At 37.4% G+C, this 115,343-nt stretch carries 103 protein-coding genes, 1 other RNA gene and 1 pseudogene (2 of these 105 cut by a window edge); 59 read left to right on the top strand and 46 right to left on the bottom strand.

The window, feature by feature from the left end:
- From V3Z67_RS11475 to V3Z67_RS11430, 10 genes are all read left to right on the top strand, one after another.
- On the top strand, window positions 1-320 hold the 3' portion of the coding sequence (locus tag V3Z67_RS11475) for a Gfo/Idh/MocA family protein (RefSeq protein WP_330443443.1). 649 nt of this gene lie to the left of the window's left edge; the window shows 320 of its 969 coding nt (coding positions 650-969); its start codon lies off the left edge, out of view; its stop codon occupies window positions 318-320.
- An 83-nt stretch (window positions 321-403) separates the two neighbouring features.
- Entirely contained in the window at window positions 404-1,591 is a 1,188-nt protein-coding gene (locus tag V3Z67_RS11470) for a carboxypeptidase-like regulatory domain-containing protein (RefSeq protein WP_330443442.1), read from the top strand.
- 151 nt (window positions 1,592-1,742) lie between these two features.
- A complete protein-coding gene (locus V3Z67_RS11465; RefSeq protein ID WP_330443441.1) occupies window positions 1,743-2,633 on the top strand; it encodes a 3-hydroxybutyryl-CoA dehydrogenase in 891 nt (296 codons plus the stop codon).
- 54 nt (window positions 2,634-2,687) lie between these two features.
- On the top strand, window positions 2,688-3,044 hold the full coding sequence (locus tag V3Z67_RS11460) for an SdpI family protein (RefSeq protein WP_330443440.1): 357 nt from the start codon (window positions 2,688-2,690) through the stop codon (window positions 3,042-3,044).
- A gap of 11 nt (window positions 3,045-3,055) precedes the next feature.
- Window positions 3,056-4,270 (top strand): DUF1015 domain-containing protein, encoded by a 1,215-nt coding sequence (locus V3Z67_RS11455; protein WP_330443439.1) that lies wholly within the window; start codon window positions 3,056-3,058, stop codon window positions 4,268-4,270.
- 109 nt (window positions 4,271-4,379) lie between these two features.
- Window positions 4,380-5,045 (top strand): YggS family pyridoxal phosphate-dependent enzyme, encoded by a 666-nt coding sequence (locus V3Z67_RS11450; RefSeq protein ID WP_330443438.1) that lies wholly within the window; start codon window positions 4,380-4,382, stop codon window positions 5,043-5,045.
- A gap of 60 nt (window positions 5,046-5,105) precedes the next feature.
- Window positions 5,106-6,470, top strand: a complete 1,365-nt coding sequence (locus V3Z67_RS11445) for an exonuclease domain-containing protein (protein ID WP_330443437.1) — start codon at window positions 5,106-5,108, stop codon at window positions 6,468-6,470.
- Window positions 6,471-6,509: 39 nt separating this feature from the next.
- On the top strand, window positions 6,510-7,334 hold the full coding sequence (locus V3Z67_RS11440) for an ion transporter (protein ID WP_330443436.1): 825 nt from the start codon (window positions 6,510-6,512) through the stop codon (window positions 7,332-7,334).
- Between the two features lie 3 nt (window positions 7,335-7,337).
- Entirely contained in the window at window positions 7,338-8,252 is a 915-nt protein-coding gene (miaA, locus tag V3Z67_RS11435) for a tRNA (adenosine(37)-N6)-dimethylallyltransferase MiaA (protein ID WP_330443435.1), read from the top strand.
- Window positions 8,252-8,992, top strand: coding sequence for an acyl-[acyl-carrier-protein] thioesterase (locus V3Z67_RS11430; protein WP_330443434.1), 741 nt, complete (start codon window positions 8,252-8,254; stop codon window positions 8,990-8,992). Before miaA ends, V3Z67_RS11430 begins: the two co-directional genes overlap by 1 nt.
- Window positions 8,993-9,079: 87 nt before the next feature.
- Here V3Z67_RS11430 and V3Z67_RS11425 read toward each other — a convergent pair whose 3' ends face one another.
- The 16 genes from V3Z67_RS11425 to V3Z67_RS11350 all read right to left on the bottom strand — a co-directional run bounded on the left by V3Z67_RS11425 (window position 9,080) and on the right by V3Z67_RS11350 (window position 33,368).
- Window positions 9,080-9,799, bottom strand: coding sequence for a response regulator transcription factor (locus V3Z67_RS11425; RefSeq protein ID WP_035132845.1), 720 nt, complete (start codon window positions 9,797-9,799; stop codon window positions 9,080-9,082).
- Between the two features lie 10 nt (window positions 9,800-9,809).
- Window positions 9,810-11,360: a sensor histidine kinase gene (locus tag V3Z67_RS11420; protein WP_330443433.1), complete on the bottom strand. Its 1,551-nt coding sequence runs from the start codon at window positions 11,358-11,360 to the stop codon at window positions 9,810-9,812.
- Window positions 11,361-11,431: 71 nt separating this feature from the next.
- Entirely contained in the window at window positions 11,432-12,019 is a 588-nt protein-coding gene (gene coaE, locus V3Z67_RS11415; protein ID WP_330443432.1) for a dephospho-CoA kinase, read from the bottom strand.
- Between the two features lies 1 nt (window position 12,020).
- On the bottom strand, window positions 12,021-13,016 hold the full coding sequence (locus V3Z67_RS11410; RefSeq protein WP_330443431.1) for a glycosyltransferase: 996 nt from the start codon (window positions 13,014-13,016) through the stop codon (window positions 12,021-12,023).
- A gap of 114 nt (window positions 13,017-13,130) precedes the next feature.
- Entirely contained in the window at window positions 13,131-18,353 is a 5,223-nt protein-coding gene (locus V3Z67_RS11405; protein ID WP_330443430.1) for an Ig-like domain-containing protein, read from the bottom strand.
- 318 nt (window positions 18,354-18,671) lie between these two features.
- Window positions 18,672-23,930 carry an Ig-like domain-containing protein gene (locus V3Z67_RS11400; protein ID WP_330443429.1) on the bottom strand — a complete coding sequence of 1,753 codons (5,259 nt, stop codon included), beginning with the start codon at window positions 23,928-23,930 and terminating at the stop codon, window positions 18,672-18,674.
- Window positions 23,931-24,217: 287 nt separating this feature from the next.
- A complete protein-coding gene (locus V3Z67_RS11395) occupies window positions 24,218-25,036 on the bottom strand; it encodes an enoyl-ACP reductase FabI (RefSeq protein ID WP_330443428.1) in 819 nt (272 codons plus the stop codon).
- Window positions 25,037-25,097: 61 nt separating this feature from the next.
- Complete coding sequence (gene fabV, locus V3Z67_RS11390) at window positions 25,098-26,288, bottom strand: enoyl-ACP reductase FabV (RefSeq protein WP_330443427.1); 1,191 nt, start codon at window positions 26,286-26,288, stop codon at window positions 25,098-25,100.
- Window positions 26,289-26,345: 57 nt separating this feature from the next.
- Window positions 26,346-27,998, bottom strand: a complete 1,653-nt coding sequence (gene recN / locus V3Z67_RS11385; protein ID WP_330443426.1) for a DNA repair protein RecN — start codon at window positions 27,996-27,998, stop codon at window positions 26,346-26,348.
- A gap of 36 nt (window positions 27,999-28,034) precedes the next feature.
- Window positions 28,035-28,919, bottom strand: a complete 885-nt coding sequence (gene porD / locus V3Z67_RS11380; protein WP_330443425.1) for a type IX secretion system protein PorD — start codon at window positions 28,917-28,919, stop codon at window positions 28,035-28,037.
- Window positions 28,912-30,123: a bifunctional phosphopantothenoylcysteine decarboxylase/phosphopantothenate--cysteine ligase CoaBC gene (gene coaBC / locus V3Z67_RS11375; RefSeq protein ID WP_330443424.1), complete on the bottom strand. Its 1,212-nt coding sequence runs from the start codon at window positions 30,121-30,123 to the stop codon at window positions 28,912-28,914. Before coaBC ends, porD begins: the two co-directional genes overlap by 8 nt.
- Before the next feature lie 6 nt (window positions 30,124-30,129).
- On the bottom strand, window positions 30,130-30,447 hold the full coding sequence (locus V3Z67_RS11370; protein ID WP_330443423.1) for a DNA-directed RNA polymerase subunit omega: 318 nt from the start codon (window positions 30,445-30,447) through the stop codon (window positions 30,130-30,132).
- A 9-nt stretch (window positions 30,448-30,456) separates the two neighbouring features.
- Window positions 30,457-31,263: an outer membrane protein assembly factor BamD gene (locus V3Z67_RS11365; RefSeq protein ID WP_035132865.1), complete on the bottom strand. Its 807-nt coding sequence runs from the start codon at window positions 31,261-31,263 to the stop codon at window positions 30,457-30,459.
- A 153-nt stretch (window positions 31,264-31,416) separates the two neighbouring features.
- A complete protein-coding gene (locus V3Z67_RS11360; RefSeq protein ID WP_330443422.1) occupies window positions 31,417-31,929 on the bottom strand; it encodes a ferritin in 513 nt (170 codons plus the stop codon).
- Between the two features lie 32 nt (window positions 31,930-31,961).
- Window positions 31,962-32,840 carry a 4-hydroxy-tetrahydrodipicolinate synthase gene (gene dapA / locus V3Z67_RS11355; RefSeq protein ID WP_330443421.1) on the bottom strand — a complete coding sequence of 293 codons (879 nt, stop codon included), beginning with the start codon at window positions 32,838-32,840 and terminating at the stop codon, window positions 31,962-31,964.
- A gap of 3 nt (window positions 32,841-32,843) precedes the next feature.
- The gene (locus V3Z67_RS11350) at window positions 32,844-33,368 is read right to left on the bottom strand and encodes a DUF6913 domain-containing protein (protein ID WP_442902266.1); all 525 of its coding nucleotides are present in this window, start codon (window positions 33,366-33,368) and stop codon (window positions 32,844-32,846) included.
- A 50-nt stretch (window positions 33,369-33,418) separates the two neighbouring features.
- On the opposite strand from V3Z67_RS11350, the gene V3Z67_RS11345 reads away from it, so the two are divergent.
- From V3Z67_RS11345 to V3Z67_RS11330, 4 genes are read left to right on the top strand one after another with little or no spacing between them, the layout of a single operon-like run.
- A complete protein-coding gene (locus V3Z67_RS11345) occupies window positions 33,419-34,198 on the top strand; it encodes a 5'-nucleotidase (protein ID WP_330443419.1) in 780 nt (259 codons plus the stop codon).
- Window positions 34,199-34,200: 2 nt separating this feature from the next.
- Window positions 34,201-35,109, top strand: coding sequence for a bifunctional metallophosphatase/5'-nucleotidase (locus tag V3Z67_RS11340; protein WP_330443418.1), 909 nt, complete (start codon window positions 34,201-34,203; stop codon window positions 35,107-35,109).
- A 35-nt stretch (window positions 35,110-35,144) separates the two neighbouring features.
- Window positions 35,145-35,609 (top strand): hypothetical protein, encoded by a 465-nt coding sequence (locus tag V3Z67_RS11335; RefSeq protein ID WP_330443417.1) that lies wholly within the window; start codon window positions 35,145-35,147, stop codon window positions 35,607-35,609.
- Window positions 35,610-35,616: 7 nt separating this feature from the next.
- Window positions 35,617-36,114 carry a hypothetical protein gene (locus V3Z67_RS11330; protein ID WP_330443416.1) on the top strand — a complete coding sequence of 166 codons (498 nt, stop codon included), beginning with the start codon at window positions 35,617-35,619 and terminating at the stop codon, window positions 36,112-36,114.
- A gap of 42 nt (window positions 36,115-36,156) precedes the next feature.
- Here V3Z67_RS11330 and ligA read toward each other — a convergent pair whose 3' ends face one another.
- The 5 genes from ligA to rpsF all read right to left on the bottom strand — a co-directional run bounded on the left by ligA (window position 36,157) and on the right by rpsF (window position 39,951).
- Entirely contained in the window at window positions 36,157-38,157 is a 2,001-nt protein-coding gene (gene ligA, locus V3Z67_RS11325; RefSeq protein ID WP_330443415.1) for an NAD-dependent DNA ligase LigA, read from the bottom strand.
- 160 nt (window positions 38,158-38,317) lie between these two features.
- A complete protein-coding gene (locus V3Z67_RS11320) occupies window positions 38,318-38,785 on the bottom strand; it encodes a DUF6495 family protein (protein WP_330443414.1) in 468 nt (155 codons plus the stop codon).
- Between the two features lie 66 nt (window positions 38,786-38,851).
- Window positions 38,852-39,295 (bottom strand): 50S ribosomal protein L9, encoded by a 444-nt coding sequence (gene rplI / locus V3Z67_RS11315; RefSeq protein ID WP_330443413.1) that lies wholly within the window; start codon window positions 39,293-39,295, stop codon window positions 38,852-38,854.
- A gap of 15 nt (window positions 39,296-39,310) precedes the next feature.
- Window positions 39,311-39,607: a 30S ribosomal protein S18 gene (rpsR, locus tag V3Z67_RS11310; RefSeq protein WP_035132889.1), complete on the bottom strand. Its 297-nt coding sequence runs from the start codon at window positions 39,605-39,607 to the stop codon at window positions 39,311-39,313.
- Between the two features lie 2 nt (window positions 39,608-39,609).
- Window positions 39,610-39,951: a 30S ribosomal protein S6 gene (gene rpsF, locus V3Z67_RS11305; protein WP_330443412.1), complete on the bottom strand. Its 342-nt coding sequence runs from the start codon at window positions 39,949-39,951 to the stop codon at window positions 39,610-39,612.
- Between the two features lie 176 nt (window positions 39,952-40,127).
- Between rpsF and V3Z67_RS11300 the strand changes: the two genes are divergently transcribed.
- The gene (locus tag V3Z67_RS11300) at window positions 40,128-40,829 is read left to right on the top strand and encodes a LytR/AlgR family response regulator transcription factor (RefSeq protein ID WP_330443411.1); all 702 of its coding nucleotides are present in this window, start codon (window positions 40,128-40,130) and stop codon (window positions 40,827-40,829) included.
- Here V3Z67_RS11300 and priA read toward each other — a convergent pair.
- The 4 genes from priA to nadC all read right to left on the bottom strand — a co-directional run bounded on the left by priA (window position 40,826) and on the right by nadC (window position 45,695).
- Window positions 40,826-43,276 carry a replication restart helicase PriA gene (gene priA, locus V3Z67_RS11295; RefSeq protein ID WP_330443410.1) on the bottom strand — a complete coding sequence of 817 codons (2,451 nt, stop codon included), beginning with the start codon at window positions 43,274-43,276 and terminating at the stop codon, window positions 40,826-40,828. The genes V3Z67_RS11300 and priA overlap by 4 nt on opposite strands.
- Before the next feature lie 185 nt (window positions 43,277-43,461).
- Window positions 43,462-43,890, bottom strand: a complete 429-nt coding sequence (locus V3Z67_RS11290; RefSeq protein ID WP_330443409.1) for a DUF2147 domain-containing protein — start codon at window positions 43,888-43,890, stop codon at window positions 43,462-43,464.
- Window positions 43,891-43,911: 21 nt separating this feature from the next.
- Complete coding sequence (locus tag V3Z67_RS11285) at window positions 43,912-44,838, bottom strand: YihY/virulence factor BrkB family protein (protein ID WP_330443408.1); 927 nt, start codon at window positions 44,836-44,838, stop codon at window positions 43,912-43,914.
- A complete protein-coding gene (gene nadC, locus V3Z67_RS11280) occupies window positions 44,838-45,695 on the bottom strand; it encodes a carboxylating nicotinate-nucleotide diphosphorylase (protein WP_330443407.1) in 858 nt (285 codons plus the stop codon). The genes V3Z67_RS11285 and nadC overlap by 1 nt, the downstream gene beginning before the upstream one ends.
- A gap of 113 nt (window positions 45,696-45,808) precedes the next feature.
- On the opposite strand from nadC, the gene V3Z67_RS11275 reads away from it, so the two are divergent.
- The 5 genes from V3Z67_RS11275 (at window position 45,809) to rlmH (ending at window position 48,227) form a co-directional block, all read left to right on the top strand.
- Window positions 45,809-46,279, top strand: a complete 471-nt coding sequence (locus tag V3Z67_RS11275; RefSeq protein WP_330443406.1) for a hypothetical protein — start codon at window positions 45,809-45,811, stop codon at window positions 46,277-46,279.
- On the top strand, window positions 46,280-46,759 hold the full coding sequence (locus V3Z67_RS11270; RefSeq protein ID WP_330443405.1) for a hypothetical protein: 480 nt from the start codon (window positions 46,280-46,282) through the stop codon (window positions 46,757-46,759).
- Window positions 46,760-46,762: 3 nt separating this feature from the next.
- Window positions 46,763-47,233, top strand: a complete 471-nt coding sequence (locus V3Z67_RS11265; RefSeq protein WP_330443404.1) for a hypothetical protein — start codon at window positions 46,763-46,765, stop codon at window positions 47,231-47,233.
- Window positions 47,234-47,240: 7 nt separating this feature from the next.
- Window positions 47,241-47,687 (top strand): hypothetical protein, encoded by a 447-nt coding sequence (locus V3Z67_RS11260; RefSeq protein ID WP_330443403.1) that lies wholly within the window; start codon window positions 47,241-47,243, stop codon window positions 47,685-47,687.
- A gap of 66 nt (window positions 47,688-47,753) precedes the next feature.
- Complete coding sequence (gene rlmH / locus V3Z67_RS11255) at window positions 47,754-48,227, top strand: 23S rRNA (pseudouridine(1915)-N(3))-methyltransferase RlmH (protein WP_330443402.1); 474 nt, start codon at window positions 47,754-47,756, stop codon at window positions 48,225-48,227.
- A 33-nt stretch (window positions 48,228-48,260) separates the two neighbouring features.
- Here the strand turns inward: rlmH and folP are convergent, their stop codons facing one another.
- On the bottom strand, window positions 48,261-49,094 hold the full coding sequence (gene folP / locus V3Z67_RS11250) for a dihydropteroate synthase (RefSeq protein WP_330443401.1): 834 nt from the start codon (window positions 49,092-49,094) through the stop codon (window positions 48,261-48,263).
- Between the two features lie 87 nt (window positions 49,095-49,181).
- Here folP and V3Z67_RS11245 point away from each other — a divergent pair, with 87 nt between their 5' ends.
- From V3Z67_RS11245 to V3Z67_RS11220, 6 genes are all read left to right on the top strand, one after another.
- On the top strand, window positions 49,182-49,724 hold the full coding sequence (locus V3Z67_RS11245) for a DUF1599 domain-containing protein (RefSeq protein ID WP_330443400.1): 543 nt from the start codon (window positions 49,182-49,184) through the stop codon (window positions 49,722-49,724).
- A 63-nt stretch (window positions 49,725-49,787) separates the two neighbouring features.
- Window positions 49,788-50,888 carry a BT_3928 family protein gene (locus V3Z67_RS11240; RefSeq protein ID WP_330443399.1) on the top strand — a complete coding sequence of 367 codons (1,101 nt, stop codon included), beginning with the start codon at window positions 49,788-49,790 and terminating at the stop codon, window positions 50,886-50,888.
- Between the two features lie 433 nt (window positions 50,889-51,321).
- Complete coding sequence (locus V3Z67_RS11235; RefSeq protein WP_330443398.1) at window positions 51,322-52,398, top strand: ABC transporter permease; 1,077 nt, start codon at window positions 51,322-51,324, stop codon at window positions 52,396-52,398.
- A gap of 126 nt (window positions 52,399-52,524) precedes the next feature.
- Entirely contained in the window at window positions 52,525-53,025 is a 501-nt protein-coding gene (locus tag V3Z67_RS11230; RefSeq protein WP_330443397.1) for a TlpA family protein disulfide reductase, read from the top strand.
- Window positions 53,025-53,777, top strand: a complete 753-nt coding sequence (tpiA, locus tag V3Z67_RS11225; protein WP_330443396.1) for a triose-phosphate isomerase — start codon at window positions 53,025-53,027, stop codon at window positions 53,775-53,777. Before V3Z67_RS11230 ends, tpiA begins: the two co-directional genes overlap by 1 nt.
- Window positions 53,778-54,005: 228 nt before the next feature.
- Window positions 54,006-57,938: a choice-of-anchor I family protein gene (locus V3Z67_RS11220; protein ID WP_330443395.1), complete on the top strand. Its 3,933-nt coding sequence runs from the start codon at window positions 54,006-54,008 to the stop codon at window positions 57,936-57,938.
- 100 nt (window positions 57,939-58,038) lie between these two features.
- Here V3Z67_RS11220 and V3Z67_RS11215 read toward each other — a convergent pair whose 3' ends face one another.
- Window positions 58,039-59,256, bottom strand: coding sequence for a porin (locus tag V3Z67_RS11215; protein ID WP_330443394.1), 1,218 nt, complete (start codon window positions 59,254-59,256; stop codon window positions 58,039-58,041).
- A 197-nt stretch (window positions 59,257-59,453) separates the two neighbouring features.
- Between V3Z67_RS11215 and prmA the strand changes: the two genes are divergently transcribed.
- On the top strand, window positions 59,454-60,287 hold the full coding sequence (prmA, locus tag V3Z67_RS11210; RefSeq protein WP_330443393.1) for a 50S ribosomal protein L11 methyltransferase: 834 nt from the start codon (window positions 59,454-59,456) through the stop codon (window positions 60,285-60,287).
- A gap of 23 nt (window positions 60,288-60,310) precedes the next feature.
- The gene (locus V3Z67_RS11205; protein ID WP_330443392.1) at window positions 60,311-60,586 is read left to right on the top strand and encodes an ATP-dependent Clp protease adaptor ClpS; all 276 of its coding nucleotides are present in this window, start codon (window positions 60,311-60,313) and stop codon (window positions 60,584-60,586) included.
- A 60-nt stretch (window positions 60,587-60,646) separates the two neighbouring features.
- Here the strand turns inward: V3Z67_RS11205 and V3Z67_RS11200 are convergent, their stop codons facing one another.
- Window positions 60,647-61,180 carry a DUF5004 domain-containing protein gene (locus tag V3Z67_RS11200; protein WP_330443391.1) on the bottom strand — a complete coding sequence of 178 codons (534 nt, stop codon included), beginning with the start codon at window positions 61,178-61,180 and terminating at the stop codon, window positions 60,647-60,649.
- Between the two features lie 310 nt (window positions 61,181-61,490).
- Between V3Z67_RS11200 and V3Z67_RS11195 the strand changes: the two genes are divergently transcribed.
- The 7 genes from V3Z67_RS11195 to V3Z67_RS11165 all read left to right on the top strand — a co-directional run bounded on the left by V3Z67_RS11195 (window position 61,491) and on the right by V3Z67_RS11165 (window position 75,476).
- A complete protein-coding gene (locus V3Z67_RS11195; protein WP_330443390.1) occupies window positions 61,491-64,295 on the top strand; it encodes a triple tyrosine motif-containing protein in 2,805 nt (934 codons plus the stop codon).
- A gap of 244 nt (window positions 64,296-64,539) precedes the next feature.
- The gene (locus tag V3Z67_RS11190) at window positions 64,540-67,602 is read left to right on the top strand and encodes a SusC/RagA family TonB-linked outer membrane protein (RefSeq protein WP_330443389.1); all 3,063 of its coding nucleotides are present in this window, start codon (window positions 64,540-64,542) and stop codon (window positions 67,600-67,602) included.
- Window positions 67,603-67,606: 4 nt separating this feature from the next.
- Window positions 67,607-69,088 carry a RagB/SusD family nutrient uptake outer membrane protein gene (locus V3Z67_RS11185; protein ID WP_330443388.1) on the top strand — a complete coding sequence of 494 codons (1,482 nt, stop codon included), beginning with the start codon at window positions 67,607-67,609 and terminating at the stop codon, window positions 69,086-69,088.
- A gap of 12 nt (window positions 69,089-69,100) precedes the next feature.
- Window positions 69,101-70,651 (top strand): hypothetical protein, encoded by a 1,551-nt coding sequence (locus V3Z67_RS11180; protein WP_330443387.1) that lies wholly within the window; start codon window positions 69,101-69,103, stop codon window positions 70,649-70,651.
- A gap of 10 nt (window positions 70,652-70,661) precedes the next feature.
- Window positions 70,662-72,314: a family 16 glycosylhydrolase gene (locus tag V3Z67_RS11175; RefSeq protein ID WP_330443386.1), complete on the top strand. Its 1,653-nt coding sequence runs from the start codon at window positions 70,662-70,664 to the stop codon at window positions 72,312-72,314.
- Between the two features lie 90 nt (window positions 72,315-72,404).
- Window positions 72,405-74,696, top strand: a complete 2,292-nt coding sequence (bglX, locus tag V3Z67_RS11170; protein WP_330443385.1) for a beta-glucosidase BglX — start codon at window positions 72,405-72,407, stop codon at window positions 74,694-74,696.
- 6 nt (window positions 74,697-74,702) lie between these two features.
- On the top strand, window positions 74,703-75,476 hold the full coding sequence (locus tag V3Z67_RS11165; protein ID WP_330443384.1) for a glycoside hydrolase family 16 protein: 774 nt from the start codon (window positions 74,703-74,705) through the stop codon (window positions 75,474-75,476).
- Between the two features lie 62 nt (window positions 75,477-75,538).
- On the opposite strand, the gene V3Z67_RS11160 is transcribed toward V3Z67_RS11165, so the two are convergent.
- The 5 genes from V3Z67_RS11160 to V3Z67_RS11140 all read right to left on the bottom strand — a co-directional run bounded on the left by V3Z67_RS11160 (window position 75,539) and on the right by V3Z67_RS11140 (window position 78,138).
- Entirely contained in the window at window positions 75,539-75,991 is a 453-nt protein-coding gene (locus V3Z67_RS11160; protein ID WP_330443383.1) for a hypothetical protein, read from the bottom strand.
- Between the two features lie 330 nt (window positions 75,992-76,321).
- The gene (locus V3Z67_RS11155; protein ID WP_330443382.1) at window positions 76,322-76,711 is read right to left on the bottom strand and encodes a hypothetical protein; all 390 of its coding nucleotides are present in this window, start codon (window positions 76,709-76,711) and stop codon (window positions 76,322-76,324) included.
- A gap of 2 nt (window positions 76,712-76,713) precedes the next feature.
- Window positions 76,714-77,157: a DUF3592 domain-containing protein gene (locus V3Z67_RS11150; protein ID WP_330443381.1), complete on the bottom strand. Its 444-nt coding sequence runs from the start codon at window positions 77,155-77,157 to the stop codon at window positions 76,714-76,716.
- Entirely contained in the window at window positions 77,157-77,570 is a 414-nt protein-coding gene (locus V3Z67_RS11145; RefSeq protein WP_330443380.1) for a DUF6691 family protein, read from the bottom strand. Before V3Z67_RS11145 ends, V3Z67_RS11150 begins: the two co-directional genes overlap by 1 nt.
- A gap of 7 nt (window positions 77,571-77,577) precedes the next feature.
- Window positions 77,578-78,138, bottom strand: coding sequence for a YeeE/YedE family protein (locus tag V3Z67_RS11140; protein WP_330443379.1), 561 nt, complete (start codon window positions 78,136-78,138; stop codon window positions 77,578-77,580).
- 120 nt (window positions 78,139-78,258) lie between these two features.
- Between V3Z67_RS11140 and V3Z67_RS11135 the strand changes: the two genes are divergently transcribed.
- The 10 genes from V3Z67_RS11135 to creD all read left to right on the top strand — a co-directional run bounded on the left by V3Z67_RS11135 (window position 78,259) and on the right by creD (window position 85,154).
- Window positions 78,259-78,714 (top strand): 2-dehydro-3-deoxyphosphooctonate aldolase, encoded by a 456-nt coding sequence (locus V3Z67_RS11135; protein ID WP_330443378.1) that lies wholly within the window; start codon window positions 78,259-78,261, stop codon window positions 78,712-78,714.
- A gap of 67 nt (window positions 78,715-78,781) precedes the next feature.
- Entirely contained in the window at window positions 78,782-79,600 is an 819-nt protein-coding gene (gene kdsA / locus V3Z67_RS11130; RefSeq protein WP_157481257.1) for a 3-deoxy-8-phosphooctulonate synthase, read from the top strand.
- A 26-nt stretch (window positions 79,601-79,626) separates the two neighbouring features.
- Complete coding sequence (locus V3Z67_RS11125) at window positions 79,627-80,487, top strand: hypothetical protein (RefSeq protein ID WP_330443377.1); 861 nt, start codon at window positions 79,627-79,629, stop codon at window positions 80,485-80,487.
- Between the two features lie 138 nt (window positions 80,488-80,625).
- Complete coding sequence (locus V3Z67_RS11120) at window positions 80,626-81,219, top strand: hypothetical protein (RefSeq protein WP_330443376.1); 594 nt, start codon at window positions 80,626-80,628, stop codon at window positions 81,217-81,219.
- Between the two features lie 2 nt (window positions 81,220-81,221).
- Entirely contained in the window at window positions 81,222-81,518 is a 297-nt protein-coding gene (locus V3Z67_RS11115) for a winged helix-turn-helix domain-containing protein (RefSeq protein ID WP_330443375.1), read from the top strand.
- Between the two features lie 55 nt (window positions 81,519-81,573).
- A complete protein-coding gene (locus V3Z67_RS11110; protein ID WP_330443374.1) occupies window positions 81,574-82,230 on the top strand; it encodes a DUF1361 domain-containing protein in 657 nt (218 codons plus the stop codon).
- A 47-nt stretch (window positions 82,231-82,277) separates the two neighbouring features.
- Window positions 82,278-82,700, top strand: a complete 423-nt coding sequence (locus V3Z67_RS11105; protein WP_330443373.1) for a hypothetical protein — start codon at window positions 82,278-82,280, stop codon at window positions 82,698-82,700.
- Window positions 82,701-82,703: 3 nt separating this feature from the next.
- Window positions 82,704-83,024, top strand: a complete 321-nt coding sequence (locus V3Z67_RS11100; protein ID WP_330443372.1) for a hypothetical protein — start codon at window positions 82,704-82,706, stop codon at window positions 83,022-83,024.
- Between the two features lie 3 nt (window positions 83,025-83,027).
- On the top strand, window positions 83,028-83,435 hold the full coding sequence (locus V3Z67_RS11095; protein WP_330443371.1) for a hypothetical protein: 408 nt from the start codon (window positions 83,028-83,030) through the stop codon (window positions 83,433-83,435).
- Window positions 83,436-83,750: 315 nt separating this feature from the next.
- Window positions 83,751-85,154, top strand: a complete 1,404-nt coding sequence (gene creD, locus V3Z67_RS11090) for a cell envelope integrity protein CreD (protein ID WP_330443370.1) — start codon at window positions 83,751-83,753, stop codon at window positions 85,152-85,154.
- Window positions 85,155-85,188: 34 nt separating this feature from the next.
- Here creD and V3Z67_RS11085 read toward each other — a convergent pair whose 3' ends face one another.
- The 12 genes from V3Z67_RS11085 to V3Z67_RS11030 form a co-directional block, all read right to left on the bottom strand.
- Window positions 85,189-85,569: a hypothetical protein gene (locus tag V3Z67_RS11085; protein WP_330443369.1), complete on the bottom strand. Its 381-nt coding sequence runs from the start codon at window positions 85,567-85,569 to the stop codon at window positions 85,189-85,191.
- Window positions 85,570-85,622: 53 nt separating this feature from the next.
- On the bottom strand, window positions 85,623-86,444 hold the full coding sequence (locus V3Z67_RS11080) for a hypothetical protein (protein ID WP_330443368.1): 822 nt from the start codon (window positions 86,442-86,444) through the stop codon (window positions 85,623-85,625).
- A gap of 11 nt (window positions 86,445-86,455) precedes the next feature.
- Window positions 86,456-86,974, bottom strand: coding sequence for a hypothetical protein (locus V3Z67_RS11075; RefSeq protein WP_330443367.1), 519 nt, complete (start codon window positions 86,972-86,974; stop codon window positions 86,456-86,458).
- A 145-nt stretch (window positions 86,975-87,119) separates the two neighbouring features.
- On the bottom strand, window positions 87,120-88,562 hold the full coding sequence (locus tag V3Z67_RS11070) for an MFS transporter (protein ID WP_330443366.1): 1,443 nt from the start codon (window positions 88,560-88,562) through the stop codon (window positions 87,120-87,122).
- Window positions 88,563-88,586: 24 nt separating this feature from the next.
- Entirely contained in the window at window positions 88,587-90,347 is a 1,761-nt protein-coding gene (locus V3Z67_RS11065) for a family 43 glycosylhydrolase (protein ID WP_330443365.1), read from the bottom strand.
- Between the two features lie 493 nt (window positions 90,348-90,840).
- Window positions 90,841-93,081: a beta-glucosidase BglX gene (gene bglX / locus V3Z67_RS11060; RefSeq protein WP_330443364.1), complete on the bottom strand. Its 2,241-nt coding sequence runs from the start codon at window positions 93,079-93,081 to the stop codon at window positions 90,841-90,843.
- Between the two features lie 40 nt (window positions 93,082-93,121).
- Window positions 93,122-93,826, bottom strand: a complete 705-nt coding sequence (locus V3Z67_RS11055) for a prolyl oligopeptidase family serine peptidase (RefSeq protein ID WP_330443363.1) — start codon at window positions 93,824-93,826, stop codon at window positions 93,122-93,124.
- Window positions 93,826-95,226 carry a glucoamylase family protein gene (locus tag V3Z67_RS11050; protein ID WP_330443362.1) on the bottom strand — a complete coding sequence of 467 codons (1,401 nt, stop codon included), beginning with the start codon at window positions 95,224-95,226 and terminating at the stop codon, window positions 93,826-93,828. Before V3Z67_RS11050 ends, V3Z67_RS11055 begins: the two co-directional genes overlap by 1 nt.
- Before the next feature lie 53 nt (window positions 95,227-95,279).
- A complete protein-coding gene (locus V3Z67_RS11045; protein ID WP_330443361.1) occupies window positions 95,280-96,698 on the bottom strand; it encodes a RagB/SusD family nutrient uptake outer membrane protein in 1,419 nt (472 codons plus the stop codon).
- A 10-nt stretch (window positions 96,699-96,708) separates the two neighbouring features.
- Entirely contained in the window at window positions 96,709-99,798 is a 3,090-nt protein-coding gene (locus V3Z67_RS11040; protein ID WP_330443360.1) for a SusC/RagA family TonB-linked outer membrane protein, read from the bottom strand.
- Between the two features lie 241 nt (window positions 99,799-100,039).
- Window positions 100,040-102,790: a helix-turn-helix and ligand-binding sensor domain-containing protein gene (locus tag V3Z67_RS11035; RefSeq protein WP_330443359.1), complete on the bottom strand. Its 2,751-nt coding sequence runs from the start codon at window positions 102,788-102,790 to the stop codon at window positions 100,040-100,042.
- A gap of 61 nt (window positions 102,791-102,851) precedes the next feature.
- A complete protein-coding gene (locus tag V3Z67_RS11030; protein WP_330443464.1) occupies window positions 102,852-104,072 on the bottom strand; it encodes an NAD(P)-dependent oxidoreductase in 1,221 nt (406 codons plus the stop codon).
- A 200-nt stretch (window positions 104,073-104,272) separates the two neighbouring features.
- Here V3Z67_RS11030 and ssrA point away from each other — a divergent pair.
- The 14 genes and pseudogenes from ssrA to V3Z67_RS10960 all read left to right on the top strand — a co-directional run.
- Window positions 104,273-104,673, top strand: a transfer-messenger RNA (tmRNA) gene (gene ssrA / locus V3Z67_RS11025).
- Between the two features lie 507 nt (window positions 104,674-105,180).
- Window positions 105,181-106,209 (top strand): SDR family oxidoreductase, encoded by a 1,029-nt coding sequence (locus tag V3Z67_RS11020; RefSeq protein ID WP_330443358.1) that lies wholly within the window; start codon window positions 105,181-105,183, stop codon window positions 106,207-106,209.
- Window positions 106,210-106,221: 12 nt separating this feature from the next.
- On the top strand, window positions 106,222-107,424 hold the full coding sequence (locus V3Z67_RS11015) for an SDR family NAD(P)-dependent oxidoreductase (protein WP_330443357.1): 1,203 nt from the start codon (window positions 106,222-106,224) through the stop codon (window positions 107,422-107,424).
- 9 nt (window positions 107,425-107,433) lie between these two features.
- Window positions 107,434-108,213: an AraC family transcriptional regulator gene (locus V3Z67_RS11010; protein WP_330443356.1), complete on the top strand. Its 780-nt coding sequence runs from the start codon at window positions 107,434-107,436 to the stop codon at window positions 108,211-108,213.
- Window positions 108,214-108,262: 49 nt separating this feature from the next.
- Window positions 108,263-108,853 carry a Crp/Fnr family transcriptional regulator gene (locus V3Z67_RS11005; RefSeq protein WP_330443355.1) on the top strand — a complete coding sequence of 197 codons (591 nt, stop codon included), beginning with the start codon at window positions 108,263-108,265 and terminating at the stop codon, window positions 108,851-108,853.
- 99 nt (window positions 108,854-108,952) lie between these two features.
- Window positions 108,953-109,417: a VOC family protein gene (locus V3Z67_RS11000; RefSeq protein WP_330443354.1), complete on the top strand. Its 465-nt coding sequence runs from the start codon at window positions 108,953-108,955 to the stop codon at window positions 109,415-109,417.
- 1 nt (window position 109,418) lies between these two features.
- A complete protein-coding gene (locus V3Z67_RS10995) occupies window positions 109,419-109,940 on the top strand; it encodes a VOC family protein (RefSeq protein ID WP_330443353.1) in 522 nt (173 codons plus the stop codon).
- A 55-nt stretch (window positions 109,941-109,995) separates the two neighbouring features.
- On the top strand, window positions 109,996-110,592 hold the full coding sequence (locus V3Z67_RS10990) for an NADPH-dependent F420 reductase (RefSeq protein ID WP_330443352.1): 597 nt from the start codon (window positions 109,996-109,998) through the stop codon (window positions 110,590-110,592).
- Between the two features lie 141 nt (window positions 110,593-110,733).
- Window positions 110,734-111,312 (top strand): Crp/Fnr family transcriptional regulator, encoded by a 579-nt coding sequence (locus V3Z67_RS10985; RefSeq protein WP_330443351.1) that lies wholly within the window; start codon window positions 110,734-110,736, stop codon window positions 111,310-111,312.
- 102 nt (window positions 111,313-111,414) lie between these two features.
- The gene (locus tag V3Z67_RS10980; RefSeq protein ID WP_330443350.1) at window positions 111,415-112,272 is read left to right on the top strand and encodes an SDR family oxidoreductase; all 858 of its coding nucleotides are present in this window, start codon (window positions 111,415-111,417) and stop codon (window positions 112,270-112,272) included.
- A 61-nt stretch (window positions 112,273-112,333) separates the two neighbouring features.
- Window positions 112,334-112,966: a nitroreductase family protein gene (locus tag V3Z67_RS10975; protein ID WP_330443349.1), complete on the top strand. Its 633-nt coding sequence runs from the start codon at window positions 112,334-112,336 to the stop codon at window positions 112,964-112,966.
- Window positions 112,967-112,972: 6 nt separating this feature from the next.
- On the top strand, window positions 112,973-113,899 hold the full coding sequence (locus V3Z67_RS10970; protein ID WP_330443348.1) for a VOC family protein: 927 nt from the start codon (window positions 112,973-112,975) through the stop codon (window positions 113,897-113,899).
- 11 nt (window positions 113,900-113,910) lie between these two features.
- A complete protein-coding gene (locus V3Z67_RS10965; RefSeq protein ID WP_330443347.1) occupies window positions 113,911-114,438 on the top strand; it encodes a DoxX family protein in 528 nt (175 codons plus the stop codon).
- A 522-nt stretch (window positions 114,439-114,960) separates the two neighbouring features.
- Window positions 114,961-115,095, top strand: a pseudogene (locus tag V3Z67_RS10960) (IS3 family transposase); the annotation flags it as partial.
- A 14-nt stretch (window positions 115,096-115,109) separates the two neighbouring features.
- Here the strand turns inward: V3Z67_RS10960 and V3Z67_RS10955 are convergent.
- On the bottom strand, window positions 115,110-115,343 hold the final stretch of the coding sequence (locus V3Z67_RS10955; protein ID WP_330443346.1) for an NUDIX hydrolase. The gene runs 495 nt beyond the window's last position; 234 of the gene's 729 nt are visible here — the last part of the coding sequence; its start codon lies off the right edge, out of view; the stop codon is at window positions 115,110-115,112.

Genomic DNA, 115,343 nt, shown 5'->3' with positions numbered 1-115,343 from the left:
ATATGCGTAAGTCGCGTTTCTTCCAAAAGGATGCTTATATATCGGTTGACTTTTTAGATAAGATGTGTGAGGTGGTAAAAATGAAAGATGCTCCCGAAGAACCGGGCGATTTTGATATGATACTACAAAATGCCGAAGGACTTAAAAAGCAAATTTACTTTGAGAATCCTGAAATTGTGGCAAACAACGCCATACTGGACGAACTGGAAACTTTTGCCGATGCCATAAACAATAATACTACACCAATAGTAACACTGGAAGACGGTACCGAAGCCTTAAGAATAGCTTACCGTATTATTGACTGTTTTGAGAAAAAGTAACAAGATATCTTATAATAACCCCGACTTTAAAAGTTGGGGTTATTTTTTTATATTAGAGGCTTAAATCACAAGCCCATCCAACCATGAAAAAACTGTTTTTACTTCTGTTATTAGTTATTACTACAAGTGGTATTGCACAAAATCTTTTAAAAGGTACCGTGAAAGACCTCACCACACAGGAAAACATGGATTTGGTTACGGTTAGCACAAAGGATCAGCAGAACAACACTATATCAAACACCGAAGGGAACTTTCAGTTAAGTTACCCCGATGGTACTCAAACCATAGTACTTACCTATTTGGGATATGCCCCACTGGAGATGAATCTTACAAACCTGCCAAAGGATAACATTTTTTACCTTGAACCAACAGATTTTGAACTGGAGGAAATAGTAGTCATCAGTACGCCACTTAACGAGTTTGTAGAACAGTTGGTTAAAAACTCATACAACCATTTAAATGCTCCGTTCCTGCTAAGTACCTATTACAGGGAGTTTGTAAAAATAAACGACACTTACAGTAAATTTTCAGACGGACTTATAGACTACAATGTAGACAAACGCCGCAAAGAGATTAAAAGTGATGTAGTAGTAAAACAAAGCCGTGCTTTTAAACTTAATAGTGATGAGGAAAGTATGCTGGCTGCCGAAATGACTTCTCCGCTTGATTTACGCAAAGCAGTTTCAAGAGACTGTAATTTTGGAGTACTGGATCATGTTTTTGGTAAAAAGGAATTTAAAAAATATTCCTTTATCGTTAAGTCACAAAAAGATGCAAATGGTAATGATGTTCAAACCATATACTACGAACCATTACCTGAGATAGAAGAGCCTTTATATGCCGGTAGTGTTACTTATGACCCTGCCAAGAACCTTATACTTGCCATGGAGCTTTACATGGCTCCGTCACACAGACAGTATTCTAAGCTAAGAAATTTTCTGATTATCAAAGCAAGACTGGAAAACCTAGGCTATAAATGCCTTTTTAAGCTTACTAATGATAATTACATGCTGTCTTACTCCTGTGTTTATGGTGATATTTACATCAAGAACAAAAAAAGGTTTGACGATAATATAATATTTAAAAGCGACCTTATCGTAACCAACTTCACAAGTGACCTGAGTTCTTTCAACAAAAAAGAAAAATACAGGGATAAAGATCTATATCAGGCGGGAACGAATTATACCGAGGAGTTTTGGAAGAAAAACAACTCCATACTTTTAACTGCCGAAGAAGAAGAGATTATCAGTTCGCTAAAGGACGTAAAATAAGTACAGTTAGCAATCAAAAGCTGTAATAATTACGAATTTGAAAAGAAATTCATTACAAAAACGTTTTCTGTTGCAAATTTGCCATTATTGTTACTAATTTTACCGCCAAATTTTCATAAATTCGGCAAACTTTAAACAAACAGACTTTATAATGAAAAACATAGCAGTAATAGGTGCAGGAACAATGGGTAATGGTATTGCCCACACCTTTGCACAAAGCGGATTTACAGTAAAACTTATTGATATATCAGAAAAATCACTAGACAAAGGTATGGCTACTATAGCCGGTAACCTTGACAGGATGATTGCAAAAGGCACTATTACCGAAGAGGATAAAGCTAAAACAATAGGTAACATTATTACCTATACCGATATTAAAGATGGTGTTGTAGGTGTTGACCTTGTGGTTGAAGCCGCTACCGAAAACGTAGACCTTAAACTAAACATATTCAAACAGCTTAACGAGTACTGTGAGGCAAACACAATTTTGGCAACAAATACTTCGTCTATCTCCATTACACAAATTGCAGCTGTTACAACAAGGCAGGACAAAGTAATTGGTATGCACTTTATGAACCCGGTGCCAATTATGAAACTGGTAGAGATTATTCGTGGTTACAATACTTCTGACGAAGTTACCAAAACCATTATGGACCTGTCGGTTAAACTAAGTAAAGTACCTGTAGAAGTTAACGATTACCCTGGTTTTGTGGCAAACCGCATACTTATGCCAATGATTAACGAAGCTATTGAAACACTTTACAACGGTGTTGCAGGAGTGTATGAAATTGACACGGTAATGAAACTGGGTATGGCTCACCCTATGGGTCCGTTACAACTAGCCGATTTCATTGGTCTTGATGTATGCCTTTCTATCCTTAACGTAATGTACGACGGATTTAAAAACCCTAAATATGCACCATGTCCGTTATTGGTTAACATGGTACGCGCCGGTAAACTGGGTGTTAAATCGGGCGAAGGTTTCTACGATTATTCCGAAAGCAAAAAAGCCGAAAAAGTGGCAAAAATGTTTGCAAAGTAGTATATTTAAAGACGGGTTTTTCAACCCGTCTTTTTTAACTCTGTAAATATTACCATGAATACAAACTGGGATTTCAATATTATATCTGTCACAGGGCTTATGGGGCTTATATTTGTTATAGCAGCCATTATAATGTATTGCTATCCGCCAAAAAAAATAAACCACCTGTACGGATACCGAACTTCAGCCTCTATGGCTTCACAGCAACGATGGGATTTTTCGCAAAAATACTCAACTCGGATTATGTTATGGGGCGGATTATTATTTACGGTAACAGGATTACTGTTTATACTGCTTAAAATACCAATGCTTACTGATACATGTATCGGGCTTTTGGGTGCAGTAATTTTTACTGCTTTTATATTTATTAAAACCGAACGCGAACTTAAAAAGCGTTTTGGTAAAAATTAAACTTTACACAATTGGCAAAAATAGTTCCGTTTAAAGCTGTACGCCCTACGCGCGACAAGGTGAGTTTGGTTACATCGCGCTCATACGAAGAGTATACTCCTGCCGAACTGGCATCACAGCTTGATTATAACCCTTTTTCGTTTTTACACATACTTAATCCTGCTTATGTAAACCTGCACAAAATATCTACCGCTACCAGATTTAAGGGGGTACAGTTAAAATATCAGGAGTTTAAGGAAGAAGATGTTTTTAAAAAGGAACCAAACCCTGTATTCTTTCTGTATGAGATACAAAGCAAAAACAACACCTTTACGGGTATTATAGCAGGCACATCTATAGAAGATTACAAGAACAACGTGATAAAGAAACATGAAGATACGCTTGCCTACCGCGTAGAACTGTTTAAAGATTATCTGCACCAAACCGGCTTTAATACCGAACCGGTTCTTATTACCTATCCGCAAAATAACGAACTGCAGCAATGGATAGACAAACGTAAACAGAAAAGACCATTATACCTGTTCTCTTCCCTTAATAAAGACAAACACACTATTTGGCGTATTAAAGAGGATGAGGAGATACAATGGGTACAGGAACAGTTTGAAAAAATGGGTAACCTGTACATTGCCGACGGGCATCACCGTTCGGCTTCGGCAGAAATGCTGTACGATCAGGATAAGGATTCGGGTAACGCAAACCTGAACCATTTTATGAGTTTCCTGATATGTGAAACCAATTTAAAAATATACGAATACAATCGCATAGTTAACGACCTTAACGGACTTACAAAACATGCCTTCCTTAAAGCTCTGGAAAAAGATTTCACTATAGTGAACAAAGACCAGGAGTTATGGAAACCAAAACAAAAATACCAGTTTGGTATGTATTTGGATGGTGATTTTTATGCTCTTACGTTAAAAAACACTAACTTTAATTCGGTTATGGATGGGCTTGACGCCCAGATTCTTTACACCAAAGTACTTAACCCTTTACTGGGAATTGGCGATTTGCGTAACGATGAGCGCATTGCCTACATACCGGGAAGTAAAGCTGTAACTGCCATTAAGGAAATGGTAGACGGAGGCGATTTTGAAGTAGGCTTTATGCTCTACCCAGCCTCTATAAACGAGATTAAAAAGCTGGCAGACAACAACCTAATTATGCCGCCAAAAAGTACGTATATAGAACCAAAATTCAGGAGCGGACTTGTAGTGTATGAAATTTAAATTTCATATCTTCATGTAACACAAACAGTACTTTTTCTTAGCAAATAGTATTAAATTTGTTATTCGGGACGATACCTAAAATCAGACCCTAAATACCACAATTGAAAAAATGTCGATAAAAGAAAATTTACTTTCCATAAAAGAGGCCCTGCCATCACATGTTACCCTTGTGGCAGTAAGCAAAACCAAGCCTGTTAGCGACCTTATGGAAGCTTATGATGCCGGACAGCGTATTTTTGGCGAAAACAAAATACAGGAAATGACTGATAAGCATGAGCAAATGCCTAAGGACATTGAATGGCATATGATAGGCCACGTACAAACCAATAAGGTAAAATACATGGCTCCGTTTGTTAGCTTGGTACATGGCGTAGACAGCCTTAAACTCCTTAAAGAAGTAAATAAACAGGCTAAAAAGAACAACAGGGTTATAAACTGCCTGCTGCAAATGCACATAGCCGAAGAGGATACCAAATTTGGGCTGTATGAAGCCGAACTTAACGAGATACTGGAGTCGGACGAATTTAAGCAAATGGAAAACATAAAAGTTACCGGACTTATGGGGATGGCTACTTTTACCGACAGCGAACACCAAATTGAAAAGGAGTTTAGTTACCTTAAAGGTATATTCGACAGGTTACAGGAACATCCTGAAAGATCTAACTTCAAACCCGAAACACTTTCTATGGGAATGAGTGGCGATTATAAGTTGGCTATTTCCTGCGGAAGCACCATGATTCGCGTAGGCAGTAGTATTTTTGGTTCAAGGCATTAAATTTTGGGAATTTTATCCGAAATTTGCATCTTTAAAATTTTAAACAGATAAACACACTTTTTGTACGCAATACTTGACATAGAGACGACCGGAGGACAGTATAATGAGGAAGGAATAACCGAGATTGCCATATATAAATACGATGGGCATGAGGTAGTAGACCAGTTTATCAGCCTTGTAAATCCCGAGAAACCCATTCAGCCTTTTGTGGTAAAGCTTACCGGCATTAATAATGCCATGCTTCGCAGTGCACCTAAGTTTTATGAGGTTGCTAAGCGTATTATTGAAATTACCGAAGGCTGTATTATAGTGGCACATAATGCCCAGTTTGATTACAGGGTTCTACGCACTGAGTTTAACCGACTGGGTTATAACTACGAGCGACAGTCACTTTGTACTGTAGAGCTGTCACAAAAACTGTTACCCGAACAAAAATCACACAGCCTTGGCAAGCTTGTCCGTGCACTGGGAATCCCTATGAGCGACAGGCACCGTGCAACCGGAGATGCTATGGCAACCGTGCATCTGTTCAAATTATTACTCTCTAAAGACACTACTAAGGAAATTGTAAAAAGCCTTATTAAAACAGATCAGAAAAAAGGAATCCCTCCTAAGTTGTTTGATATACTGGAAGGCATACCTGCGGTTACAGGACTTTACTACATATATAAAGAAAACGGCGACCTGATATACATCGGTAAGAGCCGAAACATAAAGAAAAGGCTACACCAGCATTTTACAGCAACATCGGGCAAATCAAAACGTATTCAGCGTGACACCTATGCTGTGAAGTATGAGGAAACCGGAAGCGAACTTATTGCCCTGCTCAAAGAATGTCAGGAAATTAAGGTAAATAAACCTGTATACAATCGTGCCCAAAAGAAAACGGTTTTCCCGTGGTCTGTGTACGTTGAAAAAAATAGTGATGGTTACCTATGCCTTAGCCTGCAAAAAACCGACGGACGTAAAAAGGAAGTGGTTTCGTTTTCAAGTGCTACCGATGGTAAAAATGCCCTGCATAGAATTGTGGAACAGTATAACCTGTGCAAAAAAATAAACGGACTTGAGAGTCCGTCGAAACCAAGTTGCTTTGGCCTTGAACTAAATACCTGTAATGGTGCCTGTGTAGGTAATGAACCTGCCGAAGAGTATAACAAACGTGTACAGGAATTTGTAGATAATAACAGCTTTTACAATCAAAGCATGATTATTATAGACCGGGGTCGTACTGTAGAAGAGCGTAGTGCTGTACTTATTGAAAAAGGCGAATATAAGGGCTATGCGTTTTATAACCTCAACTACCAGATCACTAAACCTGATATTTTGAAAAACATTCTTATCCCTATGGATAATAACAGGGATGCAAAAAACATTATTAAAAGCTACATAAGGAAAAAGAAAGCTTTAAAAATAGTGCGTCTATAAGAGTTTTAGTAATTTTGATAGGAATCAAACCCTACTGCATTGAAAAAAGGCATTATCAGCGACGATTTCAGGAAAAAACTACACGTTATAATTTACGAGGCCGATACTCCGGCGGGTCGTTTTTTTGACCTTGCCCTGCTGTTTGTTATCATTATAAGTATAGTGGCTGTAATGCTGGAAAGCGTAACATCTATAAGGCTGCTTCATGGTAAAGAACTTGCCATTACCGAATGGATTATAACCATACTTTTTACGCTTGAATATATTGCACGTATTGTTGCACTCAAAAAGCCTTTAAACTACATTTTTAGCTTTTATGGTATAATCGACCTCATCTCTACCTTACCTAAATATATTGATGTTTTATTCCCGGGCTTAGGTTTCCTTATATCTATCAGGGCACTCAGGCTATTAAGGGTTTTCAGGATTTTAAAACTGAGTCAGTTTGTAGGGGCATCAAACCAATTATTAACAGCACTCCAAAAGAGCCGTGTAAAAATTGCCGTATTTTTGTTTACGGTTGTTATACTCTGTATCATTTTAGGTACACTCATGTTTATAATTGAAGGGCCCGAGAGTGGTTTTACCAATATCCCCATTAGCATTTACTGGACTATAGTTACCCTAACCACCGTTGGTTTTGGCGATATTACACCGGTTACACCTTTAGGGCAGTTTGTATCGGTTATAATCATGATTATGGGTTACGGTATTATAGCCGTACCTACCGGGCTGGTTACCGCACAGTTTATACAGGAACGAAGTGAAAACAGTAATACACAGGTATGCCCCAACTGTAATGCAGACCACCATAAGGATAATGCCAACTATTGCTATAACTGTGGGCATCATTTACATAATTAATTCATGAATAGTACAGATAAAAAATATCTTATTACCGTTATAGGCCCTACAGCCATAGGCAAAACAGCTATGGCCATTGAGCTTGCCAAACATTTTAACTGCGAGATACTTTCGGCAGACAGCAGGCAGTTTTTTAAGGAAATGAATATTGGTACTGCTGTTCCAAGTGAAGATGAACTAGCCGGAGCACCACATCATTTTATACAGAACATTAGTGTTTTTGACGAATATAATGTGGGCGATTTTGAACGTGATGCCATAAATAAGCTCGACGAACTGTACACGCAAAATGATTTTGCTGTATTGGTAGGTGGGTCAGGGCTATACATTGATGCTGTTTTAAAAGGTTTTGACGATTTCCCAGATGTAGACTCTGCCGTGAGACAGGAAATAATTTCCAACTATGAGGAAAACGGAATTACATGGCTACAGCAGGAACTGGAAAAAAGAGACCCTGTACATTATGCCAATGTAGCCAAAGAGAATCCGCAACGTATGATGCGCGCCCTTGAGGTATGTATCAGTTCGGGGAAGCCCTACTCCTCTTTCCTTAACATCAAAAAGAATTCAAGACGATTTACCCCTATTGTTATTGGACTGGATGCCGAAAGGGAAGTAATGTATGACCGCATTAACCGCCGTGTGGACATCATGGTAAACAACGGACTTATTGAAGAGGCAAAAGCACTCTATCCGCATAAAAAGTTAAATGCTTTACAAACTGTGGGATACCGCGAATTATTCAGTTACTTTGACGGCGATTTCACCAAAGAATTTGCCATAGAGGAAATAAAAAAGAATACACGACGCTTTGCAAAAAGGCAAATGACATGGTTTAAACGTACCGAAGGCGTACATTGGTTTGACTTTACTACTAATCCACAGGAAATTATTAATTACATAGAAAACTCACTATAATGCCAATATCTCCACAATTCACATCGGTTTTTACACAAAACTGGGAAATTAATTTTTTACAGTGCCTGCCCAGCGGACACTTAAAACATACTGAACTGTGCAACCTTATGCAGCTTACCGCAGGTGCACACGCCGAACTGGGCGGTATGAGCTTTACCGATATGCAGGTACACGACCAGGCATGGGTACTTAGCCGTATGAGGGTTGAAGTGGATGAACTACCTAAATGGCGTGATACAGTAACTATAAAAACATGGATTTTGGACCTGCAGGGATCACGATCTGTAAGGGCACTGGAAATGTATATAGGGGATAAAAAAGTAGCGGGAGCCCTAACCTACTGGGCGGTTATAAATACCAAACTACGCAAGGCCGAAGCTTTGGTTTTACCTCATGAGCATTTTGAAAAGTATCCGGACAGGATGCCTACACAAGAGCCGTTTAAAAAGGTGGAAATTACAAGAGAAAGTGAAGTGGCTACTGAGAGAACAGTATTACTGTCTGACCTTGATATTGTTTTCCATGCCAATAATGTAAAATATTTGGAATGGTGCCTTGACACGGTAGATTTTAAACCTTTACTAAAACAACAGCTTAAAAGTTTTGACATGAACTACCTAAGGGAACTTAAGCTAGGGGATAAAATATCAATTAGCAGAGGACAGCAGGATAATCAAACTTATTTTACGGTACAAAAAGACGATAAACCTAGTTTTGCCCTGGAGCTTAACTGGGAATAAAGCATAAAAAAAGACTGCCTGAAAAACAAGTATGAGATCGAATTCATAAATTTTTCAGGCAGTCTGCAAAAGTGGATTACTTAGCTTTTATTTTTCTTCTACTTTGTTTTTAACCACTAAACGGAAACCTTCTCCGTGAATGTTAAGAATTTCAACATCCTCATCCGGTTTAAGGTATTTTCTAAGCTTAGCGATATATACGTCCATACTTCTAGACGTAAAGTAGTTATCGTCTCTCCAAATTTTTGTAAGTGCAAGCTCTCTTGGCATTAAGTCATTTTCATGAAGTGCAAGCATTTTAAGCAGCTCATTTTCTTTTGGTGAAAGTTTTATTGGCTCTTCTTTATCAAACGTTAGGAAACGTAGTTTTGAATTAAGGTGGAACCTTCCAATCTGGAACTCAAACTTAGCATTATCTGTTTTAGTTTCAGAAGCCTTTCTTTGAATGATAGCTTTAATTTTCATTAAAAGCACCTCACTGTCAAAAGGTTTGTTTAGGTAATCATCTGCCCCAACTTTGTAACCTTTTAATACATCTTCCTTCATTGATTTAGCTGTAAGGAAAATAATAGGCACTTCTTTATTCTTTTCTCTAATTTCTCTGGCAAGTGTATATCCGTCCTTATAAGGCATCATCACATCAAGGATACAAAGGTCGAAATTGTCCTTTTTAAATTTTTCGAAGCCTTCCATACCGTTTTTGGCTAGTGTAACTTCAAAATCATTAATTGACAGATAATCTTTTAAAACCGCCCCAAAGTTTGGGTCGTCTTCTACTAAAAGAATTTTTTTGTGTGTTTCTTCCATATCTCTTTTTTTAATTTATTAGCGGCATCTTTATAATAAAAGTACTGCCTTTACCTTTTTCACTTTCTACGTAAATGTGACAGTTATGATCGTCTATTATCCTCTTAACGTAGGCTAATCCTAATCCGTGTCCTTTCACATTGTGCAAATCTCCTGTGTGCTCCCTGTAAAACTTCTCAAAAATTCGTTTTTGAGTGGTTTTAGACATTCCCAAGCCCTTATCGGTAATTTTGATCAAAACAAAATCCTTTACGTTCTCGGTATAAACATCTATTTCAGGTTCGCCCTCAGAATATTTAATAGCATTGTCAAGAATATTCACTATTACATTAGTAAAGTGTACATCATTTAACAACACTGTTGTTCTGGTTGCATGGAAATGGCGTGTTAACTGCCCTTCCCTTGCTTCAATAATTAAATGAACGTGCTCTATAGCATCTTCAATAATATCGTGTATATCGGCCTGATCTTTAGTCAGGTCAAGTTCTTTTCTGTCCAGTTTAGAGATTTGAAGTACATTCTCAACCTGAGAGTGCATTCTTTTATTCTCTTCCCTAATCATTTGCAAGTACCGCTGTACCTTTTCGGTATCGCCTAAAATTTTTGGGTTCTTAATCGCATCCAGTGCAAGGTTTATTGTTGCAATAGGCGTTTTGAACTCATGTGTCATGTTATTAATAAAATCGGTTTTAATTTCCGATATCTGCTTTTGTTTAATAAGCTGGTTAATGGCACTTAAATAAGCAATAATGATAATGAGCGTAAATACAATTGACAATGATGTTATACCCAGAAGCTTTGTTAATATATACTTTTGTTTATTAGGAAAACTAACATTAAGCCTGTAATCGGGTTTATCTCCTACACCACTGCTTCCTGAAAACAATGTTATACCATAATGACTTTCTTTAAAGCTAAATCCCTTAGACTGCATTTTTGTAGCAAGCCCGTCCTTGTAAACAACATATTCAAAATGAGTGTCAATACCATCACGTTCCATCTCGTTTTTTAGTGTGCTTACCAACGACTCTTCAGGAATACGGCTTTCTATTGGCCTACCTTCATTATAATAATTAAAAAGTAGCTGAATTTTAAGGCTTTCCTTTTTTTCATTCTCCTTTTTGGCATTATTCATCGACTGCTTAACAGCATCAATAGTCATGCCATTTTCACCCGAATTTTCTGTTAAAGAATCGTTTTTTGAAACCGATGCATTATCAATCATTTCCAACTCTTCTTTATAGCTCTGAGCTATTATGTCTGAGTATATTATATTGTTTCGTTCTCTTATATTTCCTTTATAAAGATAATTGGCAAAATCAGCCTGATTTGGCGGATGTCCTACACTATCCCTTATATGACTATATAATTTGTAAAAGTTTTCTTTTTCCTCACTTTCCAGCTTTATAGAAACTTTATTCATTACCTGCTGAACGTGCGATTTAAATTGCTCTTCTCCGTTTTTAAATGATATATTAATCCAGTATAACTGTACTAAAATGATACCTATCAATGAAAGGCTCATAAAAAATACTAATAACCGGAATCTTGTTTTATTCATCAATACAAAATTAACATTTTAACAATTATACTCTTAATATATTAACCAAAGATTAACAACGATAGCATTTTTTACATTTTATTCAATTCTGTAAAAATTTTATATGCTTCATTTTTAGCTGTATCCCTGTCAACATTATGTATTACATAGTCACTTAAAGATGCTTTTTTTTCTTCGTCCCACTGGTTTGACATTCTACTCATTACCTGCTGTTCGGTCACATTGTCACGTTGCATGACTCTTTTTATTCTCAGGTCTTTAGGCGCTGTCACCAGTATTATTTTATCACAGTCTTTATAACTCCCGCTTTCAAATAATATTGCGGCTTCCTTTATCACAAAATTTTGCGAATTATGCATTTTCACCCACTCCAGAAAATGTTCTTTTACTTTTGGATGGATAATACTGTTTAGTATGGTAAGTTTATCGGGGTTATTAAAAACAACCCCTGCCAATTTGGCTTTATCAGGCAAACCATTTGTAAAAACTGTTTCGCCAAACGCTTTCTTAACTTCAGTAACAGCAGCCGGCAGGAACAATATTTTTTTTGCCTCTTCATCGGCTATATATACCGGCACACCCAGTGAAGCAAAATAGTTTGCCATGGTGCTTTTACCACTACCTATACCTCCCGTTAAGCCAATAATTTTTGTACCCATATTATTTGAAAAATAATTTAGGAAATGCTGTTTCCGGTTTTTGCTTTAACAACTGTACTTTATATAGTGATAATGCATAACCGGTGCCGTAACCATAAAACTGAATAAAGACTGCCACAACCGAAAGTAAACCTATTTTAAGGCTTTTATTTTGTATGGCCGACAGTACAAACAGTAAACAGAAGTACAAAATATAAACATCTATAAAAAAATGCACATTAATTAACAGTACTATAAGAGAAAGAAGTAGTCCAAACATAAAAAGTGACGGAAATAAAAATACCGGCTTTTTATATTCGGGATGCCAAACATCCAGTATTGGTCTTGCCTTTCCAAACTTGTTTACCTGTATGTAAAACTTGTTCCAGTCTATACGTCGTTTGTGGTATACATAGCTATTTTTAAAAAGCATGGTGGTAAATCCCTGTTTCCATAAACGTATTGAAAGATCGGGGTCTTCACCCGGATGAATGTTACCAAAACCTCCCGAAGCCTCAAATGCTTTTTTGGAAATTCCCATATTAAAACTACGGGGCTGAAACTTTTCTATTTTTTCTGATTTTCCTCTTACTCCACCTGTAGTTAAAAAAGAAGTCATTGTAAAGTTGATAGCTTTTTGCACATCGCTAAAAGAATCAAGCGCTGCATCGGGTCCGCCAAAACAATCAGTATATTGCTTTTCAAGATTATTGGCAACACTTTGCATGTATTGCGGTGGCAGTATACAATCAGAATCCAGAATAATAAAATAATCTCCCTTTGCTACCCTCATACCGTAGTTACGGGAATCTCCGGGACCACTATTGGGCTTAAAATAATAGGAAACACTAAGCCTGTCGCTGTAATTATCAACAACATTTTTACAAGTAACAGTAGAACCGTCTTCTACAATTACAACTTCAAACTCTGATTTAAATGTTTGGACTGTAAGGCTTTCCAGTAATTCCTGTATTTCGTCGGGCCTGTTGTAAACAGGTATAACAAGAGAGAAAAACATTAAGCTAGCTTTTTTTAACAAAGTTAGTCTTAAAAAAGTAAAAAGCCACCATAAAACTGGTGGCTTTTCTATTTTTTTTAAACAAATGTTTAAAAGGTATATTTTATAACAGTCTTACTGTTTTTTAATCACCCTAATTGTTTTTGTTGCAGTATCGGTAGCAACATTTACAAGGTAAGTACCATCTTGTAGTGCACTCATATTTACTGTACCCTCAAGAGCATTTACTTTTTGTGAAAGCACTTCCTGTCCTACCATGTTATACACTTTTACTGTAGTGATTTGTGATGAGTAAGATATAGTTAAGACATCTTTAACCGGGTTAGGCCAGTAAGTAAACGATGCTAAATCAAACTCTTTAGAATCAAGCGTAATTGTTACCGTTACAGCAAATGGTTCACTGCTACAACCGTTTACAGTTTGCACTGCATAATAAGTTGTTTCGTTCTCTACCTCTGTACCTTCTGTAAGAGGATTTTCTCCAGAAAGAGCATCTTCCTCGTTTGCATACCAGGTAATTTCACCACCTTCAACACCGGTTACTTCAATATCTTCAATAGCAGCACCATAACCGTTTTCTACTTCGATATCCTGCATCTCATCTCCCTGTGGAGCCGGAATTATATTTATGGTAATAGCTACTGCTACTCTTTCACTTTCACATCCGTTTACTATTTGAGATGCATAGTATGTTGCTGTTTCTAAAGCCGTATCTTCTGCAAGGGCTTCACCTTCTGTTTCGTTTGCATACCATACAATATTGCTATCTTCTGTAAGAAGATTTGCTACTGTTGCAGCACCACAAAAATCAAGCTCTTCACCAACATCAGGAAGTTCTGTAACATTAACGGTAACCTCTACATCTGCATTAACAGAACATCCAAAGATGTTAGTCATAGTTGCAGTATAATTTACAATTCCTGCAGTTTCAGATTTAAAGTATACTGTTGCAGCATTTTCACCTTCAGTATAAGGCTGTGTAGCTTCTTCATCTAAATACAGATTTTCAACTGATGACCATGTTACTTCATAATCTACATGATGAGCGAAACGAATGTTAGGCCTTTTCTCAGAAGATCCATTAGAACTGTATGATGTAAGAGCATCAAAACTTGCTACTCCAGCTGGAGTCACATTGTCTTTAGCACCATAATAAACACTGTCAAAATCAGTATCAGTTGTCTTAGTTCTGGTACCGCTTCCGTTTCCGTTGTTACCTTGGTTATGAACAACTTCTACTATAAGGTTACCACCATTCCAAACATAAGGTGTAGTTAAAGTAAAGTCTACAAATCCTGTTGTTCCGTTTACAGGAGTAAAGTTTTGATTATAAACAGTAGTCAATAATGTCGAATCTATAAATCCGCCTTCCATGTTAGCATTAGTTGTAATACCTAATCTAATAGTTAGATCGTTACATGCATCATCAGTAGAAGCAAAGAAATCAAAAGCTATTGTATTAATTTCTGCACCTACAAAAATACCCTGAGCCATAAGCTCTTGTTCTGTATATAGAATTTGGGTTTTTACTCCTCCGTAAAAAGCACTAAATGGATTAGGGTAACTTGTTGTAGACGGAGCTGTAGTACCATCTCCGATAACAGTTTCAGCAGAGTATTCACTATTTACTACTGATAATGGTATAACTGTCGATCCGCAAGCTTCAAAGCTTTCTTCTGCAAATTCTACATCCTCAGGTAAAGGATTCACCTGTACTGTAAATGTTATTACATTTATACAGCCAGAGTCTGCATCTGTAGCTGTAACAGTATAAGTTGTTGTTACTTCAGGAGAAACTGCAAGCTCTGCCCCTGTTAAATCTCCAGGCATCCATGCATAAGTATACCCTTCGTTATCACTTACAGCAGTAAGTGTAGTACTGCCTCCGTTACAAATTGCATCCTGAGTAGTACTAATTATAACAGCCGGAGCTTCGTTAACAACTACTTCAACCTCTTCACGCTCTGAAAAACATAAACCATTACCATTAAAGATAAACTGTGGTCTTACAGAATATGTATTTACTGTACCACCTTCAGTTGTTGCACATGCATCTGCTCCCGAAGTTGACGATGAGAAATAATGGGAAATTGTAGATACATACTCAGTCGCATCTGATTTTACGGTTCTACTCATTGTAGCACCTGACGATGGATTACCATGACAAAACTCTACAACTATATTTGATGTACCATCCCAGTTAAAAGGAGTATTGAAATAGAATGTATTTATACCAGAAACCGGCATGTATACAGCATTAGTATAAACAACACTAAAGTCATTATTTGCTACAAAACTCTCCATAGCTGTAGCTGTAGAAGCACCTATTTTTATAGTAAGGTCTCTCATTGCATATGAACCTACAGAAGTTACATCTAAACCAATAGAGTTTATATTACCTGCAGATAGTCCTGACGCTGTAAGCTCATCTGCTGTTATAAGGTGCTGTGTATGGTTATTACTCCATGATGAATAGAATGGATTAGAATTAGTACTTGTTGTACCACTACCATTACCAACCTTTACGTTTGCCCCAAGAGATACTTGTGCACTACTCACGTAGTAAGAAGTTGTCTCTGTTATGTAAGGTGTTTCAAACACATTTCCTGTTGCTAAAAGTTCACCACCTTCAGCCTCAGCATACCAGTAAATATCACCATTTGTAGTAGATGCCTCTAACACGGTAGTTCCCTGACCACAAATATCAGCAGGCTCTTCAATAGTTAAATCAGTTTGCTCACATGGAGTCATTGCAAGTACAGGACCAACCCAATCACTAACAGTATCAGTATCACAGCTGGATCTAATCCAAATATAGTTCATTACGCCTAAAGGTAAATCTGCAACTGTTGCTGTTAGCACACCTGCCTCAACGCTACCTGTCACCTCAACATCTGAAGCAGGCATTTCGTTAGACTGAGAAACATAGTATTCATATCCGTTAGCAGGAGCTACAGGAGCTGCTGTCCATGAAACCTGAGCTGATGAACCATTTAATTCATTTAAAACAGGATATTGCGGTAACGCACAAGCAGGCTCTACATCAACTTTAAAGTTATCTATATAGAACCTGATATCTGGTGAAGTATCTTCACTATATCCGTAAAAACCTATTTTAACAATACCTGTGTAACCTTCTAAAGAAATAAATTGGTGTACACCACCTGCAGGGATATTATCATTATCAAATGTTACAAGTACATTAGCCTCGTCCCATGTTAATCCGCCATCGGTAGAGATGACTACCTGACCATATTTGTCTTCCATATCAGTAACAGGTGTACTACCGGTCCATGGAAGTATTGAAGCATCAAACTCTAACTGGTAGGTTATAGAACCGTCACCTAGATCAAAAGCCGGAGAAATTATCCACTCATTATCTTCATCATAAAGATTAATAAGAGCAGCTGTACCGTTACTATTTGACCCTGAATTATTATAATTACCATTTGTCCAAGTACTTGAACTTCCGGTTAAAGTAACTGCAGTGCCAAGCGCTCCGGTTTTTTCCTGCCAGCAGCTATCTTCTGTATTGCCATCGTAATCACTAAAATCATACACATAAGGAAGTGTAGTAACATCACACTCTGTAACAAACGAACCTCCACTTACCCATTCACTTTCTGATCCGTCACAGTTACTACGTACCCAAAAATAATATTCGGTTAAAAATTCTAATCCGTTTACTGTTACGGTAGTTGCATCTGCTATATTCCCAGACACTTCTGTAGTATCATCAGGAGCCTCATTTGTAGTAGAATAATAGTAATCAAATCCTCCGGCAGGTAAATCGGCCGCAAATTCCCATGATAACATTACATTATCTAAACCTACAGTAGCTGCAAGATTTTGTGGTGTGTTACATGATACTTCGGTAACACTTAAATTATCAAGAGCTATTGCTTGCTCATCACCTCCGCCTCCGTCATTTCTCCATTCAAAAACAATTCTTGCAACTCCTCCCTGATATTGATCTACATTTACAACAAAAGAAGCTGAAATAAACTCTCCTTCAGAAAGGTTTAACTGAGCTACTTGCTCTCCACCAGAAGATGAAGATATTTGTGAACCAGCCTCTAACGTATAAGTTGTAGGTACAACCCAAACCCTAAGATAGTCATAAGTACTTTCTCCTCCACTTTTCCAGTCAAAAGAAATTTCAATCTGTGCAAGATCTTCAGGAATTACAACATCTCTATAAGCCTGTACTACAGAAGTAGTATGGCTATATGAATTAGTAACACCACCATCATTACTTACGTAAAGTGCAGACGTGCCTCCGTTATTTACAGCATCACCAACAAACCACTGATTAGTTTCTTCACCATTATTTAGAGTTAATGAAGTTCCGTCTTCAAAATCTTCTTCAAAAGGTAAAGCTACAGGTGTATTTAAACTGGTAAATTCAACAGGACCAACCCATCCTGTAGTACCATCAGTACTACAGTTAGATCTAACCCATGCATAATAATGTGTTACCGGAGTAACATCAATATCAACCTGATTATCTACTACATTCCCGGTTGGTTCTGTAGTATCTTCGGGAGCTGTAGCCTCCTGAGAGATATAATAATCATACCCTCCTGAAGGTGCAGTAAACAATGCCGGCCAGCTTAAAGTGGCAGAATCTGCCGTATAATCTGTAACCTCTAAACCACTAACAGGCATACATGCTGGTGGTGGTGACATTACAAACTGAACTTGTGGTTTAAAACTGTTTGTTGAATACAAAGCTGAATTACAAAGACCGCTTGTATCACTATAATAGTATCTGCTACTGGATGATTCGTCTCCATAAACAAACACGGTACCATGCTGAACTCCACTACCTGAAGTATAAGTCGCCGGACCATAACACAGGTTAATTACAATATTACTAACACCGTCATATAAAAACGGAGTGTCAAATGTAATCATGTTATATCCTGTGGCTGACGGACTGTAATCTCCATTATAAACCTCTGTAAGTTCCCCGTTGTATTGCTGAGAAACATTTGTAGCATTTGTAGTAGCAAGACTTACTACATAGTCAGGAAGCGTTTCGGTTACCGAAGGAGTAGCTACATTCCAGCCTAACTGGTTAATGTATCCGGCTCCCCCGCCAGCTTCCTGTATTTCCTCGGCAGTATAAACTACCTGATAACGGATATACTTGTAGTAAGCTGTAGTAGGACCTAAGCCCACTGATGAGTTGTTAGCACTAACGGCATCGCCGGTTCCCAAAGTAATTGTTTGAGCATTTAACATACCCGGTAAGGTGACCAGGAACATAAAGAATAACGAATGCAATAGCATGCTCCGTCCCTTTATGCTTTGGCATAAGGTAATTCTTTTCATGAATAATTTGGTTTTAATTAATTAGTTTGCTAAAAATATAAAAAATAGACTACAAAAAGTTTCATTTTTAACATTTTTCTGGTTTTTTATTAAAAAAACTACATTTGTTATATTTTAATGAAAATTAACTGTTAAAGTTTATTTTTAATTAAAAATTCAATTATTCAATAATCATAAAATGTTATGAATTTTAAACTAATGTTAAAAAAATATTAATTTGTTTTATATTAAATGCAAAAAAGCCACCTGAAATCAGGTGGCTTTTAGAGTAAATTCATAAATAACCTTTTTGAAAAGTTATTTTATCAATTTAACAAACTATTGCTTTTTAATAACTCTAATAGTTTTTGATGCATTTTCGGTATTTACTATTACTATGTAGCTACCGTCTGAAAGACCACTCATATTAATAGTTCCCTGTAGTGCATTTATTTGTTGTGACATAACCGGCTGTCCTAATAAATTATAAACTGTAGCCGAAGTTATACTTGATGAGTAAGAAACATTAAGTACATCTTTTACCGGGTTTGGCCAGTAATTAAAGTTAGTTGTTTCAAAATCTCTTGCATCAAGTGTTATAGATACTGTTACTGCAAACGGTGCACTACTACAGTCGCCTATAGTCTGTACAGCATAGTAAGTACTACCTGATGTTACAACAAAATCAGAAGAAAGCGGGTTTTCGCCGTTCATTGCATCTTCCATAGAAGCATACCAGTTTACCTCAGCACCTTCAGCAGCAATCACTACTAAGTCTTCTATAACAGCATCATTATCCGCCATTACTTCTACATCCTGCATATCCTCACCTTCAAGATCTGGTACAGTATTAATTGTTACATTAACCGCAGCTCTTACAGCACTTTCACATCCTTCATACATCATAGCTGCATAATACATACCACCATCCATAAGTTCTGTCTCGGCAGCTAGAGGCTCACCACCTGTTTCGTCTGCATACCACATAATATCATCACCGTCAGCCATTAAGTCAGCCACAGTAGCACTTCCACAGAAAGCTTGTTGAGCATCGGCCATTGGAGTTTCAACTACGTTAACAAATACTGCCACCGGAGTTCTTACAAGGCTTTCGCAACCGTCTACAGTTTGAGATGCAAAGTATAAAGCAATACCAGCCTCAAGTTCTGTTTCAGGAGCTAATGCCTCACCACCTTCAAAATCTGCATACCATTGAACGTCTGTACCAGTAGCCATTAAATCAGCAATAGTACCTGCGTTACATATTAATTGTACATACTCTTCTACAACCGGAGATGGTGTTGTGTTTACAGTAGCTGTTACTGCTACTCTTACAGCACTTTCACAACCGTTTACTGTTTGTGAAGCATAATATACTGTAGCATCGTTAAGCATTACAGTTTCAGCAAGTGCATCTCCGCCGGTAGCAGAATAGTACCAGTTAATCATTTCACCCTCAGCAGTTAAATCTGCTACAGTAGCACCTGCACAGAATACCTGAGAAGCCTCAGCCGTTGGAGCCGGAGTTACAACGATTGTAAGATCTGTTGAAGCAGAAACCGAACAACCAAACTCGCTTGTTACAGTAACTGTATAGTTAGCATCTGCCAAAGCATAGTAGTATACTGTTGCTGCTGGCTCACCCATATAAGGTACTGTAGCTGCCGCATCAGAATATAATCCGCCTTGTGGCGACCAAATATAATCTACAGGGTTAGTAGCACCTGTAATGTTTACATTATATTCTTCATACTCACCAAAACCTGTCCATGCACATGATGATGTTGCCTCAGACTGTGTATTGTAGCTACATAGTACTCTCATTCTTGTAGTACCGTTGTAAGCTGTAGTAGGTATGGTTATATCTCCCGTTACAGTTGTAGATGAAGTTACACCCGATGTAGTTGTGAATACACTTTCGTCTTCACTGTAAACACCATCCTGGTTGTAATCAATCCAAACTCTTAAATACTGACTCCATGTTGCACTACCTGTTTGCATTGATAGTGTATAAGTGTCACCACCAGTTACGTTTGCAGTAAGTGCACTGTAGTAAGTATAATCTGCAGCTGCATCACCTGAATCATTGTTTGTAATATTTGCAAATGAGAAACTGTTTAGGTAGTCACCAGATGCACCAGGGTTGTTCATTGAAATTTCACAGTACTCTTCTGCAATAATTGTACTACCTCCTGAAGCTGCAAGTGCAACAACAGAATTTTGACAAACATCTGCCATATCAGGAGTAACAGAAACTGCTACCGGAAGCGGGTTAACTACAATTGTTATCTCTCCTACTTCCACACAACCTGAATCAGGATCTGTAGCTGTTACCATATAAGTAGTAGTTTCTACCGGAGATACTGTTTGCATAGCACCAGTTAAGTTACCAGGCATCCATACATACTCGTAGTTCATGTTGTCACTAGATACCGAAATATCTGTACTCTCTCCTTCACATATTGTTGATTCACTAGCCATAAGCATAACATCCGGAGCATCAGTCACAGTAGCTGTAACCGCCATTCTCGGGCTTGAACATATAGCTGTACCATTAATTATCATTTGAGCTCTGTTTGCACTGGTAGTTGTATTACCAGAACCACCTACAGCACCTGTAGTTGCTGCACAAACAGCATCTGCAGTTTGGTTATCTGCATAAGTATAAGTTGTACCTGTATACCCTGCATTGTCATATAATACTGTTGATGATGAACCTCCAAAGTTTACGTTGCTGTAACAAACCTGTACAACAATGTTACTTGTACCATCCCAAGCAAACGGAGTAGTAAACGCATAAGTGTTTACACCAACTGTTAACGGCTGAGCCGCATTAGTATATACCTGAGTTAAACCGTCAACATGAGTATTTGTAGCTTCATTTTGAGTTGTAGTACCAACACTTACCGCAAAGTTGTTGAAAGTAGATGTACCTAAGGAAGTAATTGTAAAGGCTACCGAATTAATAGGACCTGCATATAAACCTGCCGCTTGTAAATCAGAAGCTCTTAATATATATTGTGTTTTAACACCACCCCAACCATGATAGTATGGAGAGCTACCACCACTTGAACTAGTGCTTTCACCAGCACCAAAGGTTAAATCAGTATCGGCAACAGGAGAACCTGCACTTACATAAAAATCAGTAGTTTCTGTAACTAAAGGAGTAGTAAACATTTCTCCCTGTCCTAACATAGTACCACCTTCGGCAGCATCATACCAGCTTAATACACCATCAAGTTCGGTAGTTGCAGAAAGTTCTGCTTCTCCCTGTCCGCAAACAGTACCACCTTCTGTAGTAAGTACTTCAGGGTAATCACACATAGTAGTAAACACCTGAGCTACACTCCAGTCACTGTAAACATCTGTACACTCTGTTCTTACATATACATAGTACATTGTAGATGGCATAAGTCCTGTAACATCTACAGAAGTTTCTGTTGTCATATCACCTGAAGCCGGAGCAGTATCTGTAGTAACAACTGCATACTCATAACCTGTAGGAACACCTACAGTTGGAGCTTCCCATGAAAGTGATACACCATTTTTAGTAACGTTAGCAGGAGCTGCCACTACAGGAACATCACAAGACGGAGTTTCCTCTACAAGTATGTTTGTAATATGGAAATCATAATCCGGTGAGTTATCTGTTGGTCCGTCAGTACCCTGGAAACCAATCTGAATCGTTTGCCCTACAAAATCAGTAAGCGGTAAAGTGAAATCAGTAAGAGAGTTTGTTAAAGTAGCTGTGTTAGCTGCTTCAAATACATAAAGTGAAGTCCATGTAGCGCCACAGTCAGTACTAACAAGTACGTTAACTTTATCATCAGTACCCTGCATACCGTCAGAGTCTGCACTACCGCTATTATAGTTAGTTATAGCAGCCTTGAATTTAAGTCTTGAATTTACAGTTAGTGCAATTTTAGGACTTATTATCCATGAGTTCTTAGTATTAGTATATAAATTGATTTTTGCAGTTTTAACACCTAAGTTAGTGTTACTTACCCAGTCTGAAGTCAATCCGGCAGGGTTAGCGTTTGTAGGCTCTGTACCAGCAGATGTAGTAATTGAAGCCTCAAACCACCCCGGTACAGCAGTACCTAAGTTAGAACCTGTAAAATCGGTAAAATCATTTGCAACAGGTAAACCTGCAGCAACACCCGGTACATTTACTGTTAAAGTATTAGTATCGGTAGTTACGTTGATTAAAGTATTGTATGGGTCAGAACCACAACGGTTGTACTCATATACTTTTACATAATACATAGTACCACAAGCTAAACCTGAAACGGTTACTGATGTACCTGTACCATCATAAACAATTTGCTGACCAGCACCGGCAAAAGTACTGTTTGCAGCATAAGCAGCAATACCTACACCATCTGCAGGATCTGTAATTGGTGTATCACTTACTACAACCATTCTGCGACCACCATCACCGCTTGTCCAGCTAAGTGCCATAGAAGTAAAACCAATATTACCTGTCACTAAAGCTGAAGCCTGTGTAGCAGGAGCTATTTGCGGAGTTAATGTTACTACTGTAGAGTAAGCATCTTCTGCACTGTTTGTACAGGTAACTTTTAAACGATATTGAATATCTGCTCCTGCATAAGCTGCCGGAGTATAAGCAACAGTAGTTGCACCTGTACCACCTGTAGCATTAGCCCAGTTAGCACCTGCATCTGTAGATTCCTGCCACTGGTAAGTAATACCCGGTAAAGCATCAGTAGCTCCGGTTACCGAAATAACTGAAGGTGTAGCTCCAGTACATACGTAACGTAAAGCAGGGTCGTTTACTGTACCACCCGTTGGAGTACCTGAACATGGTGGTGGTGGGTCAAACCTGTAACCATTACCATTACCAGGCCATGCACTTGCAGTAGAAGTAGAAGTAGAAAGACCATTCAAAGCATTTTGATAATTGCCCGAACCACCTGTTCCGTTTTCTATACCAATAGATCTTCCTGTATTAACAGTACCGGTTGTAGAACCATATAAGAATTCAACTCTACCAGGGTTTGTTGAAGCCGGTCCATATATAACAACCATGTAATTAATATAGTTTGAACTAGTTTCACTAAATCCATTAGCTACAGCATTACGCCATTCAAAGGCATAAATATCTGTACCTATGGAACCGTGAACCATACTACCTCCACCAGTTGGGAAGTTAGCCCCACCGTCGCCAAACCAAGCAGCTAAAGTGTTACTTGGAGCAGTAGTAGAAAAAAGGTTACTGGCACCACGGCTTTGTGATGAACTAATACCCATTTGGTCTCCCATACCAACCCATCCGTTGGTACAAAAAGTTGCCTGAGTAAAGGTGTTACCATCGTAGGTAAACGAGAAAGGAAGAGTAACCAAAACGGCACCATCATCCTGATTGTTTGACATACCTGTACTTAACCCGGCATTGGTGTTAATTACTGTACCACCCGCTATTTGGGTATAGGTAAGCCCAGTAAGGTCGGTTTTAACATAAGCACTTACCTGCGCAAATGCTTCATTACCCGTTGCAAAGAAAGCGATACAAAACACAAGGCAATACCATAGTTTCATACCCCTTTTTGCAAAGGAAGTTTGTGTAGTTTTTTCCATGTAACATCAAGTTTTAATTAATTGTTAATAAAATTATAATTTTTTACCCTAAAAAATTGATAATATAACAATAGGTGACATTTTTATTAAAAAAATTGATTTTGTTACATTTCATTAAATTTTTTACACAATATTCCTTTTTTATCTAATTATTTATTTTTTAAATAATGTTTTTATGCTAATTTTTTAACAGACAATTTTGTCAAAATGAAAGTAAAACCCTAAAATGAATAAAAAAAAGTCCCGATAAGGGACTTATTGTATAATATACCATAAAAGTTTAAAAATTATTCCTGTTCAGGATATAACATATCCATAACTTTTGCGCTTACTCCGGTAGAAGAATATCCTCCGTCGTGAAATAAATTTTGCATGGTAACCATTCTGGTAAGATCTGAGAAAAGTGTTATACAGTAATCTGCACACGATTCGGCATCTGCATTACCCAGCGGAGCAATAGCATCTGCATAATCGTAAAAATCGTTAAACCCTTTAATACCTGTACCTGCCGTTGTTTTTGTAGGCGACTGTGATACTGTATTAATACGTACTTTTTTCTCTACTCCATAGTGGTAACCAAAGCTTCTGGCGATAGATTCGAGCATAGCTTTAATATCAGCCATATCAGTATAGAAAGGATAAGTTCTTTGTGCCGCCATATAAGTTAAAGCTACTACACTCCCCCCCTCATTAATAGCATCAAGATGTTTTGCTACACTAAGCATTTTATGCAGTGATAGTGCCGAAACATCTACACCTTTCATAAAATAATCGTAGTTAGAATCCACATAAGGTATTTTTTTACGAATGTTTACACTCATACCTATAGAGTGAAGCACAAAGTCTATTTTACCTCCCAGTATTTCCTGAGCTTTAGTATATAAATTCTCTAAATCCTCCGTATTAGTAGCATCTGCAGGGATTATCTGTGAGCCGGTTTTTTCGGCAAGCTCGTTAATTTCTCCCATTCTCATGGCTATAGGAGCATTAGTTAACACAAAAGTTGCACCCTGTTCATGAGCCTTTTCGGCAATTTTCCACGCTATAGAATTTTTATCTAAAGCTCCGGTAATAATACCTCTTTTACCTTTTAACAGATTATTCATAATTTAAATTATTTTGGTTAGAAACAAAAAACCCTGCAAATTGCAGGGTTTCCCATATGCTTTATTGTATACTTTCAATAGGCACAACCTCATTTACATCGGCTTTATAATCTACTCCTTCGTAGTCAAAACCAAACAGGTTGTAAAAATCTTTTCTGTACCCCTCAAGATCACCAATTTCATTTAGGTTTTCGGTTGTAGCCTGTTCCCAAAGTTCGGCAACTCTTTGTTGAATATCATCACGCATTTCCCAGTCATCTATTCTAATACGTCCTTTCTCGTCTACAGGGATAGCACCACCTGTATAAAGTCTGTCGGCATATAAACGCTGCATTTGCTCTACAGTACCTTCATGAAGACCTGCTTCTTTCATGGTTTTGTAAAGTAATGAAATGTATAACGGAATTACCGGTATAGCCGAACTTGCCTGAGTTACTAATGCTTTATTTACGGATACAAATGCTTTACCGTTAATATCTTTAAGTGCATCTGAAATTTCGAATGCTGTAGCTTCAAGATGGTCTTTTGCACGACCAATAGTACCTTTTCTGTACACCGGTTCTGTAAGTGCAGGGCCTATATAAGAGTAAGCCACTGTAAGTGCTCCATCTGCAAGTGCTCCGGCATCTTTAAGCGCTTTCATCCACATAGCCCAGTCTTCACCACCCATTACGGTTACAGTATTCTCAATATCATCATCCTTACATGGCTCGATAGAAATTTCTGAAACCTTGCCGGTATGGAAGTCTACCGTTTTATTACTAAATACTCCGCCTATAGGCTTAAGTACGCTACGGTGAGTTACACCTGTATCAGGATGAGTACGTACAGGAGAAGCAAGACTGTAGATTATTAAGTCTACCTGTCCTAAATCTTCCTTAATAAGATCTATTGTTTGTTTTTTAATTTCGTTTGAAAAAGCATCACCGTTAATGCTCTTAGCATATAAACCGGCTTTGTGAGCTTCTTTTTCAAAAGCTGCCGAGTTATACCATCCCGGTGATCCAGGTTTCCCTTCGCTTGGTGCCTTTTCAAAGAACACACCTATTGTAGATGCGTCACTACCAAATGCGCTGGTAATTCTTGATGAAAGTCCAAATCCGGTTGAAGCACCAATAACCAGTACTTTTTTAGCACCGTTTATTGCTCCTTTAGACTTTACATATTCAATTTGATTTTTTACGTTTTGCTCAGCTCCCGTTGGGTGGGCAGTTAAGCAAATAAATCCTCTCATTCTTGGTTCTATAATCATACCCTCAAGTATTTTTTATCAAATGCAATTATTTCACTACAAATATAACCTGTTTTTTCAGTTGAGCAACGCTCTGGCGTGGTTAAGAGCCGAATCGGTAATATCTTTACCCGAAAGCATTTCGGCAATCTCCCTAATCCTTTCATCCTCAGTTAAAAGCTTAAGTTCAGACACAGTAGTATCTCCCTGTATACTTTTAAACACTTTATAATGCTGAGCACCTTTTCCGGCAATTTGGGGCAGGTGTGTAATGGCAAATACCTGCATATCACTACTCATTACCTTCATGATATCACCCATTTTATTGGCAACCTCACCCGAAACTCCGGTGTCAATCTCATCAAAAACAATAGTTGGAAGCTGAGAATAATCAGCCAGTACGGCTTTTACCGCAAGCATAATTCTAGACATCTCACCACCGGATGCTACCTTTTTAAGCAGCCCGAAATCAGTACCCTTATTAGCTGAGAACAGCAGGCTTATTTCATCCTTACCATTTGGTTGATAAGTATCCTTATGGGTAATATCAAAATTAAAACGTGCGTTTGGCATTCCAAGTTGCGCCAGTATCGCCATAACCCTGTCGGTTAACACAGGGATGGCTTTTTGCCTGTTTTCAAACATAACAAGAGCCGTAGCATCAGCATCGGCTTTTGCTTTTTCAAGTTCGGCTTCAAGCCTGTTGATAGACTCGTCTAGCTCATCGGCTTTAAGCACTTTGCCATCCAGGTCTTCACGAATAGCAATAAGCTCTTCTACCGTAACTACATTGTGCTTTTTTTGCAGGCTATATATTAACTGTAATTTCTGGTTTACCAGTTCAAGTTGTTGAGGGTCGTCTGCCAGATTTTCTGCATCTTGAGACACCTCGTTGTTTATATCGTCAAATTCTATAAGCAGGCTCGAAATACGTTCGTGGAAATCGTTATACTGCTTACTGATTCCGCTTATTTTTTGTAGAGCATTTTTAATCTCTTTCAGGTTTTGCAATGCTCCCATTTGCTCTTCATTAGCTATGGAAAGCACTTTAGAAAGCGATTCCTTTAAAAACTCTACATTGCTTAGCTTTTCCAGTTCGGCTTCCAGCTCTGCCTGCTCCCCTTCTTTAAGGTTAGCCTCAAGAAGCTCATTAAGCAGAAATGTATTATAGTCGGCCTCCTTAGCAAGAGCTTCTTTTTCTTCCTTGGCTTTTTTGAGTCCGCTTTGTGCCTGTCTTACTGCCGAAAGCTGTTTTTTGTATACTGCCAGGTGCTGGGCATTTTTACCAATAGCATCAAGTATTTGAAGTTGGTACTGCTCGTTTGACAGTTCGCGGGTTTGTTGCTGCGAATGTATATCGATAAGGAAATCGCCCAGCCCCTGCAACTCCTGCAGGTTAACCGGACTATCATTCACAAAAGCGCGCGATTTACCCGAAGGAAGTATCTCCCTCCTGATTATGGTAATATCCTCATAATCGAGGTCGTTTTCCTGAAAAAATTCCTGAAGATTGTAACCGCTTATTTTAAAATGTGCTTCTACCACACACTTTTGTTCTTTATCCTTAAGCGATGTTAAATCGGCGCGTTTACCCAATATTAAACCAAGTGCACCTAAAATAATAGATTTACCGGCTCCTGTCTCACCTGTAATTACAGATAGTTTATTGGAAAACTCGATATCAAGATGCTCAATAAGAGCAAAGTTTTTAATAGATAATGATTGTAGCATATTAAACGGCGGCTGTGTTTTGCTTACACAAATGTACTATTTAATAGTACTCCATTTAGCAGAATTAAGCGGAGAAATTTTATTTAGTGTATCTACAAGACCTGTAAGGGTTACCATAGGGCCGGCAGAGAAGATTGATACTACCTCGTCTGACTTGGCATCAAAGAAAACACGGGTTAAAAAAGCATTTGGCCTCGCCTTGTTCACTTTTGAAAGTGTATTGATGGCAGCTATAATTTTTTCTTTACCTTCCTTACTGTTATCGGCCATAATGTCCATACCTAAACGGTGATAGTCATATAATGCCTGCCTAAAATCCCTATAGGTATTTGACAGCATATCGTTTATTAAAAAGTACCTGTTTTGGTTACCATCCTGCTGACTCCAGCCTTTATAACCGCTTTGCTGTGCTGCCGAAGCGATACGCTGTGCCACATCGTAATATGGTGTTCCGCCTTCAAACTCATAAGTATCGGCATCCATACCAATAATCATATTAGCATAAAACGAAATAACACTTATAAGGTTTGAAGTATAACTTTCAGGGTTGTATACCATATTTTGGAACTCGGTATAAGAGAATCCAAAATTCTTGTCGTTAAAGTTAAGTACAGGAGAAAGGTAAGACGAGTTATAAACCGGTCTTGATGACTGCACCTGTAATGTAGCATCAAAACTATTAGACTGGTAAGCTGTAATGTTTATAAAAAACACACAGTCAATACGCTCGTTACGTTCAAAATTCCTGTTAGTAAAACGGGTATTGTTTACAAATTCGGTAACCGAAGTTTCAAGTGTTTTAAATATTTGGGTATTAGCATCGGTAATCTGGCTGTAATTCACCTGAACCGTTGCATTAAGCTCCTGCCCTTTTACAGAAAAAGATAATAACAGCAACAATAATCCTAAATATCTATACATTGTACCTGGTTTTAATTTTGTTAACTATATCCTGAGCCACCTCTTCTTTAGATTTAAGTTCCTGTGGCTCTATATTAAACTGTGCATCGATAAAGGTAACCTTATTTGTTGGTTTTCCAAAACCTGCTCCCTCATCATTAAGAGAGTTTAATACAATCAAATCTAAGTTTTTTTTCTTAATCTTTTGCTTAGCGTGCTCAATTTCATTTTCGGTTTCGAGTGCAAAACCTATCAGATACTGATGTTTTTTCTTTTCTCCGAGTGATGCCAGTATATCTGTTGTCTTTTCGAGCTCCAGCACTAAATTATCGTCGTTTTTCTTTATTTTCTGGCTGGCAACCGTTTTGGGTCTGTAATCGGCCACTGCTGCAGCTGCTACAGCCACATCTGCACTTTCAAAATACTCATGGCACGCGGTATACATATCTTTTCCCGAAACAACCGGAACAAGTGTAATACCATCACCCTGTACTTTTAAATGCGTAGGACCGCTTACCAGTATTACCTCTGCCCCTTCTTTTGCAGCGGCATGGGCAATATCAAACCCCATTTTACCGGAAGAATGATTTCCTATAAAACGTACAGGATCTATAGCTTCGTATGTTGGCCCTGCTGTAATAAGTATTTTTTTTCCACGTAGCGGAAGTTTTCCCTCTATATCCTTCTCTATAAAGGCTACTATATTTTCGGGTTCTGCCATACGCCCCTCGCCCGAAAGACCACTTGCAAGCTCGCCTGATTCGGCAGGTATCATAATGTTACCAAATTCCTGCAGGGATTTAAAGCTGGATAGCGTAGACGGATGCTTATACATATCAAGATCCATCGCCGGAGCGAAATACACCGGGCATTTTACTGATAAATAGGTTGCTATAAGAAGATTATCACTGTTGCCCGATACCATTTTTGCCATGGTATTTGCAGTAGCCGGGGCTATTAAAAACAAATCGGCCCAAAGGCCCAGTTCTACGTGATTGTTCCAAACCGCATTTTCATCCTCTTCGTCATAGAAAGTAGAATGAACCGGGTTTTTAGATAATGTGGAAAGTGTTAGCGGAGTAACAAAGTCTTTAGAAGCAGGTGTCATGACAACACGTACATCGGCACCTGCTTTTATAAGTAACCTTACCAGTGAAGCTGTTTTATATGCGGCAATCCCTCCTGAGATTCCCAGTAATATTTTTTTGCCCCGTAAAACAGACATGGTAAATTATTTGTTTGGTTCTCTGTATGCTACTTTTTCTTCAAACCATTCCTGTAAAGCCAATGCGTGAGGCTTAGGAAGCTTTTCGTAAAATTTAGACACTTCTATCTGCTCTTTATTTTCAAAGATCTCTTCAAGACTGTCGTTGTAAGTAGCAAACTCCTCAAGCTTCTCAATAAGTTCTTTTTTGATCTCTGTATTGATCTGGCTTGCTCTCTTAGCTATAATAGTAATAGCTTCGTAGATGTTACCTGTAGGCTCTTCAATTTTGGTTCTGTTGTAGGTAACAGTGTTTACCGGAGCAGTTGTCTTCTTTAAATCCATCACTCGTTCTTATTTAGAAAATTTTTGTAATTCGGTTTCAATAGATGCAAACATTTCGTCTACTTCTTTTCTGTATTTAGTTTCACCATTAAATTTAACCAGCGCTTTGTAGTTAGATATAGCATCTTCTAAACGCTCTTGTTTCTTACTGGCAATACTGTTCATGGCAAGCCTGTATGATGAATCAAATTTATAGTAAAGTGCGTCTTCTTTTAATTTTGTACCCGGAAAATCAATCAAAAAGTTATCAAAGGTTTTGATTGCTGCCGCATAGTCCCCAAAAAAGTCTGCCGTTAAATGATATTGCTTAGCAATTTCAAATGCCTTTTTCTCCAGTTTTTCCCTTAGTTCTTTTGCTAACTGGTTAGCTTCGTCCATATACTGGGAATCAGGATAAGTATCAATAAAGCTTTGTAAAGCAGAAACTGCCACATAAGTATCGGCCTGGTCTTTAGAATAAACCGGCGATAACATATAACGGCTTTTTGCTGCTAAAAATGCTGCTTCTTCTTTCACATCACTCTTTGGATAAGTATTTACAAAACTCCCAAATTCGTAAGCCGCGTTATAGTATTGTTTTTTAAAATACATTGACTTGGCATAAACGTAAAACAGCTTTTGTGCAGATGGCTTTCCTTTTAAAACAGGTTTAAGTTTTTCTGCCAGTGTTATGACCTTGTTGTATTTTCCTTCTTCATATAATTTTACCGCAACATCATACTGATACTTTACGTCATCAGATTTAAGTGCTTTTTGGTATTCATTACATGAGGAAAAAAGTACCGCAAGTAATAGTAAATAAAAGTATTTGCTCATATTTTTTTGTTTACGCCGATGCCCGGCCGCAGTTTTCTAAAGCAACTGCAAATTTAGTTAATAATTATGGAATACAAAATCTTTTTTTACAATGCTTAAACCCTATAAAAAAAGATGCCCTCAGGCATCTCTTTAAACTATAATTATAATGTTTTATTGTACAATATTGTGACCTGAAAAAGAAAAAACCTTCATATCGTTATCAAAAAGATACAGTCCTCCTTTATCGTTACCTATTAAATCTATTTTATCAAGTATCGCTTTTGCGGTAGCTTCCTCCTCTATCTGTTCGGAAACATACCATTGCAGGAAGTTGTGAGTAGCATAATCTTTACCTGCAAGCGCAATATCTACGAGCTTGTTAATACTGGCCGAAACCTTTACCTCATGGTTATACAACTGGGTGAACAGCGTTTTGAATGAGGTGTAATCAAGTTTAGGTTCATCCAGCGATGATATAATTGCATGTCCTCCCCTTTGGTTTACATATTTTACAAGCTTAAGCATATGTGCCCTTTCTTCGTCAGACTGCTTAAACATAAACGTGGCTATACCTTCAAACCCTTTTACTTCTGCCCACGATGCCATGGCCAGGTAAATTTGTGAAGATTCTGCCTCAACTTTTATCTGCTCGTTAAGTGCAGACTGCATTGCATCAGATAACATGGGTCTTCGTTTTAATGGTTTACACCACTAATTTAACGAATTTTCTCAACAAAATCGTTAAGCCTTCCTGCTAAATCTTCGTTAACGTTTACAAGCGGAAGTCTTACAACATCTTCACAAAGTCCTAATACTTTAAATATATGTTTGATACCTGCCGGGTTACCCTGCTCAAAAATCATATCGATAGAATCGGCAAGAAGATAATGTAGCTCATAAGCCTCATCTGCTTTTTTCTCCAGTCCAAGCTGAACCATTTTAGAGAACTCTTTAGGAAAACCTTCACCTATTACAGATATTACCCCTGCACCTCCGGCAAGAACCATAGGAAGTGTAATCATATCGTCACCCGATATTACAAGAAAACCTTTTGGCGCACCCTGAATAAGCCTCATTGCCTGCACTATGTCACCTGCAGCCTCTTTAATAGCAACAATGTTTTCAAAATCGTTAGCAAGGCGTATTACCGTTGCAGGAAGCATGTTGCTTGCTGTTCTTCCCGGTACGTTATATAGTATTACAGGTATTGGGGAAGCTTCTGCCACTGCTTTAAAGTGCTGGTATATTCCTTCCTGAGTTGGTTTATTATAATATGGTGAAACCGATAGTATTGCTGCAAAAGCACTAAGGTCACGACTTTTCAATTCCTCAGCAACTTCGTGTGTATTGTTCCCTCCCACACCAAGCACTAAAGGTAGCCTACCTGCATTAGCCTCTATAACAGTCTTTATAACAAGTTCCTTTTCGTCCTTGTTCAAAGTGGCTGATTCGGCCGTAGTACCAAGAACAACAAGGTAGTTTATACCGTTCTCCACCTGGTAGTTTACGATTTTCGTAAGCGCATCGGTATCAACTGAAAAATCTTTTTTAAATGGGGTTACAAGCGCAACACCCGTACCTGTTAATGACTGCATAGTTTATATTATGTTTAGTATTTTCAAATATTTAAAAAGTTCGGCCATGTACTCCTTGTACTTTGCAGGCTCTACTGCAATAGTAAAATCGTTAAGCCTTGAGTCGGCACTTGCTAGCCCAACTTTAAATTTTGCCTGAGACTCAAGTGTAGCAAGCATCAGTAATGGGTTATCTGCATTATAGTAGCTTATAAGCAAATCAAACGGAGCAGACACGAAAGAGGCGACAGGTTCTTTTACAAAGTTCCCTCCTGCCGAAACAAACTTTCGGGAATACGCCCTGTATTCCATTTGCGCTTCATTTTTTGGAGATACTCCCTTACTGTAAACAAGCAGGCTTATGTTTTCTTCTTTTATACCATATTTGGTAATTTCGGATAAAGCATTCTTTTTACCCGTAAACAGAGCCTCATCCATCAATAAACCTACTTTAAAAACCCTTTGAGGCATACCTGTAGGTTTATATTGAGCTAAACATTTCTTAATGTTTTTTTTCAGCCCAAGGCCCTTAATAAACTTTAAAAACATAGTACCTTTACTTGTTGAGTGCAAAATTAATTTAAATAACTATCAGTACAATGGCATTCCATAAAAAGTATAACACACCTGCAGGTTGGTTTGTTTTATTTTTAACTTTCTCTTCCCTACTGTCATGCAGCAGCAATAGGCTGTATAATAGTAAGATTGAAGGTAAAAAAATAAGTATCACTTCAGACTATAAAGACGACACCCAAATCGAAGCTTTTATAGCGCCCTATCGCAACCATATAAACAAGAATCTGGACAGCGTTTTAGCTTACTGTCCCGAAATCTTAGACAAGAGCCAAGGCAAATGGCAAACCACAATAGGTAACCTGCTGGCCGATGTTACTTTTGAAAAAGCCGATAAACTGTTACAGCAACGCGAAAATAAGCATTTAGACGTTTGCCTGCTTAATCATGGCGGAATTCGTGCGATAATTCCGAAAGGTGACGTTACAACCCGTACCGCTTATGAGATTATGCCTTTTGAAAACAGCCTTATCATTGCCGCCCTTAAAGGTACAGAAATAAAGGAAATAGCACAGTATTTAATTGCCGGTAAAAAACCGCATCCGCTTAGCGGAATGCAAGTTTATATTGACAGTAATAACAACATAAAAAACATTACTCTTAAAGGCAAACCTATAGTTGACAGCCAAACGTATTATGTAGCTACGTCTGACTACCTGTATAACGGTGGGGACAACATGAATTTCTTTAAGAAATCAACCGCTACATACGACATGGACTATAAGCTGAGAAACCTGCTTATAGATTATTTTAAGGAAACAGATACACTACCCGTTATTACAACACAACGCATAATTACCGAATAGCCATGAAAAGGAGAGATTTTATACATAAAACCGCAGCCGGATCGGCAGTAGTGTTAGGCGGACTTTCCCTTAGCAGTTTTACTACCGAACCTGCCAAAAAAATTACCATACTGCACACTAACGATGTGCACAGCCATATTGACCCATTCCCTGCCGATGACCCAAGAAATCCCAACATGGGTGGCGTGGCACGCAGGGCTACGTTAATAGAAAGTATAAGGCAGGAAAACGAAAATGTGCTGTTACTGGATGCCGGAGATATTTTTCAGGGTACGCCTTATTTTAATTACTATGGCGGCGAACTGGAATTTAAACTGATGAGCATGCTTAAGTATGATCTTGCCACCTTAGGTAACCATGATTTTGATAACGGTATTGACGGATTTTATGCACAATTACCACACGCACAGTTTGATTTTGTATCAGCCAACTACGATTTTAAAAACACCCTACTGGACGGTATTGTAAAACCGTATAAAGTTTTTGTAAAAAACGGTATTAAGATTGGTGTTTTTGGGCTTGGTATTGAACTTGCCGGACTGGTAGACCAACGCCTCTACAAGGAAACCGTATACAACGACCCTATTGAAGTTGCTAAAGATATTACCAAAACACTTAAACGGGACGAAAAATGTGACCTTATAATTTGCCTTTCTCACATTGGGTTTGCCTACAGAAACAATCCTGAGAAAGTATGTGATATCACACTGGCACAAAAAACAAGACATATAGACCTGATTATTGGCGGACATACGCATACTTTTTTAAGCAAACCCCACATTGAGAAAAATCTTGACGGTGAAGAGGTGGTTATCAATCAGGTAGGGTGTTACGGCCTAAACCTTGGACAAATTGATTTTTATTTTGAAAATGGCTCTAAAACCTTTAACGGAAGAACAATAGTAGTGTAAGCATTTAGTATATTTGCTGTAAACCACTCCTACTTATGAAAAACCTTATGGCTATTGCAGCAGCCACATTGCTGATTTCGTCTTGTAACGAAAAAGATAACAAAACAGAAACTGTTACATCTAAAGATATTACTAAGCTAAAAAAGCAACTCAATTTTAAACCCGCACAGCCCGATTCGGTTCAGTATAAGCTAACCATTAACAACAATTCCTTTGGCACGGTACCCGGCCCTTCTGATTATTACCTTGAAGCTGTACTTTACTACAACGACAGTATTTTTAAAAGAATAAAGGAAGAGTATCATAACGTTGATTACAATGATCCCGGTTTTAAAAAAGAAGCTTTTGACTTTAAATGGCTACCCGAAAGTATTAAAAACGAACTGAATACTTCTCCCGAAAATTATAGCGGACACCCCGACCTGTTTTATAACCGCAACAGAAATACCCAGCTTTGGCTGTTAAAGAATAAAGTACTAATATTGTCGTACACCAACTAGCCACATCATGGAAAAACAGTATTTTAAGTACGACACAGGCTATGTAAATATAGACAGCGAGAACCTGTACCTTACCAATAGTGGTAACTGGCAGGAAGCCCGCGAACTTAAAGAAAAGAGCCAAAAAACCAAAAGACAGAACAGCTCACGTATTGCAGGCAACAACCTGTTTTTATTTATTGTTTTTGGCGGATTAACATTAGGAGCCTTTTACATGCTAAACAAAGCCGGCGACTTTAATATTCTTGATTTTTCAACTGTTGGTTCAACCGTTAAAAGACTTGGCCTTTTAGCCGCAATAGGTTTTGTTATATACAAATACTTCGCCCCCGAACTAGGAAAACGCTATAGGATACCTCTGTCAAAAATCGAATCAGTTGAGTACTGGGAAAGAGGAGTTAGAATCAACTTTCGTAACGAAGCAAACGAGCCCGACAGAGAAAATATAGATTACGTAGAGACTAAAGGTTTTGATATCTTAAAACAAAGAAGTTTACTGGAATGAATGCTAAGATACTTATCAAACAAGCATCTTAGCATCCTGTAATTATTTTACAAGCTCTATAAAATCGTCTTCACTTATTATGGCGACTCCCAGCTTATTGGCTTTTTCAAGTTTAGCAGGTCCCATATTATCTCCGGCAACCACATAATCGGTTTTAGAGGAAATAGAACTCCCCACCTTACCTCCATTATCTTCAATAGCCTTTTTGAGTTCGTCGCGGGAAAACTTCTCAAACACACCCGAAACCACAAGCGTTTTACCCGCCAGTTTATCACTTACCGATGTATCTTCTTTAGCTACAGCTTCCAGCTGAACACCATAACCTTTTAAGCGTTCAATTAATCTTACATTCTCTATATTGGCAAAGAAATCCACTACACTTTGAGCTATTTTCTCCCCAATTTCATCTACCAGAATAAGATCGGTTAACGATGCAGTTGCCAGATTATCTATAGTTTTATAATGCTTTGCCAGTTTTTTAGCCACTGTTTCCCCTACATAACGAATACCTAATGCATAAAGCACACGCTCAAACGGAATCTCTTTAGACTTCTCTATTCCGTTAATAAGGTTCTCTGCCGATTTATCTGCCATACGCTCTAACGGAACAATCTGTTCTTTTTTAAGATTGTACAGGTCGGCATAGTTTTCAATAAGCCCTGCATTATACAGTAAGGCAACCGTTTCACCTCCAAGACCTTCAATATCCATAGCCTTACGGGAAATATAATGCTGTACCCTACCTATAATTTGCGGAGGGCAACCGTAAAAATTAGGACAGTAATGTTGTGCTTCGCCCTCTTTGCGTTCCAGTGGTGTATTACACTCCGGGCAATGGGTTATATATTGTGTAGGTTGTGAATCTTCAGCTCTGTTAGATTTATCAACTACATCAATTATTTTAGGAATAATCTCTCCTCCTTTTTCTACAAAAACCACATCTCCTACACGCACATCCAGTTTTTCTATCTGGTCGGCATTGTGTAATGAGGCTCGTTTTACGGTAGTACCGGCAAGCTGTACAGGCTCCAGGTTTGCTACCGGAGTAATAGCCCCAGTGCGCCCTACCTGATAGGAAATAGAGTTTAATTTGGTAGATACACGCTCTGCCTTAAACTTATAGGCAACAGCCCAACGTGGCGATTTTGCTGTATAACCCAGTTCTTCCTGCTGGTGAATATCATTTACTTTGACAACAACACCATCAGTCTCATAAGGCAGTTCATGGCGGTGTTCATCCCAATAATCAATAAAAGCCATTACCTCGTAAATATTTTGGGCAAGTTTAGCTTCCTTTGGTACTTTAAAACCCCATTTACGGGCACTTTCAAGTCCTTCATACTGAGTCGAAACAGGCAGATTATTTCCAATTATGGAATACAGCAGGCAGTCTAACGGACGCCTTGCCACTTCGGCACTGTCCTGTAACTTTAAACTACCCGATGCTGTGTTACGCGGATTTGCGTATGGTGTTTCGCCTATCTCAATCAAATCCTGATTCATTTTGGCAAACCCCTCTAACGGAAGTATAATCTCTCCCCTAATATCAAACTTTTCAGGATAATCACCCTTTAGCTTAATAGGCACGGCACGTATGGTTCTTATATTAGCGGTAACATCGTCCCCCTGAAAACCATCACCACGGGTTACAGCTCTTAGCAGTCTGCCATTCTCATAAGTTATACTTATGGATGCCCCGTCATACTTAAGCTCACAGGTATACTGCACATCTGCAGTACCCAGTCCTCGTTGTACACGCTTTTCCCATTCCAGTAATTCTTCTTTAGAGTACGAATTATCAAGCGAATACATACGATGCTCGTGCTGTATGGTCTCAAAATTTTTGGTAACACTACCTCCCACACGCTGTGTAGGCGAATTTTCGTCAAAATATTCAGGATGTTTGGCTTCCAGTTCCTGTAATTGTTTAAGTTTTATATCAAACTCAAAATCAGTAATGGTTGGGTTGTCGAGTACATAATAGTTGTAATTGTGTTGATTAAGCTCTTCCCTAAGCGCCTGAATAGTCTGAAGGATATCCATTGAATAAAAAGTTAGTTTACGGCACTAATTTAGCCAACTTTTAAATAACGGAAAATGTTTATGTATGCTAATTTGAGAATTAGCAATCAAAAAGGACTTATAAAGTAAAAAAGCCTCTTATAACATTATAAAAACAAAAAATCGCCCTGAGGGCGATTTCTTAAAACATATCTTCAAATTGTTTGTAAAGGTCACCATTGGTTAAAATAGCACCCTGCTTAAGTATATCAAAAACTTCTGCGTTTCTGTCTTCACCAAAAGGTTTTTTACCACGTTTAATTTCTACCTCTTTTGAAAACAGATTCTCATTAAGCCATTGCAGTCCGACCTCGGTTAAAAAATCAGCGTGCGCCACGTGTGAATGTATCACTATACTTTCCATTTCCTCTTTACCCAGCTTAAATAAAAAGATGTGGTTTTTAGAGTAATGCTCCATATATTCTGTTTGGGTAAGTACACCTTCCCACACAAGATCTGAAAAAACATCCAGTTCCTGCTCGGCAACTTCGGGCTTTTCTGCTTTTATCTGATCCCACTCGGCCTTATCAATTTGCTGAGAAGCCAAAAAGTTTGCAAATTCCTCATGTAACTCTTCCAGTTGTTCTTTAGTCAATCTGATATATTTCATATTCCTTTTTTAAATGTAAAAAAAAAGCCTTCCGTTACCGGAAGGCTTTAGGTATAATTTTAATAATTATTGTACCTCAGCTACGATTTCGTAAGGAAGCTCAACAATTACTTCTCTGTGTAATCTTACAGATGCAGTGTATTTACCTACACGCTTAACGATACCACTGTTGATGAATTTCTTCTCAATAGTCTGACCGTTTTTCTCTAAAGCTTCAGCGATATCTGCATTGGTTACAGAACCAAATAGTTTCTCACCACCTGCTTTAGCAGTAATTTTTATTTCAAGAGCTTTGATAGCCTCAGCGATTTTCTTCGCGTCGTCTACTAATTTTTGCTCTTTAAATGCTCTTTGTTTTAGGTTCTCAGCTAATACTTTTTTAGCTGTAGGAGTTGCAACAACTGCAAAACCTTGTGGTATTAAATAGTTACGACCATATCCTGGCTTAACTGTTACAACATCATCTTTAAAACCTAAGTTTTGTACGTCTTGTCTAAGTATAAGTTCCATAATACTGCCTCCTTTTTATTTTAATAAATCAGCCACATATGGCATTAATGCTAAATGACGTGCTCTTTTAACTGCAACAGACACTTTTCTTTGGTATTTTAAAGAAGTACCTGTTAAACGGCGAGGAAGAATTTTACCTTGCTCGTTAACGAATTTCAATAAAAAATCAGGATCTTTATAATCAATATATTTGATACCTGATTTTTTGAAACGGCAATACTTTTTAGTCTTGTTCGTCTCTATGTTTAAAGGCGTTAGATATCTGATATCTCCGTCTTTTTTTCCCTTAGCTGACTGTTCTATACTTGACATAATTAGTTTGCTTTAGTTTTTAGTTTCTCTCTTCTTCTTTCTGCCCATGAAATAGCGTGCTTGTCTAAAGATACAGTAAGGAAACGCATGATTCTCTCGTCACGTCTGTACTCAGTCTCAAGACCGATTAAGATATCTCCAGATGCTTTGAACTCAAGCAGGTGGTAAAAACCACTTTTCTTGTGTTGAATTTCGTAAGCTAATTTTTTAAGACCCCAGTCTTCTTTTGCTACGATCTCGGCCCCTTTAGAAGTAAGATAATCTTCGAACTTACTTACTGTTTCCTTTACCTGAGTTTCAGATAAAACGGGATTCAAGATGAAAACAGTTTCATAATGATTCATAATACAATATATTAGTATGTTATAAAATTGGGTGCAAATTTAGTCAATAATATTTATCCTGCAAGCGCAAAAATTAGTTTTTTAAAAGTTAAAAAGTAGATTTTTTATCTATATTTGTATTTATCCAAACTAAAAAACCAAAAAACATTGCTAAACGTTACAAACCTAATTGAATCATGAAACTAAACTGTGTTGTTGTTGACGATAGCACAATTCATAGGATCACGATTGCCAAGCTCGTAAATGACCACCCGGATCTTAACCTGTTAGGTGATTTCTCTAATGCGTCGGAAACACGGAATTGTATCCTAACCAAGCCTGTTGACGTTTTGTTCCTGGACATTGAAATGCCGGTACAAAGCGGGTTTGACTTGCTGGACGGACTTAAAAAAAGACCACAAATTATTGTGGTATCCTCCAAGTCAGACTATGCTCTTAAGGCTTTTGAATATGCAGCTATCGATTATTTGCATAAACCCATAACTAAAGACCGTTTTAACAAGGCCGTTCAAAAAGCACTCGACCTGCAAAGCCTTAAAAAGGAAAATACGGAAGACGATGGTGAGTTTATCTTTATTAAAAGTAACCTTAAAAACTTCAAGATATTTATTTCCAAAATCAAATGGATTGAAGCTTATGGTGACTATGTGAAGATTATTACCGAAGAGGAAAACCACCTTGTACTCTCGACCATGAAATCTTTTGAAAGCGAACTTCCTGACGAAAAGTTTATGCGTGTACACAAGTCATTTATTATAAACATTGATCGCGTAGAACGATTTAACAGTAAATTTGCCGAAATAGGCCCTGTAAAAATACCACTAAGCAGGAACAAAAAAGAAGAACTGGCTAAAGCCCTTAACAAGGCTTCTTCTTAATAAGGATCTACGTTAACCGAAACCCTTATTGACTTATACTGAGGTATTGCGTCAAAACTGTCCAGGATTTTTACTATTGCTCTTTTGGTGCCCCCAATTGAATTACCCTGTGGCAATTTTATCATTATAGTACGTATGTACTCATTCCTTATTCTGCTAATAGCAGGCTCCTCGGGCCCCAATACCGGGATATTAAGGTTTTGCGATAATACATTATACAGCCACAACGCCCCATTTTTTAGTTTTTCATAATCCCTTTGCTTTAAGGTTAACCTTATTAACCTGTAAAACGGCGGATATTTAAAGTTATGCCTTTCATACACCTGCTCTTTATACATGGCAGGATAATCGTTATTAGTTACCTGCTGGATTATATTATGCAACGGGTTGTAAGTTTGTATAAGTACCTTACCCCTCACATCTTTACGTCCTGCCCTGCCGGCAACCTGTACCATCATTTGGTAAGCCCTTTCAAATGCACGGAAATCAGGCTGGTACAACATATTATCGGCATTTAGTATACCTACCAGACTCACATTATCAAAATGAAGCCCCTTTGCCAGCATTTGCGTACCTACCAGTATATCTATCTCCCTGTTTTTAAAGGCATCTATTATTTTTTCGTAACCAAATTTACCACGTGTAGTATCCTGATCCATTCGCCATACATTTTTTGTAGGGAATAAACCTTTCAGTTCCATTTCAATCTGCTCTGTACCGAAACCTTTAGTAGACAAATCGGTCGAATGACACTGATGGCAGTGTGTAGGGTTAGCAATATTATAGCCGCAATAATGACAGCGCAGTTGGTTTTTAAACTTATAATACGTTAAACTCACATCACACTGCGGGCATTGCGGTACGTGTCCGCAAGTCATACATTCTACCCAAGGAGAATACCCTCTCCTGTTCTGGAAAAGTATAACCTGCCTGCCCTCACTAAGTGCTTCGGCAATAGCCTCATTTAGGGTATCACTAAAATGACCCGTCATACGCTTGCGTTTGTACTTATCTTTTATATCAACCAAAACTATTTCGGGAGGCAATACCTTACCGTAACGCTCGGTTAACTGTACATAACCATACTTACCTCCTGTAGCATTGTAATAGGTTTCTATGCCCGGAGTAGCCGAACCCAGTAATACTTTAGCATCATACATACCTGCAAGCATGATGGCTGCATCCCGTGCATGATAGCGTGGAGCCGGATCCTGTTGCTTAAAGGTTTGCTCATGCTCCTCGTCTATCACAATAAGTCCTAAGTCATTAAACGGCAGAAATAAAGCCGACCTCGCCCCTATTATCACACGGGCTTTCTCTGAATCTTCAAGTACCTGTTGCCAGGTCTCTATACGTTCGTTATTGGAGTATTTGGAATGGAACATCGCTACCTGATTACCAAAGTAAGCTGTTAGCCTTACTACCAGCTGGGTTGTAAGTGCAATTTCGGGTAAGAGATACAGCACCTGCTTACCACTTTTTATAAACTCTTCAATAAGTTTAATATATATTTCGGTTTTACCACTGGAGGTTATACCATGCAGCAATGTTACCTGATAGGTATCAAAACTTTGTTTGACCGACTCAAAAGCTTTCTGCTGTTTATCGCTTAGCTGAAAACCCGAATTATCATCTTTCTCAAACTGAATACGGTCTTCCTCAAGGATGTACTCCTCAAAAACACCTTTATCAACCAGTGATTTTATTACTGCTACCGATGTGCCCGACTCCTCTGTAAACTGTTTTTTGCTTATCGGTTTTTTATTTCTTGCCTGCAACTGGAAGTAATACATTACCGCGTCCCTTTGCTTTTGGGAACGTGATAGCAACTCCATAAGTCCGCTTAACTTATCCTGCTGCAATAGTTCCTGTGGCATCCTGATATAGCGGATAGTTTTAGGCTTGTACTTTTCGTTTATTTCCTCCTGTAGCGAAATAGCATTTTTAGCTATAAGCTTATTGATTACCGGAAGTGTTGTTTTTTTATTAAGGATAGCCGACACCTCCTGCACCTTTAAAGCCGATTGTTTTTGGAGCGCTTCATACACCAGGTATTCGTCGTCAGAAAGTTGGGTATCGCTAACATCAAAATCCTTTTTAGAGGTAATAAGCGTTTCACTCTCCAATAAGAAACCACTTGGCATAGCCGACTTGTACACATCGCCTATGTTACACATGTAGTAAGATGCAATCCAGTCCCAGTGTTTTAGTTGGGTTTCGGTAACAATAGGAAAATCGTCAAGTATCTGGTGGATTTCTTTTGCCTGATATAACTGGGGCGGATTTTGATGCAGGTCGGTTACCAGTCCGGTATAAATCTTATTACGCCCAAACGGAACCGCCACACGCATCCCCTTTTTGATAAAACCATACTCAGCCTCGTTTATGGCGTAGGTAAAAGGTTTTGGCAGAGATAATGGTAAAATTACTTCTATAAAAAAGGGCATACAGGCTTATAATTAGATTTGAATACAAATATAAAACAACTGGGTATATATTAAGGCTTCCGGTATTGAGATTCCTCACTCTGCATCAGAAGAACAAATTCAGCTTCATTTACAGATGAAACAAAACATCATTAAATAAAAAACACTCCGTTATGGAGTGTTTTTTATTGTATTTGTTTTCAATATTATTTTACTCTGTGCCATGTTTGAGAACGGCCTATGAATGAAAATCCAAGATACCCTCTTACATCAAGCTTGTCTTCTCCGTCAAGCTTAATAGTACAGCTGTATGTTTTTCCTTTATTTGGATCTAGAATATCACCATCGGTATATTCGTCACCGTCTTTCTCTAATCCTTTTATTATTACAAGTCCAAGTATTGGCTTGTCTTTGTCTTCGCCTTTACACTTTGTACACTTGGCATCTTTTTTAGCCGGATTAAGTATTTCTACCACTTTACCGTAAACCTTACCGTCTTTTTCATAAATCTCAACGATAGATTTCGCTTCACCGGTTTCATCGTCAATGGTTTTCCACTTCCCGGTTACCTGAGCGCCAGCCGAAAATATTCCGGCAATAGCAACAAACAATACTGTTAAAAAGTACTTCTTCATAAAAAACACGTTTAATTTTTACTAAATATATAAATTTTTCCTTTTTAATTTATGAATTAACGCATTTAATTCGAATCCTAATAAAAGAATAAAACAGTTAATCCAAATATACAGCATAAGTACAAGAAGCGTACCAATTGCTCCATACAGTTGGTTGTACTGGGCAAACCTAACCACATAAATACCAAAAACATAAGAAGTTATAACAAACAGTATAGTAGTAAAAACCGAACCGTAACTAAAAAAAGCTGCCCCTTTGGTTTCTTTTGCGGCAAACTTAAACAGCATAGAAGTAATGGTTAGCACCATAAGCACCAGGAAGATATACTTACCTATTTCAAGATATATCACATCGTCACTTAAGAATCCCCTGCTTTTAAGCTGCGCTATAATTATCTGTAAGATAACTATTGCCGCTACAGTTACTAAAAGTATTGTAGAAAGCACAAGCGATAACCCTATAGCAAGGGCATACTGCCTGAAAAAGCTTCGCTTAATGGTAATATGCAGTGACGACTGGAATCCGCTTAGAATAGCATTCATTCCGTTTGACATAAGGAGTATAGCCAAGAGGATACCCGTAGAAAGTAGACTACTATAGCTATTTTGCATAATATCATCCAGTATGGACTCAACAGCACTATAGGTATTAGGTGGTACATTTTCTCTAACAAAATCCATAAAGTCGTCCCTAAAGCCCTCAATAGGAATTTGGGATATTAGGTTAAGAATAAAAAGAGCAAAAGGAAACAGCGACATAAAAAAGCTGAATGCAATAGCACCGGCACGGTAAGACACATCGCCTTTTACAATACCGGATATATAAAGCTCTGTAAGGTGATAAAGCGTTAATCCCTCTCCCCATGGCAGCTTGATACTTTTACCAAGCCTAACCAAATATTTAAGAACAGGGATGCGCTCCAGTTTATGTTCCAGTTCTAACGACATTAAAATGCTTTTAAACTAAGGTCCAGATTGTAAATTGAATGGGTTAATGCTCCCGATGATATATAGTTTACACCACAATCGGCATAATGACGCATAGTGTCTTCGTTTATACCTCCGGATGATTCGGTTTGACAATAGTTACCAATAACTTCTACCGCCTCACGCGTTTGTTTGTAGTCGAAATTATCCAGCAGTATACGGTGCACTCCCGGATTGGCTATTATTTCACGAACCTCATCAAGATCACGAGCCTCTACAATTATTTTCAGGTCAAGGTTATTCGCTTTTAAATACTCGTGCGTTTTGGTAATTGCCTGAGTGATTCCGCCAGCAAAGTCAATATGATTATCTTTTAGCATTACCATATCATACAGCGCAAAACGGTGGTTTTCCCCTCCGCCTATCTTTACTGCCCATTTTTCTATGGCGCGTATTCCTGGGGTGGTTTTACGGGTATCAAGTACCTTGGTTCCCGTGCCCTCCAGTATATCTACATACTTTTTGGTTTTGGTAGCAATGGCACTCATACGCTGCATAGCGTTAAGTACCAGTCTTTCGGCTTTTAGTATGGATTGAGAACTCCCCGAAACATGAAAAGCCACATCGCCATACTTTACTGCTGTACCGTCCTGTAAAAACACCTCTATTTCAAGGTTTGGGTCTACATAGGCAAATACCTGCTTAGCAAAGTCTACCCCTGCCAGTATACCGTTATCTTTTACCAGTAGTTTAGCACGCCCTGTAGCCGTTGCCGGGATACAGGCAAGCGAGCTGTGGTCGCCGTCACCTACATCTTCCCTAATGGCATTGGTAATAATTATATCGAGTTCTTTTTGAAATTGAATATCCGAAATCATGTGTATTTATTATAGTATTGCTAAAGTAGTGGTTTTTTTCGGGAAATGGAAAGGAATGTTTGCAGTGGTAACGTAAGGGTAATTTTCTATATTTGTTTCCAAAACCTTACCGTATGCAGGACTTACTAACAGAGGATGAATTTATCACAGTTAAACAACCAACACTTTGGCAACAATATAAAGTCTTCTATATAATTACATTAGTAATATCTTTTTTTGGCTTTATAATACAAATCCTTAATAACTTAACCCAAAAACAATTTTCAGGTACAGGTTTAGCATTAGCTTTAATGATGTTTTGGATTATCGTTGTAATCTTTACTTTTTCATACAAAAGCCATTTTAAAATTAATTACAAGCGCTACCTAAAAGTACTAATGCATTTATCATTGTATTTATCCATATCTCAAGTAGTGTTTAAATTAATAGCAGATATTTCTACAAAAACCTTTGAAAACAGCTACCAAATTGGAGAACTTATAGGTCAAATTATCGTAACACCTGTACTGATACACTTAACCGTTATCATTATCTCTTTAGTTTTATTTCCTGTTTTACTATTAATTAGAAAAATAAACCAATAAATGCAAAACCTACTTAACGAGCAAGACTTTGTAAAGCCCGTAAAATACAACCCGTGGAAATGGTTTATTACCTGCTATGGAGCTTTATTTATTTTAATAGGACTTGTAACAGGCATGGTAAATTTTATTCCTTACAGGACTACGACAATTACCATTACAGCAATGATTGTACTTATTACGACCTCTCCTTTTATAATGGTTTTTGGTAAAAAGAAAACTATTTACCATACTGATTACCCTACGCTAATTACCGCCGTAGCATTAATGGCTTTTAACTCCTGGTTTTTTACGGTATTGCATCTCAGGATTGGAGAAGCTATTAAGCTAAACGATTTTTCTCTACTCCTGCCGGGATACTTTTTTAAAGGTTTAGATTTTACAGGGTTATTAGTTTTAATGGCTTATGGAGTAGTGTCATTCATTATTATTTTCTTTATTGTAAGACACAAACGTAAAAAGGCATTAAAAACTGAATTGTAAAACATGGAAGATTTAATTAATGAAAAAGACTTTATAAAAGCTCCCGAACCCAGCTTATGGAATCGATATAAGACTTTCAACATAATAGCTGCCTCATTACCTTTTGTAGGTATTATAATTGAATATGTTTTATATGAAGCCTCAAATGTGAACCTCTCCAGTTATTGGTCGGTTTTACTGTTTATCTTATTGCCGTTTGTTGCGATTTTTTCAAAAAAATACAGTTTAAAACTCTCTTACCCTAAACTGTTGCATGTACTCACTAACTTAGCTATTTGCTTTTATGTGCCGTTTATAATTTTAAAAATAATAAGTTATTATTTGGGTAGCGATTCGTTTATTGGGGTTATAGTAGCTCTTTTATCTGAAATAATTATAAATGTACTGCTTATACAGTTTATTGCATTTTTTGATTCGTTAATACTTCATTTAATTATAGCTTTTATAAACACTGTAAACAAATCAAAAAACTAAACTTTTTATGAACGATTTAATTAACGAAGAGGAATTTATAAAACCTATAAAATACAACCCATGGAAATGGTTTCTGCTATTTTATGGGGTTGTTATTGGGTATTTGATTTGTAAGTTTTTGTTTAAAGCAATACTAAAGGAAAACAGTACCTATGTATATCCGCTTTTCGCAATAACAGATTTTGCCCTGCCTTTTGTAATGATATTTACAAAAAAGGAAAACATGCATTTACCCTACAAAAACATTATAGTAACGGTAACAGGTGTCTATGTAATATATCTGTTAGTACAGCTTATACAAATTTACTTAAGTATTACCAACCCGTTAATCCCTAAAGACCTGTATTATTACATGGCAAAAAACTGTGTTATTAATCAATCCATTTTATTAGGAATAACTCTTATTATTATTACACCTATTATCATATTTAAACGAAGAAAAAACTCAACTTAAAAGTTTTCTCATCTAAATAACAGCTTCCTTTTAACTTTGTATCTTTGCCGTTTTAAGCTATACCCTATGAACATAAAGTTGCTCGCTATAGGCAAAACCGATAACAAATCCCTGCAAACACTTATAGACGATTACACTAAGAGGTTATCGTTTTATGTAAAGTTTGATTTGGAAATTATCCCCGATATTAAAAACGTAAAAAACCTTAGCGAGGCACAGCAAAAAGAAAAAGAGGGCGAACTTATACTTTCCAAACTTTCGGCTACCGACCAGCTTATATTACTGGACGAAAACGGAAAGACCTTTACCAGTATGAAGTTTGCCGACGAACTGCAAAAGAAAATGAATTCGGGCGTTAAGACTTTAGTGTATGTTATTGGCGGACCTTATGGTTTTTCAGATGCCATTTACAGTAAGGCTCAGGGTAAGGTATCATTATCGTCCATGACCTTTAGCCACCAAATGGTACGCCTTTTCTTTATAGAACAACTCTACCGAGGCTTTACTATTTTAAGGAATGAACCTTATCATCATCAATAGGTTATGGGTTATTTGTTTCGGGTTACGCGTAAACTAGGAACTCGAAACCTGTAACTGTGAATACATCTTAACCACCTCCACTGCTTCTTTCACATCATGTACCCTTAAAATATTAGCACCTCTGGTTAGTGCAACCATGTTTAGTGCGGTAGTTCCGTTTAAGGCTTCCTGCGGAGTAATACCCAGTAGTTTGTATATCATGGACTTTCGCGATAGTCCTGCCAGTATAGGCAATTCGGTCATTTTAAACAGTTCCATCTTGTTAAGTACCTCATAGTTTTGCTGTAATGTTTTGGCAAAACCAAATCCAGGATCTATCACTATATCATCAATACCATAACTACGGGCTTCGGCTATCTTTTGGGAAAAATACAGTAGCATTTCCTTTATAATATCATCATAGTCGGTTAACTTAACCATATCCTGCGGAGTACCGCGCATGTGCATCATAATGTAAGGTACTTTAAGTTCGCCCACCGTTTGCAGCATTTTATCGTCAAGGTTACCGGCAGCAATATCGTTTACAATAGCAGCACCGGCCTCAACAGCCGCTTTGGCAACCTTAGCTCTGAAAGTATCTACCGAGATTATCGCCTCCGGAAAATGCTTTAAAACCATCTCTACAGCCGGCACCATACGTGCCAGTTCTTCCTCCTCACTTACAAACTCGGCATTAGGCTTAGTAGAATATGCACCTATATCAATAAAATCGGCACCTTCACTAAAAATACGGGCAGCCTGTCGGGTAAACTCGGCTTCGGCCTTATACTTCCCTCCGTCAAAAAACGAATCAGGGGTACAGTTTAAAATCCCCATAACTTTGGGTTGTGTCAAATCTATTAGCCTGCCTTTGCAATTGATGGTCATATTTACATGGTATTATTAAAAAAGCGCCTTTGGGAGTTGGGGGCTTTTTAGTACATTTGAAAAAATTTCAAGCAAATATACACCGAAATGAGGAATACTTCTCAGGAATACGACAACGTAATTGCCCACTGCAGGCAACTGTACATAAACAAAATGAAGGATTATGGCAGCGCATGGCGCATTTTACGCCTGCCTTCACTTACCGATCAGATTTTTATTAAGGCACAGCGTATAAGAAGCCTTCAGGAGAATGAAACCCGTAAGATAAACGAAGGTGAAGCGTCTGAATTTATTGGGATTATAAACTATTCCATAATGGCACTTATTCAAATTGACCTTGGTATTGCCGAGCAGCCCGATCTTGATGTGGATGCAGCTACCAGGTTATATGACGAAAAAGTAGCTCTTACCAAGGAACTGATGGAAGCCAAAAACCATGACTATGGTGAGGCGTGGCGTGATATGAGAGTAAGCTCACTAACCGACCTTATTTTACAAAAGATACTTCGTGTAAAGCAAATTGAAGACAATAAAGGAAAAACGTTAGTATCTGAAGGGATAGATGCCAATTATCAGGATATGATAAACTATTCGGTTTTTGCCCTAATTCACATGAAAGCACACCAATAACAACTCATTAACAAATAGAAGGAACATATCTTTTATTTTTGAGAAAAACTATACCATACTATCATGAAAATACTTACACACATTTGCAGGGTACTCGTAGGAGTATTATTTATCATATCGGGACTTATTAAGTTAAACGATCCTATGGGGTTCTCCTTTAAACTGGAAGAATACTTTGGTGCCGGTGTACTTAACATGGAATTCCTTATTCCGTTTGCTCTTGCCATTGCTGTGTTTGTCGTGATATTTGAAGTGCTTTTAGGCGTAATGTTATTGGTAGGTTTTAAATCACGATTTACCACGTGGAGCCTACTGCTCATGATAGTGTTTTTTACCTTCCTTACCTTCTATTCTGCTTACTTTAATAAAGTGACCGACTGTGGGTGTTTTGGCGATGCATTAAAGCTTACCCCTTGGCAATCGTTCACTAAAGATGTGGTATTACTCTTACTGATAATAGTACTGTTTTTCAATAAGAACCTTATAAAGCCTATAACTAAGTCTGAAGTAATCAATACTGTAGTGCTTGCCAGTTTTGTATTTTGCGGATGGTTTGGTTACTATGTACTTAACCACCTGCCTGTAAAAGATTTCAGGGCTTATAAAGTAGGAACCAACATACAAAAGGGTATGGAAGTACCTGAAGGTGCCCCTAAGTCGGAATACGAAATGGTATTTGTTTATAAAGTAAACGGTGTTGATACCGAGTACACCGATAAAGAACTGGATAAAATTCCTGGTGATGCCGAGTTTGTAGACCGTATGGATAAACTTGTAAAAGAAGGTTATGTTCCGCCAATTCACGATTTCTCTCTTGAAAGAGACGGTGTAGATCACACTGCTGAGTTACTGGAAGATCCTAAAGTAATTATGATTATTTCATACAACCTTGATAAAGCAAGTGCCGACGGACTTGCAAAGCTGAATGACTTTGCTAAAAAAGCAGGTGAAAGAGGTTATAAAGTGGTAGGTGCAACAGCATCTGACGAAACAGTTATTGCTGACAAAACAGCTAACTATAACCTTAATTTCGATTATATGTTTTGTGATGCCACTGCTCTTAAAACCATTATCAGGGCTAATCCGGGTATAGTGGTACTAAACTATGGTACTATAGTGCAAAAAGCACACTGGAATGATATTGACGAAGTTTCACTACCATAATACCACAATACTATGTCAAACCCCAGACAACCTGGCAGATTGAAGCCCTATATAGCTTTGGTCATCATTTACTTTACAGGCTTTATACTAACCCGTAAAGGGTCAACCGATACTACTATAGGTATCGTCATGTTGATTATAGGGTGGCTATTGCTAATACTGTCTATAGTGTTTGGCGTAATTTTTATTTACCATATTTTTAAAGACGCTTTTAATAAAAAGAAATAAAGTTTGAGATGAAAATCTTTAAATCATATTTAAGCTTTTTACCAATGTGCCTTGGCTTGTATCATGTGTTTATAGCAAAACATGATTTAAGTACTTACAATGGGGTATTTATGGTAATAATAGGACTGTTCCTTACAATAAATTACGGATATAATTTTTCAAAATGGCTTTACTCAAAACTTTTCCCAATAATTAACAAAAATAATTGATAAGGTACCTTCTATATAAAACAGGATATGCGCTGTTAACCCTTTTTGGGGTTGTTACAGTGATATTCTTTTTGTTTACGGTATTACCCGGTGATCCGGCCCGCATGATGCTTGATCAAAACGAAAACAGTGAGCAGCTTGCCATTATCAAAAAGAAGTACGGGTTTGACCAGCCTGTTTCAATACAGTACCTGTACTATTTAAACGACCTGTCTATACTCTCATTTCACAGTACAAACCCAGACGATTATACTTACCTAACAGAAGGCAAATATAATGCTGCCAAACTGTTTACCATAGGTAACACTACTACTGTACTTAAAACACCCTACCTAAGGGAAAGTTTCCAGAAAAACGGCAAAAAAGTAACTCAGGTAATAGGAGATACATTGCCTAATACTGTAGTGCTGGCAACATCTGCCATTATTATTGCTATAATAATAGGGATTATACTGGGCATACTTTCTGCCCTTTATAAAGACACATGGATAGACAGACTTATTGCGCTTGTAAGTACACTGGGTATGAGTGTGCCTTCTTTCTTTGCTGCCATATTATTTGCCTGGGTATTTGGTTTCCTGTTACACAAATACACCCATTTAGACATGACAGGCAGCCTTTATGAGGTAGATGACTTTGGCGAAGGTAAATACATAAAATGGAAAAACCTTATTCTTCCTGCCATAGTGTTGGGTATACGTCCGCTTGCTGTAGTAATACAGCTTATGCGAAACTCACTGCTTGAAGTCTTCGGTCAGGATTATATTCGTACGGCAAGAGCAAAAGGATTAAGTGAAATACGTATTATAAGGAAACACGCTCTTAAAAATGCGCTTAACCCAGTAGTTACAGCCATTTCAGGATGGTTTGCCTCCATGCTTGCCGGAGCCGTTTTTGTGGAGTACATTTTCGGATGGAACGGATTGGGCAAAGAGGTTGTCGAAGCCTTAAACACGCTCGATCTTCCTGTTATAATGGGATCGGTACTGGTAATTGCAGCTACTTTTGTTGTTATCAATATCCTTGTCGATATTATTTATGCCTACCTTGATCCAAGAATACGATTAAGTTAAGGCTAACTCCCTTTTTACGAAAACGATATAATAGTTTTTCCTGCTTAAATCCTACCAAATATTTCATTTTTAAACGATATTTGTTCGTTCAGTTATTGTAAATTTGTTACTCTTAACAATAAAAAAATGAAAAAACTACTGATATTACCAGTGCTTTTGTTCGGAGTTTTTTCATGTGCGCAAAATACACCTACAAGCTTTAGTGAGCAGGCATTAAGCGACAACATGAAATCGACCGACGGTACAAAAGTTACCTTTAAGCAGATACTGGAAAAACATAAAGGAAAAACCATAGTAATAGACATTTGGGCATCATGGTGCCCTGACTGTATTAAGGGAATGCCAAAGGTACACGACCTGCAAAAGCAGTTCTCCGATGTTACTTACCTTTTCCTATCATACGACAGAACCGAGGAAGCATGGCTAAAAGGCATTGAAAAATACAATGTACAGGGAGACAACTACCTTATTGGTTCAAAATGGAAAGGCGGCGCTTTTAGCGAATCAGTTAAACTGGACTGGATTCCGCGTTACATGGTGGTAGACAAAAAAGGAAACATAGCTCTTTTCAGAGCTATTGAAGCCGATGACGAAAAACTTATATCGATATTAAAACAACTGAAATAATGAGAAAAAAAATAGTTGCAGGTAACTGGAAAATGAATAATGACAGCCAGCAGACCCAAGCTTTGCTAAGCGACATTTTAAACAAAAGACCACAAGATACAGCTACTAAAATTGTAGTAGCGCCAACATTTGTAAACCTACAAAGTGCTGTAATACAAACTAAAGGCAGCAATGTAATTGTAGCGGCACAAAATATGCACCAGGCAGAAAGCGGTGCCTTTACAGGCGAGATTTCTGTAGGGATGCTAAAAGGTATTGATGTTAATACTGTTATTTTAGGTCACTCTGAAAGAAGAGCTTACTTTGGTGAAACCAACAGTATATTAGCCGAAAAAGTAAACACAGCTTTAAAACACAACCTTACTATCATTTTTTGTTTTGGTGAAGAACTTGCCGACAGACAAAGCGGAAACCATTTTAACGTGGTTGAAAGCCAGTTAAGAGAAGGTTTATTCCATATTGGTGAAAGCCAGTGGACCAATGTTGTATTGGCTTATGAGCCGGTATGGGCAATTGGTACAGGTGAAACTGCTTCTCCGGAACAGGCACAGGAAATGCACAACTTCATCAGAACGCTTATTAAAGAAAACGTAAGTGCTGATGTATCTGAAAACACTTCTATCCTTTACGGCGGAAGCGTTAAGCCTGACAATGCTCAGGAGATTTTTTCTAAGCCTGATGTTGACGGCGGACTTATAGGTGGTGCTGCGCTTAAAGCTGATGACTTCCTTGCTATAGTAAACGCTATCTAATTATAATAAATATATTTGAAAAGCGGTAACAATTGTTACCGCTTTTTTATTAAAAACGACTATCAAAACACTACCAGTTAACTTTTACATTACCTTGTTTACATAAAATTTACCATTTATAAACACTACAACGATATAACTTAATGTTAGGTTGTTCCGTAATTAATGGTAAAGTAAAAACTGACATAGATTTTTGCACGTGATAACAAACCACCAGAAAAAAATCGTATGTCTAAAAATTACTTTTCAAAACTTATGCTGCTATTAGGGTTTTCTCTGATATCTCAATTATCAGGAGCACAAACCCTTATACATTACTGGAACTTCAACGACAACGCGTCTGAAGCTGCCATCACAGCCCCATCCCTGTCATACGTTACAGGAGCATCGATAACTTCATTTGCAGGAACCGAAAGTATAATTGACTACTCAGGAGGTACAGGACAAAATTTTGATGTACAAAACCTAAACGCACAAAACGGCGATGTTGCCGGTTCTCACCTTCGTTTTAACGATCCTATAGGCGGCGCTCTTGAATTTGCCCTGCCAACTACAGGTTTTGAAGATATAATGGTAAAGTTTGCTACCCGCCGTTCGGGTTCGGGAGCAGGTACACAAAACTGGTACTACTCTACAGATGGTACTACCTTTACCCTACTTACCACAGTAGCTCCTAATAACGGTGACCCGGCATTAGCTACATTAGACCTTACAACTATCACTGCTGCTAACGACAATGCTAACTTCAAACTTAAAGTAGAGTTTGAACAGGGCGACGGTGGTACTGGTGGTAACAACCGTTTTGATAACTTTACTACGGAAGGTAATGTAGTAGGCGGCGGAGACCCAATTGCTCCGGTTGCTACAATTACTCCGGCTAACGATGCAGTAAACATAACTGTAGCTAGCCTGCCTACCATTTCATTTAACGAAGATGTAAGGCTAGCTGATAATACAGCTATAACAAACACCAATATTGATGCTGTTGTGGAACTTAGGTTAAACAACGAGTCTGGAACAGCAGTTCCGTTTGATGCTACCTTTACCGATAACACCATCACCATCACTCCTGCTGTTGCATTATTAAACAGTCAGCAGTACTATGTTGCTCTTCTTGCCAATACTATTGAAGATATGAGCGACAATGTCATAACCGAAGCACAGTCTTCTACTTTCACAACCATGTCACTACAAACAGAGTTCACTGCCGGAGATATGGCTTTTGTAGCCTACAGGATGAATGCCAGTGGTGCAGAGGATGAAGTAGCCATTATGACTTTTGTAGATATCTCAGCGGGTACATTTATCACCCTTACCGATTCTAAATATACAACTAACGCACAGCCACAATGTACCGATGGTCTTGTATGGACAGCTACAAGCTGTGTCCCTGCAGGTTCGGTTATAACCATACAAACTTCTGCTCTTGTTAGCAGTACAGGTACAGTAACAGGTGGTGATTTCGGACTAAGCTCAGGCGGTGACCAGGTAATTGTTTATGCCGGTACTGCAGAAACTCCAAACTACATTACAGCCATGTCGTCTAACCAATGGCTTACAGAAAATACAAGCTGTGGCGGTAGCAACTCTATGCTTCCTGACGGTTTAGCAGACGGCACAAGCGCTGTTAACCTAAGCACTGCACCGGGTAATGATAACGGTAATACTGCAAATGCTTACTATAACGGTACTCAGGAAGGTACTCCTGCCGAACTTAAAGCTGCCATACTTAACCCTGCAAACTGGGTAGCTGCTGCTGCCGGAACAGATGCTCAGGAATGGCCAACATGGAGCTTCCCTAGCTCGCCAACAGTTCAAAATGTAACTGTGGTAAACGCAACAACTATAGAGCTTACATTCAATCATGAGCTTAATGCTACAAGTGCTGCATTAATAACAAACTATACAGGTATTAGCGGACTTACAACTGCTGTTGCAAACGGTAACATGGTAACGCTTACTTATGCTACTGCTTTTGAAACCGGTATGGAATATACTCTTATGGTTAACGGTATTACCGATGAGAATGATGTGGTAATGGCATGTGAGTATACTTACACCTTTACATACAATACTCTTATATCTTTTGATGAGATATTTATAGTAGTAAACGAAGATGCAGGTACACTTGACCTTGTACTTAATCTTGAAGGTCCTGCTGCTGCTTCGGTTGACTTAGTGGTTAAAGCGGCTCCGTTTAGCACTGCCGATGAGAACGATTTTACCTTTACTACACAAACACTAAACTTTACAGGTGCCAGTAATCTTACTCAGGTAATATCAATCGCTATTACAGATGACAGTATTGAAGAACAGGCTGCCGAGTATTTTGTACTTAGCCTTGAAAACCCAGTGGGAGTAGAAATTACAGGAGATACTTTTGCTACTATCTACATTAAAGATAACGACAGAATGGCTCTGGTGCCTAACCATAGCATTGAGCTTGACTATATAGGAAGTTTTGACCCTTCGGGAACAAACGAAAGCACCTGCGAAATTGTAGTACACGACCCTGAAACACAAAGGTTATTCACTACAAGTGCTGTTGCAGGTTTTGTTGACATTGTAGATTTTTCAGATCCTACTACTCCATCGGTAATATCATCAATAGATATGAATACTTATGGCGGAGTAACCAGCGTAGCAGTACACAATGGTATTGTAGCCGTAGCTTCTCCAAATGCTGAAGAGCACCTTGATGGTAGCGTAGTATTTTTTGATACCGATGGTACCTTTATCACTCAGGTAACTGTAGGGGCGCTACCGGACAATATTTCTTTCACACCAGACGGTACCAAAGTACTTACGGCAAATGAAGGTCAGCCAAAGAGTGATTACTCTGTAGACCCGGAAGGTTCGGTAAGTGTTATTGACATCTCTGGCGGAGTTGAGTCGGTTTCACAAACTGATGTAACTACTCTTTACTTTACTGATTACAACGCTCAGGAAGCTGAACTTTTAGCAACAGGTGTTAGAAAAGTATATGCAGGCAGCACATTATCTCAGGATCTTGAACCGGAATATATCACATTAAGCGCTGATTCTCAAAAAGCTTGGGTTTCCCTACAGGAAAACAATGCGATTGCAGAAATCGATCTTGTTAATATTGCTGTAGCAGATATTTGGTCACTGGGTACTAAAGATCTTAGCATCCCTGGTAACGGTTTTGATATTTCAGACAATAACGATGAGATACTTATTGCCAACTGGCCAATACAGGCATACTACATTCCTGATGCCATTGCAAACTATAATGTAAACGGTGTAAACTACATTATTACCGCAAACGAAGGTGACGAAAAAGAGTACGACAACTTTGAGGAAAGAACAACAATAGGCAACAACGGTTACAATCTTGATGCTACTGCATACCCACAGGCAGAAATGCTTAAAAAGAGCTTTAACGCGGGGCGTATGAGAGTAACTAATGTAAACGGCAACCTTGATGAGGATACAGAATTCGAACAGATATACTGCCTTGGTGCACGTTCGTTCTCAATATTCAATGCAGACACTAAAGCGATTGTTTATGATAGTGGTGATGACTTTGAAATGTATACTTCTACAGATGCTTCTATAAGTGCCCTGTTTAACTCAGACAGTGAAGAAAACGAACTTAAAGGAAGAAGCCGCGCTAAAGGTCCGGAGCCGGAAGGTGTAACTGTTGCACAAATTCAGGACAGAACATTTGCCTTTATAGGTTTAGAGCGTATAGGTGGAGTTATGGTTTATGATGTAACCGATCCTAACGATGTAAAATTTACAGATTACAAAAACAGCCGTAGCCTTACAGCTTATGAAGGTGATCATGGTCCTGAAGGTATCACTTACATTAGTGAAGCTAATAGCCCTGACGGAAAAGGTTATGTGATTATTGCTAATGAGATAAGTGGTACATTAAGCATATATGAGGTGAATACTGAAGCTCTAGGAACAGGTGATTTGACTTTAGCACCAAAAACCTTTGTGGTATTCCCTAACCCGGTTGCCGACGGTACAGCTTACTTTAACCGTGCTGCCGATATTGAGGTGTATGACCTTAACGGAAAACTGATACATTCTGCCAAACAGGCATTAAAGATAGATACAACAAAAATGACTTCGGGTATATATATCGTGAAAACATCCGAAGGCATTGTAAAGAAACTGGTAGTTAAGTAGTTTTAAGTAGCAGTTAAGTAGTTTCGTGTTTTTTTTCAAAAAAAATCCTGCCGGTGGGCAGGATTTTTTATTAGTAGTAAACACAATTAATTAAATATGATTAAATACCTATTTCTACCTGAAAACGTACTAACCAAACTTGTCTTGAATCGCCATTATAATAATTAAGGTCATCCATTGAAACTTCCATTTGGGCTTTAAACGTATGCTCCCAAATATATTTTGTTACACCTATACTGTACTGGTTAATATTTGGTGTATACATCTCTATATCTTTATGCACCTTTTGTGTAGAGAAACGACCTATAAGCTCATAGTCAGACGGAAAAAGGTGACTTAACTGGTAGTCAAACCCATGCCCTGTAAACACATAGTTAAAGTCGGTTATATCATCAGGATTATAAGTAACAGGATTTTTAGCTGTTCTTTGCATATAAGCCGTTTGGAACGACCATCCGTCATACTTAAACATAGCGTCTAAAAGTAACGACTGCATATCCCTTTTCTCAAACAGATAGTTACCTAACTGTCCCTGTGTTTTTCTGGCTTTGTTATTAAACTGATAAGCTCCCGAAAGCATTACTTTTGGTTTGTCTTCCCTTTTAAGGTCTCCTTCAAAAAAGGTACCGTTGTTTTTAAAGGCACCAAACGGATAAAGTTCCACTTTACCTGTGTAAGCAAGTCCGTTATCAGGTTCTTTGGTAGAGTTCCTACCCTCCCCCATACTTATGGCTCCTTTAAAGTTATATGAAAATTTATCAAGATATTCGTTTAGGTTATGCACCTGAAAACCGAAATCCCTGTCTATTGTAAATCGTGCATTGTTTATGGTACGGTCTGTTAACTGTAGCGCTCCCGATGAGTTAATACGCTGGCGGTTACCTGGTAGTTTTGTTTGACCGAAACCAATATTCCAGTGTTTGTTAGGACGGTAAAATACAATCGCATCACGTATAATATTTACGTTTTCACCTTCGTGTGCCTGGCCTACATCGCCCGGAGCAAAAGAAAGCTGGATAGCATAAAGGAATTTTGGATCCCCTACATAACCGTCAAAACGAAGCCTTAACCTACGAATCTGTCCGTCAATGGTACTCTCTCCTTCAGATTCTACATAAGACATCCTGTTTTGCATCCTGAAACGGATATTAAACTGGAAAAGACTATCGGGCGTAGTTAAACCTACTCCCTTACCATAACTGTAGTATGGAAGGGCCGAAAGCTTTAGGTCATTATTATTTTTGGTCTTTTCGATTGTCACCTGTGCCGAAGCCGCAAGACCCACAAATAATAAGAGTGTGATTAATGTTTTTTTCATTTCGTGTGTTTCGTGTATTTTTTCGTGTTTTTCTTAACTTTACATTAATGCAGGTTTTGCTTTTTTATCAGCAAACATTTGGTAATTTTAGCGCTAAATAACTACCATAAGGCACCTTTGTAAAGTTTGCGCAAACTTAATATTAATTATCACTGCCTTATGTTATGTTAATGTTACCTTTGCGAAAAATTAAAGTTATGTCAAACATATATATAGGTTATCATTTTTCGGTTGAACCAAAAGAAACCGGAACAGAAATTTTACTTGCCGAACTTGGCGAAACTCCCTTTGAAAGCTTTATAGAGACTGAGGAGGGACTATCTGCTTATATCCAGAAACAGTACTGGAACGAGAACGTTCTTGAGGATATATTCATCTTAAAATCACCTGAATTTAAAATCGAATATACTTTTGAAGAGATTGAACAGGTAAACTGGAATGAGGAATGGGAGAAGAATTTTGAACCTATTGAAGTAGGCAACAGCTGTTATGTAAGAGCACCTTTTCATGAGAAAACTAGTGCTCAATATGATATTGTAATTGAACCTAAAATGAGTTTTGGTACGGGGCATCATGAAACAACTTTTATGATGATACAGCACCTGCTGGAAACCGATCTTGAAAACAAAAAAACACTGGATATGGGTTGTGGTACTGCCATACTGGCGATACTTGCCGAAATGCGCGGTGCTAAACCTATTGACGCTATTGATATAGATAACTGGTGCTACCTTAACTCTATTGAAAATGCCGAACGCAATAACTGTAAGCACATTAGCGTTTATGAAGGCGACGCTTCACTGCTTAACGGTAAAAAGTATGACGTTATAATTGCTAACATTAACCGTAACATACTTTTAAATGACATGCAGCAGTATGTGGACTGCCTTAACGAAGGTGCCAATCTGCTTTTAAGCGGTTTTTATGAGGAAGACATCCCTGCCATTGATGCTTCGTGCACTGAAAAAGGGCTTAAATTTGTTAAAAAGTTCGACAAAAATAATTGGGTTGCCCTAAAATACGTAAATTAGCAACCGGAATTAAAACATTGAATATGAGTACAAAAGAAAAAGTATTAGAAGAAGTATTAGTTGAGGAATCCGTATCGGCAAACAACGAAATAGTTTTGTATAATGACGAAGTAAACACTTTTGACCATGTTATAGACACTCTTGTAAGGGTTTGCGACCATACACCGGAACAGGCAGAGCAATGCTCACTTATTGTTCACTATAATGGTAAATGCACCGTAAAAACAGGGGAACTGGATAAACTAGAGCCACAATGCACCCAGCTACTGGAAGCGGGTTTAAGTGCCGAAATTATATAAAACAATTACTCATAAAAAAAGGGACGCATAAGCGTCCCTTTTTTGGTGCATCCAACTTCATTACTTCACATATAAATACTCCACCGCACCAAATGTTAAAATGGCTCCACCAGTATCTTCATCCCTGTCAGGGTATGTTCCAAACTCATTAGTATATGTAATATCGTTACCTGTTTTCACAAGGTTAAGTATTACATCGTCGTCATTATTATCTTGATAAGTAGCTCTGATAATTACATCACTACCCGATCCGGTTAATATTTCCCATGTACCTGTATAAGTAGCACTCGTACAACCTGAAGTTCCTTCGGTAGTATCTACTACCACACCGTTTTTCTCAAAAGTAAACGTGTTATCTGCATTTAAAACCAGTTTGCTTCCGTTGTAGCAATCTGTTTCCTGCATCTGGTCACTGTGAGCAGTTCCGTCTCCATCAAAATCAGTTGCTTCAGCTGTTGTAACTGCCGTTAAGTTGTAAGTTCCTTCAATTTGCGTTTCATTGTTCACTCCTGCTGTATCATCATCACTACTACATGAAGTTAAACCAAATCCCGTGACTAATAATGTACAGGCTAATACTCTAAACTTTTTCATTTTGCTATTTTTTTGATAGGTTAATAATGCCAAATCTATAAAGCAGCAAGCAGGATAATGTTAAGGAAACAGTTAATTAAATTTTGTTTAACAACGCTTTAGGTATTTTTATTTTCACAAAGCTTTGCCTTATAAGACCTTTGGAGTTTATTGTGCTTTTTTTGTTAAATTGGCCATTCGTACCATAATTAACACCTATTTAATAAATAACTATAGAAACGTACCTTCTTTCAGTTATATAAACTCTGGGTGTAAAATTTATTTTGTAATCGTATCTTCGTAATAAACTAACAAACTTCCCTTATCCTTCGTGAAAAGAATTATACTACTATTAGCAGCACTATATACAATTGCAGGTTTTTCTCAGGACCTGCCTCCTATCCTTAAATACAGTACAAACCAATACAGTGCCGGTAACCAAAACTGGATGATGAGCCAGGATAAGGATCACTTTATGTATTTTGCCAATAACGGCGGACTACTGGAATACAATGGCACAGCATGGAAGCTGTACCCTTCCCCTAACGAAACCATTATCAGATCGGTTAAAGTAATAGGCGAACGTATTTATACCGGATGCTATATGGAGTTTGGTTACTGGACCCGTAACGAAGACGGAAGTCTTAACTATACTTCCCTAAGCGAAGCTATTCGTGATAAAATTTTAGACGACGAACAGTTTTGGAACATTGCTCAATACGACCACTGGGTTATATTCCAGTCCCTTAACCAGATATTTATTTACGACACCCAAAAGAAAACCTATAACATAATAAAACCCGACACCGGAGTAAACAAAATTTTTAGGGTAGGTAACAGGATTTTGTACCAAACTTTTGGCACCGGGCTTTATGAAATTGAAAACGGAGTAAGCAAGGTAGTAAACAACACCCCACAGCTAACCAATAATAAAATAATAAGCATATACCCTTATAATGAAGGACTGCTTATCCAAACACAGTACAACGGTTTACTGGAACTAAAAAACAATACTATTACCCACTGGGATACTGAGGCCGACAGCGAACTGAAATCAAGCAGTATATACAGCGGGCAAAAGCTTAGCGACGGTAGTTTTGCATTGGGAACGGTATCAAACGGTATTTTTATACTATCACCACAAGGAAAAGTCCGTTACCATATTACCCAGAACAAAGGACTTAGCAACAACACTGCATTGTCATTGTTTGAGGATACTGATAAAAACCTTTGGATTGGACTTGATAACGGCATTAACTGTATTAATTTACAGTCGGCTGTAAGGAGTTTTGTAGACGATACCGGATTTTTAGGTACTGTATATGCCTCTGCATTATACAACAACCATTTGTATATAGGTACCAATCAGGGATTATTTTACAAAACATATAACTCTGAAGAAGAGTTTAGGTTTATTCCGGGTACTAAAGGTCAGGTTTGGTCACTATACCAATATGACAACACATTGTTTTGCGGACATGACTCGGGTACATTTATCATAAACGGAGGTCAGGCTAGTTTACTGTTTAACGGATCGGGCACTTGGAAGTTTGAACCCTACCCTACAGACAGGAACAAACTTATACAGGGGAATTACTATGGTTTATCTGTACTGGAAAAGGTAAACGGAAACTGGAAGTTTAAAAATAAGATAACCGGGTTTGATTATTCCAGCCGCTACTTTGCACTTTCGGGCAAGAACGAAATATATGTAAGTCATGAATATAAAGGAGTGTTCAGGATTAAAACCGATAACAACTATACCCGAATAACTAACTTTGAAGCCTATAAAACTCCGGCTAAGGGTAAAAACGCATCGCTATCCCGCTTTAACAACACTATATATTATGCCTCAAAAGAAGGATTATTTGTTTTGAATAACAAAACTAAACAGTTTGAGAAAAATGAAAAACTGTCCAAACTGTTTAATCATGATGAATATATGTCGGGTAAATTAACTGCTGATAAGTCGGACAGGCTTTGGTTTTTTACCAAAAACTACATCAATTATTTCTCACCGGGTAAACTTAATGCCGAACTGAAACACAATGCTATAGCTATACCTTCGTCGCTTACCAACTCCATGCTGGGATTTGAGAACATTACCCAGATAAAAGACAACATTTACCTGGTAGGTACTACAGATGGTTACTATACGCTAAATATAAACGAACTCAACTTTAAAAGTAATACCATTACCATTACCGGGATTACCAATAATGTACTGAACGGAAAACCATTACCTGTAATCATACAAAACGATGGCGAGTTTAAGTATGCCGAGAACAACCTTACCTTTTTATATACCGTACCGGAGTATAACAAATATGCTAATACCGAATTCCAGTACATACTGGAAGGTATGCAAAACGACTGGAGTGAATGGAACAATAAACCCATTACTACTTTTAAAAACCTTCCGGCAGGTACGTATACTTTTAAGGTAAGAGCAAAAACTGGAAGTTCGTTGTCTGTAAATACAGCGAGTTACACTTTTGTAATACTCAAGCCATGGTATGCTACAAATTTTGCCGTGGTAATTTATATCATTTTTGCTTTTATAGCGGCATTCCTTATTAACAGGGCTTATAAAAATTACTATCAGCGTCAAAGCGAAAAACTTATAGAGGAAAACAACAGGCTACTTGAAATTAAAGAACTGGAAAAAGAACAGGAGCTGATGAAAATTAAAAACGAGCAGTTACAACAGGATTTTGAAAGTAAGAACAGGGAACTTGCTGCCTCTACCATGAACCTTATTAAAAAGAACGAACTCCTTTCTCTTATAAAAGACGATTTGAAAAAAACAGGTACGGGTGGTGCCGATAAAAATATCAAATCGGTAATTACTACGATTAATAAAAATATTAATGAAGATGATACCTGGGATATGTTTAAGGAAGCTTTCAATAATGCCGATAAAGATTTCTTAAAGAAGGTAAAATCTGTTCACCCTTCCTTAACACCAAACGACCTTAGATTATGCGCTTACCTCCGCCTTAATTTATCGTCTAAAGAAATAGCTCCGCTACTCAACATTTCAGTAAGAAGTGTAGAGATAAAACGATATCGTTTGCGTAAAAAAATGGAATTACCTCACGAATTAGGGCTTGTAGAGTATATACTATCACTTTAGCACACCACATCATTAGTTAAATTTACCTATACATCACCTCAACAACAACGTTGTAATAGTGTGTTTTTCGAATTTTATTTAAAGATTTTTACGCACTTAACTTACTGTTAACACCCACAGTTAGGGCAAAGTCATAAATCTTCTTTAAGTTTTTCAGGAATGTATAATTTTTGTTGAGGCTAATTTTATTCTTCGTAATTTATTGTGACATAATTTTAGATAATCACAAAAAACAATTTAATATATGAAGTCTAAATTACTCTTAATTACTTTTATTCTGATTTCATCTTTCTGTTTCGCGCAGGAGGTTGAAGTTAAGGGTACAGTAAGTGAAGTGGGCACCGGTTTGACTATACCGGGTGTTAACGTCATTGTAAAAAATGGTACAGCCTCTACGGTTACCGACATGGATGGTAATTACATCATTAATGCTCCGGTAGGCTCTACCCTTTCTTTCAGTTTTATTGGTTATGAAACTGTAGAACAAACCGTAACCGGAGCCGGAGTTATTTCGGTATCACTTAAAGAAACTTCTCAAACACTAGATGAAGTAGTAGTGATAGGTTATGGTACACAACGTAAAAAAGAAGTAACCGGTGCCGTAAGTGTTGTTGGTGCAAAAACGCTTGAAGACATGAATCCGGTTAAGGTAGAACAGGCATTACAAGGTACTGTAAGTGGTGTTAATGTTACTACACAATCGGGTAAGCCGGGTGCAGCCCTTGATGTTAGAATTAGGGGTATAGCCACAAATGGTGATAATGCTCCTTTAGTATTAATAGATGGTTATATAGGTAGCCTTAGCGATATTAATGCAAACGACATTGAAAACATTACTGTATTAAAAGATGCCCAGGCAGCCATATATGGTACAAGTGGAGCAAACGGTGTTATACTCGTTACTACTAAAAAAGGCAGGAAAAACTCAAAAGCAACCTTCGCTTATAATACCTATACCGGTTTTTCGGAAACTACACGAAAACTACCATTGCTAAACGCCTCAGAATATGCTCTTTTACTTAACGAAAAATATGCAAATGGCGGACAGCCGATTCCTTTCCCTAATGTATCTAATCTTGGAGAAGGAACAAACTGGCAGGATCAAATTTTTGATACAGGAGTACCAATTATTAATCATGACCTTTCTGTTTCCGGTGGTGGTGAAAAAGTTACTTATCGTGTGAGTGGTTCGCACCTTGACCAGGAAGGTATAATAGGTGGTGCCGACAAATCTCATTTTGAGCGTAATACGGCACGTGTTTCACTTAATGCTGATCTAAGCGATAAACTTAAAATATACACCAACGTTATTTTTCTTACTACAGACGCTCAGGGATTTAACGAAAACGCACTAGGATCGGTGCTGTTTAACGCTATTAACACACCTGCAATTTATAGCCCTTATGATGCTAACGGCGACTTTACCGTACTTCCTACTGGTAGCACTACCATCCCGGGAAGTAACCTTGGTAACGAAATCATTAATCCGCTGGCTCAAATTGCTAACTCCTATAACGACTACAACCTTAAAAAGTTAAGCGGTACTTTTGGTACTGACTATGAGATTATTAAAAACCTTACCGTTACAGGTCGTGTTGGTTTCAACACCCAAAACAGGGATGAAAGGATATTTAACAAACAAATTTCATACGGAGGTAAAGTATTTGATAATGTTAGAAGTAGCGTAAACCAAAATGTTTTTGACGAGAACGATTATACTTTTGATGCGTTTGCTAACTATAAGTTTAACATTAACGAGGCGCATAACTTTACTGCAACACTAGGTACTACGGTATTTAAAACATGGGGTAAAGGTTTATATGCTACAGGTTTTGATGTACCAAATAACTCATGGGAATTTGCAGACATAAGCCTTACAACAGGTTTTGCAGATAACAAAACGGTAAGTTCTTACTCTTATGACGACAGAAGGCTATCATATTTCGGTAGAATTCAGTATGACTACAAAGGACGCTACCTATTATCAGGTATGCTTAGAAGGGATTCCTCTACTAAATTCGGGGCAAACAACCGTGTAGGTTACTTCCCGTCTGTTACCGGTGGTTGGGTACTTTCAGAAGAGTCTTTCTTCAAAGAAAACAATATTCTTAACTTCGCTAAAATTAGAGCAAGTTACGGTGTTCTTGGTAGTGACAGGTTTGATTCAAACTTATATTTAGGTTTACTTAACGGGGAGGCCACTTATGTATTTGACGGTGCACTGGCAAACGGTTTTGCTATTGGTGCTTTACCAAACCCAGACCTTAAATGGGAAGAAGCAAGGAAGTTTGACTTAGGTCTTGATCTTAACTTCTTTAATGATAAACTTGAACTTGTTGCCGATTATTTTAAAGACACAAGAGCTAACCTGCTAATTCCTAACATCCCAGTATCGGGTATTGTGGGAACTTATGCCCCAGGCGGGAAAAACCCAACACTTAACGCAGGTGATGTGGAAAACAAAGGTTTTGAATTCGCTCTTACTTATAACGACTATATAGGAGATGATTTCCATATCAAAGCAAGCTACAATGCTACATTTATCAAAAACACTGTAACATCGGTTAACAACGGAACCGGGTTCTTTGCAGGTGGTGAGTTTGGAGTTGGACAGCCACAGCCTACAAGAATGGAAGTAGGACACCCTATGGGATACTTTTACGGGTATGTAACCGATGGTATTTTCCAAAATGCTGAAGAGGTTGCAGCACACCCTGACCAATCGGCTCTTGGAGCTGCCGCTCAACCGGGTGATATCCGTTTTGTAGACGTTAACGGTGATGGTGTTCTTGATGCTGATGACCGTACAGAAATTGGTGATCCTATCCCTAACGCAACTATGGGTTTCAACCTGCAGCTTGACTATAAAGGATTTGACTTTGCTACTTACTGGTTTGCCTCTATAGGTAACGATATGGTAAGAAACTATGAAAGAAACCTTACCGACGTAAACAGAATGAGTTATGCACTTGACCGCTGGACAGGTGAAGGTACAAGTAACAGTGTGCCAAGAGCAACTACTGCTGCTACATCAAACAATATTTTCTCTGATTTCTTTGTGGAAGATGCTTCTTACCTTAGAATACAAAATGTACAGCTGGGTTATACTGTTAATCCTGATTTTACAGAGAAAGCAGGTATTACTAAACTAAGAATATATGCAGGTGTGAACAACCTATATACATTTACAAAATACAGAGGTTTTGATCCCGGTGCTTCAAGCGGTGCTCCGCTATCTTCGGGGATAGACTTTGGTTTCTACCCTGTTCCGAGAACATATCTAATCGGTTTAAACCTAAACTTCTAAAAAAATGAAAAGAAAAATTATTACAGCCATTTTGGCTTTCAGTATAGTCGCAACGGTAAACATATCGTGTAGCGATGACTTTGTGGAAAGAGATCCTGTTTACAGTATATCATCAGACAATTACTTTAACTCTGAAGAAGATTATAACTATGCGCTTATCGCTGCTTATGATATACTTCAGTCTACCTATGTAAACGTAATTTTGGGCGAAATCGCTTCAGACAATACATTATCAGGAGGTGAAAGTGCTAACGACGTAATTGGGTGGCAGCAGGTAGATGAGATGACACATACCCCTGTTAATTCAAACCTAAGGGATGTATGGAACTGGATGTTTGCCGGAGTAAACAGATCGGCTTACATACTTGAATTTAAGGACAAAACTGATTTTGAAGGAAGGGCACAAATTGTAGCCGAAGCCCGTTTTTTACATGCTTACTATAACTTTGAACTTCTAAAATGGTTTGGAGGCATTCCGTTAAAAGGTGACGAACGTTTTGCTCTTGGTGACGAAACTACTATCCCCAGAGCTTCAAAAGATGATGTATATGCTTCAATTATAAGCGACCTTGAAATGGCTATTGCCGATTTAGCTGTTACAGCTCCTCAGGTAGGTCGTGTTACAAAAGGCGCTGCGCAGGCGCTACTGGGTAAAGTATACCTTTACAAAGGAGACTACGCGTTAGCCGCCTCAATGCTTGACAATGTTATTACAAGCGGGCAGTACGCACTAACTCAGGGAGACGAGTACCTAAACCTTTTTGAGCAATCAGGTGAAAACGGAACAGAATCAGTATTTGAAGTTCAGTATACAGATGTTGAAGGTGCCGGTTTTGAGTGCCTACAGTGTAGTGAAGGTAATGTTGCAGTAGGTTTTAGCGGACCAAGAAACTATAGTGGGCCTATGTTTACCTCTGGTTTTAGTTTTAACGTACCTACACAAGAAGCCGCTTCAATTTATGAAGATGGCGATATGAGAAAAGAAGTTACTATTCTTGATATGGAAGCATGGGGTAACCAAACAGGTGCTACTTACGGTCCCGGTTATAAAGATACCGGTTACTTTAACCGTAAATACATCCCAAGGGAAAGAAGCGACGAAGCTGCCGGTGACTTAAACCTTACCAACCCTAATAACTACCGCGCTATACGTTATTCTGACGTACTGCTTATGGCCGCCGAGGCTTATAGCCGTACAGGTAATGCTTCGCAGGCGCTAGAGTATGTTAACGAAGTTAGAAGAAGAGCTTTTGGCGATGAAAACCACGACCTTGCAGGTGCTGGTGATGCTTTAACAAGCGCTATCCTTTTAGAGAGAAGAAGAGAGCTTTTAGGTGAAGGGCATCGTTTCTTCGACCTTGTAAGAACAGGTCAGGCTGCTTCAAACATACCTGGCTTTACGGCTAACAAAAACGAATTGTTCCCTATACCAATCGAAGAGATTCAATTCTCCGGCGGACTTTGGGAGCAAAACCCTAACTACTAATACGCTACAGATATGAAAAGTTTAAAATATATATTTACACTAGTATTTGTTACGGCATTATTTACAGCCTGTAACGACGACGAGTTTGACTCGGGGTTTCTGGACAATGCTCCTACCCCGGCTAACCTTTCTGCACTGTTTACCATTACTCAGGATAATACAGGTTTGGTAACCATTCAGCCTAATGGTGAAGGCGTGGGTAACTACAGTGTTTATTTTGGAGACGGTACTCCGGATCCTGCAACTGTAATACCGGGACAAAAAGCGCAGCACAATTATGCCGAAGGTGTTTATGATGTTAGGATTGTAGGTAACGGTATTACCGGAAAACAAACTGAGATAACAGAACAGTTAACGGTTACTTTTGTGGCTCCTGAAAACCTTGCAGTAAACATCGCAACTGTAAACGGAGATCCGTTTAGCATTAACGTTAGTGCTACTGCCGATTATGAAACTTTCTACGAAGTTACTTTTGGTGAAGATGAAAACATTGCTCCGGTTCAGTTTAACGAGGGTGACGAGGTTCCATACACTTATGCAACCATTGGTACTTATGATGTAACAGTAACTGCTTTTAGCGGTGGTGTAGCTACTACAACAGTAACACAACAGGTTACTATAACTAATCCGCTTTTACTGCCTATAGAGTTTGAAAACAATACATTAAACTATGCATTTGGTGATTTTGGTAACGCTACAACATCTGTAGTAGAAAACCCAGATCCATCGGGTATCAACACCAGTTCTATGGTAGGTCAGCAGGTTAAAAATGCAGGTGCCGAGGTTTGGGCAGGTACTTCCCTACCACTTGATGCTCCTATTGATTTCTCTTCGCTAAATCAAATTAAGCTTAAAGTATGGTCACCAATTGCAGGTGCTACCGTTAAATTCAAACTTGAAAATCTTGATAATGCCGATATTAACTATGAGGTAGATCAGGTTACTACAGTATCTAACGAGTGGGAAGAACTTACTTACGACTTCTCTGAAATAAGCCTTGACAACGAATACGGACGCATTGTACTGTTCTTTAACTTTGGTGTTAACGGTGGTGGTGAAACCTACTACTTTGATGATATTAGGCAAGCTGCTCCCGAACAGTCGGTATCACTTCCGTTAAACTTTGAGTACGATATTGAGTACACATTTAACGGTTTTGGTAATGCTTTTGGTGCTAAAGTAGAAAACCCAGATGCATCGGGCATCAACACAAGCGGTTTTGTAGGACAGGTAGTGAAAAACAACGGGGCAGAAACATGGGCAGGTATAGCTATGCCACTTGTAGCGCCCATTGATTTCTCTACTCAGCAAAAAATAAAAATAAAAGTTTGGTCACCTCAGGCAGGTATTACCGTACTTCTTAAATTAGAAAACAACGGAGCAACCATTACTACAGAGCTTCCTGCAACTACAACAGTAGCTAACCAGTGGGAAGAGCTTGAGTATGACTTTACCGGAATTGACAACTCAGCTAACTTTCAAAACGTAGTACTGTTCTTTGACTTTGACCAACCGGGTACAGGTGCAACCTACTATTTTGACGATATAGAACTTACAAACTAAAAAAGAGCTTATGAAAACATATATAACTAAAATAGGAATCCTGTTTGCCTTTATAGCTGTACTATGGGGGTGTCAGGATGACGATTCAACCTTTGGGGACATCACTGCCCCTACTAACCTTACGATCAACTATGATATTGTAGGGCAGGATGCCGAAAATCCTGACGGAGACGGTAGCGGTTTAGTAAACTTTACTGCTACTGCAGATAATGCCATTAGCTATAAATATTTATTTAGCGACGGTTCTTCTGCTGTTTCGGCATCGGGAGTATATACAAAACGATTCACTCAAAACGGTGTTAATACATACACTGTTACAGTACTGGCAAACGGTACAGGTGGTGTAACAACAAGTACCAGTATTGAGGTTACCGTATTCAGTAACTTCTCAGACGACGAAGCTGTACAATTTCTAACAGCTGGGACATCTAAAGTATGGTACTGGTATGCAGCAGCTCCGGGTCACCTTGGTGTGGGCCCTAACGACACATCAGAAAATACCGGTGCACCTAGCTACTATGCAGCTGCTCCGTTTGAAAAAGCAGGAGATCCTGCAAGCAGCTGTTTATACGATAACGTACTTACTTTTACTTTAGACAACGGAATCATTAAGTATACTCTTGATAATGGAGGAAACACTTTCTTTAATGCTTCTTTTAACAGTGTAGGTGGTAGTACATCTACAACAGACCAGTGTTCACCATACGACACATCTGGTGAAAAAGTGGTAAGCTTAGGTCCGTCAAGCTCTCTTGTTCCTGAGGATGAGAAAAGAGGTACTGTAATGGACTTTAGCGATAACGGATTCATGGGTTACTACATTGGTACTTCTACTTATGAAATCCTTTCTATTACAGAAAACGAAATGCACGTAAGAGCCGTAATGGGTGGTAACGATGCGCTTGCATGGTATCATATATTCACTACTACTCCTGTAGATGAGCAGGGTAATTCGGGTGGTGAAGAGCCTGACTATGACACACTTGTATGGTTTGACGAATTTGATGTAGACGGTGCTCCAAACCCTGATAACTGGACTATGGAAATAGGTAACGGCGATAGCGGCTGGGGTAATAACGAAGCACAGTATTACCTTGCAGAGAATGCTGTAGTAGAAGGCGGTATGCTTAAAATTACTGCTAAAGCAGAAAATTCAAACGGATTTGACTACACATCTGCCAGAATGAAAACCGAAGGTCTTTATGACTTTACTTACGGTAAAGTAGAAGTTAGGGCTAAACTGCCTACGGGTGGGGGTACATGGCCTGCAATATGGATGCTTGGATCTGACTATGCTACAAACTCATGGCCGGGTTGTGGTGAAATAGATATTATGGAGCATGTAGGTAACGACCAAAATACTATTCACGGTACCCTGCATTACCCTGGTAACTCTGGTGGTAATGGTAATACAGGTTATACTACGGTAGCCGGAGTATCTGATGAGTTCCATGTTTACAGTGTTATTTGGAGTCCTACAAAAATCAGATTCTTTGTAGATGATGTGGAATTCCATAGCTATGATAACGTGAGTTCATCACCGTTTAACAGCGATTTCTTTATTATACTAAATGTTGCCATGGGTGGTAACTTTGGCGGAGAAATAGATTCTGGATTTACCCAGTCGACTATGGAAGTTGATTATGTAAAAGTATATCAGTAGTGTTTTCTCATAAATAATTTACTTCAAAATTAGTAATTACTAAAGGCTGGCCCAGCTGGCCTTTAGGATTACTATTATCTAAAATTTATAATGAAATTAAATTTACCAAAATATGTTTTGGCAGCCACTATTATAGCCATAGGCTGTAGTACTGCAAAACAGGATATGGTTTCCGTTAAGGAAAAACAACTTCCCATAGACCGTAAAGTAGACTCTGTGCTTAACCTTATGACACTCGAGGAAAAAATAGGCCAGATGAATCAGTACAACGGTTTTTGGAATGTTACCGGCCCTGCCCCAAAAGATGGTGATGCTGCTGTAAAGTACGAACACATCAAAAAAGGATGGGTTGGCTCAATGCTCAATGTAAGAGGTGTTAAAGATGTAAGAGCATTACAAAAAATTGCCGTAGAAGAAAGCAGACTGGGTATACCTGTGCTTTTTGGCTATGATGTTATCCACGGATATAAAACAATAAGCCCTATACCACTTGCCGAAGCTGCAAGCTGGGATATGGAGGCTATAGAAAACTCTGCTGCCATTGCTGCTGCCGAATCGGCTGCATCCGGTTTAAACTGGACGTTTGCACCAATGGTAGATGTAACACGCGATGCCCGATGGGGACGTGTTATGGAAGGATCGGGCGAAGACACCTATCTGGGCAGTGCTATTGCTGTAGCCAGAGTAAAAGGTTTTCAGGGCGATTTGGGAGAATTTAATGTAGCTGCCTGCGTTAAGCATTTTGCCGGATATGGTTTTGCCGAAGCCGGTAAAGACTATAATACCGTTGACGTAAATAAAAGCACCTTACACAATATAATACTCCCCCCTTTTAAGGCAGCTGCCAACGCAGGGGCGCTAACATTTATGAACTCTTTTAACGATGTAGACGGTATTCCTGCAACAGGAAATACCTACCTGCAAAGAGAGGTTCTCAAAAAAGACTGGAACTTTCAGGGCTTTGTAGTTTCTGACTGGGGTTCGATGGGTGAAATGGTAAACCACGGCTATGCGAAAGACCTGAAACAGGCGGCAGAATTTGCTGCCAATGCAGGGTCTGACATGGATATGGAATCGCATGGTTATGTGATGTACCTGGCTCAACTGGTTAAGGAAGGAAAAGTATCTGAAGACAAGATAAACGATGCGGCACGCCGTATACTTAGGGTTAAATTTCAGCTTGGACTGTTTGACAACCCTTATAAATATTGTGATGAAGCCCGTGAAAAGGCTACCGTAGGCAAAAAAGAATTTCACGATGGTGTGCTGGATATGGCAAAAAAATCTATCGTGTTGCTTAAAAACGAAAACAACCTGCTTCCGTTAAAGAAACAGGGACAAAAAATAGCGGTTATCGGGGCATTGGCAAACGATAAAACGAGTCCGCTTGGAAGCTGGAGAATTGGTGCAGATGACGGTACAGCCATATCGGTTATGGAAGGGCTTTCACAATATAAAGGCAATGAACTGGTATATGCAAAGGGTGCCGATGTTGCATTGGGCACCCCTGCATTTACCATAGAAACCAAAATAAACATGACCGACAAGAGCGGATTTGAAGAAGCGGTAAACGCTGCTAAAAATGCCGATGTGGTGGTTATGGTTCTGGGTGAACACGGTTTACAAACAGGTGAAGGCCGTAGTCGCGTAAATATAGGTTTACCTGGTGTACAGCAGGAACTCCTTGAAACGGTTTACAAAGCCAATCCAAACATTATTTTGGTATTAACTAACGGTAGGCCTCTTGAAATTGTGTGGGCAGATGGTAACATCCCTGCTATTGTAGAAGCATGGCACTTAGGTACCGAAAGCGGTAATGCTATTGCACAGGTACTGTATGGCGACTATAACCCAAGTGGTAAACTGCCTATGAGCTTCCCTAGGGCTGTAGGACAAATGCCTTTGTACTACAACCATAAAAGCACAGGGAGACCTAACTATAATGGCGGAGACAGTGTTTTCTGGTCGCATTATACCGATGAGAGTAACGAAGCTCTTTATCCGTTTGGGTATGGTTTAAGCTATTCATCATTTGAGTACAGTAATCTTAAATTAAGTAACAACACCCTTAACAAAAACGGAAAAATCACTGTTAGTGTTGATGTGAAAAACACGAGCAGTGTAAACGGTAAGGAAGTTGTGCAGCTGTATTTAAGGGATTTATTCGGGTCGGTTACAAGGCCTGTAAGGGAGCTTAAAGGTTTTGAACTGGTATCTATCAATGCAGGGCAAACCAAAACAGTAAGCTTTGAGATTGACGAAAAAACAATAGAATTCTATACAGCCAATAACAAGTGGGAAGCCGAACCAGGAGACTTTAAAGTTTTTGTAGGCGGAGATTCAAAAGCATCACTTGAGGCAGGATTCACCTATTCTAAATAAACCAGTATGAAAAAAACAGCTATAGTATTCCTTTTTTCGGCCCTTGCCCTATCGTGTGGTAAAAAAGAGAAAGAGCGCGAACTTTTGTGGGAAGAGAATTTTGACGGATCGGAACTTAATGAATTGGTTTGGAATTTTGAACTTGGTAACGGTTGTCCTAACATTTGCGGATGGGGTAACAACGAGCGCCAGGTGTATACCAAAGACAATCACAAACTAGAAAACGGTAACTTAATAATTACCGCAAAAAAAATAAACGATTCTACTTATACCTCAACACGCTTAACGACAAAGGGTAACAAAGAGTTTAAGTACGGATATATAGAAGCAAAAGCAAAAATCCCTACCGGACAGGGAATTTGGCCCGCTTTTTGGATGTTAGGTTCTAACATTGACCAGGTAGGCTGGCCTATGGCCGGAGAGATAGATATACTGGAGTATGTGGGTAAAGAACCGCATATGGCTTTTACCTCTCTCCACACGCAGGACAGTCATGGTAATACCATAAATACAAAGAAAACTGAGATTAAAAATATAGAAGAGGGTTTTCATACCTATGCTATAAACTGGACAGAAAACTTTATTGAGTTTTTTATAGATGGCAATTCGGTTTACAAGTTTGAACCGAAAGACAAAACAACAGAAGTTTGGCCATACAACCAGCCGTTTTACTTTTTAGTAAATGTAGCGATAGGCGGAAACTTTGGCGGGCTCGAAGTGGACGACAACATATTCCCTCAGGAATTTATAATAGACTATATTAGGGTTTACTCTAATTAATAATTAGTTTATGTTTGAGTTAGTTAGTTAAAAAAAGGAAGCTATAAGTTTCCTTTTTTTATTTAGTTCAAGTATTCAAATGTTTTTATATTTTTTAGAAAATCATCATAGTTCTCCTTTTTCACATTGAATAAAATAATATTGACATCAGAATTTGTATATAGCTTAGTTAACCGATTAGAGTTTTTAGATTCCAATTTCTTATCAATATAGTTTTCCGATAGTCCAAAATCGTTCAATATATCATAAAAATCCCTTTTTGAGTAGATATCATCAAAACTCTCAAAGTTCCAAGCTCTTTGTATATCATCATCAATAAAACCTGCCTGAATAACCAGAAACTGATTGTTTTCAAAATTAAACAGATAAGTATTATTACTTACATACCAGTCTTTAATATTCTTGGGTAAGTTAATTTTAAACTTTCTGGGATAGTATATTTCTTTATCTGCCGTTGCGGGTATTATGTGTTTTACTTCAAATACATTATGATCTCTATAATAGTCAAAATTCAAAATTTCATTTTTCCCTATAGATTTATATTTTTCATTATCTAAATAGGGTTTACATGATATACAACTGAATATTATTAGAAGAAAAAATGTTTTATACATACAGATTTTTAATTCTAAGATAATAAAAAGGAAGCTTATAGCTTCCTTTCTTTATTATATTCCTTTTCTGCTAAACGAAATAGAAAGAGACTAATTCCTCCTAAAATCCATACATATAAACCATGTATAAAAGCATAAACAAAACGAATATCAAAATATAGGCTCTTATAAACATCAAAAAGAATCCTTAAAGCAAATAACAATATTAATGAGGCTAATATGTATAGTAGTTTACTCAGTTTCATAATCCCTGTAAATAACTTTATCTATATATAATTTTTGTACTACCCAATCCATTTTGTCATTGGTTTCCATAATCAGTATTATTTCGACTGTTCCTTTGTCTCCTGTTACTTCTGTTTCTATTTGAGCATCTTTTTTATAGGTACCATGACCTATCCTTCCGTGTGGTAGAGTCTCAAATTGTTTTACCTGACCTACCTTACTTATTACGATACTGTCACTCTTTATAAAATCAGTAGCCACATCATAAGCGTCAGACGATAAAACCTGAATAGCCGAACCTATAGGAACTATAACATAAAACAATAAAACTATGACTCCTAAAGTGTATAAAAAATACTTTAGAAAATTAGCTTCATGAGATTTTTTCACTTCCATATTTATTTCCAATTGTAGTAAACCATGTATGTACCTAACCCACTAAAAAATAGTATTACTAAATTATAATAGTCAAACTTATTATCAATAACTGATTTATGAGGTTTTTCAGGGTTATAATACACCTTTACTTTTTCCCCTTCAATAAATCTGCCATTAGGTACTATCGATTTTAAGTTGCTTCCAAATATTAGGTTTCGGGTATGGCTATCATTATTCTGGTAAAATTTATCTCCAACAGAATATTCATAAACAACATAGTTTCTCCAATATCTGTCAGTATCTTTTTTATCCCGTTCTACAGTATTTCTTAATATCATGCCTTCGGTTGTTTTCCATTTTTTTATGGTGACTTCATAAAAATAGAGTATTATCCCTAGTACGATAAAAGGAAATATGATAAATGCCAATCCGCCATAAAATACCGGTTCCTGTTCAAAAAACATTAATGCGGTAATTTATTCCTTAATAGGCCGTACAGGTAAGTCCCTACTAAAGCACCAAGCAATACTAAACCTATTCCGTAAAAACCTGCACCTATTAGTATGAATATAGGTCCTGGGCAGGTACCTATAAGTCCCCATCCTAAACCAAACAGTATACCCCCTGTCATATAGTTGGTAAACCCTTTATCTTTATCAGGAATTACAATAGGCTGACCGGTAATGTCTTTTACATTATTGCGTTTAATAAGCTGTATGCCCACTACCCCAACCACAACGGCTGTCATTATTATCCCAAACATGTGGAATGATTGAAAGTGGAACATTTCGTATATACGGTACCATGAAACGGCTTCTGACTTGGTAAGAACGATACCAAATACTAATCCAACCAGTAAATATTTTAGGAATTTCATGTTTCTGTTAGTTTAAAATTAATGGTAACAGTAGCCACGACATTATAAGGCCACCAATAAAAAATCCGATTACTGCAATAAATGAAGGTAACTGCAGGTTACTTAACCCCGATATGGCATGCCCCGATGTACATCCGCCGGCATAACGGGTACCAAAACCTACCAGTACACCACCAAGAAGCAGTATTAAAAGTACTTTAGGTGACTGTAAGGCTTCAGGGCCAACAAGCGCATCAGGTAAGAGCTTACCGTTTGGCTCATCAATATTCATTTGCCTTAGCTCTACCACCGTTTGTGGGTTAAGATTTACGCCACTGCCATCGCTCAGGTAATGCGTAGCTATAAATCCGCCCAGCATGGCACCAAGTACCACTGTAAGATTCCAGCGTTGAGTTTTCCAGTCAAACTTAAAGAAATCGGCTGTTTTGCCTGCTCCAAGTGCAGTACACATAGTACGCAGGTTAGACGACATGCCGAAGCTTTTACCAAAATAAATAAGAGCCAGCATTACTGCCCCAATCAAAAAGCCGGAAACATACCACGGCCATGTACCATAAAAACTATACATAATGTGTTTTTTCAAATTTCTACAAAAATAGCAATTTAGACTTTTTAACCCGCATAGAGTGTATAGCTTCTTAAAACATAAAATTTCCCTTACCTTTGAGGTGCATTTCAACTACTTTTTATGAAAAAAATATTCCTTACAATTGTATTAGCTGCCTTTGCCACATCGTGCATAAGTACGCGCAATACCATAAAAAATATTGACAATACTGCCAGGATGCCTAACCTCTCTAAGGAGCGCACCTTTATTATTACCGAAACGGCACAAAACAACAAGTACGGTTACGACCAGGACTGGCCTGTTAACCTTGGTTTCCTGCCGGTACAAACTGCCGAGATTAATGTAAAGCGCTATTTTGACGCACTTACCGGACCAGAGGGACAAAAAATAACTTATACAAAACAGGAAGCTTGCTGCCCGTTCCCGTCGGAAAGGAACAGTATGGGTGCCGGACTACTGGACGTGTATGAAGTAACCTGGGACGGACTTGAAACTCCCGTAAAAATATACATTAACCTTTATGAAAAAGGGAAGATAATGGCCCCTGCCGGATTTGGCATAAAGGAATTAAAATAACCGTAAAAGCCTTAGTGTACTACTAAGGCTTTTATTTTTTATCTTTGCACCACAAATTTCAGTATCTATGAACTTACAGAATATACCTCAGATAAAACATACCGACAGCGGCAACTTTTTTGTACTTGCCGGGCCTTGTGCCATTGAAGGTGAAGATATGGCACTTCGCATTGCCGAAAAACTGGTTGGGATTACCGACAGGCTACAGATTCCTTATGTATTTAAAGGATCGTTCAAAAAAGCTAACCGTTCCCGCATAGACAGCTTTACAGGTATAGGCGATGAGAAAGCCCTTAAAATACTTCAAAAGGTATCGCAAACTTTTGGCGTGCCTACCGTTACCGATATTCATGAGAATGAAGATGCGGCAAAAGCTGCCGAGTATGTGGATGTACTGCAAATACCTGCCTTTTTGGTAAGACAAACCGACCTTGTGGTTGCTGCTGCCGAAACCGGTAAAACAGTAAACCTTAAAAAAGGTCAGTTTATGAGCCCGGAAAGCATGAAACACGCCGTACAAAAGGTATTGGATTGTAATAACGAAAATGTAATGGTTACAGACAGGGGAACTATGTTTGGCTATCAGGACATGATTGTTGATTACAGGGGCATTCCTACCATGAAACAGTTTGCCTCTACTGTGCTGGATGTTACTCACTCCCTACAGCAGCCTAACCAGTCTACCGGTGTTACCGGAGGTAGGCCTGACATGATTGAAACCATCGCAAAAGCCGGTATAGCGGTTGGTGTAGATGGAATTTTTATTGAAACTCACTTTGATCCTGCTAATGCAAAAAGTGATGGTGCTAACATGCTGCACCTTGATTACTTTGAAGGTTTAATGGAAAGGCTTGTAGCGATCAGAAAAACGATCAACAACTTTTAATACCTTATTTTTTTAATTATTTTATCGTGAAACAACCATTATTACTGGTTGTACTATCTTTTTGTGTTTTTTCACAGTACACCTTTTCCCAGGAACTAGCAACAGCCCCTGAAAAATACACAGCTCACAACAAAGGAAAGTTTTTCGTCCTTTGGGGAGGAAACAGAGAATCCTTCTCAAGATCAGACATTAACTTTTCCGGACCGGGGTATAACTTTACCCTACAGGACGTAGAAGCACATGACAAACCTAAAGGATGGCATGTTGACTATGTTAACCCTACTAAAATGACCATACCGCAAACAAACCTGCGCATAGGTTATTTTATTAGCGACCATTACAGTATTTCCCTTGGTATAGACCACATGAAGTATGTAATGAGCCAAAACCAGGTAGCCAATATTAACGGTTATGTGGACATGGACGAAAGTCAGCCCGGCGCTGCTTTTAACGGTATATATAACAATGTACCAATTACGCTTACGGAAGATTTCCTGACATTTGAACATACAGACGGACTAAACTACATAAACGTAGAGTTTGCCCGTGTAGACGATGTTTCAAAATATTTAGGTCTTACTAATACTGATAAGTTTCAGGTAAATATTACCGAAGGTATTGGCGGAGGCTTTTTATACCCTAAAACCAATGCTAAGGTACTTGGTATGGACAGGCACGACGATTTCCATATCTCAGGTTATGGTGTAGCTGCTAAGGCAGGCATTAATCTAACCTTTTTTAAACACTTCTTTATACAGGGAGAATTTAAAAGCGGTTATATAGACATGCATGACATACGTACTACCCATTCTGGTGCCGACAGAGCTTCACAACATTTTTCATTCTTCCAGAGAATAGTAGCTATAGGCGGTATCTTCAGGATATAAAACCTATACCATTTATAATACAGGCGCTCCTTTACAGGGGCGCTTTTTATATCCCCTTACCTAACCCCTACCGATTTTTGAATATTTTTTTGGAAATTTCAGAAAATTCATTAACTTTGTATTTCAAAGTACTTTACTATGGAAAACTACATAAAGGACATTCAGGATATAAAAAAGATGATGGATAGGTCGTCACAGTTCCTTTCCCTTAGCGGGATATCGGGAATTATGGCAGGCATTTATGCACTGGCAGGGGCTTATTTAGTAAACCATGTTGCTGAAGAAAAATATACTCTTGAAAGCCTGACCTTTAAGTACATTCTGTTAATTGCTGCCGCTGTACTTGTACTGTCTGTTTCAACAGCGCTATTGCTTACTTTGAAAAAAGCCCGTAAGAGCGGGGATATGATTTGGAGCTCTACGTCAAAACGACTGTTAGCTAACTTTATGATTCCGCTTTGTACAGGAGGCATTTTTGCACTGTTATTAATTAAGAATCATTATTATGGCCTAATTGCCCCTATAACATTGATTTTTTACGGACTATCATGTGTAAATGCCAGTAAATATACATTGAGAGATGTACGCTATTTAGGTTTAACAATGATAATTATAGGCTTATTTGCCACGTGGTTTATGGGTTACGGACTGGAATTTTGGGCACTTGGATTTGGAGGATGCCATATTGTGTATGGAACCGTGATGCATTTTAAATATGACCGAAAACAGTAAGTTTGAAGAATATATTACAACATATAAATAAGGCCTTTGACCACAGGATACGTCTCGGCATCATGTCGGTACTTGTGGTAAACAAGTATGCCGATTTTACAACGCTTAAAGAATTACTGGGTGTAACAGACGGTAACCTTGCCAGCCATGCAAAAGCGCTGGAAAGTGAAAACTATATAACTATTGAAAAACAGTTTATAGGTAAAAAGCCTAATACCCGCTATATAGCAACTAAAGAAGGCCGTAAAGCCTTTAAAGATCATATTGATGCACTTGAAAAATTAATCCAGAAAAAGTAAACTATATTTTTTTACTTTTTTACTTTGAAAAACAAAGTACTTTTAAAATAATAAAATGAAAACATTAAAATCTGTAATTAACAATCAGTTCAGGAATAACGCCCTACTGATAACCATGGCATGCTTTGCCGTTTGTTTATTGATAACCAGAGTAGCCATTGCACGATCTGAATTTTATTTCTTTTTAGCCTGGAACATCTTTTTAGCTTATGTGCCATTAGGAATAACAGGATACATGATAGACAGGCCACACCTTATAGAGAAGAAACACTGTTTTTACCCCCTTTTCTTTGCCTGGCTCATGTTCCTGCCTAATGCGCCTTATATAATTACAGATTTCATCCATCTTAAAAGGGAAACAAGTATACCGGTTTGGTTTGATGTACTGTTACTGATAAGTTTTTCCCTTAGCGGATTACTTTTTGGCATCAAGTCAATGAAACAAATGTTTTTAATGCTTGCCGTAAGGTTCAATTATTTTATGACCTGGGGGCTTATGCTCATCATTAGTTTTCTAACCGGCTTTGGTATCTATTTGGGGCGCTTTTTACGCTATAACAGTTGGGATATATTGCATAAGCCTTTAGAGTTGGTACAATGCATATTTGTAAGCCTAACGGTTTGTCCGGAATGTAAAACATCATGGGGAATGACATTAGGCTTTGGCGTATTTATGTTTCTGGCTTTTATTATGTATCCTGAACCTGAATAAAAAAATTTATAAATCTACTTTGAAATTCAAAGTAAAAAAAGACACACATGAAAACATTAGCACTAATAACAGGCTTTACAGAAAAGCCGAAACACGATATAACACTGGAAGATTTAATAAGCTACCCTAAAGGCAGTTTAGGTAACACTCTTGGCAGGTTTTTGTTTGACAACAGCAATGAAACCTACCCTATACCTGAGAAGCAGGATATACTAAGGGTACTTATCAATAAAGAGGTAAACAACAGGGAAGAGATTGCCATGCATTACTACCTGTTAGGAAACGGAGATATAAGTATTGTTACTGTAATCTCTGCCATTACAGGCTTGTTGTTGAGTCCGCTGGCGCTACCCTATTTCATAAGGAGATACAAAGAGGGCAAACAGGCATTAAGGTTTTACGACCTTGATTATTTCAGGATGCTGCACTTGCCGTTACAAAGGATAAAAGATACATTTTTAATACAGTAATTAATGACAACCACACCTTCAACCAAAACCATAATAATTGTAATACTGCCAATGGTTGTACTGACCGCAACCCTTAGTATTGGCACTACCCTACTGTTTTATTCGCTGCATTTGGATAAAGAGAGTTTTAACGAACATTATCGCAGCGGGTTCTTGTGGGGAGTTGCTATACTAAACACAGTGGTTGTATTGTTGCTCTTAATCCTTTCGTCCTTTTACAGGCCAACAGTAAACCTGTGGCGAAATGTGTTAACACTGGCAAATGTACCGCCGGCTATTGTTTACCTGCTTTATTTCTCAACAACATTTCCTTATAAGCCCTAAGTCATGGAAACAACAAGTACAAACCAAGTACCTAAAACAGTACAACTTATATGTGACATCTGTAAAAAAACAGCAGCAATAACGTTTACCATAGCCGTACCATTATTCATAACCAGCTTTATAACAGCACATAACCCAATAATATCATTAATACAAAACAATAAAACATTTGATACCGATGAAACACAAATAACAATCGCAGTTGCAAGTTTAATATTCATAGCAATTGCAACGCTAATTAATGGTCTTATTCTTTTTATAGCGCTAATAACAGCCTTGAGTAATAAAGGTTACAGCAAAAAAATATTGCTTGCAATGGCATATATGCTCATAAACATCCCGGTAGTCATTGCCTATGTAAGTTCATATATACTAATTATTGTAAACTATTATGATCACTATGACTTTTAATAAAAATATACCCAATGATAGTGAGCAACTTTTAAAACTAACCAAAAAAATATATCTCATAACACTGGTTACCGGACTAATAGCCTTTACAATTTGCATTACAGGAAATTATTTTACATGCGTAATAACATTGTTTGTATACATGGTAAGTGCAGCCTTTTTTAATATGGTAATGATAGTAAACAACCTAATAAACATAAGCTATTACACAAAAAACAGAACAAAACTGATACTAAGAAGCCTTATGCTGTTATTAAACATGCCAACAGCTCTATTAATATTAATCATAAACAATTAACCCTAACAAAATCAATTATGGAACAAAATGTAAATACAACACAAAACAACGAAAAACCTCAGGGCTTTTTCCAGTCTAACACCGCAAAAATAATTATGGTGGGACTATTGGTTTTTATCCTCTTAATTCCGCTTCAGTTTGTAAAGAGCTTAATATTTGAGCGTGCACAACGTCAAAAAGAAGTGATTCAGGAAATTAATGAAAAATGGGGAGGTGATGTGTACTTTTACGGACCTATAATTAAGGTTCCCTATACTGTATACGAAAAAACAAAAATAGTAGACGAGAAGACAAAAAAAGTAACTTATGAAATCACTCCATATACAGAGTACGCTTATTTCTTTCCGGATGAGCTAAAGGCTAATATTGACGTAAATGTTGATACCGAAAGTAAAAAAAGAGGTATATATAAGTCGGCGGTATATACTTCCGACCTGGATTTTAAAGGTAGTTATTCCCTACCCGATTTCTCTACTCAAAAAACTTCAGAAAAAGTTGAGGAAGCTGATATACACTGGGATCAAACCCGTTTAACAATAAAAACTACAAACATAAAAGGCATACAGGGCAGTGCAAACATTACCATAGGTGGTAAAAAACTTGCATTTGAACCTATTGCTCAAACCACGAAAAGGGAGCGCGAATCTGTAATGGAAACTGCTCCTGTAAACATAAAGGAGCTGCTAGCTAACAATAGCGCTCCTTTTTCTTTAAATATAAAATATCAGGGTAGCGAGAGCCTAAGCATTGTACCAATAGGTAAACAAACCGAAGCTACCATGACCTCAAACTGGCATTCTCCAAGTTTTAAAGGAAACTTCCTTCCTAAAACAACCGGTATCCAGGGACAAAGCTTCCCGGCACACTGGAGTATTTCTTACCTAAACCGTCCTTTTGCACAACAGTATTTTAATGGATTGCCAGACCTTAGTGACTATACATTTGAAACAGGCTTTATTACACCTGTAGACGAGTATCAGCAATCTGAAAGAGCTGCAAAATACGGTTTTCTTGTAATAGGACTTACCTTCCTGGTTTTCTTCCTAATTCAAACCATAAGTAAAATAAGTATCCATATTTTTCAGTATGGCATGATTGGGCTTGCACTTATTATGTTCTATACACTCCTTATTTCCATAACAGAACACAGTAGCTTTATGTTGGGTTATTTTGTTGCCGGTGCAGCTGTTGTGGTTATGATTGGGTTGTATTCTGTTTCCATATTAAAAGGAATTAAGTTCCCGCTGTTTATCGCCATTTCACTCAGCGCACTGTATTCGTTTATATATGTAATCATACAACTGGAAGACTATGCATTGCTTGTAGGCAGCATTGGCCTTTTTGTAATACTTGGGGCAGTAATGTTTGTCTCAAGGAAAATTGACTGGAACAACAGTTCATCATCAACCGCCAAAGCCTAACAAAAAAGCCCCCGCAAATGCGGGGGCTTGTTAATTATATCATTAAGGTTACAGCCTTAAAGTAATTTTGCCCTTCCATTTCCCAAAGTGTACCGCTTACGGTAATAATGTCGCCTTTTTTAACTTCCCTGTACATATCAGGTTCCTTAAGGTTCGGTATGCTTATAATAATTGAATACTCAATTCCGTCATCATCTACCGCCTTAGCAGTAACACCATCCTTACCGTGCTCTACAGAAAGTACGGTAGCTTTTATGGTTACCTGTTTTTCTTCGGCATTTTCGGGCACCTCAGGCACTACTATATCTTTAGTTTCTGTCTCCTGATTGGTTGTTTCTTCATCGGCTTTCTTATCGTTACAGGCTATTAAATTTACAGCAACCGTTAGGATAGCTATAATTGCAATTCTTCTCATAATGGTTAATTTTTTAGTTGACCAAAGATAAATAATTGCACCTGTAATCCCAATTATTTTCTCTTACTGCCAAACGGTGTACGTTTAACCAAATACTTAATTGTAGCCTTATAGGAATCTAATGAACTACCGAAAGAGTTTTTGGAATCACTATATACATTTTTACCCTCATCGTTGTAAATACGCATTTCAATGGTAGTATTGTAATTAATAACTGTAGTAGAATTATTTGTAGTAACTGTTGAACCCTTAGAATTGTTTTTATATTTATCCTTATCCTTATAAGTAGAGACTTCACTTCCATAGGTCTGGCTACCTTTATTTACAATATTACCTGTAGAATAAACAACATACTCTACCCCAAGCATTACAGCCAGGTCCTTTGGCATTACCGACTGTATATTATTTATATCAATATTGTTTCTGGCAAGTAAAGCATTTGTCTCCATTGGATCCTGAACTGTTATAAGAGAAGTATCCCCTTTAAAATCATCAACACAATGATTTTGCATACGATGACTAAGATCTTCAGACATCAAACCGTCATCATTTGTCGTAAAATTAAAAGGCAAAACAGCTAGCTTATTTCTCCTGTCTGCCGGGGTAGACATTGACTGCTGCTGTGTTGTCTGTTTTTTATTAAATACCTCTTCCCTCCCACTGGCAAAAATCACTTTATTGATTTCTGATTTCTTAAGATCATATTCAAGAGTTTCACCTTTATATACAAATTTTATGCTCTCATTACCCATACTGGTAACCTTCCCCTCTTTACTCTCACCGTTAAGCATAATAACCTTGTCTACAGCATCCTGTGAGTATACATTAACCGTAAATAAGAGTAATAATGCAATTATTTTTAAAACTGACTTCATACCTACTTATTTTATAAAACTTTAAAGGCTACTCCTGCCCCAAAAGAATTTACCGTTATTTCGTCACTAATACCTCTGTAAAAAGCAAAAACATCAATAACAGAATTAGTCCAGCCCAAGTTAGCCTGATAAATAAACCCACCGTCTGCATCGTCAAGTCCTACAGCATACCCTAAATTAGCCGTATAAAATATATTTTGTTTTGTTCCAAAAAGCCCTCTTGCTGATACAGTAATTGGTATATAAGCAAAATCATCGTATTCAAACTTTATATCTCCTATAGTTTCATCTTTTCCAAAAAAGCGGGTATATCCTGTAGATACTCCTAAACTAACCTGCTCATTTATATCAAAAAAGTATACCGATGCATCAACACCAGCATTAAAGGAAGAAACATCTGAAGCATCACCTGTGGGAAATGCACCATGAGCTCCCACTCTAATTTCCTGAGCATTTAAAGTAAAAGTTAATCCTAAAAATGAAATAAGTAATAATAACTGTTTTTTGAAATTTGGTTTATTTGTTTTCATGTTTATTAGGTTTTAGATTAAAGGATAATAACTAATTTATTAAAAAACAAAATGCTAACCGAATACGTTTCACAAATATTTAACATGATGTAAACAAAAAAGTCCTGCCGAATGGCAGGACTTTTTAAAGAATTGACTTTATATTTTAGTGGGCTCCGCCACTTATTTTAGTATTTAAATCAATACCCTGGCTTTTAAGAATACCCTGTACTCTCCAAGCATAAAACACTAGGTAAGCGAAACAGATTACACCTACAATGTAACTTGTGTGAATACTTGTTGCATCAGCAACAAGACCCTGAATCCAGCTTACAATACCACCACCCATAATCATCATGATTAGGTAATTACTACCTTGGTTCGTTTGTTTACCAAGTCCGTTAATAGCAAGGGCAAAAATACATGGCCATAATGTACTACAAAATAAACCGATACTTGTAAATGCATAAACACTTACCATACCTGTTGTAGACATACCTATAATACTGGCAATAATACCAAGTACAGAGAATAATAAAAGCATTTTTGCAGGGTTACCTTTACTGGCAATATCAGCACCAATAAGTACAAGTATAATTACTGCATATACATAGAATGGCTGTAAGTCATGCTCTGCAATGGCATTTACTCCTAAAAACACACCAAAGGCTAAATAAGGAGCTACAAACTTAAGCACTTTTAACATTTTTTTGTTTTGTGTAAACACTTCCACTGCGCCTGTCCAACGTCCTATCATAAGGCTGGCCCAGTATAATGATACATAAGGAGCTACTTCTTTTGTACTAAAGCCCATTCCCTTTTCAAGGTAAGCAGGAAGGTTACTTGCGGTTGCAACCTCAACACCTACATAAAGGAAAATAGCCACCATACCTAAAACCAACTGAGGGTACTTTAAAGCCGATTTACCTGCAGAAGATGTTTCTTCAATAATATCTTCTTCTGTAGCAGGGTGGTTAGGCAGTGATGACACTTTTAAAAGTATGGCTGCCAATAAAAATATACCTCCTAATATAAGATAAGGAGCTTTAACACTTTCTACACTAACCTCTGTTGAAGGAGATGAAACCGAACCGAAAATCGCAAAACTCACGATAAGCGGGCCAATTGTTGTACCAAAGTTATTGATACCACCGGCAAGCGTAAGCCTTTGTGAACCTGTTGAAGGAGAACCTAAAGCAATAGCCAGCGGATTAGCAACAGTTTGCTGAAGTGAAAACCCAAGTCCTACTATAAACAGACCAGACAGCATTAATGGAAATGACCCTGTATTAGCAGCCGGATAAAATAATAATGTTCCTAAAGCTGATATTACCAAGCCTACTGAAAGGGAATTTTTATAGCCTAATTTATTAACGATATCCTGTTTCATTAAATAAGAAACCCCTATGTAAATTAAAGAACCTATGGTATATGCCACATAAAATGCTACAGCTACCAGCTGGCTTTGACTTTGGGATAGCTCAAAGGCTTCCTTAAATACAGGAATTAAGATGTCGTTACTTGCGGCAACAAATCCCCAAAAGAAAAATACTGATACTAAGGGAATAAACTGACCCCAATTTGTGGTCTGTGAATTAGTTGAACTCATAAATGTACTTATTATTAATAGTTGTTATTCTGATTTTTTGATCTCGGTACGCGGACCGATACCGTTATTATTAAATGCTTCTATTTGAAAATAATATGCGTCTGTCCTGTCAAGCCCTGAAAAATAATATTCATTTTTACCGTATACCATTATAGAGCCATACATCTTATCGGGTGATTTACCAAAGTATATCACATAACCATCGGCATTAGGTTCCTGCTGCCATTTAAACCATACGTTTCTTCTCTCCCCTTTTTTTCTTGGTGCCGATCGTAACGGAGCAAAGTTTTTAACCTCACCCGGTTTCACTCCCTGCCCTTTACCGAATATTCTTAGTCCGCTAACAGCAAACTTACCCGTTGGCATTTGTATGTTTTCCAGTTTTATGTAACGTGCTGTTGCTGCTTTTTCAAGCTGAATGTAATCGTGCGGCACATCTTTAGTATTCTTACTTTTATCTACCAGTACTTTCCATTTCTTACCGTCGTTAGAGCTGTAAATAATGTATTTGTGCCCTGTAGTGGTTTCGGGTTTACCCATAATATCCACATCCTGATCAGCATAATTAATCTGGATGGCGTTGATAGTACTTTTCTCTCCAAGGTCGGTAATGATGTACTCACCCTTATCGGCGCTTTTTGCACTCCAGTACGATTTAATATCCTCATCAATCGCATAATTAGGCTGAAAACCTCCCAGTGTAGACGATACCTGTACCGGCTTGTTGTAGTTAAGTAACATCCATCCAGTAAATGAGTTTAGTGCGGTATGATCTTTATGTTGTGAAGGCAGATACGTTGGATAATCGCCATAAGCTGTATTAGAGTACATAACACCATCGGTATCAAAACCGGCAGGCCAGATACCTAAACGTCTTTCAAAGTTATTTTTTGTAGAGATTACAATGGTAGAAACATGCCAGTAATCGTTGTTATGATCCTGATAGGTTGCACCATGCCCTGCTCCTCTTGCAAAACCTCCCGGTTTGTATGAAAATGGGTTGAACGACTGGTATTCAAAAGGCCCAAGTGGTTTGTCGCTCACATATACACCATCGGCATATCCACTAAATTCGGTACCCGGAGCACCATACTGCAGGTAGTATTTTCCGTTATGCTTGGTCATAAAAGCCCCTTCCATAAACGGCTGCATAAAAGTATTGTCGTTGTATTCGCCAAAGCGCTCCCATCCGTGTTCGTCGTCATTAAGGGCTATAAGCGGTATTCTCTCACCTTCCGGCTGGAATGTTTTTCTATTAAGCTTTACGCCATATATAGGATACATATTACTGGAGCCGTAATACAGGTATAACTCATCGGTATCTTCATCCCAAAATATTTGCGGATCCCAGGCGCCGGCTTCAAATTTATGAACCAGTTCTTTCCAGTCATCAGTTTTGGGGTTGGTACTCATCCATATAGGGAATTCATTACCGTGTGTAGAACCAACAACCAAAAGCGTATCGTTTACATAAGATACCGATGGCGCGCAAAGCTCATCATACACCTTATGTTCGGGTCTTAAAAATTTACGTGGTATAAATTTCCAGTCAACCATGTTGTCACTATGCCAGTAACCCCATTGGTTAGTAGAGAATAGGTAGTATTCATCCTCAAAAAATGTAATAACGGGATCGGCAGTTGCACGATGCTTGCCCTGAGTTACAAAATTAGGTATAGGGCAATAGCCGTAATCTACATTTATGGGATTACAGTATGTTGTTTGCTGGGCATAGCCCGCAGATATTATTAATAGCGCGATAACTAATGTTACAAATTTCTTCATGTTGATTAATTAACCGGAATTAAATTACGGCTGTACTCTTCTACCCGGTATTGAAGGACAACCGGAGGTACTTAGTTTATAACTAAACGGTAATCGCTTCTGGAGCTAGTGGAACAGCCATACGGCCGGCTAAATTTTCCCGCAGTAAACCCTATGGGATAACGTGAATTTTTGTTCGTTAAAAATTTCATAAATATACATATAACACGTTTCACGATAGTAAATGAATATGCTAAAAATTGTGCTAAATTTTGACCAGTATATCAATATAACTTGGCATTACACTGCGTAAATTGCATTTTTAATAAATTCAAAGGTTTTCGCAGGTCGCAAACCTGTACGAATTATCAAAAAGTCATGGTATTAAATATCACTTATTCAATTTTAGCCTTTATCGTGGAAAAACAATACTCCAAAAGGAATCAGAACTTAGTTTATAACCAAAAGGCTGCCACAGGGGCAGCCTCTTGGTTAAGCAAAAACAAAGTCTAAATTACCTAACTAACACAAATTTATCTTTGGTTTCTGTAGCAGAGCTTCCGCCAACGAATACTTCAAAATCGCCCGGTTCTGCTACAAAATCCATATCTATATTGTAAAAACGAAGATCGTTTGATGATATCTCAAATTCTACCGTTTTTTTCTCTCCTTTTTTGAGGGCTACTTTCTTAAAGCCTTTAAGTTCTTTTACAGGGCGTGTAACCGTACCTACTTTATCCTTAATATAAAGCTGTACAACCTCTTCACCATCGTAGTTACCTGTATTGCTAACCTCTACCGATATTTTAAGCGTATCGTTAAAATTGATTTGGTTTGCAGACAGTTTAAGGTTAGAATAATCAAATGTAGTATAGCTTAATCCGTAACCAAACGGGTAAAGCGGACTGTTATCAACATCTGTATATCTTGATTTGTACTTCTGCTCAGGGTCTGTTGGACCTAAGTAAGGTCTACCTGTGTTTTTATGGTTATAATAAATAGGCACCTGTCCCACATTTCTAGGGAATGTCATAGGCAGTTTACCACTTGGGTTATTAATACCATAAAGAGTTTGTGCAATAGCAGCGCCACCTCTTGTACCAGGGTACCATGCTTCAAGTATGGCATCCATGTTTTCGTTTTCCCACTCAAGAGTTAACGGTCTACCATTTAGTAATACTAAAACAATAGGTTTGTTTAGTTTTTTCAGTTCTGCAAGAAACTCCTTTTGTATACCAGGCAGGTCAATGCTTGAACGCGATGCAGCCTCACCTGTCATGTTTTCAAACTCTCCCATAACAGCTACAATAACATCGGCGTTACGAGCACTTTCAACAGCTTTAGCAATCATGCTTCTGTCATCCTTAAGTATCTCAACACCTTTTTCAAAGCTTACATTTTTCTTGTTTGCTACTTCCATGATACCTTCTTCCACACTTGTAGCATAACCGTAACGGTCGCCCGTTGCAGCCCATGAACCAATAATGTTCCATTCGTCACTTACAAGCGGACCAACAAAAGCCACCTTTTGGTTTTTGTTTAAAGGAAGTACATTGTTCTCGTTTTTAAGCAATACCATTGATTCGTTTGCTACATGTAAAGCAGCATCAAGGTATTCTTTTTTATAGATAGTCTGTTTTTCTCTTTTATCGTCGTTATAACGGTAAGGGTCTTCAAACAAACCTAAATCGTATTTTGCATTAAGTATTCTGCGGCAGGCATCGTTAATCTGAGCTTCAGTAACATTACCTTCCTGTAATGATTTTTTAAGGAATTTCAAGTACACAGCACCTACCATGTCCATATCAACACCTGCTTTTAAAGCAAGCTCTCCGGCATGAATAGAATCTTTAGCTACACCGTGAGGTATAAGCTCATTGATAGCCGTATAATCGGTTACAACAAAACCATCAAAGCCCCACTCTCCTTTAAGTACATCTCTTAAAAGGAATTTGTTTGCTGTAGCAGGCACACCTGCAATTTCGTTAAACGATGTCATAAATGTAGCTACACCCGCATCTACAGTAGCCTGGAATGGTGGCAGGTATGTTTCCCTAAGCACACGCTCGCTCATATCTACCGTATTGTAATCACGACCAGCCTCGGCAGCACCATAAGCTGCAAAGTGCTTTGTACAGGCTAATATGGTATTCAGGTCGGCAAGGTTTGCTCCCTGAAAGCCTTTTACACGGGCTATAGCAAGCTGTACTCCTAGGTAAGTGTCTTCTCCCGAACCTTCAGATACCCTACCCCATCGTGGGTCGCGAGTAATATCTACCATTGGGGCAAATGTCCAGTGTACCCCTGAGGCAGCTGTTTCCTCGGCAGCAACACGTGCAGAAAGTGCAACTGCATCGGTATCCCAGGTAGCGGCTTCCCCTAATGAAATAGGAAATATTGTTTTATAACCGTGGATAACATCGTACCCAAACAGCAACGGAATTTTAAGCCTTGAATTATCAAGGTTCATTTTTTGAAGTTCTCTTGTGTACTTAACACCTGTAGCATTAAGTATAGAACCTACATTCCCTTTTTTTATTTCGTCAATATAATTAACACCCGCTTTTGGACCTGTAACAGTACCATCGGCAGTAAACTGAACCAACTGACTTATTTTTTCGTCAATAGTCATTTTACCCATTAGTTCGGTAACAAATTCCTCACGGGTTTGTGTTTTTTTGGCATTTTTCCCCTTTTGCGCAGAGGCAGTAAGTGAAAAAGCTAATAGTAATAGAGCGGTTTTAGTGTATTTCATTTTAAAGTAAAATTGCATGCTTCTTTTTCACGAATGCATTTTATTGTTTTTTCTGCTTTAGCATCCATTCATAAATTTCAGGATTATCATAAACCCTTGTCCAACTGTCATGATTGGCATCATCAAAAATGGTAAGCTTAATATCTTTACAGCAAGGTTTTAGCCTTTTGTAAATAATTTCAGAATAGCTTACATCAACCACATTATCCAACAGTCCGTGAAAAATGCGAATAGGGATGTCTTTCACCTTACAGTTCTCAATCATGGGAACCCTGTCTACAAATCCGGCAATAGGTACAAGTGCAGCAAACATATCAGGATGTGCAAAAGCCAGATTCCAGGCACCCCAGCCTCCCATACTAAGGCCTGTTAGGTAAATACGGCTACTATCTATATCATTAGCCTTTTGTATGCTTTTTATAAGTGAATATAGTGCCTCGCTATCCCAGTATTCCCCTTCAGGACATTGCGGAGCCAATACATAGGCATCCAGTTGATGTGATTGTAAATATTTAAACGGACCATGAACCTTTACCTTCTCAAGGTCATTGCCCCTTTCGCCCGAACCGTGAAGAAAAACAATAAGTGGTTTGGCCCCGTTTGTATCTTCCGGTTTATATAATAGATAATCCAGCTGTTTTTCCTGTTTTATTTTAATAGAAAACGAGCCCTCTTCCGTCTTTTGGGCAAAAGAAGGCACGTTTATAAATAATGCGATCACAGCTGCTTTAAGTAAACTCTTCATTAAAATCCGTATTTTCCTGAATGAAACCCTAATTTGTTTAACCCTTCCTGAACTTCAGGAGCGTTCATAAACAAATCCCAAAGTAATCCTGTACGGTAGTTTTCTATCATTGCTACCATTGGTCCCTGGTCTATAGCCAGGTACCTTTTTGCTGCCCAGTTATCGTACTCTGCACTGTGGGCATCATAAAAACCAGCAGGACCCCAAATAGTAGATTTATAGTTTTCATAAAAATTACGCATTGCCGCAATAGACTCTTTAGGTGTATATACTATAGAACTTATTGCTGCGGTAGGAGAAATAACTCCCCTGTCATTACTTGGCATGTGTGCTGTATAGCCTACACTACCATCTTCACTACGGGTATACGAAGCCGTAAGCCCCCAGTAGTTTTCACCATAACCTTTATATCCCTTAGGGTTTCCAACACAGTATAAATAGTCAATTTTTGTTTGGTTGTAATTTACATCCCAGTAATTGGCATATTTATCGGTTAACTTATTAGGATCAAGTCCTACATAAGAATAATGCGCCCAAAATAAAGGTCCGCCAAATTCTTCGGCACCATTATGTTTTAAAATTAAAGGCAGGTCGTATTTAATATTATCCGATTTTATTCCGCCACCATTTCTTGCCCAGCACTCATGGTAAACCTCCGGTTTAATAGCATGATCTGGTGATGAGGCGCCTAATACATAAGTAATAAGGCATTCATTGTACCCTTCAAGAGCAAAGTTCATTTCCCAATTATATTCGGGAGACCAGTGCCAAAAAAGTTTATTTTGGTTATTTGTATACCAGTTCCACTCTACACCTTTCCATAGTTTATCAAATTTTTGAGACAGTTCTTTTTCCTCGTCAGTACCGTCTTTAAAAAACTCTCTAACACAAATAATCCCTTCACATAAAAAAGCGGTTTCCACAAGATCACCACCATTATCTTTTTTCCCGAAAGCCTGTACTTTTCCTGTATTACCGTCCATCCAGTGTGGCCATGCACCATGAAAACGATCGGCTTTATCAAGAAAATCTGCAATGCGGGTTAGCCTTTCAACCCCCTGTTCACGGGTAATGTATTCCTGATTGATGCCTGAAAGTATTGCCATTAAACCAAAACCAGAACCTCCTGTAGTTACCACATGGGCATCGTTTTGAGGGTAATTCCCATCAGGATGATAACGTTCGCGCGCCAATCCCGAATTAGGCTCTGCAAAATCCCAAAAGTATTTAAACGTTTCCTTTTGTACTACATCAACCAGTTGCTCATCTGTCAGTTTTTCTGTAGTTGCCTGTTCTGCGGTTTGTTCTTTCACTTCTTTAGAACCTTCCCCACAGGCCACAAACAACAATGCCGGTATGGCTATTAATAAACTTTTAAGACTTGTTTTTTTTATTTTCATAGTAAGATATCTTCCCCTCATATCACTATGAGAGGAAGATTTAATTTTATTTATTAATAACCAGGGTTTTGAACCATTTCAGGAGTTTGTATCAACTGATTGTAAGGTATTGGGAATAACTCGTGAGTACCAACAATAAAAGTTTTACCGTTTGCCTGCATTGCAGCCTGTGCCTGCCCCGTTCTAACAAGGTCAAACCATCTGTCGTGTTCAAAAGCAAGTTCAAGTCTTCTTTCTTTCCATATTGCCTGTCTAAGAGCATCTCCTGAAACTCCCTCTACAGGATCAAGACTAACTCTCTCTCTAACAACGTTTAAGTTTGAAAGTGCCGTAGCTGTATTACCTAACTCATTTGCAGCTTCGGCAGCGATAAGGTAAATTTCACCAAGTCTAAGTACACGTATGTTTTTATCACCATCACTATCACCTGCATTAGCACTAGAGTACGCTTTTTCATTATACATTGGGTTTTCAACCGATGCACTTACTTCACGACCGTCAAATAATGTCTCACCTGCAAAAATGATTGTAGCATCTCTACGAATGTTATCACCTTCGGCATTAAATGCATCAAGAAGGTTTTGTGACGGAATATTGAAACCCCATCCCCATCCGCTGGTACCACGGGCACCCTGAGTTTGAGAGTATTGTTGTACACCATGAGCTACTGATTCTCCCCTTGCCTGTACTTCAAATATAGACTCTGTACCATTTTCGCTGCTTGCTCTCCAAAGAACTGAGTAGTCAGTTTCAAGTCCGTACTCACCGGAAGTGATTACAGTTTGAGCCATATCATAAGCTTCCTGCCATTTTTCCTGATACAGGTATACTTTAGATAATAGTGCCTGAGCAGCACCTTTTGTAGCACGACCTAAATCTGCAGCTGCATATTCGCTTTTTTGTGGTAACCTATCGATTGCATCCAAAAGATCCTGCTCTATATAATCATAAACCTCCTGTTTAGGAACCCTGTTTACAAGGCTTATGTGTTGTAACGGAACGTCTCCCCAACCTCTTACAAGGAAAAAGTAGTTATAAGCTCTAAGAAACTCTGCCTCACCTATTAGACGGCTTCTGTGCTCATCTGTTATATTTCCTTCATAAGTTTCTGTTGTTTCGATAGCTATCGTAGCACGGCCAATGGCTTTATACCAGTTTGACCACATAGCACCAAATGATCCTGAGCTACTAGTAAATAATAACTGATCCAGCTCTTGTTTGTCACCTCCCGTATCTGAAGGTGAACTTCCTTTATCTGCATTATCAGATAAAATCTCAGTAATTCCTAGGTATGAGAATGCATAATCCCACTCGGTAAGCTGACCATAAATACCTATAACAAGCTCATCTGGAGTAGCTTCTCCAACCAGCTGGTCTTCCCTTGAAGGGACATCCAGATAATCTTCACTACAGCCTGCTAAAAAAGCAGCTGCAAAAAACATACAAACTATTTTTCTATATTGTTTTTTCATAATGCCAATTTTATAATGTTAGAGATACCCCAAAGATGAAACTCTTGGTATTAGGATAAGCTGAAAGCTCTATACCTGTAGTTTCTCCCGGCTTACCATTACTGTTGATCTCTGGTGTAAATCCAGAATATTTAGTAAACAGGAACGGGTTTTGAGCTGTACCATAAATCCTTATGGACTCTATACCGTTAAATACCTGATTAAATGTATATCCTACCGTAATATTGTTGATTCTAAAGTAATCTCCGTCTTCAAGGTAGTAGCTTGAAGCTCTTGAATCTCTGTTTGCACCCGGCTTAGAGTTTGAAGTACCAGGGCCTGTCCAACGACCGTTAAACATCTCTGTAGAGAAATTCTCACCACCGTCGATACGAGTACCGTTAAGACCGTTATAAACCTTATTACCTCCTACACCATAACCATCAACAGAGAAATCTAAATTTTTGTAGTTAAAGCCAACGTTAATACCGTAAGTGAATGTAGGTATATATGAACCGAAATTCTTTTTATCTGCATCGTCAATTTTGCCATCACCATTTTGGTCAACATATTTTAACTGACCCGGTTGTGCACCTGCAATGTGTGGATTAGCATCAATCTCATCCTGAGTTTGCCATACTCCGTTTGCCTCATACATCCACCAAGAGTAAATAGGTTGTCCTTCAGTAAGTCTTTTAGTTACCTGACCGTTAGCTAAACTACCGCCTATATAACCATCATAAGCCGGTTTAATGTTTTGAACTGTATTTTTGTTATTAGCAAATGTACCACCAACAAAGTAGCTAAAGTCGTCACCAATAGTATCTCTCCAGTTAAGGCCAATTTCAAAACCTTCGTTTAATATATCACAAGCTTCATCATAGAAAGACTGGTTGTATGGTGAATTGAGTACCGGATTAATATTTAAATTTGCATTATCTGTTAACCTGTGATAGTAATCAAAACTACCTGTTAACCTTCTGTCAAGTACTTCAAAATCAATACCTGCATTCCATTCTTTTGTAGTTTCCCAAGAAATTGGGAATGTAGGAGATCCGTTATAAGCACCAAAAACTAAATCCTGATTAGGTCCAAACACATAGTTATATGAGCCACTATCATTACCACGAGATAATACCTGTGTGTTAAACGGTACTGCAGCATTACCCATTTCTCCATAACCTCCTCTTATTTTAAGGAAATTAATACCGTTTACTTCGCTAAAGAAGTTTTCTCTCGAAATAACCCATCCTCCTGAAACAGAAGGGAAAGTACCCCAGTATTCACCTCCATCTACAAAAGTACTGTTACCGTCTCTTCTAACATTAGCAGTAAGAAAGTACTTTTGATCAAAGTTATACTCTATACGTCCAAAGTAAGATAGCATGTGAACCGGAGTATTATAGAACTGAGAGGCCTCTGCAGTATAATTACCTGTTGCCATGTCTATATTCCAGTACTGTTCCTGATAAGGAACATTCCAGTCTTTAACTCTTGTAGTATAAATATCATTTCTTTTATCTTTTGTTATACCACCAATTACGGTGAAGTTATTTTTACCAAAAGATTTATTAAGCGTAAAGAAGGTATCCCAGTTGTAACGGAAACTTTCTACATTTTCATACTCTAATGAGTTATTAGCCCAAGTTACAGATGTTGGACTACCTGTTTGATTATCCAAAAACTGCTGTTCGGTTCTTGTAGGATCGTTAGTTAACCAACGCCCTTTAATATCATTAAAAACTCTTTTCTTAGAAAAACTCTTTGTAAGTCCCAGTCTTGAATTAACTTTTAACCAACTTGTAATCTTAAGTTCTGCATCAAACATACCCTGTAGGTAGTCCATGTTAATTTCTTCATTTTGGTAATAAACATTTGCTAATGGATTACCTATAGAGTTTAATCTACCTATACTCTCACCTTCTCCGGCTTCATAACCCACTACACCTGTTGTGGTATTGTAAAAAGACTGACCAAAAGCACCATTTGCGTAATGAGTAGGTACTATAGGAGCCTGTCTGTATGCGTCATTAAAAGCTCCAAAAGGTTTAGGGTTTGTTTTGGTATGAGCGTAAGTAACATTTTGACTTAATTTAAGCCTGTTATCAAATAGTTTAAATGAAGTATTTGAACGTAATGTGTTTCTTGCAATTTTTTGTTGATCAAGAATACCGTCTTCAGCATAATTATTATAACTAAAATAATAATCAGCTGTCTCACTACCTCCTGAGATAGCAATGTTGTTGATTGTAGTTTTACCTAAATCAGTCGTTTCATCTAACCAATCAGTATCATACGGTTGGTTTTCCTGTAAAAAGCCTGAAGTTCTTCCCTGGAAGGTAAGGTTTTCATTAAAGTAGGTTACATATTGGCTGGCATTAGCCATTTCTACTTTGTTAAGCAATGATTTTACTGCATAAGATGAACTCGCAGTAATATTCATTTTACCTGATTTACCTTTTTTAGTAGTAATAAGAATTACACCGTTAGCCGCATTAGAACCATATATAGCTGCAGATGAAGCATCTTTTAATATATCCATGGTAAGTATATCACCAGGGTTAATATTATCAATACTTCCCACAACAATACCATCTACAACATATAAAGGACTACTATTTGCAACAGCAGTACCTAATCCCCTTACTCTTACAGTAGGAGTAGCTCCCGGAGCATCATTATTAATAATGTTAACACCGGCAACTTTACCCTGTATAGATCCCATTGCGTTATACTGAGGCTGTTTAGTAAACTGCTCAGCCTTAACAGTACCTACGGCACCGGTTAAGTCAGATCTTTTAGTTGTTCCGTAACCAACTACAACCACCTCTTCAAGAACAGAGTCTGAGCTTGGCTTCATAGCCACACTCATATTAGCAGTAGCATTTACAGTTAGGTTGTCATAGCCTAACATTGAGAAAGTGATAGGTTCACCCTCTTTAGCCTCAATGATAAATTTACCATCTAAATCGGCTGTAGTACTTGTGTTAGATTGTGTAGCCACAATATAAACATCAGGAATCGGTAGTCCGTTTTCATCGACAACCGTTCCTGTTATTTCCTGCGCGTAGGTTATGTAACCACCCAGCATAAGAAATAGCCCAAGAATAAAGTTTTTCATAAATCGATTATGTTAAAGTTAGTTGAGACTAAATTACCAACTATAACGATGTAGTGTTAGCTTTTTAAGCATATCTTAACTACATCATACTACTAAAAAAACAACTTAAAATACTTAAAAACAGCAAGTTAATATTAAGTAAAGTACATCATTAAAACTGTTAATGATGTAGCATTGATGAGTTGTAATATGATAAAATATACCCTTAAAAAATAGATTTTAGATAAAAAAATATGCTCAATTATAGATTAATCATAAACCTATAGAGACTTTCCTCCTTATCTATGTCAAGTTTTTTCCTTAAGCGGTAACGATGTAGTTCTACCCCTCGATAGGAAATATTCATTAACGGAGCAATTTCTTTTGATGATAAATTCATCTTTAAGTAGATAGAAAGTTTAATATCTTTTGGAGTAAGCGAAGGATATAACTGAGATAATTTATCTACAAATTCTTCATGACTTTTAAATAGGTTTTTCTCAAAACTTTGCCATTCATTTTTACTGAGTGAACTCGTTTTTATAATTTTCCTGATTTTGGATTTAAGATCATCACCTTCAGCTTTACTTTCCAAAACTTCCTGTATGCTTTCAATCATTTCACTGTGCTTGGCTATAGATAATGATTTACCTGCAACTTCAGATGCTTTATTTTGCACCTCCGTTTCGAGCATATGTTTTTCGTGTTCCTGCTGCCTAAGTTTGTTTTCGGCATCCATCTCTACCTCCAGTATTTCCTTTTGGTGTTTTAGTTCCTCTTCATGTAATCTTATTTTTTGAAGATAGCGAACTTTATTCCATCTGTAGTATAAAAAGAATACGATAGATATCACCAGAATGTAAACTAAAATCATCAAACCAGAAAAATACCACGGACGGGCAACCACAAAATCAAAAGAAGCCGTTTCGATATATTCCTTGCCATTATTATAGTACACTTTAAAATCCTGACTTCCGCTATCAAGATTACTAAGGATTATATTTCCGTTTTTAACAGGAATATATTCACCTGAGTTATTAAGTCTGTAAAACAGGTCTGGTTTACTGTATCCGTAATAATTGGCTACAACATTCATTTCAACCGGCTGATTATATTTTATTTTTGTTCCGGAGGCAATAAGCTTATCATTATAAAAACTCTCCAATAATACTGTTGCCGATTTTTTATTGGTATAGGCATCATTAAAAGTCAGGAATCCGTCATCAAGATTAATAAGTAATTTTCCTACATCCTTAAATACACGTGTATCTTCCATTATCAATTTACCCTCATAGTACTTTTCAGGTAATAATTGCCATACGAACCTTTCGGCTTCACGTGTTATTAAATATAAAAGCCTGTCTTTTATAACTAAAAATCTGTTATCATCAATCGCCGAAACATCTGATATGTCTTTAAAAGATGCATTGAACACCGCACTTTGCTCCAATTTTGAAGTAATACTATTATAGGTATACCAGGTATTATCTATATAAAAGAGTATCTCATCCCTAAACCTGAATATCTTTACTGCATAGTCATTATTAATATTATTCTCTTTGGAAATATCGGCAAAACGAATTGTATTAAAATCCGAATCATACGTTATACGGTATAGCCCCCTGTAATTATCGGCAGCCCAAATTTCACCGGGTTTGTTTTGAGCCATATTTTTAAGCGGCTTACTAAGACTGTCAATACGCTTATAATCAGAAAGATTATTAATATCCCTGTAAACAGCCAGTCCTGCGTAATTAGCCTGAAAATAAGCATTGTCATAATTACTTTTTATAAAACGCCAACCACCGTTTATTGGGCTTTTTTTAATGAAAGAACCTCCGTTATATACAAACGTACCTCCGTTATGACCTATAATATACTCATCACCATTTTTATAAATATCCCAAACCTGATCCTGAGAACCCGGTATAGCTTTTAAGTTATTATTCTTGTACTCAAATAATCCGTGATTTGTAGCAAAAAGATAATAATCTCCTGTAGCTGAAAGTGAATATACCGAACCTAATACCCCCGAATTATCCTGAAAAACCGATATAGGTGAGTTTACCTCAATATGGGCAATACCATTATCCAACCCAAGCCATAAATCGTTTTCCTTATCTAGTGTTATGCTAAGTACAGCATTATTTTTTAAGGTGTTTTGTCTGTTAATATTATAATACTCTCCGGTATCTACATTTACCACATAAACTCCTTCAAGAGCTGTACCGATAGCCAACCTGTTATCATCAATAAACTTGGCGCATAAAATTACATTTTGCTTTAAAAGATTGTTTAACGGAGAGTTCCATGCAGTAATACCATTTTCACTCCCTGTAAACACACCTTTATTCTTAGTAAATACATATATTTTACCTGAAGCCTGATTAAGCCCCATTCCATGAATAACATTTAAGTTTAGTTCAGGCCAGTTTTCAAGATGTACAAACTGCTTGCCTTCCATTCTGTATACACCATTTTGGACAGAAGCTACATAAACTGTATTGCCAAGAACATAACAATAGGAAACTAATGACGGAAACTTTATTCGTTCAATAGTTTTCCCGTCACTTACATACAAGGCATTAAATGACTGAAAGTATAGCTTATCATTATGTTTGAATATTTTCCAAATTTCCTCATTATCCCAGCCTCCGGTAAAAACATCTTTCCCTTTAGAGAGAGATACATATTCCATTTTCCCTTCTACCCTATGCCAGTAACCAAATTCACGGTATGAACCACTGTAAACCCTTTCACCATCCGGATAAATAGACCGTATAATAGTTTTATTAGGGAGTGAATATTTTTCCCATTTCACACCATTATACCGTAAAAAATAATGATTGTTGGCAAAATACAAGGCGTTATCATCTCCCTGGCAACTGCTCCATACCTGGTTATCTCCGTTATAGTCTGACTTTGTAAAGTTCTCTACAAAAGGAAGTAAGTCTTGGGCGGCAAGTTTAATTGTAGTAAATAATAATAGGGTAAGCAGTACTCTTACTTTCATTATAAGGATTATTTAGCTTACCAAATTTAGCAAACAAATATGTTATAAAAAAAAATGCCCCTTAATTATGGGGCACTTCGTTATTCTCTTTTAGAAAATCTTCAAGATATTTAAACCTTTCTGTAAGGCTTCCGTTGTGGGTTATAAGTGCTTTTTGCAGCACCCCGTTAGTATCATTATTAAAGAAAGATGGTATTACATGTTCAAGGAACATATGCCCAAAACCTTCACTTGCGTCTTTTGGCAATTCACATGGCAAATTATCAACCGCCATAACTGCTATAGCGCTTGGATGGAACAAATCTACCTCTTTCTTTTCTGACGGCAGGTAACCGTAAAACGGATTTGCAATAGTAGATGAGCGTATGGTACAGGCTATAGGACCGTCTATATCACACGAAATATCAGCTACTACTTTAATTTTGTTATCCTTATCCTTAAGCATATCATTAGTCAATATCGCCGGAGCTCCATTACCATAAAAATGACCCGCTATAAAAATATCTGCCGCTTTAGCATACTTCCCGAAGTCTGACTCATACTTATCAGGATTTACATAAAAATCCTGCTTTGTAATCTCCTTGTCGTCCTTCCTCTTATTATAATCAGTCACATCAAGCTGTGTATACACAGGCTCTGTATATGTTTTTGTAAGGAAATTTTCAGGCGATACTTCTTTTATCCCAACAGCATCAAGTATACCCTTAGCCCCCTTACCTACTTTACCTTTACCTGTAAGAACTATTTTTACAGGAGGCAAGGTAAGCCTTTTAAGCTTTGCTATAAGCGCCTGCTTATCCGGCAGTGTTTCGGCTTTTGGCAAATCAAAAAGTTCATACTTTACTCCAAAAGCCCTAAAACAATTGTAAGCGCCTACTATACCGGCATATTCCCCAAAACCTATCAACCTTTGGTTATTAGCATCAACAATAGTTTCATGGTCATATAAATCAATATGCTTATTGATAATAGCCTGTAGCAGCTTTTTATTATAGTGTTGTTTTTTGATTGTATGCGAAAAGAAAAAATATTTTTTGCCCGGTATAAGTGCATCAACCGGAACTTCCTTAACACCTAGTAATATATCACAGTCGGTTAAATCATTGCTTAATTCAAAACCAAGCGCTTTGTATTCCTCATCTTTAAACACCCTTATATCAGACGGTTCTACTTTAATTTCCGCATGTGGAAACTGCTCTCGCAGCTCTGCCAGCTCCTGAGGTGAAAAAACTACTCTTCTGTCTGGTGGAGACTTCCTTTCTCTTATTATCCCGATTTTCATGATGGCTCTTTTAACGATGAATTGTGTTAGCATACTATCCACGAAAACGTTTTTCATGAAATAATATAACTTTATATCCTAAACAGTGCTCAAATATAACAAAAATAGAATGTATGGACAATGGTCAGATTAAAATAAAATTCGTTAAATTTGCAGTCTGTTTGGTATTGTTTTTAATACTATTGATACAGAAACTTACTGGGGTCGACTGGTTTTGACAGCAGGTCGAATTGAACAGTAAGCACGCCGAGAAGGAGACGATTCTCGTTAATCCCAAGTCTCAACTTTTTATAAACGGCGAAGAAAACTACGCTCTTGCTGCTTAATCTGAATTATAGTAAGATTTTAAGCCTCGTTCCTACTAGGTAGGAAGGCGGGATTCTCCTGAAAAGCCCTGGTTTATGGCGTTTCGTATAGGAGAACCGTAAAAATAGACCTGGAGACCTTTTTGCTTCGCGGAGGTTTTGAGATTTAAGAAGCTAAGTGGTTTGTGGCAGTTTCCGGCCTTGCAAACTGTCGAAAATCCAAGCGGAAACTAAGCGTGTAGAAAGCTCTTTAATTGCTTGTTTGGACCCGGGTTCGATTCCCGGCGATTCCACTGGACGGGACAACTCTAAATTCTTAAAGAGTTGTCCCTTTTTTATTCCATCTAAATCTTTATTTACCAATAACATAAGAACTAATACTTGATTAATTCTCGGTGTTTAACATTTTTGTTCTGAAAATTCAAAGTTTTCAAAAGATATTGAATTCAAAAGCTTTTGTTTTCTACGATAACGCTTTTGATACATTTTTTTAGCATTCACAAATATCTCATTTTGTATCAAATTTCAGCTGTTAAAAATATGGTTCAACTTAGTTTTAAAGTGTAATAATAGTATAAAACTTTTTTCCATAAATAATTGGACTTTTAAGCAAAGTTATATTTTGGATATATATAGAAGTTTGTAGTGTCAAACATATTAAAACAAAAACAGCTAAAAAAACAGATTTTATAAAGGTGCAGTTAAAACAATTATTTAGTTTAAAATTTATATAAACTAATATGTGTATTAGGTGAATACTTAAGTAACAACAGCTAATTTGATTTATAAATAAGAAATATAGAATGAAAATTAAAGAAACAGTTTTGGTAACAGGTGGGACAGGTTTTTTAGGTGTACATCTCATTTTACAACTCTTACAAAAAGGCTACAACGTAAAGACAACATTACGTTCGTTGAAACGAAAAGACGAAATAATTACGATGCTAAAAAATGGCGGCATCGCTTCGTTTGACCACATTGAATTTATTGAAGCAAATTTAACCAAAGATGATAATTGGGACAAAGCCGTAAAAGGTTGTGATTATGTTTTACACGTTGCTTCTCCATTTCCACAAGGCGAGCCGAAAGACGAAAACGAGTTGATAATTCCTGCGAAGAATGGAACACTAAGGGTTTTGAAAGCAGCAGAAAATGCCGGTGTAAAACGGGTAGTAATGACATCCTCCTTCGGAGCAGTCGGTTATAGTATTGACCCTAAAAATCATGTTTTTACAGAACAAGACTGGACTGATCCAAATACAAAACTAGCAGCTTACATTAAATCTAAAACAGTTGCTGAACTTGCCGCCTGGGACTTCATCAAAAACAACGAGGGAAATTTAGAACTCACAGTTATCAATCCTGTGGGTATTTTCGGAACGGTGTTAGGAAATGACTTATCAAGTTCAGTTCAACTAGTGGAACAACTATTGACAGGCAAAATGAAAGCAACACCAAAACTTAATTTTAGCGTTGTGGACGTTCGTGATGTTGCAGACATTCACATCCTGGCAATGAAAAATCCAGAAGCAAAAGGACAGCGCTTTTTAGCCGCTTCTGACGATGGTACATCTTTACCCAAAATTGCAGAATTACTACGTTCGCAGCCCCATAAGTTTGGAAATAAGGTTACCGGTAAAGTATTACCAGATTGGCTTGTAAAAGTTTTATCGGTTTTCAAACCTGAATTAAAATCAGTTTCGTCACAATTGGGAATAACAAAAAAAATATCCAATGATAAAGCTAAAAAGATGTTGGGATGGCAACCAAGAAATTGGGAAGCAACTATTGTAGATACAGCAGAAAGCCTGATGAGAATTAATCAATCATAAAACAATTTAAAAATGAAAAAGAATAATAAAAAAATAAAGAAGAAAAAATGGTCGATTAGAAAAATAATCACTTTAACTCTGAGCATACCTCTAGCTATATTCCTTATTTTTTACTTTGGTATAATTCTATTATTTGTAAGCAAAGACACTTCAAAAGACACCCCTCTATATACGGGCGAAATCATAGCTGATTCTAAGCAAACACCATTAAATAATAGTTGGGGACATTTTACCGAACCTAAGGAAATTGTGGAAGACTTAGATTTATCTGGTAAAATTTTTGTGATGACAGGAGGGCATACGGGTACCGGTAGAGAAGCGACAAAAGCTTTCATAAGCAAAGGGGCAACTGTTATTGCTCTTACCAATGATATGGATTGGGCTAAAAGGAATTTAAAGGGATTGCCAAATGTTGAAATTGAATATTTGGATTTACAGAAACCAAAAACGATTGATAATTTTACTCAAAAATTTTTAAAATCAGGGAGAAAGATTGATGTTCTGATTAACAGTGCCGGGATTCACAATACGCCATTACAAAGAGATGACCGAGGAAATGAAAGGCAGTTTTCTGTAAATGTTTTAGGCCATTTTGAATTAACTCTCAAATTACTACCAGCTTTAAAGAAAGCCAAAGGAGCAAGGATAATAAATTTATCATCGAGAGGGCATAGAATAAACAATGTTTATTTTGATGATATTAATTTTGAACATACTCCTTACGATGGGATGAAAGCCTATGCACAAAGTAAAACAGCACTGTCACTACTTTCAGTTAAAGAAGATCAGTTATTTAAGCAATACAATATTAGAGCTTTTGCTGTACATCCTGGTCCAATCCCAACTACAGATTTATTTGCAGGCTCATTAGTAGGATACTCTTCAGATTTTAAATTTTGGTACACAGAATTTGCTGCAAAATGCTTAAGAACATTTTGGGGAACCGAAATAATGAATTTTTTAAGAAAACCAAAAAATGAAGGAGATATTTTTAAAACTGTAAAGCAAGGAGGAGCCACAACAGCATGGGCATCCGTAAGTTCGCAACTTAACAATAAAGGTGGACTTTATTTAGAAGACTGTAATATCGCACCAATAGTACCAAATGGCAGTAATGCGCCTTTTGGAGTAAGACCCTGGGCATTAGACAAGTATAATGCTGAGAGGATTTGGTCTATTTGTGAGAAGATGACGGGTGTTTATTACAATGATTAATTTTGTAAAATGGAAATCAAATCATGCTATATAGGTCCAGAAATTTCACCAGAACAATTTATTTCTGAACATTTGTTTTTGTTTTTGTCTAAAGGAATTTTAAATGGTTATGATGGAAGTAATTATATTACTATGGAGTCTGGAGATTATTGTATTGTTCGTAAAAATCATTTAGTTCGTTATAATAAACAAAAACAGAATGATGAATTTGAAAAAGTAGTTGTAGTTTTTGATGAAAAATTCTTAAGGAAATTTCAAAAAAAACATCTACCGAAAAGAAATAATCAATATAAGCCCAAAGAAGGATTTATCCACATCAACAAAAATGAACAAATACTAACCTATATAAGTTCGTTAATACCACACTATGATGAGGCTGGGAAAATTAAAAACGAAATTCAAGATATCAAACAAGAAGAGCTTTTAAATATTCTATTAGCCTCCCATCCTGAATTATATGATATATTTTTTGATTTTGGCAAACCAGAAAAAATAAACCTGGAAGAATTCATGAATCAAAACTATAAATTTAATGTAAGTATAGATCGTTTTGCTTATCTTACAGGCAGAAGTCTCTCCGCGTTTAAAAGAGATTTCAAGCAAATATTTAACAATACGCCTAGTCGTTGGTTAATAAAAAAAAGATTACAGGAAGCCTATTTTCTCATTGATAAAAAGAAACAAAAACCATCTGACATTTATATCGATTTAGGATTTGAGAATTTATCCCATTTTTCATCTGCTTTCAAAAAACAATTTGGGATAAGCCCTAAAAACTTATTGCATTAAAACTTAATTTTTAATTGATTAACTTTATAAAGACTTTTTAGTATTTGTAATGAATTCAAAAATAATATTAGCCCAATACATTAAAAGCTATGTTGATTTAAATGATGATGAAGTAAATCAATTTATTAGCTGTTTCGATGAGGTAAAAGTAAAAAAAAGACAATTTATTGTACAGCCTGATTTTATCGCACACTATGTTCATTTTGTGGTGAAAGGGGCTTTTAGATCATATGTTATAAGTGGTGAAGGTAATGATCATACGACTTCGTTTGCCATTGAAAATTGGTGGATTACAGATTATAATAGTTTTATATACCAGCAACCTGCCACTTCTTTTGTCATTGCACTTGAGGACAGTGTAGTGCTTCGTGTACATTATGAAAAACAAAAAGAGTTGAAACAACTAAACCATAAGTTTGAGACTTTCTTTAGAATTATTGCAGAAAGAGGATTGGCTTTTTTTCAACGAAGGATTACCAACAGTCTAACATTAACAGCCGAAAGCCGTTACGATCAGTTTATGGGTAAATATTCTCATGTTGCTCAACGGTTACCGCAATACGCATTGGCATCTTTCTTGGGTATGACACCAGAATTCCTTTCCAAAATAAGAAACAACAAGATTCAGAAGAAATCTTGAACTACTTCAACCTTTTTTCCTAATCTACTTCATTGGAACTAGAAAGTTATTCATTGCACTTTTGTAATGTCAATATTGATATATAAATCACAAAGTGAAATGAAAAATCAAATAAAATCAAAAGGAGGATTAGATACTATAAGACTGTACAATTTAGCATTTGTAGTGTCAAATATTGAAAATTCAATTGAATGGTATAGTAACATTCTAGGGTTTAAACTAATAATGAAACAATCTCTACCTGTTCCCAAAGGAAACTTAGAAATGGCCTTTATGGAAGGTGCTGGTATGAGGATTGAAATGCTTCAAAATTCAAACAGCCAATTAGTTCAAGCTATTGTAAATGACTCGAAGACAGATGAGCCACCTACAGTAGTGGGGAGCAAAGCTCTTGTATTTCAGGTTGAAGATTTAAAATTAGCTACAAAAGAGCTTGAGGACAAAGGTGTCAATTTTTTATGGAAAGAACGATACTTGGCAGAAGGAGCTTTGTTTTGTACTATGGCGTTAGACCCAGATGGTAATCGGATAAATATTTTTCAATCAAATACAGTAATCCAGTAATATGAAAAATAAAAACATCATAACAAAAATTGATCATATTGGTTTAAATGTACCAGATATCAATAGAGCAACTGTTTTTCTACTGGAGGCTTTTGGAGCTGAAATAATCTACGAATCTTACAGTCGAGAGCTACCGCCATTGGAAGCATCTGGTGAACTCGCATCAGCATTGAACTTAGCACCAAAAGCAACTCTTTATTCATGTAGAATGATTAAAATAGGGAATGGAGTTAGGATAGAATTGTTTGAAATTCATGTTGATGGTCAGAGAGAACCAATAAAGTCAAGTGATTTAGGATTGATACACCTTGCACTGTACACGGACAATATGCATGAGGCGATTCAAAAATTTGAAGCTGCTGGAGGAAAAATGTTGTCAGATCCAAATCCATTTTTATTCCCAGCAGAAAAAGGAGATAAAAATTTCTTTTGCTATGGTTTAACACCTTGGGGAACAACAATTGAGTTTATCACCTATCCAGATGGAATGCCATATGAAAAGAACAATAATCTTTATAAATAGTAATTATATTTATTAAAGAGTATGTAAAACGGTGTTTAAATAAAAAAATAAGATTATGCAAACAGCAATAATAGGAACAGGACAAATTGGCGAGGGCATAGCAAAAAAAATAGTAAAAGCAGGCCATAGTGTTTTACTTACCAATAATAAAGGAGCTGCAAGTTTAAAAGAAAAAGCCACAAATTTAGGCAAACTTGCTATTCCAGCAGATCTGAAAGATATTGTTAAAGCAGATGTAATTTTCTTAACGGTCAGATGGTCACACTTAAAACAAGTCGCGAAAGATGTGCCAAACTTACAAGGTAAGATTCTAGTTGATGTTACCAACCCAATTTTGGATGATATGAGTTATGACGATTTAAAAGGTAAAGCTGCCAGTGAAATCGTACAAAATCTTTTCCCAAAAACACGATTAGTAAAAACCTTAAATCACTATTTCCTAAAATGGATTGATGCAGATCCAAAAGTTGATGATGGTAAACGTGTTGCTTTTGTGTCAGGTAATGATATTGAAGCTAAAAATACAGTTGCCAACCTGCTTAAAGAATTTGAATTTAAACCAATAGATTTAGGTGATATAGCTACTGGCAGTAAACTTCAACAAGCCGGGGGAGCATTAGCTGCGTTAAACATAGTAAGCTATCCTGCTTAATTATAAAATTAATTCGACACTCATAAATTATCTTATAATAAAACATTTGGTATTGAGTAAATCAATACTAAGAAAATTACTATGAATAGATCAAAATTATTTTCTAAAAAAAATCAAAGTTAAATTATAACTTTGTTAAATATGTTGGAAGTTTTTAAAAAATATATAACCGATAAGACAGTGATGTCGGAAGAGGACTTAAGTGAGATCCTTTTATATGCTATTGAAAAAAAACTTCGAAAAAAGCAATTTCTATTGCAAGAGGGTGATACTTGGCGTTATAACGCATTTGTTTGCAGCGGATTTGTTAGAAAATATTCTGTAGATAACAAAGGAGCAGAACATATTATGAGTTTTTCGCCTGAAAACTATTGGACTGGAGATAGGGAAAGTCTAGTTAATGAAACCCCTTCAAAGTTTAATATAGAAGCTCTTGAGAATACAGAAATATTACTATTTAAAAAAGAGGACTTTGAAATGCTTTGCAAAAAAATTCCTGCATTTAATAATATGGTTAATAATATATTACATAAAAGCTTCCTTACTTCACAAAATAGAATTCATTCCAACATAAGTCTTACCTCTGAAGAAAAATACAATAATTTCGTTTTAAAGTTTCCATCCATTGCAAATCGTGTTCCTCAACACATGATAGCCTCTTATATAGGTATTTCGCCAGAAACCTTAAGCCGCATTAGATCTCAAGCAAACAAGAAGTAAAAACGTTGACATTTGTCAATCGTTTTTTCATTCAAAAGTCAATGGAAAAAAGCCATTAGTGGTGGCAACTTTGTATCATTAATAATTTAAAAATTTATCAAAATGAGCAAAGTAATTTTTATAACAGGGACAAGTTCAGGTTTTGGAAAACTAACCACAATCACTTTATCAAAAGCAGGTCATACTGTAATTGCTGGTATGAGAGGAATATCAGACAAAAACAAAGAAACTGCTAAAGAACTTTCGGCACTACCTAACGTTGATGTAGTTGAAATTGATGTAACCAATGACACTTCAGTATCAAATGCTTTTCAACAATCACTTTCTAAATACGGAAAAATTGATGTATTGGTAAACAATGCCGGCGTAACTGGTTTTGGACTATTAGAAGCTACCTCAATAGATCAAATCCGTAAAATGTTTGAAGTGAACTTTTATGGTGTTATTAGGACTTATCAAGCTGTTCTACCAAGTATGCGTAAAGAAAAAAATGGCTTGATAATCAACATAACTTCGGGAGCTAGTGCACATACATTACCTTTTATGATTCCATATTTAGCTTCAAAATTCGGTGTTGAAAGTATTGCCGAAGGTTTGCAGGCAGAATTAGCCCAATTCAATATTGAAAACGTAACGATACAACCAGGTGTTTATCCTACTGAAATGAACAATGGCAGCAAACCAGGAATTGGTGCAGACAAGCCTGAAGTAGCAGCAGCTTACGATCCTGTTGCAACAGAAATGTTTAATGCCATCGGTTCAGGCTTATTTGGTAAAATGCAAGAGTTTGATATGAATCCTCAAACTATAGCAGACGGGATTTTAAACTTGGTAAGCATGCAAGAGGGAACCAGACCATTGCGCTATCCACTGGATGCTATTGCCCAAGGTACGGACATAGAATTTATCAATGCGAGAGCAGAGATAAAAGAAAAGTGGTTAGCTACATACAGCGGGTAATTTGTTTAATAAAATACGCTTATCCTAGATATTAGGATAAGCGTTAAAAATCTTAAATAAAATGGAAATTATAAAAGCAATGAAATGGCGTTATGCAGCAAAAAGAATGTCAGGTAAAAAAATTCCTGATAATACTATAAATAAAATTATAGAAGCTATGCATTTAGCACCTTCAGGTATAGGCTTACAACCTTATGAAATTATAAGTATTAGCAATAAAGAGCTAAAAAGTAAAATAGAGCCAATAGCTTTTAATCAGAAGCAAATTGTAGAAAGCTCGCATTTGTTTGTCTTTGCTGCCTGGGATACCTATTCAAAAGAAAGAATAGATGGAGTTTTCGACCATTTGGCAAAAGAGCGTAATCTACCCATTGAAAAAACTTTAGGACAAAGGAACTTTTCAAAACAGTTTTTTGGAGCTATGAGTGATGAAAACAATTTTCATCATGCTGCTAAACAAGCACATATTGCCTTGGGTATTGCCATCTTAACTGCAGCACTTGAAGGTGTAGATGCTACCCCAATGGAAGGTTTTGACCCAATAGCTTTGGATAAATTATTAGGGCTGAGAGAAAGAGGATTAAAAAGTTCGATGTTATTAGCTTTAGGTTATAGAGATAATAGTAATGACTGGAATTTAAATCTCAAAAAGATAAGAAAACCTTTATATGAATTTTTGACAGAAATTAAATGATTTATTATGAAAACAAAAGTTTTAATCTTGGCTATTGGTTTAATAACAATGGTTAGCAACCAATCAATTGCTCAAAATTTTAATATCAAAGGGATAGATCACGTAGGTATCAATGTTACGGATATAGATAGAGCAATGACTTTCTTTTCAGAAATTTTAGGCTTTGAAAAAGCAACAGAGCTTAATCTGGCAGAACTAGATGTAAATTGGGAAAAACTTTACAAAATCCATAAGAATGTCACAATAGAGAGAATTGTAATAATTCAATCAGGGAATGGAAGTAAGATAGAGTTATTTCAAAATAAGTCTGAAGAAAGGAATATAGAATTGCCTTATGGAGATGATCTTACATGGTATCATATAGCATTCTATACAGATGACATTTATAATAGTATGGCTTATCTTAAATCCAAAGGAGTAACATTTTTAGATGAACCATTTAGAAATAGTAATGGAGAATTATGGACATACTTTATGTCTCCCTGGGGAACACAAATGGAATTGATTTCATATTCCGAGAAAACAACCGATAAAGAAGAAAATTTAATATTAAAAATACAAACAAAAATGAGCAAAGTAGACATTGAAGCTTTAGCAAAAAAGCATTTGGATATATGGACAGAAAAAAATGCTGAAAAACGAAATGAGTCCATTAAAAAAGTTTACAAAGAAGATGTAGAAATAGTCGATCCATTTTTTGTAATAAATGGACATTCAAACTTGAATGATTTCATAGAGGATTTACAAAAAAAACATCCTGACTTTGATTTTAGTTTAGCACAGCCAATTGAAAGTCACAACAACATAGCTAGATTATTCTGGCAATTTGGCACAGAAAACAAGCCTGATACTATAACAGGTCAAGATATATTTGTTATTGAAAACGGGAAAATAAAATCACTTTACATTTTTATTGACGGATTAAAAAATTAAAAATCAAAATTATGAGAACAATTTCAGATCTTCTTTTTGGAGAACGTAAAAGTAACAGCTTTGCTTCGATTGGGTTATTAATACTACGTCTAATAGCAGGTTTTGGATTAATAATACATGGATTGCCGAAGCTTACAACACCTATGAGCTTCGCGGGAGATGCCTTCCCCGGCATACTTCAATTATTAGCTGTCATAAGTGAATTTGGAGGTGGTATTGCATTAATACTCGGCATTTTTTTACCATTAGTATCACTAGGAGCTTCCATAACTATGTTTGTTGGTATTATTTTCATGCATATCCCTTTTAAAGACCCTATTTATCGTATTACCGTAAAATATTCGTCTGAAGGTGATGGAGATCCTTTTTTTGGATTTCCATTATGGCTGGCAAAAGCTGATGGGCATAGTGCAGCAGGTTCAGGCTCAGCAGAACTGGCTCTGCTATATTTTGTAATAGCACTATGTTTGTTCTTTGTTGGAGGAGGACATTATTCACTAGATCATTTATTAAAGTTAAAAACTAAAAGTATTAATTAAGCAAAGGTATTTTTGAGCTTTTAAACAAAGTAGTTCGCTTAAAAGGGAACTTACTTTTGCATTTAATTAAATACTAAAAATATGATAGAATGGTAGAATACATTTGTCAGTATTATCAAAGCGATAGAAATACAGCTATTCAAGCTTCTATTATTGGAATGATATTCCTTATTGGCAGATTCACTCTTTTTAAATTATATACACCACATCAATTAATTAAAGGTTTAGGGTGTGTTTTTATTGATAGGAGGTCTATTCTTTCTCATAGCTGGTGTGTCGGTTACAATACACAACTATCGTAAAATGGAAGTAGCAAGGATCTTTACCAAGACGAATCATGAACTACAGCAACCAGAAATAAAAGGATGGAATCTGTTTTAACAACAGGCTATCGTTCTGCGTTGATACTTTTTTCAACTCTAGTGGTAAATGGACTAATCCTCATACTTTTAAACCCAAACAATTTACTAAAAGGTATTGCTTTAGGGCTATTAATCATCGGAACCATAGGACATAATACGATTACAGTACTGTTCCAAAGTTTATCAAGACGTATTGAACAAAATCAACATAACACTTTCAATGACAGATGGGTATGATTGTTATCAAAATACCTTGACAGAAAGAATAAATGGTACTTTAAAGAATGAAATAGTATTTAACATAATAAACTAAATCTCAAAGTTAAATCCCTTTTCTGTTAGTTTATCATATATCTTTTGATCAAACTCATATAATTTAGCTGCCCTGTGAGAAACTTTCTTTTGTTTTTCGTTAAGTTCAACAAGTAGTTTCATTTTAAGTATCTTCCTTCTGAAATTAGATTTGTCCATCTCAATACCTAAAATTTCTTCGTACAAGCGCATTAGTTCCAAAAGAGTAAATTTATCTGGTAAAAGGTTAAA

The organism is Flavobacterium sp. C4GT6 (assembly GCF_036347315.1).
Taxonomy (GTDB): domain Bacteria; phylum Bacteroidota; class Bacteroidia; order Flavobacteriales; family Flavobacteriaceae; genus Flavobacterium.
Note: the sequence above shows the minus strand (reverse complement) of the source record. Positions and strands in the feature narration are given on the sequence as shown.

Excerpts from the sequence above, each read along its gene's own strand:
- coaE (WP_330443432.1), bottom strand. The coding sequence starts at position 12,019 with ATGGGTACAAAAATTATTGGCTTAACGGGAGGTATAGGTAGTGGTAAA.
- fabV (WP_330443427.1), bottom strand. The coding sequence starts at position 26,288 with ATGATTATAGAACCAAGAATGAGAGGATTTATTTGCTTAACTGCCCAC.
- porD (WP_330443425.1), bottom strand. The coding sequence starts at position 28,919 with ATGTATAGATATTTAGGATTATTGTTGCTGTTATTATCTTTTTCTGTA.
- V3Z67_RS11040 (WP_330443360.1), bottom strand. The coding sequence starts at position 99,798 with ATGAAAAACTTTATTCTTGGGCTATTTCTTATGCTGGGTGGTTACATA.
- V3Z67_RS11185 (WP_330443388.1), top strand. The coding sequence starts at position 67,607 with ATGAAAAGAAAAATTATTACAGCCATTTTGGCTTTCAGTATAGTCGCA.
- V3Z67_RS11335 (WP_330443417.1), top strand. The coding sequence starts at position 35,145 with ATGAAAAACCTTATGGCTATTGCAGCAGCCACATTGCTGATTTCGTCT.
- V3Z67_RS10980 (WP_330443350.1), top strand. The coding sequence starts at position 111,415 with ATGAGCAAAGTAATTTTTATAACAGGGACAAGTTCAGGTTTTGGAAAA.
- V3Z67_RS11205 (WP_330443392.1), top strand. The coding sequence starts at position 60,311 with ATGAGTACAAAAGAAAAAGTATTAGAAGAAGTATTAGTTGAGGAATCC.
- V3Z67_RS11065 (WP_330443365.1), bottom strand. The coding sequence starts at position 90,347 with ATGAAGAAATTTGTAACATTAGTTATCGCGCTATTAATAATATCTGCG.
- priA (WP_330443410.1), bottom strand. The coding sequence starts at position 43,276 with ATGCCCTTTTTTATAGAAGTAATTTTACCATTATCTCTGCCAAAACCT.
- V3Z67_RS11360 (WP_330443422.1), bottom strand. The coding sequence starts at position 31,929 with ATGTTATCTGATGCAATGCAGTCTGCACTTAACGAGCAGATAAAAGTT.
- kdsA (WP_157481257.1), top strand. The coding sequence starts at position 78,782 with ATGAACTTACAGAATATACCTCAGATAAAACATACCGACAGCGGCAAC.
- V3Z67_RS11120 (WP_330443376.1), top strand. The coding sequence starts at position 80,626 with ATGGAAAACTACATAAAGGACATTCAGGATATAAAAAAGATGATGGAT.
- V3Z67_RS11035 (WP_330443359.1), bottom strand. The coding sequence starts at position 102,790 with ATGAAAGTAAGAGTACTGCTTACCCTATTATTATTTACTACAATTAAA.
- V3Z67_RS11180 (WP_330443387.1), top strand. The coding sequence starts at position 69,101 with ATGAAAAGTTTAAAATATATATTTACACTAGTATTTGTTACGGCATTA.
- V3Z67_RS11215 (WP_330443394.1), bottom strand. The coding sequence starts at position 59,256 with ATGAAAAAAACATTAATCACACTCTTATTATTTGTGGGTCTTGCGGCT.
- V3Z67_RS11420 (WP_330443433.1), bottom strand. The coding sequence starts at position 11,360 with ATGAATAAAACAAGATTCCGGTTATTAGTATTTTTTATGAGCCTTTCA.
- V3Z67_RS11350 (WP_442902266.1), bottom strand. The coding sequence starts at position 33,368 with ATGTTTTTAAAGTTTATTAAGGGCCTTGGGCTGAAAAAAAACATTAAG.
- V3Z67_RS11110 (WP_330443374.1), top strand. The coding sequence starts at position 81,574 with ATGAAAACATTAAAATCTGTAATTAACAATCAGTTCAGGAATAACGCC.
- V3Z67_RS11020 (WP_330443358.1), top strand. The coding sequence starts at position 105,181 with ATGAAAATTAAAGAAACAGTTTTGGTAACAGGTGGGACAGGTTTTTTA.
- V3Z67_RS11290 (WP_330443409.1), bottom strand. The coding sequence starts at position 43,890 with ATGAAGAAGTACTTTTTAACAGTATTGTTTGTTGCTATTGCCGGAATA.
- V3Z67_RS11155 (WP_330443382.1), bottom strand. The coding sequence starts at position 76,711 with ATGGAAGTGAAAAAATCTCATGAAGCTAATTTTCTAAAGTATTTTTTA.
- bglX (WP_330443364.1), bottom strand. The coding sequence starts at position 93,081 with ATGAAATACACTAAAACCGCTCTATTACTATTAGCTTTTTCACTTACT.
- prmA (WP_330443393.1), top strand. The coding sequence starts at position 59,454 with ATGTCAAACATATATATAGGTTATCATTTTTCGGTTGAACCAAAAGAA.
- V3Z67_RS11470 (WP_330443442.1), top strand. The coding sequence starts at position 404 with ATGAAAAAACTGTTTTTACTTCTGTTATTAGTTATTACTACAAGTGGT.
- ligA (WP_330443415.1), bottom strand. The coding sequence starts at position 38,157 with ATGGATATCCTTCAGACTATTCAGGCGCTTAGGGAAGAGCTTAATCAA.
- V3Z67_RS11465 (WP_330443441.1), top strand. The coding sequence starts at position 1,743 with ATGAAAAACATAGCAGTAATAGGTGCAGGAACAATGGGTAATGGTATT.
- tpiA (WP_330443396.1), top strand. The coding sequence starts at position 53,025 with ATGAGAAAAAAAATAGTTGCAGGTAACTGGAAAATGAATAATGACAGC.
- V3Z67_RS10975 (WP_330443349.1), top strand. The coding sequence starts at position 112,334 with ATGGAAATTATAAAAGCAATGAAATGGCGTTATGCAGCAAAAAGAATG.
- recN (WP_330443426.1), bottom strand. The coding sequence starts at position 27,998 with ATGCTACAATCATTATCTATTAAAAACTTTGCTCTTATTGAGCATCTT.
- V3Z67_RS11430 (WP_330443434.1), top strand. The coding sequence starts at position 8,252 with ATGCCAATATCTCCACAATTCACATCGGTTTTTACACAAAACTGGGAA.
- V3Z67_RS11265 (WP_330443404.1), top strand. The coding sequence starts at position 46,763 with ATGGAAGATTTAATTAATGAAAAAGACTTTATAAAAGCTCCCGAACCC.
- V3Z67_RS11285 (WP_330443408.1), bottom strand. The coding sequence starts at position 44,838 with ATGTCGTTAGAACTGGAACATAAACTGGAGCGCATCCCTGTTCTTAAA.
- V3Z67_RS11015 (WP_330443357.1), top strand. The coding sequence starts at position 106,222 with ATGAAAAAGAATAATAAAAAAATAAAGAAGAAAAAATGGTCGATTAGA.
- V3Z67_RS11005 (WP_330443355.1), top strand. The coding sequence starts at position 108,263 with ATGAATTCAAAAATAATATTAGCCCAATACATTAAAAGCTATGTTGAT.
- V3Z67_RS11260 (WP_330443403.1), top strand. The coding sequence starts at position 47,241 with ATGAACGATTTAATTAACGAAGAGGAATTTATAAAACCTATAAAATAC.
- V3Z67_RS11300 (WP_330443411.1), top strand. The coding sequence starts at position 40,128 with ATGAAACTAAACTGTGTTGTTGTTGACGATAGCACAATTCATAGGATC.
- V3Z67_RS11190 (WP_330443389.1), top strand. The coding sequence starts at position 64,540 with ATGAAGTCTAAATTACTCTTAATTACTTTTATTCTGATTTCATCTTTC.
- coaBC (WP_330443424.1), bottom strand. The coding sequence starts at position 30,123 with ATGTCTGTTTTACGGGGCAAAAAAATATTACTGGGAATCTCAGGAGGG.
- rplI (WP_330443413.1), bottom strand. The coding sequence starts at position 39,295 with ATGGAACTTATACTTAGACAAGACGTACAAAACTTAGGTTTTAAAGAT.
- rlmH (WP_330443402.1), top strand. The coding sequence starts at position 47,754 with ATGAACATAAAGTTGCTCGCTATAGGCAAAACCGATAACAAATCCCTG.
- V3Z67_RS11145 (WP_330443380.1), bottom strand. The coding sequence starts at position 77,570 with ATGAAATTCCTAAAATATTTACTGGTTGGATTAGTATTTGGTATCGTT.
- V3Z67_RS10965 (WP_330443347.1), top strand. The coding sequence starts at position 113,911 with ATGAGAACAATTTCAGATCTTCTTTTTGGAGAACGTAAAAGTAACAGC.
- V3Z67_RS10985 (WP_330443351.1), top strand. The coding sequence starts at position 110,734 with ATGTTGGAAGTTTTTAAAAAATATATAACCGATAAGACAGTGATGTCG.
- V3Z67_RS11150 (WP_330443381.1), bottom strand. The coding sequence starts at position 77,157 with ATGTTTTTTGAACAGGAACCGGTATTTTATGGCGGATTGGCATTTATC.
- rpsF (WP_330443412.1), bottom strand. The coding sequence starts at position 39,951 with ATGAATCATTATGAAACTGTTTTCATCTTGAATCCCGTTTTATCTGAA.
- V3Z67_RS11460 (WP_330443440.1), top strand. The coding sequence starts at position 2,688 with ATGAATACAAACTGGGATTTCAATATTATATCTGTCACAGGGCTTATG.
- V3Z67_RS11165 (WP_330443384.1), top strand. The coding sequence starts at position 74,703 with ATGAAAAAAACAGCTATAGTATTCCTTTTTTCGGCCCTTGCCCTATCG.
- V3Z67_RS11400 (WP_330443429.1), bottom strand. The coding sequence starts at position 23,930 with ATGGAAAAAACTACACAAACTTCCTTTGCAAAAAGGGGTATGAAACTA.
- V3Z67_RS11330 (WP_330443416.1), top strand. The coding sequence starts at position 35,617 with ATGGAAAAACAGTATTTTAAGTACGACACAGGCTATGTAAATATAGAC.
- V3Z67_RS11055 (WP_330443363.1), bottom strand. The coding sequence starts at position 93,826 with ATGAAGAGTTTACTTAAAGCAGCTGTGATCGCATTATTTATAAACGTG.
- V3Z67_RS11135 (WP_330443378.1), top strand. The coding sequence starts at position 78,259 with ATGAAAAAAATATTCCTTACAATTGTATTAGCTGCCTTTGCCACATCG.
- V3Z67_RS11010 (WP_330443356.1), top strand. The coding sequence starts at position 107,434 with ATGGAAATCAAATCATGCTATATAGGTCCAGAAATTTCACCAGAACAA.
- V3Z67_RS11410 (WP_330443431.1), bottom strand. The coding sequence starts at position 13,016 with ATGTTTTTCTCTCTTGTTATACCTGTTTACAACAGGCCCGACGAAATA.
- V3Z67_RS11050 (WP_330443362.1), bottom strand. The coding sequence starts at position 95,226 with ATGAAAATAAAAAAAACAAGTCTTAAAAGTTTATTAATAGCCATACCG.
- V3Z67_RS11220 (WP_330443395.1), top strand. The coding sequence starts at position 54,006 with ATGTCTAAAAATTACTTTTCAAAACTTATGCTGCTATTAGGGTTTTCT.
- V3Z67_RS11045 (WP_330443361.1), bottom strand. The coding sequence starts at position 96,698 with ATGAAAAAACAATATAGAAAAATAGTTTGTATGTTTTTTGCAGCTGCT.
- V3Z67_RS10990 (WP_330443352.1), top strand. The coding sequence starts at position 109,996 with ATGCAAACAGCAATAATAGGAACAGGACAAATTGGCGAGGGCATAGCA.
- V3Z67_RS11270 (WP_330443405.1), top strand. The coding sequence starts at position 46,280 with ATGCAAAACCTACTTAACGAGCAAGACTTTGTAAAGCCCGTAAAATAC.
- nadC (WP_330443407.1), bottom strand. The coding sequence starts at position 45,695 with ATGATTTCGGATATTCAATTTCAAAAAGAACTCGATATAATTATTACC.
- dapA (WP_330443421.1), bottom strand. The coding sequence starts at position 32,840 with ATGCAGTCATTAACAGGTACGGGTGTTGCGCTTGTAACCCCATTTAAA.
- V3Z67_RS11240 (WP_330443399.1), top strand. The coding sequence starts at position 49,788 with ATGAAAATACTTACACACATTTGCAGGGTACTCGTAGGAGTATTATTT.
- V3Z67_RS11030 (WP_330443464.1), bottom strand. The coding sequence starts at position 104,072 with ATGAAAATCGGGATAATAAGAGAAAGGAAGTCTCCACCAGACAGAAGA.
- bglX (WP_330443385.1), top strand. The coding sequence starts at position 72,405 with ATGAAATTAAATTTACCAAAATATGTTTTGGCAGCCACTATTATAGCC.
- miaA (WP_330443435.1), top strand. The coding sequence starts at position 7,338 with ATGAATAGTACAGATAAAAAATATCTTATTACCGTTATAGGCCCTACA.
- V3Z67_RS11175 (WP_330443386.1), top strand. The coding sequence starts at position 70,662 with ATGAAAACATATATAACTAAAATAGGAATCCTGTTTGCCTTTATAGCT.
- V3Z67_RS11000 (WP_330443354.1), top strand. The coding sequence starts at position 108,953 with ATGAAAAATCAAATAAAATCAAAAGGAGGATTAGATACTATAAGACTG.
- V3Z67_RS11140 (WP_330443379.1), bottom strand. The coding sequence starts at position 78,138 with ATGTATAGTTTTTATGGTACATGGCCGTGGTATGTTTCCGGCTTTTTG.
- V3Z67_RS11365 (WP_035132865.1), bottom strand. The coding sequence starts at position 31,263 with ATGAGCAAATACTTTTATTTACTATTACTTGCGGTACTTTTTTCCTCA.
- V3Z67_RS10995 (WP_330443353.1), top strand. The coding sequence starts at position 109,419 with ATGAAAAATAAAAACATCATAACAAAAATTGATCATATTGGTTTAAAT.
- V3Z67_RS11080 (WP_330443368.1), bottom strand. The coding sequence starts at position 86,444 with ATGAAGTCAGTTTTAAAAATAATTGCATTATTACTCTTATTTACGGTT.
- folP (WP_330443401.1), bottom strand. The coding sequence starts at position 49,094 with ATGACCATCAATTGCAAAGGCAGGCTAATAGATTTGACACAACCCAAA.
- V3Z67_RS11370 (WP_330443423.1), bottom strand. The coding sequence starts at position 30,447 with ATGGATTTAAAGAAGACAACTGCTCCGGTAAACACTGTTACCTACAAC.
- V3Z67_RS11320 (WP_330443414.1), bottom strand. The coding sequence starts at position 38,785 with ATGAAATATATCAGATTGACTAAAGAACAACTGGAAGAGTTACATGAG.
- rpsR (WP_035132889.1), bottom strand. The coding sequence starts at position 39,607 with ATGTCAAGTATAGAACAGTCAGCTAAGGGAAAAAAAGACGGAGATATC.
- V3Z67_RS11340 (WP_330443418.1), top strand. The coding sequence starts at position 34,201 with ATGAAAAGGAGAGATTTTATACATAAAACCGCAGCCGGATCGGCAGTA.
- creD (WP_330443370.1), top strand. The coding sequence starts at position 83,751 with ATGGAACAAAATGTAAATACAACACAAAACAACGAAAAACCTCAGGGC.
- V3Z67_RS11075 (WP_330443367.1), bottom strand. The coding sequence starts at position 86,974 with ATGAAAACAAATAAACCAAATTTCAAAAAACAGTTATTATTACTTATT.
- V3Z67_RS11230 (WP_330443397.1), top strand. The coding sequence starts at position 52,525 with ATGAAAAAACTACTGATATTACCAGTGCTTTTGTTCGGAGTTTTTTCA.
- V3Z67_RS11275 (WP_330443406.1), top strand. The coding sequence starts at position 45,809 with ATGCAGGACTTACTAACAGAGGATGAATTTATCACAGTTAAACAACCA.
- V3Z67_RS11100 (WP_330443372.1), top strand. The coding sequence starts at position 82,704 with ATGACAACCACACCTTCAACCAAAACCATAATAATTGTAATACTGCCA.
- V3Z67_RS11085 (WP_330443369.1), bottom strand. The coding sequence starts at position 85,569 with ATGAGAAGAATTGCAATTATAGCTATCCTAACGGTTGCTGTAAATTTA.
- V3Z67_RS11105 (WP_330443373.1), top strand. The coding sequence starts at position 82,278 with ATGAAAACATTAGCACTAATAACAGGCTTTACAGAAAAGCCGAAACAC.
- V3Z67_RS11070 (WP_330443366.1), bottom strand. The coding sequence starts at position 88,562 with ATGAGTTCAACTAATTCACAGACCACAAATTGGGGTCAGTTTATTCCC.
- V3Z67_RS11395 (WP_330443428.1), bottom strand. The coding sequence starts at position 25,036 with ATGAATAATCTGTTAAAAGGTAAAAGAGGTATTATTACCGGAGCTTTA.
- V3Z67_RS11200 (WP_330443391.1), bottom strand. The coding sequence starts at position 61,180 with ATGAAAAAGTTTAGAGTATTAGCCTGTACATTATTAGTCACGGGATTT.
- V3Z67_RS11095 (WP_330443371.1), top strand. The coding sequence starts at position 83,028 with ATGGAAACAACAAGTACAAACCAAGTACCTAAAACAGTACAACTTATA.
- V3Z67_RS10970 (WP_330443348.1), top strand. The coding sequence starts at position 112,973 with ATGAAAACAAAAGTTTTAATCTTGGCTATTGGTTTAATAACAATGGTT.
- V3Z67_RS11405 (WP_330443430.1), bottom strand. The coding sequence starts at position 18,353 with ATGAAAAGAATTACCTTATGCCAAAGCATAAAGGGACGGAGCATGCTA.
- V3Z67_RS11425 (WP_035132845.1), bottom strand. The coding sequence starts at position 9,799 with ATGGAAGAAACACACAAAAAAATTCTTTTAGTAGAAGACGACCCAAAC.
- V3Z67_RS11245 (WP_330443400.1), top strand. The coding sequence starts at position 49,182 with ATGAGGAATACTTCTCAGGAATACGACAACGTAATTGCCCACTGCAGG.
- V3Z67_RS11450 (WP_330443438.1), top strand. The coding sequence starts at position 4,380 with ATGTCGATAAAAGAAAATTTACTTTCCATAAAAGAGGCCCTGCCATCA.
- V3Z67_RS11345 (WP_330443419.1), top strand. The coding sequence starts at position 33,419 with ATGGCATTCCATAAAAAGTATAACACACCTGCAGGTTGGTTTGTTTTA.